Annotated in this window: 112 protein-coding genes, 1 tRNA gene and 1 pseudogene (1 of these 114 running past the window's edge); 15 read left to right on the top strand and 99 right to left on the bottom strand. The window is 41.2% G+C overall.

Translation table 11 applies throughout. From position 1 onward, the window contains the following. The 5 genes from G631_RS0108165 to G631_RS0108145 form a co-directional block, all read right to left on the bottom strand. Nucleotides 1-374, bottom strand: partial view of a hypothetical protein gene (locus tag G631_RS0108165; RefSeq protein ID WP_026489037.1) — the 5' portion only. The gene continues 763 nt to the left of window position 1, outside the view; 374 of the gene's 1,137 nt are visible here — the first part of the coding sequence; its start codon is at nucleotides 372-374; its stop codon lies off the left edge, out of view. Nucleotides 375-397: 23 nt separating this feature from the next. After that, a complete protein-coding gene (locus tag G631_RS0108160; RefSeq protein ID WP_026489036.1) occupies nucleotides 398-1,804 on the bottom strand; it encodes an exopolysaccharide biosynthesis polyprenyl glycosylphosphotransferase in 1,407 nt (468 codons plus the stop codon). 18 nt (nucleotides 1,805-1,822) lie between these two features. Continuing rightward, nucleotides 1,823-2,569, bottom strand: a complete 747-nt coding sequence (locus tag G631_RS0108155) for a glycosyltransferase family 2 protein (protein ID WP_035789524.1) — start codon at nucleotides 2,567-2,569, stop codon at nucleotides 1,823-1,825. Continuing rightward, entirely contained in the window at nucleotides 2,569-3,507 is a 939-nt protein-coding gene (locus G631_RS0108150; protein ID WP_026489034.1) for a glycosyltransferase family 2 protein, read from the bottom strand. Before G631_RS0108150 ends, G631_RS0108155 begins: the two co-directional genes overlap by 1 nt. 102 nt (nucleotides 3,508-3,609) lie before the next feature. Beyond that, nucleotides 3,610-4,479 carry an AraC family transcriptional regulator gene (locus G631_RS0108145; protein ID WP_026489033.1) on the bottom strand — a complete coding sequence of 290 codons (870 nt, stop codon included), beginning with the start codon at nucleotides 4,477-4,479 and terminating at the stop codon, nucleotides 3,610-3,612. A gap of 190 nt (nucleotides 4,480-4,669) precedes the next feature. Here G631_RS0108145 and gmd point away from each other — a divergent pair, with 190 nt between their 5' ends. Further along, on the top strand, nucleotides 4,670-5,761 hold the full coding sequence (gmd, locus tag G631_RS18525) for a GDP-mannose 4,6-dehydratase (protein WP_051197029.1): 1,092 nt from the start codon (nucleotides 4,670-4,672) through the stop codon (nucleotides 5,759-5,761). Nucleotides 5,762-5,776: 15 nt separating this feature from the next. Next, complete coding sequence (locus tag G631_RS0108135; protein WP_026489032.1) at nucleotides 5,777-6,718, top strand: GDP-L-fucose synthase family protein; 942 nt, start codon at nucleotides 5,777-5,779, stop codon at nucleotides 6,716-6,718. 63 nt (nucleotides 6,719-6,781) lie between these two features. Here the strand turns inward: G631_RS0108135 and G631_RS18520 are convergent, their stop codons facing one another. From G631_RS18520 to G631_RS0107995, 28 genes are all read right to left on the bottom strand, one after another. Further along, nucleotides 6,782-7,219, bottom strand: a complete 438-nt coding sequence (locus G631_RS18520; RefSeq protein ID WP_051197028.1) for a CAP domain-containing protein — start codon at nucleotides 7,217-7,219, stop codon at nucleotides 6,782-6,784. A 125-nt stretch (nucleotides 7,220-7,344) separates the two neighbouring features. Further along, on the bottom strand, nucleotides 7,345-9,147 hold the full coding sequence (locus G631_RS0108125) for an LIC_10190 family membrane protein (RefSeq protein WP_026489031.1): 1,803 nt from the start codon (nucleotides 9,145-9,147) through the stop codon (nucleotides 7,345-7,347). Between the two features lie 26 nt (nucleotides 9,148-9,173). Continuing rightward, a complete protein-coding gene (locus tag G631_RS0108120) occupies nucleotides 9,174-9,632 on the bottom strand; it encodes a divergent PAP2 family protein (RefSeq protein WP_026489030.1) in 459 nt (152 codons plus the stop codon). 27 nt (nucleotides 9,633-9,659) lie between these two features. Beyond that, on the bottom strand, nucleotides 9,660-10,535 hold the full coding sequence (rfbD, locus tag G631_RS0108115; protein WP_026489029.1) for a dTDP-4-dehydrorhamnose reductase: 876 nt from the start codon (nucleotides 10,533-10,535) through the stop codon (nucleotides 9,660-9,662). Between the two features lie 75 nt (nucleotides 10,536-10,610). Then, nucleotides 10,611-11,807, bottom strand: coding sequence for a DUF3048 domain-containing protein (locus G631_RS18515; RefSeq protein WP_051197026.1), 1,197 nt, complete (start codon nucleotides 11,805-11,807; stop codon nucleotides 10,611-10,613). A 22-nt stretch (nucleotides 11,808-11,829) separates the two neighbouring features. Further along, on the bottom strand, nucleotides 11,830-12,093 hold the full coding sequence (locus G631_RS0108105) for an HPr family phosphocarrier protein (RefSeq protein ID WP_026489028.1): 264 nt from the start codon (nucleotides 12,091-12,093) through the stop codon (nucleotides 11,830-11,832). Then, entirely contained in the window at nucleotides 12,093-13,442 is a 1,350-nt protein-coding gene (gene glmM / locus G631_RS0108100; protein WP_026489027.1) for a phosphoglucosamine mutase, read from the bottom strand. Before glmM ends, G631_RS0108105 begins: the two co-directional genes overlap by 1 nt. 14 nt (nucleotides 13,443-13,456) lie before the next feature. Beyond that, entirely contained in the window at nucleotides 13,457-14,740 is a 1,284-nt protein-coding gene (locus tag G631_RS0108095) for a CdaR family protein (RefSeq protein WP_026489026.1), read from the bottom strand. Next, on the bottom strand, nucleotides 14,737-15,594 hold the full coding sequence (gene cdaA / locus G631_RS0108090; RefSeq protein WP_026489025.1) for a diadenylate cyclase CdaA: 858 nt from the start codon (nucleotides 15,592-15,594) through the stop codon (nucleotides 14,737-14,739). Before cdaA ends, G631_RS0108095 begins: the two co-directional genes overlap by 4 nt. 2 nt (nucleotides 15,595-15,596) lie before the next feature. Beyond that, nucleotides 15,597-16,541, bottom strand: coding sequence for a hypothetical protein (locus tag G631_RS0108085; RefSeq protein ID WP_026489024.1), 945 nt, complete (start codon nucleotides 16,539-16,541; stop codon nucleotides 15,597-15,599). 4 nt (nucleotides 16,542-16,545) lie between these two features. After that, a complete protein-coding gene (locus G631_RS0108080) occupies nucleotides 16,546-16,941 on the bottom strand; it encodes a hypothetical protein (RefSeq protein ID WP_026489023.1) in 396 nt (131 codons plus the stop codon). A gap of 9 nt (nucleotides 16,942-16,950) precedes the next feature. Next, nucleotides 16,951-17,358 (bottom strand): class I tRNA ligase family protein, encoded by a 408-nt coding sequence (locus tag G631_RS0108075; protein ID WP_026489022.1) that lies wholly within the window; start codon nucleotides 17,356-17,358, stop codon nucleotides 16,951-16,953. Between the two features lie 19 nt (nucleotides 17,359-17,377). Then, nucleotides 17,378-18,148, bottom strand: a complete 771-nt coding sequence (locus G631_RS0108070; protein ID WP_051197024.1) for a ComF family protein — start codon at nucleotides 18,146-18,148, stop codon at nucleotides 17,378-17,380. Further along, the gene (gene recD2 / locus G631_RS0108065) at nucleotides 18,132-20,402 is read right to left on the bottom strand and encodes an SF1B family DNA helicase RecD2 (RefSeq protein WP_026489020.1); all 2,271 of its coding nucleotides are present in this window, start codon (nucleotides 20,400-20,402) and stop codon (nucleotides 18,132-18,134) included. Before recD2 ends, G631_RS0108070 begins: the two co-directional genes overlap by 17 nt. 174 nt (nucleotides 20,403-20,576) lie before the next feature. Continuing rightward, entirely contained in the window at nucleotides 20,577-20,984 is a 408-nt protein-coding gene (locus G631_RS0108060) for a hypothetical protein (protein WP_026489019.1), read from the bottom strand. Between the two features lie 30 nt (nucleotides 20,985-21,014). Next, the gene (locus G631_RS0108055) at nucleotides 21,015-21,851 is read right to left on the bottom strand and encodes a flagellar hook-basal body protein (protein ID WP_026489018.1); all 837 of its coding nucleotides are present in this window, start codon (nucleotides 21,849-21,851) and stop codon (nucleotides 21,015-21,017) included. A gap of 115 nt (nucleotides 21,852-21,966) precedes the next feature. Further along, on the bottom strand, nucleotides 21,967-22,797 hold the full coding sequence (locus tag G631_RS0108050) for a flagellar hook-basal body protein (RefSeq protein ID WP_026489017.1): 831 nt from the start codon (nucleotides 22,795-22,797) through the stop codon (nucleotides 21,967-21,969). 90 nt (nucleotides 22,798-22,887) lie between these two features. Further along, nucleotides 22,888-23,880, bottom strand: coding sequence for a rod shape-determining protein (locus G631_RS0108045; RefSeq protein ID WP_013281982.1), 993 nt, complete (start codon nucleotides 23,878-23,880; stop codon nucleotides 22,888-22,890). A 190-nt stretch (nucleotides 23,881-24,070) separates the two neighbouring features. Beyond that, the gene (gene uvrA / locus G631_RS0108040) at nucleotides 24,071-26,947 is read right to left on the bottom strand and encodes an excinuclease ABC subunit UvrA (RefSeq protein ID WP_051197052.1); all 2,877 of its coding nucleotides are present in this window, start codon (nucleotides 26,945-26,947) and stop codon (nucleotides 24,071-24,073) included. A 49-nt stretch (nucleotides 26,948-26,996) separates the two neighbouring features. Next, nucleotides 26,997-28,988, bottom strand: a complete 1,992-nt coding sequence (gene uvrB, locus G631_RS0108035) for an excinuclease ABC subunit UvrB (RefSeq protein ID WP_026489015.1) — start codon at nucleotides 28,986-28,988, stop codon at nucleotides 26,997-26,999. A 77-nt stretch (nucleotides 28,989-29,065) separates the two neighbouring features. Continuing rightward, complete coding sequence (locus tag G631_RS0108030; RefSeq protein ID WP_026489014.1) at nucleotides 29,066-29,311, bottom strand: hypothetical protein; 246 nt, start codon at nucleotides 29,309-29,311, stop codon at nucleotides 29,066-29,068. Further along, on the bottom strand, nucleotides 29,308-30,354 hold the full coding sequence (locus G631_RS0108025; RefSeq protein ID WP_026489013.1) for a serine/threonine protein kinase: 1,047 nt from the start codon (nucleotides 30,352-30,354) through the stop codon (nucleotides 29,308-29,310). The genes G631_RS0108030 and G631_RS0108025 overlap by 4 nt, the downstream gene beginning before the upstream one ends. A 6-nt stretch (nucleotides 30,355-30,360) precedes the next feature. Continuing rightward, nucleotides 30,361-31,143 (bottom strand): PP2C family protein-serine/threonine phosphatase, encoded by a 783-nt coding sequence (locus G631_RS0108020; protein WP_026489012.1) that lies wholly within the window; start codon nucleotides 31,141-31,143, stop codon nucleotides 30,361-30,363. A 137-nt stretch (nucleotides 31,144-31,280) separates the two neighbouring features. Further along, the gene (locus G631_RS0108015; RefSeq protein ID WP_242829080.1) at nucleotides 31,281-32,597 is read right to left on the bottom strand and encodes a S41 family peptidase; all 1,317 of its coding nucleotides are present in this window, start codon (nucleotides 32,595-32,597) and stop codon (nucleotides 31,281-31,283) included. A 19-nt stretch (nucleotides 32,598-32,616) separates the two neighbouring features. After that, on the bottom strand, nucleotides 32,617-33,819 hold the full coding sequence (locus G631_RS0108010; protein WP_242829079.1) for a murein hydrolase activator EnvC family protein: 1,203 nt from the start codon (nucleotides 33,817-33,819) through the stop codon (nucleotides 32,617-32,619). Nucleotides 33,820-33,840: 21 nt separating this feature from the next. Then, the gene (gene ftsX / locus G631_RS0108005; RefSeq protein WP_026489009.1) at nucleotides 33,841-34,737 is read right to left on the bottom strand and encodes a permease-like cell division protein FtsX; all 897 of its coding nucleotides are present in this window, start codon (nucleotides 34,735-34,737) and stop codon (nucleotides 33,841-33,843) included. Then, complete coding sequence (ftsE, locus tag G631_RS0108000) at nucleotides 34,727-35,467, bottom strand: cell division ATP-binding protein FtsE (RefSeq protein ID WP_051197022.1); 741 nt, start codon at nucleotides 35,465-35,467, stop codon at nucleotides 34,727-34,729. Before ftsE ends, ftsX begins: the two co-directional genes overlap by 11 nt. A 41-nt stretch (nucleotides 35,468-35,508) precedes the next feature. Next, nucleotides 35,509-36,591, bottom strand: coding sequence for a PucR family transcriptional regulator (locus tag G631_RS0107995; protein WP_026489007.1), 1,083 nt, complete (start codon nucleotides 36,589-36,591; stop codon nucleotides 35,509-35,511). Nucleotides 36,592-36,873: 282 nt separating this feature from the next. On the opposite strand from G631_RS0107995, the gene G631_RS0107990 reads away from it, so the two are divergent. After that, entirely contained in the window at nucleotides 36,874-37,062 is a 189-nt protein-coding gene (locus G631_RS0107990; RefSeq protein WP_026489006.1) for a YjfB family protein, read from the top strand. 176 nt (nucleotides 37,063-37,238) lie between these two features. Here the strand turns inward: G631_RS0107990 and G631_RS0107985 are convergent, their stop codons facing one another. From G631_RS0107985 to mtaB, 13 genes are all read right to left on the bottom strand, one after another. Beyond that, nucleotides 37,239-38,153, bottom strand: a complete 915-nt coding sequence (locus tag G631_RS0107985) for a CPBP family intramembrane glutamic endopeptidase (RefSeq protein WP_026489005.1) — start codon at nucleotides 38,151-38,153, stop codon at nucleotides 37,239-37,241. A gap of 11 nt (nucleotides 38,154-38,164) precedes the next feature. Continuing rightward, nucleotides 38,165-38,998, bottom strand: a complete 834-nt coding sequence (locus G631_RS0107980; RefSeq protein ID WP_026489004.1) for a CvfB family protein — start codon at nucleotides 38,996-38,998, stop codon at nucleotides 38,165-38,167. Between the two features lie 54 nt (nucleotides 38,999-39,052). Beyond that, a complete protein-coding gene (locus G631_RS18510) occupies nucleotides 39,053-39,778 on the bottom strand; it encodes an acyl-[acyl-carrier-protein] thioesterase (protein WP_035789520.1) in 726 nt (241 codons plus the stop codon). A gap of 118 nt (nucleotides 39,779-39,896) precedes the next feature. Next, a tRNA-Gln gene (locus G631_RS0107970) sits at nucleotides 39,897-39,969 on the bottom strand. Nucleotides 39,970-40,099: 130 nt separating this feature from the next. Next, nucleotides 40,100-42,211: a glutamine synthetase III family protein gene (locus G631_RS0107965; RefSeq protein ID WP_026489003.1), complete on the bottom strand. Its 2,112-nt coding sequence runs from the start codon at nucleotides 42,209-42,211 to the stop codon at nucleotides 40,100-40,102. Between the two features lie 97 nt (nucleotides 42,212-42,308). Next, nucleotides 42,309-43,574: a peptidase U32 family protein gene (locus tag G631_RS0107960; RefSeq protein WP_026489002.1), complete on the bottom strand. Its 1,266-nt coding sequence runs from the start codon at nucleotides 43,572-43,574 to the stop codon at nucleotides 42,309-42,311. Nucleotides 43,575-43,621: 47 nt separating this feature from the next. After that, nucleotides 43,622-44,263 (bottom strand): O-methyltransferase, encoded by a 642-nt coding sequence (locus G631_RS0107955; RefSeq protein ID WP_026489001.1) that lies wholly within the window; start codon nucleotides 44,261-44,263, stop codon nucleotides 43,622-43,624. Next, nucleotides 44,256-44,708: an endolytic transglycosylase MltG gene (locus G631_RS18505; RefSeq protein ID WP_051197020.1), complete on the bottom strand. Its 453-nt coding sequence runs from the start codon at nucleotides 44,706-44,708 to the stop codon at nucleotides 44,256-44,258. The genes G631_RS0107955 and G631_RS18505 overlap by 8 nt, the downstream gene beginning before the upstream one ends. 30 nt (nucleotides 44,709-44,738) lie before the next feature. After that, a complete protein-coding gene (locus tag G631_RS0107945; RefSeq protein WP_026489000.1) occupies nucleotides 44,739-46,418 on the bottom strand; it encodes a ribonuclease J in 1,680 nt (559 codons plus the stop codon). 60 nt (nucleotides 46,419-46,478) lie between these two features. Beyond that, on the bottom strand, nucleotides 46,479-46,742 hold the full coding sequence (locus G631_RS0107940; RefSeq protein WP_026488999.1) for a DUF1292 domain-containing protein: 264 nt from the start codon (nucleotides 46,740-46,742) through the stop codon (nucleotides 46,479-46,481). Between the two features lie 2 nt (nucleotides 46,743-46,744). After that, nucleotides 46,745-47,170 carry a Holliday junction resolvase RuvX gene (ruvX, locus tag G631_RS0107935; protein WP_026488998.1) on the bottom strand — a complete coding sequence of 142 codons (426 nt, stop codon included), beginning with the start codon at nucleotides 47,168-47,170 and terminating at the stop codon, nucleotides 46,745-46,747. After that, a complete protein-coding gene (locus G631_RS0107930; RefSeq protein ID WP_026488997.1) occupies nucleotides 47,170-47,448 on the bottom strand; it encodes an IreB family regulatory phosphoprotein in 279 nt (92 codons plus the stop codon). Before G631_RS0107930 ends, ruvX begins: the two co-directional genes overlap by 1 nt. Nucleotides 47,449-47,563: 115 nt before the next feature. Beyond that, a complete protein-coding gene (gene mtaB, locus G631_RS0107925) occupies nucleotides 47,564-48,934 on the bottom strand; it encodes a tRNA (N(6)-L-threonylcarbamoyladenosine(37)-C(2))-methylthiotransferase MtaB (protein WP_242829077.1) in 1,371 nt (456 codons plus the stop codon). A gap of 120 nt (nucleotides 48,935-49,054) precedes the next feature. Here mtaB and G631_RS0107920 point away from each other — a divergent pair, with 120 nt between their 5' ends. Continuing rightward, nucleotides 49,055-49,285, top strand: a complete 231-nt coding sequence (locus G631_RS0107920; RefSeq protein WP_013282005.1) for an HPr family phosphocarrier protein — start codon at nucleotides 49,055-49,057, stop codon at nucleotides 49,283-49,285. Between the two features lie 117 nt (nucleotides 49,286-49,402). Here G631_RS0107920 and thiI read toward each other — a convergent pair whose 3' ends face one another. The 13 genes from thiI to G631_RS0107855 form a co-directional block, all read right to left on the bottom strand. After that, nucleotides 49,403-50,605: a tRNA uracil 4-sulfurtransferase ThiI gene (gene thiI / locus G631_RS0107915; protein WP_026488995.1), complete on the bottom strand. Its 1,203-nt coding sequence runs from the start codon at nucleotides 50,603-50,605 to the stop codon at nucleotides 49,403-49,405. A gap of 14 nt (nucleotides 50,606-50,619) precedes the next feature. After that, a complete protein-coding gene (locus G631_RS0107910; RefSeq protein ID WP_026488994.1) occupies nucleotides 50,620-51,777 on the bottom strand; it encodes a cysteine desulfurase family protein in 1,158 nt (385 codons plus the stop codon). Nucleotides 51,778-51,873: 96 nt separating this feature from the next. Then, nucleotides 51,874-52,626, bottom strand: a complete 753-nt coding sequence (locus G631_RS0107905) for an RsmE family RNA methyltransferase (RefSeq protein ID WP_026488993.1) — start codon at nucleotides 52,624-52,626, stop codon at nucleotides 51,874-51,876. Continuing rightward, complete coding sequence (gene prmA / locus G631_RS0107900; RefSeq protein WP_026488992.1) at nucleotides 52,626-53,663, bottom strand: 50S ribosomal protein L11 methyltransferase; 1,038 nt, start codon at nucleotides 53,661-53,663, stop codon at nucleotides 52,626-52,628. Before prmA ends, G631_RS0107905 begins: the two co-directional genes overlap by 1 nt. Before the next feature lie 247 nt (nucleotides 53,664-53,910). After that, the gene (gene dnaJ / locus G631_RS0107895) at nucleotides 53,911-55,086 is read right to left on the bottom strand and encodes a molecular chaperone DnaJ (protein ID WP_026488991.1); all 1,176 of its coding nucleotides are present in this window, start codon (nucleotides 55,084-55,086) and stop codon (nucleotides 53,911-53,913) included. A 94-nt stretch (nucleotides 55,087-55,180) separates the two neighbouring features. Further along, nucleotides 55,181-57,064: a molecular chaperone DnaK gene (gene dnaK / locus G631_RS0107890; RefSeq protein WP_026488990.1), complete on the bottom strand. Its 1,884-nt coding sequence runs from the start codon at nucleotides 57,062-57,064 to the stop codon at nucleotides 55,181-55,183. 191 nt (nucleotides 57,065-57,255) lie between these two features. Further along, a complete protein-coding gene (gene grpE, locus G631_RS0107885; RefSeq protein ID WP_026488989.1) occupies nucleotides 57,256-57,930 on the bottom strand; it encodes a nucleotide exchange factor GrpE in 675 nt (224 codons plus the stop codon). Nucleotides 57,931-57,975: 45 nt separating this feature from the next. Next, nucleotides 57,976-59,007, bottom strand: a complete 1,032-nt coding sequence (gene hrcA / locus G631_RS0107880) for a heat-inducible transcriptional repressor HrcA (RefSeq protein WP_026488988.1) — start codon at nucleotides 59,005-59,007, stop codon at nucleotides 57,976-57,978. Nucleotides 59,008-59,234: 227 nt separating this feature from the next. Further along, nucleotides 59,235-60,032 (bottom strand): hypothetical protein, encoded by a 798-nt coding sequence (locus G631_RS0107875; protein WP_026488987.1) that lies wholly within the window; start codon nucleotides 60,030-60,032, stop codon nucleotides 59,235-59,237. Further along, on the bottom strand, nucleotides 60,022-64,323 hold the full coding sequence (locus tag G631_RS18500; protein ID WP_051197016.1) for a S8 family serine peptidase: 4,302 nt from the start codon (nucleotides 64,321-64,323) through the stop codon (nucleotides 60,022-60,024). Before G631_RS18500 ends, G631_RS0107875 begins: the two co-directional genes overlap by 11 nt. Before the next feature lie 419 nt (nucleotides 64,324-64,742). Beyond that, nucleotides 64,743-65,231 carry a DUF6465 family protein gene (locus G631_RS21125; RefSeq protein WP_051197014.1) on the bottom strand — a complete coding sequence of 163 codons (489 nt, stop codon included), beginning with the start codon at nucleotides 65,229-65,231 and terminating at the stop codon, nucleotides 64,743-64,745. Between the two features lie 100 nt (nucleotides 65,232-65,331). Beyond that, nucleotides 65,332-66,528 (bottom strand): pyridoxal phosphate-dependent aminotransferase, encoded by a 1,197-nt coding sequence (locus tag G631_RS0107860; protein WP_026488986.1) that lies wholly within the window; start codon nucleotides 66,526-66,528, stop codon nucleotides 65,332-65,334. Nucleotides 66,529-66,555: 27 nt separating this feature from the next. Continuing rightward, nucleotides 66,556-66,756: a hypothetical protein gene (locus G631_RS0107855; protein ID WP_026488985.1), complete on the bottom strand. Its 201-nt coding sequence runs from the start codon at nucleotides 66,754-66,756 to the stop codon at nucleotides 66,556-66,558. A 206-nt stretch (nucleotides 66,757-66,962) separates the two neighbouring features. Here G631_RS0107855 and G631_RS0107850 point away from each other — a divergent pair, with 206 nt between their 5' ends. Beyond that, entirely contained in the window at nucleotides 66,963-67,985 is a 1,023-nt protein-coding gene (locus tag G631_RS0107850; RefSeq protein WP_026488984.1) for a CPBP family intramembrane glutamic endopeptidase, read from the top strand. A 132-nt stretch (nucleotides 67,986-68,117) separates the two neighbouring features. Here the strand turns inward: G631_RS0107850 and G631_RS0107845 are convergent, their stop codons facing one another. Both G631_RS0107845 and G631_RS0107840 read right to left on the bottom strand, forming a co-directional pair. After that, nucleotides 68,118-70,913: a hypothetical protein gene (locus G631_RS0107845; RefSeq protein WP_026488983.1), complete on the bottom strand. Its 2,796-nt coding sequence runs from the start codon at nucleotides 70,911-70,913 to the stop codon at nucleotides 68,118-68,120. 75 nt (nucleotides 70,914-70,988) lie between these two features. Beyond that, nucleotides 70,989-71,312, bottom strand: coding sequence for a hypothetical protein (locus G631_RS0107840; RefSeq protein WP_026488982.1), 324 nt, complete (start codon nucleotides 71,310-71,312; stop codon nucleotides 70,989-70,991). 223 nt (nucleotides 71,313-71,535) lie between these two features. On the opposite strand from G631_RS0107840, the gene G631_RS0107835 reads away from it, so the two are divergent. From G631_RS0107835 to msrA, 4 genes are all read left to right on the top strand, one after another. Next, complete coding sequence (locus tag G631_RS0107835; RefSeq protein WP_026488981.1) at nucleotides 71,536-72,114, top strand: hypothetical protein; 579 nt, start codon at nucleotides 71,536-71,538, stop codon at nucleotides 72,112-72,114. A gap of 115 nt (nucleotides 72,115-72,229) precedes the next feature. Next, nucleotides 72,230-73,597 carry a TrkH family potassium uptake protein gene (locus G631_RS0107830; RefSeq protein ID WP_026488980.1) on the top strand — a complete coding sequence of 456 codons (1,368 nt, stop codon included), beginning with the start codon at nucleotides 72,230-72,232 and terminating at the stop codon, nucleotides 73,595-73,597. Between the two features lie 9 nt (nucleotides 73,598-73,606). Then, nucleotides 73,607-74,254, top strand: coding sequence for a potassium channel family protein (locus G631_RS0107825; protein ID WP_026488979.1), 648 nt, complete (start codon nucleotides 73,607-73,609; stop codon nucleotides 74,252-74,254). Nucleotides 74,255-74,281: 27 nt separating this feature from the next. After that, complete coding sequence (gene msrA / locus G631_RS0107820) at nucleotides 74,282-74,770, top strand: peptide-methionine (S)-S-oxide reductase MsrA (protein WP_026488978.1); 489 nt, start codon at nucleotides 74,282-74,284, stop codon at nucleotides 74,768-74,770. 25 nt (nucleotides 74,771-74,795) lie between these two features. On the opposite strand, the gene G631_RS0107815 is transcribed toward msrA, so the two are convergent. The 4 genes from G631_RS0107815 to G631_RS0107800 all read right to left on the bottom strand — a co-directional run bounded on the left by G631_RS0107815 (nucleotide 74,796) and on the right by G631_RS0107800 (nucleotide 78,557). After that, the gene (locus G631_RS0107815; RefSeq protein ID WP_026488977.1) at nucleotides 74,796-76,856 is read right to left on the bottom strand and encodes a glycosyl hydrolase 115 family protein; all 2,061 of its coding nucleotides are present in this window, start codon (nucleotides 76,854-76,856) and stop codon (nucleotides 74,796-74,798) included. Nucleotides 76,857-76,964: 108 nt separating this feature from the next. Then, nucleotides 76,965-77,426: a hypothetical protein gene (locus G631_RS0107810; RefSeq protein WP_026488976.1), complete on the bottom strand. Its 462-nt coding sequence runs from the start codon at nucleotides 77,424-77,426 to the stop codon at nucleotides 76,965-76,967. Between the two features lie 96 nt (nucleotides 77,427-77,522). Continuing rightward, on the bottom strand, nucleotides 77,523-77,954 hold the full coding sequence (locus G631_RS0107805) for a hypothetical protein (protein WP_026488975.1): 432 nt from the start codon (nucleotides 77,952-77,954) through the stop codon (nucleotides 77,523-77,525). Nucleotides 77,955-78,062: 108 nt separating this feature from the next. Next, a complete protein-coding gene (locus G631_RS0107800) occupies nucleotides 78,063-78,557 on the bottom strand; it encodes a hypothetical protein (protein WP_026488974.1) in 495 nt (164 codons plus the stop codon). A gap of 179 nt (nucleotides 78,558-78,736) precedes the next feature. Here G631_RS0107800 and G631_RS0107795 point away from each other — a divergent pair, with 179 nt between their 5' ends. Beyond that, on the top strand, nucleotides 78,737-79,633 hold the full coding sequence (locus G631_RS0107795; protein WP_026488973.1) for a DUF362 domain-containing protein: 897 nt from the start codon (nucleotides 78,737-78,739) through the stop codon (nucleotides 79,631-79,633). Between the two features lie 26 nt (nucleotides 79,634-79,659). On the opposite strand, the gene G631_RS0107790 is transcribed toward G631_RS0107795, so the two are convergent. Further along, nucleotides 79,660-80,907 carry a 6-phosphofructokinase gene (locus G631_RS0107790; RefSeq protein ID WP_026488972.1) on the bottom strand — a complete coding sequence of 416 codons (1,248 nt, stop codon included), beginning with the start codon at nucleotides 80,905-80,907 and terminating at the stop codon, nucleotides 79,660-79,662. Between the two features lie 175 nt (nucleotides 80,908-81,082). Between G631_RS0107790 and G631_RS0107785 the strand changes: the two genes are divergently transcribed. From G631_RS0107785 to G631_RS18490, 3 genes are all read left to right on the top strand, one after another. Then, complete coding sequence (locus tag G631_RS0107785) at nucleotides 81,083-81,253, top strand: hypothetical protein (RefSeq protein WP_026488971.1); 171 nt, start codon at nucleotides 81,083-81,085, stop codon at nucleotides 81,251-81,253. Nucleotides 81,254-81,367: 114 nt separating this feature from the next. Further along, nucleotides 81,368-82,204: an ATP-dependent sacrificial sulfur transferase LarE gene (gene larE, locus G631_RS0107780; protein ID WP_026488970.1), complete on the top strand. Its 837-nt coding sequence runs from the start codon at nucleotides 81,368-81,370 to the stop codon at nucleotides 82,202-82,204. Nucleotides 82,205-82,345: 141 nt separating this feature from the next. Beyond that, entirely contained in the window at nucleotides 82,346-83,770 is a 1,425-nt protein-coding gene (locus G631_RS18490; RefSeq protein WP_051197012.1) for a prolyl oligopeptidase family serine peptidase, read from the top strand. Here the strand turns inward: G631_RS18490 and G631_RS0107770 are convergent. The 6 genes from G631_RS0107770 to G631_RS18485 all read right to left on the bottom strand — a co-directional run bounded on the left by G631_RS0107770 (nucleotide 83,721) and on the right by G631_RS18485 (nucleotide 95,861). Next, entirely contained in the window at nucleotides 83,721-84,446 is a 726-nt protein-coding gene (locus G631_RS0107770) for a DUF624 domain-containing protein (RefSeq protein WP_026488969.1), read from the bottom strand. The two genes, G631_RS18490 and G631_RS0107770, sit on opposite strands and share 50 nt — an antisense overlap. Nucleotides 84,447-84,461: 15 nt before the next feature. After that, a complete protein-coding gene (locus G631_RS0107765) occupies nucleotides 84,462-85,307 on the bottom strand; it encodes a carbohydrate ABC transporter permease (protein ID WP_013282097.1) in 846 nt (281 codons plus the stop codon). A 16-nt stretch (nucleotides 85,308-85,323) separates the two neighbouring features. Next, nucleotides 85,324-86,247, bottom strand: coding sequence for a carbohydrate ABC transporter permease (locus G631_RS0107760; RefSeq protein ID WP_051197048.1), 924 nt, complete (start codon nucleotides 86,245-86,247; stop codon nucleotides 85,324-85,326). 149 nt (nucleotides 86,248-86,396) lie between these two features. Then, a complete protein-coding gene (locus tag G631_RS0107755) occupies nucleotides 86,397-87,854 on the bottom strand; it encodes an ABC transporter substrate-binding protein (RefSeq protein ID WP_026488967.1) in 1,458 nt (485 codons plus the stop codon). A gap of 53 nt (nucleotides 87,855-87,907) precedes the next feature. Further along, nucleotides 87,908-89,848: a glycoside hydrolase family 127 protein gene (locus tag G631_RS0107750; RefSeq protein WP_035789518.1), complete on the bottom strand. Its 1,941-nt coding sequence runs from the start codon at nucleotides 89,846-89,848 to the stop codon at nucleotides 87,908-87,910. A gap of 22 nt (nucleotides 89,849-89,870) precedes the next feature. Then, entirely contained in the window at nucleotides 89,871-95,861 is a 5,991-nt protein-coding gene (locus G631_RS18485) for a DUF5695 domain-containing protein (protein ID WP_051197010.1), read from the bottom strand. A gap of 277 nt (nucleotides 95,862-96,138) precedes the next feature. Between G631_RS18485 and G631_RS0107740 the strand changes: the two genes are divergently transcribed. Beyond that, nucleotides 96,139-97,152: a LacI family DNA-binding transcriptional regulator gene (locus G631_RS0107740; protein ID WP_035789540.1), complete on the top strand. Its 1,014-nt coding sequence runs from the start codon at nucleotides 96,139-96,141 to the stop codon at nucleotides 97,150-97,152. A 29-nt stretch (nucleotides 97,153-97,181) separates the two neighbouring features. Here G631_RS0107740 and G631_RS0107735 read toward each other — a convergent pair whose 3' ends face one another. The 19 genes and pseudogenes from G631_RS0107735 to G631_RS0107655 all read right to left on the bottom strand — a co-directional run bounded on the left by G631_RS0107735 (nucleotide 97,182) and on the right by G631_RS0107655 (nucleotide 109,558). Further along, nucleotides 97,182-97,637: a flavodoxin family protein gene (locus tag G631_RS0107735; protein ID WP_026488964.1), complete on the bottom strand. Its 456-nt coding sequence runs from the start codon at nucleotides 97,635-97,637 to the stop codon at nucleotides 97,182-97,184. Nucleotides 97,638-97,681: 44 nt separating this feature from the next. Next, on the bottom strand, nucleotides 97,682-98,140 hold the full coding sequence (locus G631_RS0107730) for a PaaI family thioesterase (RefSeq protein WP_029231764.1): 459 nt from the start codon (nucleotides 98,138-98,140) through the stop codon (nucleotides 97,682-97,684). 57 nt (nucleotides 98,141-98,197) lie between these two features. After that, nucleotides 98,198-99,511, bottom strand: a complete 1,314-nt coding sequence (locus tag G631_RS0107725; RefSeq protein ID WP_026488962.1) for an MATE family efflux transporter — start codon at nucleotides 99,509-99,511, stop codon at nucleotides 98,198-98,200. Between the two features lie 40 nt (nucleotides 99,512-99,551). Further along, on the bottom strand, nucleotides 99,552-100,232 hold the full coding sequence (locus tag G631_RS0107720; protein ID WP_026488961.1) for a flavodoxin family protein: 681 nt from the start codon (nucleotides 100,230-100,232) through the stop codon (nucleotides 99,552-99,554). A gap of 93 nt (nucleotides 100,233-100,325) precedes the next feature. Continuing rightward, the gene (locus G631_RS21260; RefSeq protein ID WP_035789517.1) at nucleotides 100,326-100,544 is read right to left on the bottom strand and encodes a hypothetical protein; all 219 of its coding nucleotides are present in this window, start codon (nucleotides 100,542-100,544) and stop codon (nucleotides 100,326-100,328) included. Nucleotides 100,545-100,739: 195 nt separating this feature from the next. Next, entirely contained in the window at nucleotides 100,740-100,955 is a 216-nt protein-coding gene (locus tag G631_RS0107715; RefSeq protein ID WP_026488960.1) for a hypothetical protein, read from the bottom strand. 39 nt (nucleotides 100,956-100,994) lie between these two features. Then, nucleotides 100,995-101,591, bottom strand: coding sequence for a helix-turn-helix domain-containing protein (locus G631_RS0107710; protein ID WP_026488959.1), 597 nt, complete (start codon nucleotides 101,589-101,591; stop codon nucleotides 100,995-100,997). Between the two features lie 269 nt (nucleotides 101,592-101,860). Next, on the bottom strand, nucleotides 101,861-102,355 hold the full coding sequence (locus tag G631_RS0107705; RefSeq protein WP_026488958.1) for a GNAT family N-acetyltransferase: 495 nt from the start codon (nucleotides 102,353-102,355) through the stop codon (nucleotides 101,861-101,863). A 186-nt stretch (nucleotides 102,356-102,541) separates the two neighbouring features. Then, a complete protein-coding gene (locus G631_RS0107700) occupies nucleotides 102,542-103,234 on the bottom strand; it encodes a suppressor of fused domain protein (protein ID WP_026488957.1) in 693 nt (230 codons plus the stop codon). Between the two features lie 15 nt (nucleotides 103,235-103,249). Next, the gene (locus tag G631_RS0107695) at nucleotides 103,250-103,519 is read right to left on the bottom strand and encodes an acylphosphatase (protein WP_026488956.1); all 270 of its coding nucleotides are present in this window, start codon (nucleotides 103,517-103,519) and stop codon (nucleotides 103,250-103,252) included. A 99-nt stretch (nucleotides 103,520-103,618) separates the two neighbouring features. Further along, nucleotides 103,619-104,098 (bottom strand): hypothetical protein, encoded by a 480-nt coding sequence (locus G631_RS0107690; protein WP_026488955.1) that lies wholly within the window; start codon nucleotides 104,096-104,098, stop codon nucleotides 103,619-103,621. Nucleotides 104,099-104,146: 48 nt separating this feature from the next. Beyond that, entirely contained in the window at nucleotides 104,147-104,380 is a 234-nt protein-coding gene (locus tag G631_RS0107685; RefSeq protein WP_026488954.1) for a purine biosynthesis protein PurH, read from the bottom strand. 126 nt (nucleotides 104,381-104,506) lie between these two features. After that, the gene (locus G631_RS0107680; RefSeq protein ID WP_026488953.1) at nucleotides 104,507-105,088 is read right to left on the bottom strand and encodes a Crp/Fnr family transcriptional regulator; all 582 of its coding nucleotides are present in this window, start codon (nucleotides 105,086-105,088) and stop codon (nucleotides 104,507-104,509) included. Nucleotides 105,089-105,514: 426 nt separating this feature from the next. Further along, nucleotides 105,515-106,921 carry a carbon starvation CstA family protein gene (locus G631_RS0107675; protein WP_026488952.1) on the bottom strand — a complete coding sequence of 469 codons (1,407 nt, stop codon included), beginning with the start codon at nucleotides 106,919-106,921 and terminating at the stop codon, nucleotides 105,515-105,517. 263 nt (nucleotides 106,922-107,184) lie between these two features. Then, entirely contained in the window at nucleotides 107,185-107,562 is a 378-nt protein-coding gene (locus G631_RS0107670; protein WP_081671282.1) for a DUF1284 domain-containing protein, read from the bottom strand. A gap of 44 nt (nucleotides 107,563-107,606) precedes the next feature. Then, a complete protein-coding gene (locus tag G631_RS21565) occupies nucleotides 107,607-107,909 on the bottom strand; it encodes a Dabb family protein (RefSeq protein WP_026488950.1) in 303 nt (100 codons plus the stop codon). 27 nt (nucleotides 107,910-107,936) lie between these two features. Continuing rightward, a pseudogene (locus tag G631_RS21560) lies at nucleotides 107,937-108,164 on the bottom strand (DUF4298 domain-containing protein); the annotation flags it as partial. A gap of 242 nt (nucleotides 108,165-108,406) precedes the next feature. Next, entirely contained in the window at nucleotides 108,407-109,003 is a 597-nt protein-coding gene (locus tag G631_RS0107660; protein WP_026488949.1) for a class I SAM-dependent methyltransferase, read from the bottom strand. A gap of 3 nt (nucleotides 109,004-109,006) precedes the next feature. After that, complete coding sequence (locus G631_RS0107655; protein ID WP_026488948.1) at nucleotides 109,007-109,558, bottom strand: ECF transporter S component; 552 nt, start codon at nucleotides 109,556-109,558, stop codon at nucleotides 109,007-109,009. Nucleotides 109,559-109,853: 295 nt separating this feature from the next. Between G631_RS0107655 and G631_RS0107650 the strand changes: the two genes are divergently transcribed. After that, nucleotides 109,854-110,069, top strand: a complete 216-nt coding sequence (locus G631_RS0107650; protein WP_026488947.1) for an AAA family ATPase — start codon at nucleotides 109,854-109,856, stop codon at nucleotides 110,067-110,069. Between the two features lie 37 nt (nucleotides 110,070-110,106). Here the strand turns inward: G631_RS0107650 and G631_RS0107645 are convergent, their stop codons facing one another. From G631_RS0107645 to G631_RS0107605, 8 genes are read right to left on the bottom strand one after another with little or no spacing between them, the layout of a single operon-like run. After that, nucleotides 110,107-110,304 carry a hypothetical protein gene (locus G631_RS0107645; RefSeq protein ID WP_026488946.1) on the bottom strand — a complete coding sequence of 66 codons (198 nt, stop codon included), beginning with the start codon at nucleotides 110,302-110,304 and terminating at the stop codon, nucleotides 110,107-110,109. Nucleotides 110,305-110,317: 13 nt separating this feature from the next. Continuing rightward, nucleotides 110,318-110,539: a hypothetical protein gene (locus G631_RS0107640; RefSeq protein ID WP_026488945.1), complete on the bottom strand. Its 222-nt coding sequence runs from the start codon at nucleotides 110,537-110,539 to the stop codon at nucleotides 110,318-110,320. Between the two features lie 48 nt (nucleotides 110,540-110,587). Next, entirely contained in the window at nucleotides 110,588-111,445 is an 858-nt protein-coding gene (locus G631_RS0107635) for an AAA family ATPase (protein ID WP_026488944.1), read from the bottom strand. A 33-nt stretch (nucleotides 111,446-111,478) separates the two neighbouring features. Continuing rightward, nucleotides 111,479-111,838, bottom strand: a complete 360-nt coding sequence (locus G631_RS0107630) for a hypothetical protein (protein ID WP_026488943.1) — start codon at nucleotides 111,836-111,838, stop codon at nucleotides 111,479-111,481. Nucleotides 111,839-111,850: 12 nt separating this feature from the next. Continuing rightward, nucleotides 111,851-112,519, bottom strand: a complete 669-nt coding sequence (locus tag G631_RS18475) for a sce7726 family protein (RefSeq protein ID WP_051197046.1) — start codon at nucleotides 112,517-112,519, stop codon at nucleotides 111,851-111,853. 48 nt (nucleotides 112,520-112,567) lie between these two features. Beyond that, nucleotides 112,568-113,371: a cyclophilin-like fold protein gene (locus G631_RS20650; RefSeq protein WP_081671281.1), complete on the bottom strand. Its 804-nt coding sequence runs from the start codon at nucleotides 113,369-113,371 to the stop codon at nucleotides 112,568-112,570. A gap of 40 nt (nucleotides 113,372-113,411) precedes the next feature. Next, nucleotides 113,412-114,323 (bottom strand): J domain-containing protein, encoded by a 912-nt coding sequence (locus tag G631_RS20150; protein ID WP_051197008.1) that lies wholly within the window; start codon nucleotides 114,321-114,323, stop codon nucleotides 113,412-113,414. Continuing rightward, nucleotides 114,320-115,000: a hypothetical protein gene (locus tag G631_RS0107605; RefSeq protein WP_026488942.1), complete on the bottom strand. Its 681-nt coding sequence runs from the start codon at nucleotides 114,998-115,000 to the stop codon at nucleotides 114,320-114,322. Before G631_RS0107605 ends, G631_RS20150 begins: the two co-directional genes overlap by 4 nt. Between the last annotated feature and the right edge of the window lie 343 nt (nucleotides 115,001-115,343).

Below are 115,343 nucleotides of genomic sequence, written 5' to 3'. Positions count from 1 at the left end.
ACTTTTGCATCGCCATTGGTGGAAGATGCACCATCGTCTCCTACTACAATAATCTGATCATTTTCAAGCTCAGAAATTATAGGATTTAAAATATCATCTGTTGGCAAAAGCTCTTTATCCCAAGTGTAAGCATTATAATAATCAACCAGGGATCCCTTATTCTCGTCATAGGCAAAGCTTATGTAAAGCCTGGCCACAGCTTTGTAGGTCTTGGCTGGTCCAAAAGTCACAGTCACAAGAGTATACAGCCCTGCTGCCAAAAGTGCGCCAACAAGCGCTGCAACCGGAATAATCCAAATCTTCCTTAGTAATCTAAGATAAAAGCTCCTTAGATTTAAACTCTCATCTAAATGTCCCTTACTTCCTCTTTCCATACACTTCTCCCAAAGGCCAGCTATTACCCTTTTTTCTGGGCTGTAATCTGGTTTTCATCAACACCCTCTGTGCTATCTGGCGTAAACAAGATCTTTACTGTTAACAGCATAAGCTTTATATCAAGCCATACTGAATAATTCTCTATATAAGTCAGATCAAGCTTGAGCTTGTCATATGGTGTGGTGTTATATTTGCCGTAAACCTGCGCATATCCGGCAAGTCCGGCCTTAACCTTCATTCTGAAGGCAAATTCCGGCATTTCTTCAAGATACTGAGCAATAATCTCAGGTCGCTCAGGCCTAGGACCAATAAATGCCATGTCACCAACTAATATGTTAAAGAGCTGTGGAAGCTCATCAATCCTGCATGCACGAATGAACTTGCCAATAGGTGTGATACGTGAATCATTCTTGGACGCAAGTCTTGCTACTCCATCCTTTTCCGCATCAACCCTCATACTCCTGAACTTCATGATCTTAAACTCACGCCTGTTCTGAGTACACCTCACCTGTTTGTACAGTACAGGGCCTCCATCATAGAGCTTGATGATAATAGCTGTTATCAGCATGACAGGTGATGATAAAACTATCAGTAAAAGAGACAGTACGATATCTATAAGTCTCTTTATAGCTCTCTGCTCAATCTTTATAGCATATTCTCTTAAGAGCAGAACAGGTGTGTCAAACAGGTGCAGCTGTGTTGAACCCTTTAATAGCACATCTGTGATCTTAGGCATAACATAAATCCTTATGTTTCTACCATAACAATATTTTACAAGGCCATTCCTATACTCACTTGGAACATCCCAGATAATAACGCCGTCATAATCGCCAAGGCATTCCTCGTAAATCTTCTCAATGCCCTCTGAAATATTCATTGATCTTACAATATGATATTTATCTTTCCTTGAATTAAACTTGTGGGTAATATCATCAACCGGGTATTTGCCGCTTACAAGAAGGAGTCTTCTAGGCTTAAATATCCTCATGTAGAGCCAGTTCGTGGTATATGCCCACAAAAACGAGATGATTAGCTGAATTATGAAGATCATCACCATAGGTGTAACCCTCACAAGCCAGTTTCTCAAAAGTGAAAGCTGAAAATAAGAAATGAAATTCACCATGAAAAGAGCAAAAATCTGTGAAAAGAACACATCCATAGGCTTGAGATAGCCAATTTTAAGCCCTCCATAGGTGTTAGAAAAGAACAAAAGAAGTATAAAATAGATTCCAAGTATCAACAAATGACCTCTGAAATACAACTTAAGTCCGTTACCAAGAACGTATCCATCCTGACTCACACGAGTTGCAGATACTATTGGATAATATGTTTTAAACCAAAACCAGGCATACACCAGTGTCTGCATGGTCAGTCCTATAAATCCAAGGAATAATACTAAGACTCTCTTAGCTGACTCCACATTTTTCATACCAAATCCCCTTTTGGATCACAATCTTCTAAGTGTTGCTCTCACAGCCCAGCCCACAAAGTAGTAAAAGGACTTAATGACTGACAGATCCGCGATATTTCTGTAAAGGAACCATATCCTCTCGATAGCAACAAGTTTATTTGAGGAAAGAGACTTGCCCGGCCTTCTGTAAATCGCCAGATTTTCGTCAAGTCCGTAGGCCACATAGCCACTCTTTAAGATTCTCCACCAGGTAGCCGTATCCTCACTCGGAACCTGTGGCATATGGATTATCTCCATATCAATCTTCTCAGTATCAAACATAACAGTGGTAGTAAAGATAACTGTTCTGGATAAAGCTTCCTTGAACTTAAGAGTTTTGGGGGCTCTCACAATTCTTCCGGTAGGATTCGCCTCCTCATCACCAAACTCATAGGAATGAAAAGAAAAAGCTGCACCAGTCTTTTCCATGAAGGCCACCTGCTTTTCAAGCTTATCGGGTTTCCAAACATCATCCGCATCAAGGAAAGCTATATATCTTCCAGAAGAAGCATCTATTCCACTGTTTCTCGCGGCTGCCGCCCCTTCATTGCGTTCCTTGCGGATCAGTCTGATCCGCTTTCCCTGACTATTTATTATCTTTTCTATCACATCACAGCTACCATCTGAGGATGCATCATCCACTAAAATGAGTTCCCAATCCCTGTAGGTCTGCTCGCACACCATCTCGATAGTATGTTTTATATATTTCGCTGCATTATATACAGGAACAATAATGCTAACCATTATAACTCCTCTTTAACAATATACATTGGACGTTTCTTGACCTCTAAATACGCCTTTGAAAGATACTGACCTACGATTCCAAGGCAAAAGAGCTGCACTCCACTCACCAACGAAATTATACAGATTGTTGAAGCCCAGCCCACAGTGTTATTGGGATCACCTACTGTAAGTTGTCTCACAACTATAAAAATAATAAATATAAAAGCTAAAAAGCAGAACAAAACGCCAAAAACTGATGCCATAGCAAGTGGTGCTGTTGAAAATGCCACAATACCATCCAACGCATAGAGGAAAAGCTTCCAAAATGACCACTTGGTCTCACCTTTCTTCCTCTCAATGTTTTCAAATTCCAGCCACTTAGTATTAAAGCCAACCCATCCAAATATACCCTTGGAAAACCTGTTATATTCCTCAAGAGAAAGGATAGAATTCACAAACTGCCTGGTCATAAGCCTGTAATCCCTGGCTCCGTCAATTATCTCTGCCTTGGACATCTTATTGATCAGCTTGTAAAACTGCCTTGCAAAAAACGACCTGATAGGCGGCTCACCCTTTCTGTCAACACGTCTTGTGGCTACACTGTCATAGCCCTCATCAACTATATATTTGTACATCTCAGGTAAAAGAGCTGGTGGATCCTGCAGATCACAATCCATAACAACCACATAATCTCCCTTAGCTCTCTTAAGTCCCGCATACATTCCAGCCTCTTTTCCAAAGTTTCTGGAAAAATCTATCAGATGGACTCTTTCATCTCTGTCATGAAGATTTCTTACACGCTTTGATGTCTCGTCCTTGGATCCATCATTAACAAAGATAAGCTCTATCTCAACATCTTTCTCTTTAAAAAATGCCTCATTCTTCATGAGTTCATCGTAGAAATCAAAAATATTGTCCTGCTCATTGTAGCAGGGGACAATAACACTTAATAGTTTCATACTATTGCTCCCATCATAAATGGCTATGATTTTTGCGCATAGAAACGCAATCCTACCAAACATTTTACACTTATCGGAGGGTTCTTTCAACGTCTGCGGCCCTTATACACTTCTACTCCATTGCGACCTATATTCAAGAGGGCTTATACCCTCTATCTGTTTAAAGATCCTTGAGAAGTAATAGAGCGGCGAAATCCCACATTTATTCCCAATCTCCTCGACAGTTTCATCTGTAAATCTAAGTAGCTGCTTGGCATGGGTAATTCTTGTTATCAAAAGATAATTTATGATAGATGTTCCAAACTGCTCCTTAAACCCCCTTGAAAGAGTGTATTTGTTTATAAGAAACATATCCGCCAGCATATCAAGACTTATTTTCTCATTATAGTGGGTATCTATATAGTCTTTAAGATTAGTAAGTGTAGAAGCATTGCCAGAAGTTGGTATAGTCTCAGGATTCCAGCTAAAACTCATCAGAAAGGTAATAAGGCTTGAAAGCTTTTCATTTATCTTGATATCTCTGATATAGTCAGAAGACCTGGCTATGGCATTAAGACTATCCCACAACCCCTCCGTCATTAGTTCCTTATCTGGATGAAATACTGGCTGCCCACCTCTTTCCACATATTTAAGATATATTGGAAGAGCACTTTCTCCATTAAAGTGTATCCACTCAAGACTCCAAAGATCTTCTGACGTTCTGTGAGAATACGGATTTTTACAGTTTATAAACACGCAGTCTCCGCTTCTTACCACGTATTCTCGTCCTCCATAGTCTAAAACTCCGCTTCCTTCCTTGACATAAAAAAATAAAAAGGAATCAAGGTTCTGTCTTTTACTGGTATGGGTCTTTCTAGCCTTCAAGCTTCCAATTTCCTGTAAATACAATAAATTTGATTTGGCAAACTCTGATGGAGTATACAACATTCTATCTGAAGATACATATTCACCTTGAAACAGCCTCTCTCCCATAAAACCTCCCTTGGGGAAACACACAATATTTACTCAAAACTCTAGCTTCTGCATTGTCTTGATATCTGTAGTGTAATCCTCTCGTCAAGATAATGCAAATCAAAATCAAGAAAGTGAATTCTAATCGCAAAATTTCAGCACTATAATGTGAGAGAAATATGCAAATATTTTTATTTGAAAGGACAAATGTATGGCAAAAAAAGCACTTATTACCGGAATAACAGGTCAGGACGGATCATACCTTGCAGAGTTTTTGCTTGAAAAAGGCTATGACGTTCATGGCATCATTCGTAGATCTTCTGTTGATTACAGAGAAAGAATCGCACACCTTGAGGGACATCCTAATTTCCACCTCCACTATGGAGATCTTGGAGATTCAATGAGTATCCTCGGTGTAGTTGGAAAGGTTAGACCAGACGAGATCTATAACCTCGCTGCTCAGTCACACGTTCAGGTTTCATTTGATTCACCTGAGTTCACAGCTGACGTTGATGCAACAGGTGTACTTAGAGTTCTTGAGGCTGTTCGTCAGTGTGGCCTTGCTGATACTTGCCGTATTTACCAGGCTTCTACATCTGAGCTTTATGGTAAGGTTGAGGAAGTTCCTCAGAGTGAGAAGACTCCTTTCCATCCATATAGCCCATACGCTGTAGCCAAGCTTTATGGTTACTGGATCATCAAGGAGTATCGTGAAGCTTACAACATGTTCTGCTGCTCAGGTATTCTTTTCAACCATGAGTCAGAGCGTCGTGGAGAGACTTTCGTTACTCGTAAGATCACTCTTGCAGCTTCCAGAATTGCTCAGGGCAAGCAGGATAAGCTCTATCTTGGAAACCTCTCTTCACTTCGTGACTGGGGTTATGCCAAGGACTATGTAGAGTGTATGTGGCTCATCCTTCAGAACGACAAGCCAGAAGATTTCGTTATCGCAACAGGCGTTCAGCACTCTGTTCGTGAGTTTGCACAGCTTGCATTCCACTACGCTGGAATTGAACTTGAATTCAAGGGCGAAGGCGCTGATGAGAAGGGTTATGACAAGGCTACAGGTAATGTCCTCGTTGAGGTATCACCTGACTTCTACAGACCTACAGACGTTGTTAACCTTTTAGGAGATCCTACAAAGGCAAAAGAAAAGCTTCACTGGAATCCACAGACAACATCATTTGAAGAGCTCGTAAGAATCATGGTTGAGCACGACATGAAGAAGGTTGCTGTAGAAAGAGCCAATGAGCACGTAAAATTCAACCTTGCCGAGTTCCTTGAAAAGGGTATCGACAAGTAATTGGAGGCAAATAAAGTGGAGAAAAATGCAAAAATATATGTGGCTGGCCACCGCGGAATGGTTGGTTCTGCCATTGTCAGAGAATTAGAAAAACAGGGCTACACCAATATTATCACCAGAACTCATGCAGAACTTGATCTCACAAGGCAGGATGCTGTAGAGAAGTTTTTTGCAGAGGAAAAGCCCGAGTATGTTTTCCTTGCAGCTGCCAAGGTTGGTGGTATCATGGGTAATTCAGAAGCCCTTGCTGACTTTATGTATGTCAACATGATCCTTGAGATGAATGTTATAAATGCTGCATGGAGAAATGGATGTAAGAAGCTTGAGTTCCTTGGTTCATCCTGCATCTACCCTAGAATGGCTCCACAGCCTATGAAGGAGTCATGTCTTTTGACTTCTGAGCTTGAGAAGACTAACGAAGCCTACGCTCTTGCTAAGATTTCAGGACTTAAATACTGCGAGTTCCTTAACAGACAGTATGGAACCGACTACATTTCAGTTATGCCAACAAACCTTTATGGTCCAAATGATAACTATCACCCAACTCACTCACATGTACTTCCTGCTCTTATCCGTAGATTCCACGAGGCCAAAGAGCAGAATCTTCCTTACGTTACATGTTGGGGCGATGGAAGTCCACTTCGTGAGTTCCTCTATGTTGACGACCTTGCTAACCTCTGTGTATTCCTTATGAATAACTACAGCGGTAACGAGACTGTCAATGCTGGAACAGGTAAAGAGCTCACTATAAAAGAGCTTACAGAGAAGGTTGCTAAGATCATTGGTTACGAAGGCGAGATTCGTTGGGATCCTTCTAAGCCAAACGGAACTCCTCGTAAATTACTTGATGTTTCTAAGGCTGCAAATCTTGGTTGGACATATACTACAGAGTTGGATGATGGAATCCGTCTTGCATATGAAGACTTCCTCAATAATCCAATTCGTGCAGAGAGATAATAATAAGCAAAGAAAAACCCGGAAGAAATCATCATTCTTCCGGGTATATTTTTATGATCATTTTTATTTAAATTCACAAGCAATATATGTATCGCCATTATCGGCAACATAATATGCAATTCCTACTGAGGAAAAGCTCCCTCTCACCAGGTTTGCATAATGCCCTTTACTTAATGTCCAGGCATAGACCACATTTTCTGGCTTCTGCTGATTAAAGTTTCTTGCATGAGCAAGATTCTCGCCCTTAGTGAGATTTGATACTGTATACCAGGCCTCCCCATTAGGACGAGTATGGGAAAACTTCTCTGCACACTCCTCTGCCCGCACATAGGCAACTTCCTGCAAATCTGAATCCATTGTGAAAGCTTCAAGCCCTGCAGATTCCCTCACAGAATTCATCAGATTAAGAACATCCTCTTCACTGGACGCTCTGGCAGTTACTGGTGTTAAGATCATCGATACCATCCAAAAAGCTAACCAAATCGCAAATGCTTTCTTCATAAAGTATCCCCTCTTTCCCTACTTGTATGATACTTTATTTCGAAGCTTAAGCGTGATAAATTAACGCTTTTTTAGACTTTTTTATTCTTTTTTTAGGTTCTCATCATTTGTTTAGAATTTCTTTACTAATTTTTCAATGGCATAAAACCACTGAAAATATCATAACCTCTAAATTCAATTTCTCCTTCCATGTTCCTAGGAGCTGAAGGGAAAAGATCATATCCTATCCTGTCTCCTTCAACTGGATAATAGAATGTCATTCCCGATATTTGGAAAGTATCTGCTTCATACCTGCCATAATCCTGCTGAACTAATAGATAATCCGGATTAAACCTTGGCATATCCTCTTTGACTACATTTACACCTTTATATCCTACCCATACAGCTATTATGATGGCAGTTATAGCGATCAGTCTCTTTGCAAATATGCCATCAGCATCAAGTAGATTAAAACCACTGATAAGCAGTCTTCCAAAGATAATTGCAAAGGTAAGGCAAACATAGACCTCTCCATATCTTATAAGTGGTGCTGTAAATAACCAGAATAAAAGGCATACAACCATGGTAGTGCTAATAGTAATAAAATCAGCAAAATTTAGTATGCTATGGCGACTTATGTTAAATACCTTTTTCTTTCCAAACTCTGTCTTTTTGTTAATTGCGACAGCAAAGAAATACACCAGGCAAACAAGGTAGATTGCTATAGCTGCTATATCAAGTATCAGCATGATCTTGTTTAGTCCATGAATACCTGCAAACCACTGCGGAAGCCACTGACTTAAGGGCATATCACCATAAGTCTCAACATCAGTAAATCCTCTGCCATAAACCTTGATCTCCTTAGCATCATAATCGGCAATTCCCTTAGGGATCTTCCAATCTACACCAAAGAGGTTTATGGCTGTTACCGGGTAGACCAGCCAGCCCGATATTATCAGATTCCTGATAAAATATGGGATTGCAATTATAAAAGCTAATAATACAGAGATCAAAAGCGCTTTACTTTTGCCTGGATTTTTACCTGATAAGAGTCTGTATATCGGGATGATTGCAAGTATCAGTATCGGAGCAGCTGAGAGTTTAATAGTAACAGCATATACCCCAAGAAGTGACAACATGATGTAAGGCACATAAGAGCGCTCATGCTTGACATTCATATCAAGCCACCTTATTACAATATAAAATATAAATGTTGATAGGAAATAATCTGATGCTGGGGCTACTATTTCATCAAACACCGTGAACAGATAGTATATGCCCATTATTCTTGCAAAATCAGATATTATTGGATGACCTCTTCTTACGATATCCTTTAGATCAAGACATTCCCAGGCTAGCATCAGAGCACAAAAGCCAGCCATAACATGGAAGGATTGTCCTGTTATAAAGCTCATACTATAGAGCGCTGATAATGCGAAGGAAGCGCTATTATAAGCCAAACGGACATGAAGATTTCCAAGCCCCTTAATAACGCCATAATCTTCTATCCAGTGGATTGCCTGTGCATGATATAGATCTGAGTCGTAATGCATTAACCCATGTGATGTTCCATAGGCCATTATAAGAAAGATCAAAAGATAGTAGTATCCTGCATAACCAGTTACAAAAAGGCGACTCACATCAATAAAGTCGCCAATCAGTTCCTCTCTGTAATAAACTGCAATAAGTACGCAGAACGCAACCATAAGTACATTTGCAGCAATACCAACGCCTGCAAAAATACTAAAAAGTTCAGCGTAAACTGTATTAACCACAAGACCAGCTACTATAAAGCTCGCCCTGAAATGTGTATTATATTTTTTGTAGGTTCCCTTACTGCCTTTCTGCGAATGCATACACTCAAGCGATGTTACAAACCTAAGAAAAGCAAACCCCGTCAAATAAGTTGTGATTAAAACATATATCCAAATAAGTACAACAGATAGCATGTACTAATTGCCCCCGCATCAAAAAATCATAAAAAGTTGCAAACCACTATACCTATCACTATTCCAAGGATTGCGCCAAAGAAAACCTGAAGTGGTGTATGTCCAACAAACTCTTTTAGCTTCTGTTCTACTGGAATATCGCTATTCATCTCCTGGAACCATTCCATCATATTGTTTATGACCTTAGCCTGAATTCCAGTTTCTCTTCTGACACCCATAGCATCATGCATAACGATAAGAGCCATAATTGCAGAAACTGCAAACTCAAAGCTACTGAAGCTGTAATAAAATGCTGTTGATGTTACAAGCGCCATTACTGTAGCTGAATGTGAACTTGGCATTCCGCCATCTCCAAGAAGTCTTTCCGCATTAAATTCCTTATTTACAAGTATATAAATAAGAGTCTTTAAAAACTGTGCTGAAAGCCAGCCAAAAAATGATGCGATAAGTATCTTATTACTAAGTATCTCATAAATGTATTGCATATAATTCTCCAAACTTTCCTGCCCCTATTACAGAAGCTCTTTCAAATACTCTTCTATCGCATCGTGCCAATCTGCAAACATATAGTCAGATGTAAGCTTAAGCATATAGTTTTCAAGAATACTATAGGCAGGTCTAGGAGCAGCCTGAGGATTTTTCTCAAGGTATTCTCTGGTAGTAACATGATTAACCTTAGTGCTCTTTCCGGCAATTCTGAAAATCTCATCTGTAAAGTCAGCCCAGTTTGTGCTTCCTTCGCAGGTTCCATGGAATGTTCCAAAATTATCTGTAGGGAAAAGATAGCATATAGCCTTAGCGAGCTCTTTGGCGCTTGTAGGTGTTCCCTGCTGGTCCATTACAACACTGATCTCATCCATCTTCTCAGAAAGAGAGAGCATTGTCTTTACAAAGTTCTTGCCATCACCATAAAGCCATGCAGTTCTTACAATAAAGTATTTATCTGCAAACTGCTTGACTAATTCTTCTCCGGCAAGCTTTGTTTTGCCATAAACACTGACAGGGCCAGTCTTATCAAACTCTATATATGGTCTTGTTCCATTACCCTCAAATACATAGTCAGTTGACACGTGTACGAGTTTGGCTCCCACTTCTGTAGCTGCAATAGCAAGGTTTCTAGGTCCAATGGCATTTATCTTATAAGACAGATCAACATCGGATTCCTGCTTGTCAACAGCAGTATACGCAGCGCAATTGATAATAGCTGCAGGTTTGATCTCCCTTGCCAGGTTTACTACAGCATCAACATTTGTTATATCAAGAGGAGTAATTCCATCTCCCTGAAACACATCTGTATTAATTATCTCAATGTTACTATTTGTGCAAAGTTCCTTATTGATTGCTCTTCCAAGCTGACCATTACAGCCTGTAACAATAATCTTATCCATAAAATGCCTTCCTTAAATCATTTCTTTTTGAACAGAACGGACGGCATTTCTGCCGTCCGCAGTAAATACAATTCATTAATCAGCGTACTCTGTCCCATTAACCTTAAAGGTTGAGAATGAACCGCCCTTTTCCTGAATGACAAAGATCATAGTCTTTCCTGTATTGAATACAACCTCTTCTCCATTGTCATCGTAGTACTTGGTTGGTTCGTAGTCTGATGTCTTTTCCCAAGTAACATGGATCATCTTGCCCTTTGTAAGATAGTAACCATCTCTTGTCTTGTCATGCATCTGATAAGCAAGATATCCGTTACTGTCACGAACCTCATGATAAGTTCTCTGGATGACTACATTGGCAAAAGCAAGCTGTTCACCTGTGATGGCATCCTTCTGAGCTGACCCGTAAAGAGTCTTAAGATATACCTCTTTTTCTGGATCATATGTAAGAGCTGACTTGGTAACAGGGTAGCAGCCAGACATGTCAATATCTGTTGCTTCAACTGCATCAGCATATGCATCAAGAGTATTAGGGTTTGAATATCCTGTGAAAGTAAAATGTGGACCTTCCTGGAAATATTCAGCCCTGTGTGTAAGTGAAAATCCTGCCTTATCAATAGCAGCCTTTACATGTGAACCATCTGTGAAAGCTGTGTGCTCAGAGGTACTTCCCTCAGGAACTCTGAAGAATGCACCATAATCTGGTCCCATTGCCTTACCACCAACACCATTTAAGTTATCTACATCATCAACCTTATCAGGTCTTGTCTTACCTGTAAGAATACCGCTTACATAAAGCTCTGGACCGCCGTAATGAATGATTACAGGATCATACTCGAGAGCAGCATATACAAAATAGTCACGGATACTTCTTACATTACCGATTCTCTCAAGATTTTCCCAGTCCTGAACGATACCCATCTGACGGCTCATGCTGCCTTCTTCCATGATCTCATAGAATACTGACACATTGCTAAGTCCGTACTGTGGCTGCGCCTCCTTGTTGATAGGATACATTACAGCCAAAGGTCTTGTTGTATTAACAGATTCATCAACCCACTCGTTTGTAAAATAGCTTCTGACCATTCCTTCACGTGGTGGTTCATCCTCATTAACAACTTCTTCAGAAACCTCAGTTGTTGCCTCAACAACTGGAGCAACATCCTCAAGCTTCTCAATGCTGATACCAACTACAGCATCATCACTTGATTTACCACAGCCAATAAGCATTGAAGTTGCGATTCCCGCCAAAACAAAAGCCTTAAATCTCTTCATTCATCTTCCCCTTTTTATAGTTTTACTCGCCAAGTCCACTTTCAATAGCCTGAACAAGAGCATCCATTGCCTCCTGCTCATCAGGACCCTCACACCTGAATTCCAACTCATCTCCGCACTTTATGCAAGCACCTAAGACGCTCAGAACACTCTTAGCATTAGCTGTATTCTCACCATAGTTAAAAGTAATATGTGACTTATAGTTCATAGCTACCTTACACAGATTGCCTGCAGGTCTTAAATGAAGTCCTGTAGGGTTTGTAATTACTACCTTCTGGCTTACCATTAAAGCATAACCTCCTCGATAAGCTTTGCAAGCTTCTTTGCTTCCTCTTCGATCTGCTCCTGATTCTTACCTTCGATCATAACTCTTACAAGTGGCTCTGTTCCTGATGGTCTGATAAGTACTCTTCCATCGCCAGCAAACTGTTTTTCAAGATTGGCGATTGCATCTGCGATTTCAGGATACTCCATATATGAATCCTTCTTGTGTGTAGGAACATGTGCATTAACAAGGGCCTGAGGCATTACCTCCATAACCTTTGCAAGCTCAGAAAGTGGCTTGCCTGTGGATACCATTACCTCCAAAAGATGAAGTGCTGACAAAAGTCCATCTCCAGTAGTATTATCATCCAGGAAAATAATATGTCCTGACTGCTCACCTCCGAGATTAGCTCCTATCTCTTTCATATGCTCAAGTACATATCTGTCTCCAACCTTAGTTTTTTCAATCTTGATGCCTTCTCTATCACCCATCTTGAAAAATCCAAGATTACTCATTACTGTAGCAACGATAGTATCTTTTTTGAGTCTGCCATTTTCCTTCATGAATTTTCCAATGATAGCCATGATCTCATCGCCATCTACCATTTTGCCGTTCTCATCAACAGCAAGGAATCTATCAGCATCACCATCAAAGGCAAGTCCAATGTTAGCCTTCTCAGTAACTACTCTTCCCATAAGTTCTTCCATATGAGTTGAGCCACAGTTAGCATTGATATTAGTACCGTCTGGATTGTTGTGAATAACTACAACCTCTGCACCAAGCTGTCTTATAGCCTCTACAGATGTGTAGAAAGATGCGCCTTCTGCACAGTCCATTACAACCTTCATTCCAGAAAGGTTAATGTCGACAGCATTTAAATTGTGATTAATGTATTCTTCTCTTGCGTCTGTACGATTCTTGATCTTACCAACTCCAGCTCCTGTAGGCATCTTAACGCCTTCCATGTTGTTTCTGATAAGCTCTTCTATCTCATCCTCCATAGCATCTGGAAGTTTGAATCCATTGCCATCAAAGAATTTGATTCCGTTGAATTCCATAGGATTGTGGGAAGCAGAAATAACAACACCTGCATCAACCCTGTATTTTCTTGTAAGATATGCCACAGCTGGTGTAGGAATAACACCTACATTGACCACATCAGCTCCAACAGAGCAAGCTCCCGCCATAAGAGCACTTGCAAGCATATCTCCTGAAAGTCTTGTATCGCAGCCTACCATAATTGTAGGTCTGTGATTCACCTCTTTTGAAAGCACATATGCTCCAGCCTGTCCAAGCTGCATAGCAAGAAGTGGAGTAAGCTCATCATTAGCTACACCTCTTACGCCATCTGTTCCAAATAATCTACTCATAAGTAAAAACCTCTTTATTCCTTTTCTTTTACGGTAACATAAACACTAACTGCTGACTTGACATAAACTCCATCTGGAAGCTTCCAGGTAATGTAACCATCATAGGTTCCAGCCTTTAGCTCTGTCAGATCATTGGCCGACATTAGATCACTTATGCTGACTAAACCGGTAATGTCTGACTCTTTTACCGCATCTATATTGCTCCTAAGTCCCTGAAGTGTCAAGGACACCTGAGTATACTCACTGTCATCGATATAAACATCAAATCCGTCTACTGAACCGTCAATTGATATCTTATCAGTGCTGATATCAAAAGTTTTCTCAACGACCGGACCAATATACACTACTACAGAAGCTGTACCATTAAAATCACTGTCTCCAAAGCTGATTCCTGAAGGAAGCGCACTGGATAGATCAACCGAAGTAGTAAGATTAGCTGTAAGTCCAGCTACATCAAGACTATCATCTTCTACGATCAGTTCGTTAATGGAAGATATTGCGCTGCCCCTGCCTGCAACCAAAACTTGCTCAGGAGTAGAATCTATCTGCCCTGTAAGAGCATATCCAGTTGCCGGTTCACCCTTGACTATATACCTGACGGGAACATACTTGGTCTCCAGAATCTGAATGTTGACCCTTACAGTCCTTATGTTCATAGATACACCGGACTGAGCTATATCGAGAGCATTACCCTCAGCATCATACAGAACTATATCCGCATCAGTACCGATGTTTGATGTAAAGCCTGTTACATCTACGTCAACAGAAGCCTTCACTACACTGTTTACAAAGGACTCTGGCCCACTTATCCTGACCATATTCTGCTCTGTAGTAACATCGCCTATAACATATCCATCAGCTACTGTTCCGGAAGTCGAGGCACTAAGAGCAAGACTCTTGCTAGCCTTTCTCTCAACGTTCAATTTGACCACATCTGAACTAAGAGAATAATTCTGAATCTTATCAACATACTTGTTGGTAGTCACATCAATCTTAACAGTATTGAGACTTGACAGATTCTGAATATCAGCAGTAGCAACTATGTTACTGGGGCTGAGCGAATCTATCACAGCTCGTGGAGCGTAGATAGTCACAGAGCTTATCGTATCACTGCCATCCAATATTGTATAAACCTGACCCTTGTCAGTTATCAGGTTTCCATTCTTGATAGTTACCGGGATATTGGTGTATCTAACTGAAGTGATAGGGTCATTGATATTAGTTACCAAAAACCACACTATTACTGCAAATATCAGTGATGCCAGTTTCAATCCCCAGTTGGCTGTTAATTTCTTCATTTCCTAGCCCTGGCCTTTCTGGCAAAATGCTTGACAGGAGCATCTGTCTTGTGCTTGTTCTGAATAACTCTAAGCCTCTCTCTGAGTCTGTCACTGTCAACAGCTCTCTCAAGTTCTCCTTCATAGGCAACACTGATCTTGCCCGTTTCCTCAGATACTATGATAACAAGGGCGTCTGTTGCCTCTGATACACCGATACCTGCACGATGTCTTGTTCCAAGATCCTTACCAATCCCCATATTGTCTGAAAGAGGAAGATAACATGTGGCTGAAGTAATCCTGTTGCCTCTGATGATAACTGCACCATCATGAAGAGGTGTATTGTGTTCAAAAATATTGATAAGGAGCTGGCTTGTTACTATTCCATCCACATCAATTCCTGTTCTCTCAAACTCAGTAAGAGGGTGGCTCTGCTCAATAACAATAAGAGCTCCAGTTCTCACCTTTCCCATCTCTACGCAGGCTCTTGTGATCTCATTCAAAGTTTTATCTGAGAATCTCTCTTCTACTCTGCCATCTCCGATGGTAAAGAAATTCGATATAAAGTTCTTTCGTCCCAATTCCTCAAGTGCCTTTCTAAGCTCAGGCTGCAATATAACGACCATAGCAGTGATGGCTATTCCTACTACCTTTTCAACAATCCACAAAATAGTGGTCATATTGAAAATAGCTGCAATAAGTATAAACACAACAATAACTATGACCCCTTTTAGAAGAGACCATAGTCTTGTATCCTTGGCCCATACCAAAATGTGATATACAAGAAATGCTATGATAAAGATTTCAAGCACATCGAAAAATCTTATGGTGGGCATGTGTAAAGTTGTTCTGTTAAAATCAAAAAGAAAATCCATAATTATCTATGCCTTTCCTTGGCACGATTTATTCTCTTAACCCTTCTCTCTGGAGCAGATACTGTAACCTTTGGAACTGCCTTAACATAGTAATAATAGTCATCGTCTTCAAACTGAACCTTCTCAGTTCTGCTGTAGTCCACATTAAATGCAAAGAATTCCACGACAAGCATCAAAGCAGCTGAAACTACTGTTCCAACTATAACTCCAAAGAAGGAGATATTTGTCTCGCAAACCAAATCTCCGATAAGGATACAAACTATAAGGCTGATTGCTCCAGCACCAATAGCTATTCTCCAGGAATGATCTATAGAAGATCTGCGAATCACATATACCAGAATAAGAGCTACTGCAAACGCTACTATCATGACCATCATGGCCTTATCTCCAAGAATACCCTTAAGAACTGCCTGGAACTGATTGGATGCTTCCTCAACGTCTGTTCCAAGCTTGGCAACATTAGCTCCTGATGAAAAATATGTGATCATGTAATAAATTATAACTCCAAAAGATACGGAAACGATGGATGTAGGAAGTCCCAAAAGTCCCATAGCCAGTGGCATCACATATGGAATATGCAAATAGAAAAATATTGGTGTAAGGAGTACTGCCAATGTATCCTTTGGAGAAAATCTAAAGTATAAAAGGAACATAAGCAGCATAATGATAGCAGCTATAAGTGCACTCTCTACTGCCAGTGAATACAGATGTCCCAGCATAAATACCGCAGCCATCAGGACAATGCAATTGGATGGCAGAATAGCACACAACAAAGAAGCCATCAGGACAATAGCTATGTTATTAAGCGGCTGCATATAGCCCAACTTGTTATTGATAACAGCTATTGTTATAAGGGCAAGAACAAATTTCCAGACATAGGAAATGTAAGTTTCGTATTTAATATAAAATTTGTTGATGTATTGCTTGAGTTCAAGTAATGAAGTCATATTATCAATCCTTTTTTTCGTACATTCTAGCTAGCTTTTTTAAATTTCCATAATATGTCTTCATACTCTTTCGCATTTTGGAATATCGATATGAATAAATGACATATGATGCAAGTGAATACACGCCAACAAGCAGGAGGTATAGTATCAAGTACCTCCTGCCAACTGACAATAGATTCTCTGTATTATAGAGGTTTGATAATACCTCTTCAAAATTACATAGAACATAGGTGCCAAGAAAAATACCGTATACAATCGTTGCACTTATCACTGACTTTATAATGTTATAGCCTATATAGTCACTCTTAAAATAAGTGTTTATGGAATCGTTCTTCTTACCTTCTCGATCTATGAATGCAGCCATTTTGGTCATCAAAATGACTTTTTCTTCATCCAACATTGCTACTCCTTATGTATCCAGGAAGTGCATTCCAGCCTTACCTTCCTTCTTGACTGGTTGCTGAATTGCAGGCTGAGGCTTTGCAAATGTATTATTCAAGTTGTTAGCCATAGATGCCTTACATTTAGCACAGTATCTTCCTGTCTGTATTTGTGCTCCACAATTCTCGCACTGTATCTGAAGTGGAGAATCAGAAGTGAACATCAAACGCTCTTCACGAATCCACTGCTGAATCTGCTTGGTAGTAACACCATTTTCTTCAGCGATTTCTTTGAGCCCTGCTCTTGGATTATCGACTATGTACTGCTTTACCTTTTGGAAATCTTCCTCTATAGCCTTCTTACAGGCCTCACACACAGGCTGACCTCCAATGTAGTTAAACATTTTACCGCATCTTGCACAATTCCGTAAGTTCATATAGTGACCTCCGTCTATTTTAAGTAGTTTGCCCGATTGCTAATGTCAGAAAGTATATCTTCCTGGTACCGGCAATCCGAAACTCATGGGCGATCTCGTCAATAGTACTTCCAGTTGTATAGATGTCATCGATAATAAGTATGCACTTAAATTTTACATCATTTCGCGTTATATTAAAAGCCTTTTTCAAATTATTGCGGCGTCCGCGGGCATCAAGCTCCTTCATAGGAAGGGTATTTTTATTCCTGACAACAGCATCTGTATACACAGGAATTCCCAACTCTCTCCCTATCATTTTGGCAAGAACTTCTGCCTGATTATATCCTCTTGTAAGTTGTTTACCCTTGAACATTGGAACCGGTATTATAGCATCTATCCCAAGACTTCGGATAGCCTTGCCATAACGCTCATATACAGCTCTGGCGTAAAACCTTGCATATTCCTGTCTTCCCATGTACTTAAATTTATACACAGATCCAGAAATACTTCTGTAGTCAAACACCGCAAAACCTCTGTCATAGACGTGTCTGACCCGATTACAATCGTAACAGAATTCCTTACTACTATCTGCCTGCCCAAGGGGTTTTCCACATTTCATGCATGTTGCACCCCTTACGTACTTTATCTTCTTTTTGCAGTTGTCATGGATCAGTTGCCCAATGATCAGCTTGCCATTTCTAATCTTTATGGATTCAACGATATCGTCACAAACCGGGCATCTCCTTGGAAAAATTGCCGTGACAACGCCCTCTTTTAAATCCCATATATTATCACTAAATTTCTGAAGCATTAAAAAACTCTTCTATCCTATCTCTAAGTCCTGTATATCTCTTTAACTGCTGCTCATTATCAACCATGCTAAAGAGTGTCTGGCTACTTCCAAGTATGCACACTGTGCTCTTGGCCCTTGTAACCGCCGTATACAGCAAGTTCCTGTTGAGAAGCATTCTGGGCCCGCCCAGGATTGGCATGACAACTGCAGGGTACTCACTTCCCTGGGACTTATGAATTGTAATAGCATAGGATAGCTCAATTTCATCAAGATCAGAAAAAGGATATCTGACCCTTCTGTGCTCATCATATTCCACAACTACATCCTGAGAATACTCATTTATCTCTCTTACAATACCCATGTCGCCGTTGAAAATGCCTGTTCCCGAGTCAATAGGTACGTTATATTTGCCCACAACTTCCCATTCTGCCTGGTAGTTATTCCTGATCTGCATTACCTTATCACCCTCACGGAGAATCAAGTCCCCGTAGGTATGCTCTTTTTTGGAAGGTGCCGGAGGATTAAGATATTCCTGCAGTACCAGATTAAGCTGTATCGCGCCAAGTGGTCCCTTTCTCATAGGTGTAAGGACCTGAATATCATAAGCATTAGCTCCCACATACCCTGGGAGTTTGTCTCTTATAAGCTGTATCATGTGCTTATAAATGACGTTGCTGTCATCTCTTTCCAGAAAAAAGAAATCCTTGCTCTTATTATCAAGAACAGGCATCTCACCATTGTGGATCCTATGAGCATTCATTACAATATCGCTCTCTTCTGCCTGTCTGAATATCTTTTGCAATATGATTGTTGGAAACCTGCCACTCCTTATAAGGTCGCCCAAAACCTGCCCTGGCCCAACGCTTGGCAGCTGTGAGCTGTCCCCCACCAGAATAAGATGAGTTCCCGGAACAAGAGCCTTTAATAAGGCGTAAAAAAGATGAATATCAACCATAGACATTTCATCTATGATAATGGCATCCGCCTCCAGGGGGTTATCCCTGTTCTTTTCAAAATGAACTCCGCCAGACCTTACATCATCATCCTCACTAACTTGTCCTGAAACCTCAAGGAGTCTGTGAATTGTCTTGGCTTCATAACCTGTCGCTTCCGTCATCCTCTTTGCAGCACGCCCGGTTGGCGCAGCCAGCATAATATCAAGTCCCTCACTGGCATAATAATTTATGATCGTATTGATAGTAGTAGTCTTACCCGTACCAGGACCACCTGTAATGATCACTATTCCATTGGAAATGCTCTTTAAGACTGCTTCTCTTTGAAGATTATCTAAAGATATACCTCTCTTTTCCTCAATTTCGCAGATTTTTTTGAGATATCTTTCCTTCTCAGAAGCTGACACCTGTTCAGTCAGATTAAGTTCATGAAGCATAGCGGCACAGCCCTGTTCTTCATAATAGAAGCTTGCAGCAAATATATTATTTTCATTCTTGCTGATAAGCTTCTTTTCCATCATAAGGTTTCCTATCTGCACCCTAATGTTTTCCTTGTCAAAAACAGCCTCCGGTCCACTTGATAATATCCCTATAGTCCTATCTATCAGCTGTTCCAGTGGCAGATATGTATTGCCATCAAGAGATGCCTGCAGCAGGCAGTATAGGATTCCTGACTTGATCCTGTATTCGGAATCAACTGCTATCCCAACCTTTCCTGCTATTTCATCTGCAGTCTTAAAACCAACACCGCTGATGTCATCCGCTAGCTGATAAGGATTCTCCTTGATAATGTTATATATCCTGCTACCATACTTATTAAAAATCTTCACTGCAAGGGTGTTGCTGATTCCATACTGCTGCAAAAAGATCATGGCATCTCGCATTTCTCTTTTCTCAGCCATCTGCAATGCTATATCTCTGGCCTTTTTCTCGCTTATTCCCTTTATCTCTACAAGCTGGAGCGGATCCTCTTCTATGATCCTAAAAGTATCATCTCCGAATTTCTTTACTATCTTGACTGCAAGGGCCTCTCCAATCCCCTTGATAGCCCCAGACCCCAGATAGCGCTGCATCGAAACTGCATCATCCGGAACCACTTCTCTGAAGCTATCTACCTTGAGCTGTTCTCCATAAACAGGGTGTGTCACATAGTTTCCCTTTATCTCCAGAAAATCTCCTACATCCGCATTCTTGAAATTACCAGTACAGATGATCTCATCTTCATCCGTCACCAGGTTCACTACTCCATAGCCGTTCTCTGCATTCTTGTATATAAAATGTTCTATATATCCCTTTACTATTTCAAGTTCTTCTGACATGTTTCTGATCAATTCCTCATATTTGTTCGGGTCCTCAATTCATAATGATTATCATATAAACATGTAATAATCATGAATCAGGACACCTATATCATCATATGATACCACAATAAAAAGCGCATAATTCTTAATCTTTCTTAAGAATTATGCGCTAATAAGTTCAAATGAATCTGTTTACTCGTTTGACTCAGTTTCCACCTGGCCTGGAGCCTGTGGTATGTCGTAATTTCGTTTAAGATTTTCATACAACATCTGGGCAAATCCGTTACTTTGCTTCTCTACAGCTGTTGCAGTAATATCCTGAAGAGTCTGTCCTTTAAAGTAATCAACCAGCGTCTCGTTAGATTTATCACCACTTTCTGGTTTAAGTGCATCTACAGACTTTTGCATTTCTTTAAACATCTGCTCAAGGAAATATGCTTCAAAGCTCTTGCAGGCTGCCCACAGTTCATCATCAGAAGATTTGTCCGAAACATTTTCAAGTTTCTTCTGAAGTGCAATAGTGGCAGCATTCTTGCTTTCGTTTGCTGCAAATTCAGTTATGGCCGTAGCATTAAGTCCAGTGATATCCAATCCTGCCATGTTTATCCCCCGTTGGCCTATTGCCATCTATTATCTCTTCAAGCTGTTAGCTGTCTGCATCATCTCATCTGTTGTCTGTATTGCTGTAGAATTCATCTCATAAGCTCTCTGTGCAACAATAAGATTAACCATTTCCGTTGCTACATTCACATTTGATCCCTCAAGGTAACCTTGAACAATCTCACTTGGCTTAATACCATTTCCAGCAGCTGTGCTCTCTTTTATCACAGCACCACTTGCAGCAGTTTCTTTCCAGGCTGCACTTCCAACTCTTTCAAGGCCTTCCCTGTTAGGGAACTGGTACATTTCAATCTGGAAATTCTGTATCTGCTGTGGAACACCATCTTCATCAGGATAATAAATCTTGCCATCACCGCCAATTGTTATACGGCTAGCCACAAGGTTTCCTGTAACTCTTATCTCCTGATCATCTATTCCAAGGACTTTATTACCTTCTGCTGTTGTAAGGACAAGGTCTGTGCCGCCAGTCTCTGCTAATGCCCAGGTAAAGTTACCATTTCTTGTATAGAGCTGTGTTGTTCCATCTGTATCAAGATAACCAAAGAAACCATCACCGCTGATAGCCATGGCTGCCGGATTATCACTATTTAAAAAAGATCCCTGTCTAAAAAACTGGTTTATTGTAGAAGTACGGACACCAAGTCCCACTTGAGAAGTTGTTGGCTTCGGATCTCCGTTAGCTGTAGTTGTAACGGTCTGAAGCTCCTGATATAGAAGGGATTTAAATTGTGCTCCCTGTGCCTTGTAACCTGTCGTATTGACGTTTGCAAGGTTATTAGAAATTGTATCTACATTTGTCTGCTGTGCATTCATACCTGTCGCAGCGGACCATAAGCTTCTTACCATAAGCCACCTCCGATCGAGATAAAAAGTATTCTTACCGTCCTCCGTGACTGGTAATCTCTGCTCTTTCTTTATATCGGTTCGTTCCCTATGATATATTATTAAAACTTTCTAAATTTTATCCAAGTCGTCCAAGCTGGTTAGCTGCAATATCCAAGGTACCATCAATTGTAGTTATCATTCTCTGGTTCGTATCATAATTACGCTGAACAGCAATCATTGTAACCATCTCATCTACAACAGATACATTAGACTGTTCCAAAAAACCCGGATAAATTGTGTAGGTTGCATCAACTGTAGCAGCGCCATCTATTGGAATAAAGAAGTTCTCTCCATAGTGTTCCAAGTTGTCATAGCTTATTCTTCCATCAGGATAAACAGTCTTCTCAAAGTCAAAGACTCCGACTCTAGCCACTACTTCACCATCCTGAACAATCTCACCAAGAACATTGATCTGCGTTGAAAGGTTAGGATCAAGCTGGATCCTTCCGCCCTCTGCTGACAAAACATAATCTCCGTCTTGTGTTACAAGAATACCTTCACTGTTAAGAGTAAAGTTACCGTCCCTAGTGTACATTGTATTTGTAACACCGGCTGTATCTCTTTCAATATTAGCAGCCTTATTCGTGTATTCTACACCAAAAAAGCCATATCCACCGATAGCGAGGTCGAAGGTATTATTAGTTTCCCTCATTGGCCCCTCTGTCCAGTCGACATAGCCTTCTCCAATTTTTACACCAGGATTAATGATGCCCAGTCCACGTGCAGTGTTAGGGGCATCAGTATAATCCTTTATTTTCAGCGCAAGTTGATCGCTAAAAGCCTGAGCAGTTGCGCCTTCTTTTTTATAACCATTTGTGTTGGCATTCGCAAGATTGTTGGTGAGCACATCCATTCTGTGTTGCTCGTTGATCATACCGGTGTAAGCAGTGTATAGACCCTTTACCATACAATTTCCTCATACCATCCTGGTCTTATCATTAGACGTTCTATCCGTGAACGACAATTGCTGCAATGCAGCCATTTTAGTTACAACAGATCAGTCCTCGTGATATCCAACAATGAATTCTACATAACGGCCTGTTCCTATGGCAACTGCTGTCATAGGATCCTCAGCGGTCATAGTGTTGATACCAGTCTTGGAATAGATAAGATCCTCAAGTCCACGAAGAAGTGCTCCACCACCTGTAAGAACAATTCCTCTATCTGCGATATCTGCTGCAAGCTCTGGAGGAGTGTTCTCAAGTACGCTGTGGATAGCCTCAATAATCTGTGATGTAGGCTCTCTAAGCGCTTCCTCTGTCTCTTCAGATGATACTCTTACTGTCTTAGGAAGACCTGTTACAAGGTTTCTTCCTCTGACATCCATGTAATCATCCTCAGCACGTGGATAAGCTGATCCAATCTTGATCTTAATATCTTCAGCAGTACGATCACCAATCAAAAGATTATGCTTCTTTCTCATGTAACGTACGATAGCTTCATCGAAATCATCACCAGCAACCTTAACAGATGTGCTGACAACTGTTCCACCAAGGGAAATTACTGCGATATCAGATGTACCACCACCTATATCAACAATCATGTTTCCACATGGCTTTGTAATATCAATACCAGCTCCGATAGCAGCTGCAATAGGCTCCTCGATAGTCTTAACATCTCTGGCACCGCAAAGTCTTGTTGCATCCTCAACGGCCTTCTTCTCTACCTCAGTAGCTCCACTTGGTACACATACTGCTATAAAAGGCTTACGATGTATTCTGCGTCCAATAGCCTTCTTGATGAAATATCTCATCATCTGCTCTGTAATCTTGTAGTTAGAGATAACGCCCTGACGAAGTGGTCTGACAGCGACAATGTTGCCTGGTGTACGGCCAAGCATAAGTCTGGCATCCTCACCAATAGCCTTGATCTCTTCTGTATCTCTGTCATAAGCCACAACTGATGGCTCTTTAAGTACAACACCCTTGCCTCTAATATAAACAAGTACAGAGGCTGTTCCTAAATCAATTCCAATATCTGCGTACTGCATATTTCCTAAGTACCCCTTTCAAATGTAAAGCAAAACACTACAGTTCTGCCAATTAGCTCATAATATCACTACGATTATAAACCAATTTTATCGCCTTGAAAAGAGGGCCTTCCATCCTAATGTTATATCGGCTGATATCAGCGCAAACTTTAGGGGGACATGCGTACATGTCCCCCTAAAACTCAAATACTCACTTTAACATTTTCTTTATATATGCACCTGTATAGGATTTCTTGCACTTTGCAACCTCCTCTGGAGTTCCCTGCACTACAACAGTTCCTCCTCCAGATCCTCCTTCAGGTCCCATATCGATGATATAATCACCTGTTTTTATTACATCCAGGTTGTGCTCGATCACAACCACTGTATTGCCCTGCTCTACAAGCTTGTGCATTATCTTAACCAATTTCTGCACGTCCGCAAAGTGAAGTCCTGTAGTAGGCTCATCCAGAATATAAACCGTCTTACCAGTTCCAACTTTGCTAAGCTCTGTAGCCAGTTTGATACGTTGTGCTTCACCACCGGAAAGTTCTGTACTAGGCTGTCCAAGCTTTATATATCCAAGTCCTACATCATAAAGAGTCTGGATCTTACGCTTTATTGTCTTGACGTTTTCAAAGAATCCCAGCGCCTCCTCAACGGTCATATCAAGTACATCGTAGATGCTCTTTCCCTTGTACTTCACTTCCAAAGTTTCGTGATTATATCTCTTTCCGCCGCATACCTCACATGAAACATAGACATCAGGAAGGAAATGCATCTCTATCTTGATTATTCCATCACCGCTGCAAGCTTCACAACGTCCGCCCTTAACATTAAATGAAAATCTTCCCTTCTTATACCCTCTTGCCTTGGCATCCGGAGTACCTGCAAAAAGATCTCTGATCATATCAAATACACCCGTATAGGTAGCTGGATTTGATCTTGGGGTACGTCCGATTGGAGACTGATCAATAGCAATAACCTTATCAACCTGCTCAAGTCCCTCTATTGCCTTGTGCTTACCAGGTATTACTCTTGCCCTGTTAAGCTCTTTTGCAAGGCTCTTATAAAGAATCTCATTAACAAGTGAACTTTTTCCTGATCCGGAAACGCCAGTAACAATAGTCATAACGCCAAGCGGAATCTCCACATCAATATTCTTGAGGTTATTCTCCTGAGCTCCTATCACTTTGATAAAACCTGTGGGTGTGCGCCTCACGTCAGGGACTTCAATCTTAAGCTTTCCAGAAAGATACTGACCAGTTATGGATTCCTTGACTTCCATGATCTCTTCTGCTGTTCCGCAGGCAACAATCTTGCCTCCGTGTGATCCTGCTCCAGGGCCAACATCTACAATGTAATCTGCGGCCCTCATAGTATCTTCGTCATGCTCAACCACTATCAGCGTATTACCAAGGTCTCTAAGGTTCTTTAGAGTATTAAGCAGCTTATCATTATCCCTCTGATGAAGGCCTATACTAGGTTCATCCAGTATGTAACATACTCCGCAAAGTCCTGAGCCAATCTGTGTCGCAAGTCTTATTCTCTGAGCCTCGCCGCCTGAAAGAGTACCTGTCGCTCTTGAAAGAGACAGATAGTTAAGCCCCACATCTATAAGAAAGCCTACTCTTGCTCTTATCTCTTTGAGTACCTGAGCTCCAATCAGCATCTGCTGCTCAGAAAGTTTCAGATTCTCAAGATAGTCATGAAGCTCCCCAATCGACATAGAGGTGATCTCAAAAATGTTCTTGTCATCAATAGTTACCGCAAGAGATTCCTTTTTAAGTCTCTGACCGCCGCATAGTGGACAAGGGGTGATTCTCATGAATTCCTCGTATTCCGCCTTCATGTTCTCAGAGAAAGTCTCTTTGTATCTCTGTTCCACATTCTTTATCAGTCCATCAAAAAGAACCGGATAATCCCCGACTCCTCTGCTGCCTTCATAGTGCACCATGACCGTCTTGTCTGCTCCATAAACAAGCATATGCCTTACCTTTTCAGGAAGGTCCTTGTAAGGCGTATCAAGGCTGAACTTATAAGCTTTGGCAAGAGCCTTTAAGGTAGCGTTACTAAAGCTTCCCTCCTTGTTGGATGACTGCCATCCCATAACAACAATACAACCGTCATTTAAGGAAAGGGATTTATCCGGAATCATAAGATCCTCATCAAATTCCATCTTGTAGCCAAGTCCAAAGCAGTCAGGACATGCTCCGAATGGGTTGTTAAAAGAAAAGCTTCTAGGCTCAATTTCCGGGATGCTGATTCCGCAATCAGGGCAGGCAAAATTCTGACTAAAGCTAAGCTCTTTGCCATCCACAACATCCACCAGAAGAAGACCATCAGCCAAAGCAAGTGCGCTTTCCACAGAATCTGTAAGTCGTCTTCTAAGGTTCTCATTATCTTCATGAACTACGATTCTATCTACAATGATTTCGATAGAATGCTTGATGTTCTTATCAAGCTTTATCTCTTCCTCAGATATTTCATACTGGCTTCCATCGATCCTGGCTCTTACATAGCCAGCTCTTTTAGCTCTGTCGAGTGTCTTGGCATGTTCACCCTTCTTACCCCTTACAACTGGAGCCAGGATTTGGATCTTGGTATTCTCCCCAAGCGCCATGATCTGGTCACACATCTCATCCACAGTCTGTCTTCTGATCTCACGACCACAGTTAGGGCAGTGAGGAATACCAATCCTGGCATACAGAAGCCTGAAATGATCGTAGATTTCTGTAACAGTTCCTACTGTAGACCTTGGGTTTTTATTAGTGGACTTCTGGTCGATAGAAATAGTTGGCGAAAGTCCTTCTATCCTCTCAACATTTGGCTTGTCCATCTGTCCTAAAAACATTCTGGCATAGGAAGACAAAGACTCCATATAACGTCTTTGTCCCTCTGCAAAAATAGTGTCAAAGGCAAGTGATGATTTACCTGAGCCTGAAAGTCCGGTAAATACTGTGAGTGTCTCTCTTGGAATCTTGACACTTACATTCTTTAAGTTATGTTCATTGGCACCGCGGACTCTTATATAATCATGAATATCAGAGGGTAATATCCTCTTGGTCGTGGTGTTCTTCTTGGTCATATTTCTGTTATCTGTACTCATATTTCACTCCTGATCAGTAAGTGGTCTGTCACTTACCTTCCGTTAGATCATTAAGTATCTTCTTAAGCTCAATCATCTGATCACGCAGAGTAGCCGCAGTCTCGAAATCAAGCTCTGTAGCAGCCCTCTTCATCTTCTTCTGAACATCACCAATAAGTTTCTCAAGTTCTGCCTGATCCATAGACTCTGGATCCTTCTCAAAGCGTACTTCTTCCTTGGCAACTGCCTTGGTAACCGCGATAAGATCACGGACTGCCTTCTTGATAGTCTGAGGTGTTATGCCATGCTCCTTATTATATTTCTCCTGAATTGCACGACGTCTCTTAGTCTCGTCAATAGCCTTCTGCATTGAATCAGTTATGTTATCAGCATACATGATGACTCTTCCCTCAGAGTTTCTGGCTGCACGTCCTATAGTCTGTATCAAGGATGTTTCTGAACGAAGGAAGCCTTCCTTGTCCGCGTCAATGATAGCCACCAGAGAAATCTCAGGAATATCAAGGCCCTCTCTAAGAAGGTTGATACCAACAAGTACATCGAACACATCAAGTCGCATATCCCTGATGATTTCTGACCTCTCCAGAGTATCAATATCTGAATGAAGGTATTTTACTCTGATCCCTGACTCTGCAAGGTATTCAGTAAGGTCCTCTGCCATGCGCTTGGTAAGCGTAGTAACAAGCACCTTGTTCTTCTTGTCCACTTCTGTCCTGATCTCACCTATAAGATCATCTATCTGTCCCTCAACAGGGCGTACAGAAATCTCAGGATCAAGAAGTCCTGTGGGCCTTATAACCTGCTCTGCTCTCAACAGTTCATGTTCTTCCTCGTACTTACCAGGTGTAGCCGAGCAAAATAGCATCTGATCTATATGGGATTCAAACTCCTCAAAGTTAAGGGGTCTGTTATCCAATGCAGATGGAAGCCTGAATCCATAATCTACAAGAGTAAGCTTCCTACTCCTGTCTCCGTGGTACATGGCTCCAACCTGCGGAATAGTCATATGTGACTCATCAACTATGATCAAAAAATCTCTATCAAAGAAGTCCAATAGAGTAAGTGGTGGTTCCCCAGGCTTCATAAAATTGAGATGCCTTGAGTAATTCTCGATTCCAGAGCAAAATCCCGTTTCCCTCATCATCTCAACATCAAAGTTTGTTCTCTCAGATATTCTCTGGGCCTCAATAAGCCTGTCCTCGCCCTTGAAAAACTTTATCTGTTCCTCAAGCTCCTTCTCTATATTGTCACAGGCCATATTTATCTTCTCCTGTGGGACAACATAATGGGAAGCTGGATATATCATCACATGGGTAAGTTCGCTCCTGACCTTGGCTGTAACTGGTTCTATCTGACAGATTCTGTCTATCTCATCTCCAAAAAACTCTACTCTTATAAGATAGTCATCCGCGTTGGCAGGGAAAATCTCCACTGTATCGCCTCGAACTCTGAAATTACACCTGTTAAGATCCAGATCATTTCTGTCGTACTGAATTGCCACCAGATCCTTGATAAGATCATCTCTGTCCTTCTGCATTCCTGGTCTCAATGAAATAGACATACCCTTGAATTCCTCCGGGCTGCCCAGTCCATAAATGCATGAAACACTGGCTACAACTATGACATCCTTCCTCTCTGCAAGTGATGCCGTAGCGGAGAGTCTCAACTTGTCTATCTCATCATTTATGGCCGAATCCTTGGCTATATAAGTATCAGTCTGGGGAACATAAGCTTCTGGCTGATAGTAATCATAGTAAGAGACAAAATACTCTACGGCATTCTCCGGGAAGAATTCCTTCATCTCACCATAAAGCTGTCCAGCCAGAGTCTTGTTATGGCTTATTATGAGCGTAGGCTTGTTAAGTGCAGCTATTACATTAGCCATAGTAAAGGTCTTACCTGAACCTGTAACGCCAAGCAGGGTTTCAAACTGGTTACCCTGTTTGAAACCCTCCACCAACTCTTTTATTGCCTGAGGCTGATCGCCTGTAGGCTTAAATTCACTGTGTAATTTGAACTCCATATCGATTCAGTTCCTCTCTGGAGCAAGTATAACATTTTATACAATCAAAGTCCACTATTTTCAGAACATTTGTTCTTCTATATGCTGAGATTCAATGAATCGTAGGTATATACAAGATCCTGCTCTATAACAAAATCCTCTTCCGCAAATTCCTGGCTATAATCTGTACTCTCAAGAAGCTGGGTCGTACACATAGCTGCCGTAGCCTTGCCTTCCTTTGCCTTAACGGGCTCCTCTGCATCATCCCCCAAAAGGCTTCCAACTCCCAGTATCACCACCAGAGCAAAAAGAACTATCACAAACGTATATACAAAGATTATCATTTTTTCTTTAAAACCTCGCTATCTAATATGTTTTCCACCTGGCCCTCTATCCAGATTCTGGCGGTAAAAAGTCTTTCTCTGACTGCAGGAAGCCTAACTGCCATATCATTGGCAGCTGCCTCTCTTACAGCCTCTCCTTTTATAAGACAGCCTGAAATTACAAGCGACATCATAACTGCCGCTACCACAACCTTGATCCCACTTTTGGCCTTTCTTAGCCTGACCTTCTTTGGATATTCCAAAAGAGCTTTCTCAATCTCTTTAACTGACCTAAATCTATCCTCTCTGTCCGGCCTTGTGCACTTTTTGATTATCCCTAGAAATTCTGGAGAAACGCCCTTTATGCCCTTCTTTAAAAAAGATGTAACTTCCTCCTGGTCACCAACATTTGCTCCTGATACCAACTGCAGAAGTGTCATTCCCAGGCAGTAAATATCAGTCCTCGGATCAGTCTGTCCAAGATTTCCAAACTGCTCAGGCGCTGCAAATCCTAATGTTCCAAGATTCAGAGTATCTGACTTTTCAAAAGCCTCATAAAATCTTGCTGCCCCAAAATCAATGAGGCACACGTGGCCATCAAGTTTTCTGACTATATTGGCAGGCTTGAGATCTCTGTAGATAACTGGCTGTCTTCTACCGTGCAAATACCTGAGTATCTCCGCAATTTCGCATCCCACTCTGGCAGCCTCTTTTTCCGTTAGCACACCCTCCGTAAAAAGAACTTTTTCAAGACTTATACCTGGTATAAATTCAAGCACTATGCCTTCAGAGCTTCTCTGGTACAACTTAGGAATTCCTTCGTGGTCTAGCCCTTCAAGGATTCTAGCCTCGTTGTCCAGGTTTTTCTTCTCTGCAAGAAGCTTTCTCATGGCTTTAGCACTCTTTTCACCAGCATCTGCATTTTCATATTTACCTGCTTCCCATAGATTTCCACTCTTACACATCTTCACAGTGACTTTTCTTCCTGTAGAAACCTCTTTTCCCAGAAAGACTCTACTGTTTCCACCGCTTCCAAGAGGCTCTAATAGCTTAATCTTGTCCATAATACCTCACATTTCCAGGCACATGGCCGCTACCGAAATATTATCCTCTTCGTTTCTTGAAATAGCCAGATTCGCCAATTTCTTGCATTGATCCAACATATCTGCATCAGTTATGCACATCTGAGGGCAAAGCTTTGTCCTCATGTCTTCTGCTGAAAGAGTCCGCCAAAATCCATCACTGCAGGCGATAATAGTAGTATTTCCTTCTATTGTTCCTCTTTTTACTTCTGGAACAGGGGCATGACTCGTTCCTATGCACTGTAGTAGAACACTCTTTTCCTGATCATTTATAGCCTGGCTCTCTGTGATCATTCCCTTATCTATTTTGTCCTGCACCAGACTCTGATCCCTTGTGAGCCGCACTACTTCTCTATTCTTAATTGCATAAAGTCTTGAATCTCCTACGTTTACTGACATATATCTATTTCCAATCTGCAAAAGAGCCGTAAGGGTGGTTCCAAGCTGCAGGCCTCTATGCTTGCCGTACCTTCGCAGGTCCCCGTTTATTCTGCTGATCATTCTGACAAAAGAGCTTTCTATGGCATCCCATAATTCACTTTCAGACATATTCTGCATAAGGCTCAACTCCTCATGAAACCAAGACTCCAAGGTCCTTATTGCCTTGCAGCTTGCTACCTCGCCTCTAGAAAGTCCGCCCATACCATCACATACTGCCACAAAAGATATTCTTCCATGGTTTCTGGTATTTGCTACCTTCACAAGCGCAGAATCCTGATTAATGTTCCTGGTCTGACCAACGTCAGTATAAATACATGCTTTTACTTTCATAAAATCCCTTTCCTTACTACAAACAACAATCAAATCCTAAGTGGAATAAGTGCTCGATACGAGCTGTTGAATAAAAAGAAAAAACTGTGTCTTTTTAGATAAAAAAGACACAGTCATGAATAATACTATTTATGAAATTATTTGTCAAGCATCTCCTGCATAACCTCTAGAGCCTTGTCAAGCTGAGTATCTGTCTTGTCTGCAGCATAAGCTTCAGGATCATATTCGACCTCTATATCAGGTGCAATTCCAACGCCATGGATATTGACGCCGTTTGGTGTAAAGTAGCTGCTGACAGTAAGTTTAACTGCGGTTCCATCTCTAAGGTCAAATATCCTCTGGACAATTCCCTTGCCATAGGTTGTCTTACCTACAAGAGTTCCTTTCTCATAATCCTTGATAGCCCCAGCAAGAATCTCGCTTGCACTTGCTGAATATTGGTTAACCAGTACAACTACAGGAATATCAATCTCGTTTTCTCCATCGCAGTTGTAATCCTCTCTGTTACCATCTCTGTCCTCGGTGTACACTATTACGCCCTCGGGAAGAAGCTGCCTTGCTATATCGCAGACAGTAGAAAGGTTTCCGCCCGGATTGGATCTAAGGTCAATAATCAGGCCTTCTATATTCTGGGCGCGAAGCTCAGCCATTCCCTCTATAAACTGTTCAGTAGTAACTTCGTCAAACTCTGTTATCTTAAGATAACCAATGTTATCTTCATAAACCTGTGTGCTTACTGTAGGAACCTCTATCTGTGCTCTTTCTACATCAACTTCAACATTTTCTGTTTCACCTGATCTTACAAGAGTGAGATGTACTGTAGTTCCAGCTTCTCCCTTGATCATCCCAACAACTTCTTCAAGTGAAAGGCCTTCAGTAGAAACCTTGTCAACCTGATAAATTATGTCGTCCACACAAAGCTGTGCTTCCTCAGCAGGGCTTCCAGGCATAACCCCTGAAATTCTGGCCATTTTAAGAGTATTATCAAAGCTAACGTAGGCACCTATTCCAAAGTAAATACCTTTGGTGCTGTTCATTATCTCATTGAGTTCTTCCTCAGTGTAATAAACCGAGTAAGGATCTCCAAGGGAATCCATAAGTCCCTTGTACATTCCATTTATCTCATCCTGCTTGTCCACATCAGTTTTGTAATAGTAAGTATCTATAACACTCTCAAGAGCCTTTATCTTACTTGCCACAGACTCATCCAGGATCTCACTATTTTCAAATCCAAGACTTGCGGCGTAATTGGCCCTTGTATAATACAAAAGATAAAACGCAAGAGAAGATACCACCAGAACTGCCACCAAAAATCCTACCAGTATTCCAGCTATAAATCTTCCTGCAAGCTTTCTGTCTTTAACATTTTCTTGCCTTACAGGATTTTCCTTAGTAAGTATCTCATCAACGGACATGGCCTCTGGCCTTGTCTCATTTAAATCTTTATTGTCCACTTGAATATACCTCAAATAATTATTTTAAATAGTTCCACGGGCTGACATAAGCACCATTAAGTCTTACACCAAAGTGAAGATGATTACCTGTTGATCTGCCTGTAGTACCAACTGCTCCAATCTTGGTTCCAGCAGTTACATCCTGTCCCTTTGAAACATAAAGAGCTGAACAGTGCATATAAACTGTGTAAAGACCTGCGCCATGGCTTATCATTATATAGTTACCCATGGAGCCTTCGTAGGCCGCAGCTACTACTGTTCCATTATATGCTGCAAGGATAGGAGTTCCTCCCGGTGCAGCAAGGTCTATACCATTATGCATCTTCTCAATTCCAAGAGTAGGATGCATTCTCATTCCATAGTCATCTGAAATCCTGGTATATCCCGGGCATGGCCAGGTGAACATTCCGCCATCGTAGGTATACCTGCTGTATAGAGCAGCTTTGTCTGCCGCAACCTCTTTTTCCAGAGCTGCTATTGCTGCATTCTCAGCCTTGATCTCAGCCTCATATTCCTTGATGGCAGCCTCTTTATCTGTAATATTAGCCTGTACAGTAGTAAGTTCTGAGCTCTTTTGCTGCAGAAGGGTCTCAAGATTAGCCTGCTCCGACTCTTTCGTTGCCTTAGTTTCATCCAGAGTTTTCTTTTCCTCTTCAAGAGCCTGCTTGGTCACAGAGATCAGTTGCGTAGTAGCCTTATATTCCTCGAGCTTTTGCCTGTCGTAGGCTGACAACATCTCAATATAATCCGCCTTATTCAGCATCTCCGCAAAGCTTCCAGATTTCATCAAAAGCTCCATGTACATCGTATCTCCACGTTCATACATGAACTTGATACGCTTCTTCATGGCCTCATACTGATTCTTCTGAACCTCTTCCGCTGCAGCCAGTTCAGCCGTTGTCGTTTGGATCTGCGCTTCCTTGGCAGTTATCTGCTCATTAAGATTATCGATATTACTCTGAACCTCAGTTAATGAGGCATCTATCTTGGTAATATAGCTATTCAGATTAGATTTGCTAGTTTCAAGCTCCTTCTTGACCTTCTCAAGATCCGTCTTGGCATTTTTCAAGGAATCCCTTTCCTTTTTCGCGTTGGAAATCTGATTTTCCTTTTCCTTGATGCTCTCCTCCGTGACCTCAGCGTGAACAATTACGTGATTGCTCCCGCACAAGGTCAGTATCATGACCAGGCTCAACAGAGCGTACAGAATTCTCTTTCCCAAAATCCAAACTTCCTTTTCTTCTTACACATGTAAGTGTTTTCTTACTGTTGTAAAGCTTCCAAAGAAGCCGATTCCAATACCTATAGCCAGAGAAATAGGTATAAGCTGTTTGTAGATCACCTCAACCGGTAAAAAGTTAAGCAATGAGCTCAGCATTGTAAACTTAGTAGCTACATAGGTGATTGCTCTTGTATAGACAAAATAAACTATCGTCAAAGGAATCAGAGATCCAATGATTCCAATCAAAATACCCTCAACCACGAATGGTGCTCTTACAAAGAAGTCCGTAGCACCAATATATTTCATAATATTGATCTCATCCTTACGAACTGAGATACCCATTGTAACTGTGTTGCTGATAAGGAAAATAGATACCAGCAGCAGAATGATTATGATGCCTGCAGAAACATAAGCAATCAGTTTGTTAATACCACTAAGAGTATTGGCTGTCACCTCTGAACGATTAACTGATCTGACAACTGTTATAGATTCTGCATAAGTAACCAGCGCTGGCTGCATTGAGACATCGTTTAAGTAAATCTGAAGGTTTGCTGAATCTGCAAGAGGATTCTCAGTAAATCCATCCGCATACTCGCCAAGATACTCTCCCTTAAAGCTCTCCCAAGCCTCGTCAGCAGAAACATATACGATTTCTCTGACCTCTGCTCTCTTCTCAAGGTCACTCTTTACAGCAAGTATCTGATCCTCTGTAGTACCCTCATTAAAGAACACTGTTACAGAAACTCCCTCTTCTGCAGTTTTTACCACATGCTGAAAGTTTGTGATGATGGCATAGAACATTCCAAAAAGGAAAAGACATGCACTGATAGTTGCTACAGAAGCAAGTGTATACCACTTATTTCTTCCAAGATTTTTAAATCCCTGACCAATGGTGTAAAAGAAACTATTAATCCTCATCGATGTACATACCTTCTTCCTCGTCTTCTATGATAACGCCCTTTTTCATGGTGATCACTCGTTTCTTCATGGCATTAACGATTTCTCTGTTATGGGTTACCACAATAACAGTAGTTCCGTTCTCATTGATCTGCTCCATGAGCTTCATGATCTCCCATGAATTGTTAGGATCAAGGTTTCCAGTAGGCTCATCCGCCAAAAGAATTGCCGGCTTGTTGACCAGTGCTCTTGCAAGCGCAACTCTCTGCTGTTCACCACCCGACAACTGGTTTATCTTGTTCTTGTACTTGCCAGCCAGATTAACAGTGGCAAGGATAGAAGGAACATTTCTCTTGATATCTCTTGTAGGTGTCTGTACGATTCTCTGGGCAAAAGCCACATTCTCATAGACATTCCTATCCTTGAGAAGTCTGAAATCCTGGAACACGATTCCAAGATTTCTTCTAAACTTAGGGATCTTGCTGTGCTTGATCCTCCTAAGGTTATAACCTAGAACTGTGATTTCTCCGTCAGTTGGAACCAGTTCTCTTAAAAGGAGCTTGATCAATGTAGACTTACCTGATCCACTGTCTCCCACTATAAAAACAAATTCACCCCTCTTAATATGAAGGGTGACTCCGTTTAATGCAGGCGCACCCGTAGAATAAGATTTAGTCACGTTCTCAAGCGTGATAACCTCATCCTCCGGTATCTGCCTATTTGTTCTTTTTCTTCTATATCCTCTTTCCATAATATTCTCCCCCGGAGATAGTCTTATTTAAGCAAAAAAGCTTATGTAAACTTCTCCATGTATTTCATGTATCTTACTACCATAAGTGCAATCTTGAAGGTGATCGCATCATCGAAAACTCTAAGATCTAGTCCTGTGCTCTTCTGAAGCTTATCCAGTCTGTATACAAGTGTATTTCTGTGTATAAAGAGCTGTCTGGATGTTTCAGAAACGTTCAGGCTATTCTCAAAGAACTTGTCGATAGTAGTAAGGGTCTCCTGATCAAAATCATCAGGATTCCTACCCCCGAATATTTCCTTGATGAACATTTTGCAAAGAGGTATTGGCAGCTGGTAGATAAGACGTCCAATTCCAAGTTCGCTGTAACAGATAACCTTGCGTTCGTCGAAGAATATCTTTCCGACATCGAGGGCCATCTTAGCTTCCTTGTAGGAACGGCTCACTTCCTTGATCTCACCAACTACTGTACCATAGGCAACTCTGACTCCCGTAAGTCCCTCTTTCTCAAGGGCCATGAGCATTTCATCTGCCACTTTTGAAATCTCGGAAGGCTTGAGCATATCGCTCACGTCCTTGACCACAATAACATTGTCTTCATCAACCTCGGTTACAAAATCATTACCATTTCCAAAATGAGTTCTGGTAATCTCAAGAGCATTATTGTCTCTGCCATTTACTGATTCTATGATCATAGCCACTCTCTTGGCGTCAGTCTGTATATGGAGTTTCTTGGCCCTGCTGTAGATATCCACCAAAAGAAGGTTATCAAGCAATAGGTTCTTGATGAAGTTATCCTTATCAAATCTCTCCTTGTAGGCAACTAAAAGACTCTGGATCTGGTAAGCGATCATCTTGCCAAGCATATAGGTATTCTCGCCACTACCAGTACAGATCAAAATATATTCAAGCTGCTGCTCGTCATATATCTTAAAATACTGATGTCCCTGAATTTCCTGAGAATCTGCTGGAGAATCCACAAAATTTCTTGCAGACATGGACACATTTCCAATATCTGTAGTAGTGGATGCCACCTCCTTGCCATCAATGTCTAGAACACAAAGATCCACGTGAGCTATAGTCTTAAGCCCATCAATGGTATTCTGAAGAATTTGATTCGATATCATTTATCACTCTTTCTGCAGCACATAATATGCTACGATAATAAAAAACTTAAAGACATTTTAATATATTTGTACAAAAAAATCTAGCCAAGGAACAGCATTTTTTGTCTATTTTTCAATTTTCTCCGTCATATTCTACAAAAACATATACTGTTTTTTGTGTGGATAATGACTCTTTTCCCTATTAAGCTTCCATGCTATCAGCCGATATATTAGATAGGATAAAGTGTATATGTACATAAACCCCTGTAGTTTAGGTACATTGCAGTCGCACAGGAGGTGCTTATGGATATTCCCGCTTTATCAATGGCACTATCTCAGAACAAAGTTCTTAATGATGTTGGTGTGGCCATGTTGTCAAAAAGCCTGGATACTATGGAGAGCGCTGGAGAAGCGCTAGTATCCACCATCGATTCAGCTGCAGAACTTTCTGTAAACCCGAACCTTGGAGCCAATATCGACATTAGGATCTGAGAAAAAGACACCCATAGCCGAAAGGTTATGGGTGTCATTTTTATGATATAGGAAATTTCTCCGAAATTCCTATATCATAAAAAACGCTCCGCTAAGGATGCGCACTCGCGCGATAGGCAAATGTTGCATAAATGCAACCGCGCTCGGCGCGAGCATGTTGCAAGCAACATGCTTTCTTATAGCAAAGTATATAAATACATATAGGAAATTGATATTACCATGGCAATGATAAGCGGTAGTGTTATAAGTTCCAGACCAAATCTGCTTCTTCCTGGAATACTTTCCAGAAATTCTATCCTGCCCTCAATAGTAGCGATCAGACGCAAAATAAGTATTGCTCCCACTGTAAATATGGCTGCTGCCACAAAAAGATAGACATAATAAATAGTATCAAGACCTGATGCGCCAATGTAATTCTCAGCTATGGTCGCAGCTTCATCCAGTGCACTGTTATTTGCATACATCATCACAACTTCTATAGTGTTAAAGGTCGCATGAGCCAAAAATGAAGCTGTTATCGTACCTGTTGCCTCATACAAAAGAGCCAGCATGATTCCCATTACAGCTCCATAAGCAAACTGATTGAAGTTCATGTGCATCATACCAAACAAAACAGATGAAAGAAGAATTGAACCAACTATTCTTCCTGTTCTCTGGTATGACTGCAAAATAACTCCTCTAAATACAATCTCCTCAACCAAAGGCCCCAGAATGCCGATAGAAAGAATCATCACCCACATCGGCATCTTTAAAACGTCCCCGCTTATAGCCGATACAGTATTTTCCACAAATATCATGGACACTGCATTTACAAAGGTCACCATCGGAAATAGCATTATCACATAAAGGATCACAAGTAGCACTGTCTTAATCCTGATCTTATGAAAAGGTATCATGACAGAAAGCTTCTCCCCACTGTAAAACACCGCTGCCAGCGCAGGGATAAGTACAACTCCTTCACTTAAGATGTTATTAGCCAGAATTGATACAGTAGGTCCTCCATTGGCATACCAAAGCGACATTGCAAGCACTAGTCCAAGTGTAGACAATATCATATACAAATACGTTCTGTTAGCTCTCCTGTAATCCATCAGAATTCTCCTTAAACCTGATCAATAGAATCCTTGCCAATTGTGATCTTTCCTTCTTTGAGAAGGCGGCCCACAGCACGCTTAAACTCATTTTTGCTCATCTGAGTCTTTTCTCTGATAAGCTCAGGAGATGCCTTATCTGTAAATGGAAGTCTTCCACCACAGTCTTTTATCATATCAAGAAGCTTTTGAGCATCTGTATCCATCTGAAGATAAGCTTTTTCCCTTATGCTGAGGTTCAGGCGCCCATCTTCTTTGACAGAAGTAATCCTGGCATTAACGCTGTCACCAATCTTCACATTGCCAAAAAGCTCTTTTTTAGGGATAAGTCCTGAATAAATATCATCAACAGCCACAAAGGCGCCAAAATTATCGCTCATCTCATAAACTGTGCCTATAACCTTGTCATCCTTGGCATAGGGGCTGTTTGTCTTAAGATAGGGATATACATTCATTGTAACCGCAAGTCTGCTGCTCTTATCAATGTAAAGAGCACATAAAACCTCTTCGCCGGCCTTAACCTTTTTAGTCTGCTCTCTAAATGGTAAAAGAACATCCTTTTCAAGTCCCCAGTCCATGAAAGCACCAATTCTACTGGTTTCCTTAACCTTGAGCATTCTTACATCACCCAGCATTATCTTCGGCTCATTAGTAGTCGCGATCAGTCTGTCATCAGAATCCTTATAAATAAATACCTCTACTACTGATCCAACCTCTGTTCCTGATGGAACCTGTTTAGCAGGAAGAAGAACCTTCTCCTCCGCTCCGGCCTGTTCTGACAGGTATACGCCAAAATCCACCTTTTTAACTACTGTTAGTTTCTGTTTTTCTCCAAGTTTGATCATAATGTCTTCCGTCCTTTCTTTGTACATGCTATGCACATGCTAAACAACTACATCTTAATCCATTTTTAACTGAACAGTACAAACTCCAAGTCCTTTTGAATCCTGGAGACTTACTGTATAAACCTTATTATCCCCTATATTGCTACTGATAACAACAGGGTACAAAACATCACCCAATAGGGCCTGTTTCTTGTACTCAGCCCTCATAGATATCACTTTTTGTGCCTGCTGTCCGAGGCTGTCTATGGCCATTCTGATATACTGACCATTATTGACATGATTGTTAGTATCAAGGTGATTCTTCCTGACTACAATCTCTTCAGCCTTGTAGCTAACTCCCTCCGGAATAGTAATCTTCCTATCCTCATATACCATATCGAGCTTGTCCTCTAATGGATAGGCCTCTACTATCTCTTTAGTAACTCTTGTAGGAGCTCCTTTTTTGAAATCAAACAAGGTCCATACAGAATTAGCTACAGCCAGCATCTCTCCATCCTTGGTCTTCATAAAGAAATTACGCAGTCCCAAAGGTCCCTTTAACATGTATGGGATTGTGCCTATTGTCACCTCTTCACAGAGCCTTGGCAAGCGCCCGATCTCTATCTGCCAGGAATTTAAAACCCATGCTATGCCTTGCTTTCTCAGGTATTCCATGGTTGCTGGTCCATCCTGAGTTTGAAATGTCGAGCAATCCTGAAAATAGTCAATAAGTGCTTCCAGCGTCAAAATGGCATTACTATCCGTTTCGCTGTACCTGATACGTGAGTCAAAGCTGTACATAATTCCTCCCCAAGAGTCAACAAACAAATGAAGCAGTTATAGGTCTACTCAAAAAATATGAAGCAAAAATGATATAGAAAAAACGGGACTGTTGTGACCAACAATCCCGTTTGAATAGCTGGGCTAGTAGGATTCGAACCTACGTAATGACGGAGTCAGAGTCCGTTGCCTTACCGCTTGGCGATAGCCCATCGACAAGTGTTAATTATACGCATGTAAAAAATAAAATGCAAGCACTTTTTTAAAAATTTTATAAAAATCGTTAATTCGATTATAAGTATGCCGCTATCCGTATTTTAAAACACAGATAGCGGCGCTTCATTAACCTTCAAATAATAGATCAGCATAGGTTGGGAATGGCCAATCCTTCTTATCTAACAAAAGCTCGAGCTTATCAGCAGGTTCTCTTAAATCATCCATTACTGGGCGAACCTTATCCTTATAGAAAAATGCTCTCTTTCTCTGATCTTCTATAACTGATGCCTTGCCCTCAAGAGTTTTAAGCTTATCAAGAGCCTCCTTCATCTTGCCAAGATGCATCTGGATTTCCTTGAGTTCATCTATTTCAACTGATGCGCTAACACCAGCCGCTGTTATAGCATTGATATCTGCTGCAAGTCTTCCTGCATACTTCATTACTGCAGGAATGATCTGCTTGGAAGCCATATCAATCATAGTAAGAGCCTCGATATTGATAGTCTTGGCATAGTTCTCAAAAATGATCTCTCTTCTGGACTCAAGCTCAGTCTTGGTATATACACCAAAATCCTCAAAAAGCTTAATTGCCTTTTTAGTAATAAGTGTGTCTGCTGCCTCGATTGTAGACTTGATATTAGGAAGTCCTCTTCTCTCAGCCTCTTTGATCCACTCATTTGAGTATCCATCACCATTAAAGATGATTCTCTGATGATCTGTCAGATACTCCTTGATAAGATCATGAACAGCTTCATCGAAATTCTTGGCCTTTTCAAGCTTATCTGCTGCCTCGCAGAAAGCCTCAGCAACGATTGTATTAAGTGTAGTATTTGAGCTAGCCATTGAATCTGATGATCCAACCATTCTGAACTCAAATTTATTACCAGTAAATGCAAATGGTGAAGTACGGTTTCTATCTGTCGCGTCCTTCTCAAACTGTGGAAGTGTAGATACACCAGTCTTGAGCTTACCGCCTCTCTTGCTGGACTTGGCAACACCAGTCTCAATAAGCTGTCTTACAACATCCTCAAGCTGTTCTCCAAGGAATACAGAAATAACTGCAGGTGGAGCCTCGTTGGCACCAAGTCTGTGATCGTTACCAACATCAGCAGCACTCTGCCTTAAAAGGTCTGCGTGAGTGTCCACTGCCTTCAAAATGCAGGCAAGTACAAAAAGGAACTGAACATTCTTGTTAGGCGTATCGCCTGGATCAAGAAGATTAACACCATCATCTGTGCAAAGTGACCAGTTATCGTGCTTACCAGAACCATTTACGCCTGCAAATGGCTTCTCGTGAAGAAGGCATCTCATGTGGTGATGCTCAGCAACACGCTTCATTGTCTCCATAATGATCTGATTGTGATCTACTGCAATGTTGGCTGTCTCATACACTGGTGCAAGTTCGTGCTGACCAGGTGCAACCTCGTTGTGCTGTGTCTTGTCAGGAACTCCAAGTTTCCAAAGTTCTACATTGAGGTCCTTCATGAATTCGCCAACTCTTTCACGGATTACACCAAAATAGTGATCTTCCATCTCCTGTCCCTTAGGAGGCTGAGCACCAAATAGGGTTCTTCCAGTGAAAATAAGGTCTTCTCGTTTCATGGACTTATCCCAGTCCACAAGGAAATATTCCTGCTCAGGTCCGACTGAAACATTGACCTTAGTAGCAGTTGTATTACCAAATAATCTTACGATTCTCAGAGCCTGCTTATTAACAGCCTCCATGGAACGAAGAAGTGGAGTCTTCTTATCAAGAGCATCTCCAGTATATGAACAAAACGCTGTTGGAATGCAAAGTGTAACACCTGCGCCAGATTCCTTCAAAAATGCAGGTGAAGTGATATCCCAGGTTGTGTATCCTCTTGCCTCGAATGTAGCACGAAGACCACCTGAAGGGAATGATGAAGCATCAGGCTCGCCCTTAATGAGCTCTTTGCCTGAAAAAGAAGTAAGCATACGGCCATCCTTGTCAGCTGAACCAACAAAAGAATCATGCTTCTCGGCAGTAATACCTGTAAGTGGCTGGAACCAGTGAGTATAGTGCGTAGCACCATTTTCTACTGCCCACTCCTTCATAGCATTTGCCACAACATCTGCAGATTCCTTGGAAAGCTCTCCGCCATGCTCAGTTACATTTACAACTTCCTTGTAAACATTCTTGGGTAATCTCTCTCTCATCTTGGCAAGAGTAAAGACATTCTGCCCAAAAATCTCTTCAACATTTACCTTGTTCCCCATGTGATTTCACATTCCTTTCGCTACAAGACCTTGATCTTATAATTCAATTTTTCCGTTACATATTACAACACATTGTGCAAAACGCAAAGCACTTTTTTCAGGCACCGCAATCTGGAAGATTAGTTTCAACCTCCGGCGAGCTGGATTTCACCCTCAGAATATCGTATTTCTCAGGCCTTTCTGAAAGGTCTACAAAAAGTGTCTGCTTGGAATGTGGACATGATTCTACAGGTGTTCCATCTTCCGCATACATTCCCTTAACGGTAACCTTTATATCCGTTCCGTCAGGCTTCATGATTTCAATTTCATCACCCACAGAGAACTTATTTCTCTGCTCAAACTTAGCATAACCTCTGTTATCTATTTCCCCTACAATTCCCAGGTAGATATACTCATTAACATAAGTATTATTGTCATAAATCTGAGCCTCATCACTAGGCTTGCCAAAATAGAATCCCGTAGTAAACTGGCGGTATGTACACTTTGATATCTGATCAAGGTACCATGGCATATTCTGTCTGTACTTATCCTCAGATTCAAAGAAATCATCTATAGCCTTTCTATAAGTTCTGGCAACAGTAGCTACATAAAGAGCAGTCTTCATACGGCCCTCGATCTTGCAACTGTCAATCCTTGCATCAACCATCTCAGGAATATGCTCTATCATGCACAGATCTTTGGAGTTAAAGATATAAGTTCCTCTTTCGTTCTCGTATACAGGAAGATACTCACCAGGCCTCTTTTCCTCTACAACAGAATACTTCCATCTACAAGGGTGTGTGCATGCTCCTTTATTGGCATCTCTTCCTGTGAAATAATTAGATAAAAGACATCTTCCTGAATAGGAAATGCACATAGCTCCGTGAATGAAACATTCCATCTCAAGATCTTCAGGAATCTTTTCCGTGATCTCTTTTATCTCGCGAAGTGAAAGTTCTCTTGCAGCCACAACTCTCTTGGCTCCTAGATCATGCCAGAAATTATATGTCTCGTAGTTAGTATTATTAGCCTGTGTCGATACGTGAATATCTATCTCAGGGCAGATCCTTCTAGCCTTCATAAAGATTCCGGGGTCAGCTATTATAAGAGCATCAGGCTTTAGCTCTTTTAACTCATGAAGATATTTCTCAACTCCGTCAAGATCGTAGTTATGAGCGAGGATATTAACAGTTACGTGAACCTTTACTCCATGGGCATGTGCAAACTCTATGCCCTCCTTCATTTCCTCAGGGCTGAAGTTCTTGGCCTTGGCACGTAGTCCAAAAGCATCTCCGCCAATATAAACTGCGTCTGCTCCAAAAATAACAGCTGTTTTAAGTACCTCCAGGCTACTTGCTGGAATCAGTAATTCAGGTTTTTTCATTGATTTCTCCACATTTCTAAGCTAAAACAAAAATCGTTACATCATGCTTATAACCGCACAGATAAGGTCATGCCATCTCCCACAGTCAGAATAACTGTATTCAGGGCATCATTATGTTTGAGTTCATAAAGATACTCCCTCATTCTGGCATGTATTGTCCTGTCTCTCCTGGTTACCGCAAATCTGGACTCTATAACATCTCCATCCTGAAGAACATTATCAGATACCAGTAGTCCCCCTTTATTCAGGATTCTAAGGCAATCAGGCAGGAAATTGATGTACTGCCCCTTTGCCGCATCCATAAAAATAAAATCATACCCCGGGGATAGCGTTTTAAGTATTTCTGTCGCATCACCTTCTAAGAGTGTGATTTTATTATTTGTGTCATACTGTATGAAATTCTCTTTAGCTATAGGAATTCTCTTCTCAAACTTCTCTATAGTCGTGATCCTGGTATCAGGGTCACTGTACTCTGCCATTAGTAGGGCAGAAAAGCCAATAGCACAGCCGACCTCCAAAATATTTTTAGGTCTACTCTGTGCCATTAAAAACTTAAGCAGAGCCTGAGTATCCTTGCGGATGATAGGGACATCATCCGCCTTGGCCCTCTTCTCCAATTCATCAAGATAAGGAGCATTTCCCCTATCCAGAGAATTTATAAATGCCGTCATTCTATCCTGCTCAACCACCGCTTGATTCCTCGCCTGCCACGTTAGTTTCAGGAGCTGTCTCTGTAGAAGCTGCTTCTGAACCAGACTCAGCTGTCTCGATAGATCCTGCAGCCATGATCTGTAGCATTTCTTCCGGTGTCATGGCTGTACTAAGTTCATAGGTACCAGGAGTCTCAAGTCCATGATAATCTGAGAACCTCTCCTGCAATTTAAATAATGTCTTGTCAGTTATAAGTCCCACTTCAGCCAGCTTATCAGCAATATCGCTTGCCGAATCGCCACTTTTTATAGTGACTGAAACCGTTCTGCCAGTTCCTGAAGAAACAGGGACCTGATTAAAAATATGGTAACCATAGTCATAAGCCACTTTGGAATACTTACTGATGAGCATAATAACTAAGATCACGAAGACTACCTTGACTGCAGTATCAAGAAAGCCTAATGCAAATTTTCTAGCACTCATGCATCTCTCCCAACCAAGTTCATGACATCATCAATAATTTGTATCCATGATGATTGGCATGATCATAGGTCTTCTCTTTGTCTTCTTCCAGATATAATCACTCAGGACATCCTTAACAATGCTCTTAAGCTTGCCCCAATCTGTGATTCCCTTATCTAGAGCCTCTGTTACCTCATCGAGCACAAGATCAGTTGCATCATCTATCAGCTTGTCTGACTCTCTTACGTATACAAAGCCTCTTGAAACAATACTTGGTCCTGAAACCAGTTGTCCATTGGCCTGATCCAGTCCAAATACAACTATTACAATACCATCTTCTGCAAGATGTTGTCTATCTCTTAGAACTACGTTACCAACGTCTCCTACTCCAAGTCCGTCAACCAGAATAGCTCCAACAGGGACTTTACCCTTGACCTTGGCACTCTCATCATCAAGCTCTAAAACCTCTCCTGAATGGAGGATAAAGATATTCTCTTTATCAATACCAAGGCTTCTTGCGATATTAGCCTGAGCTTGCAGATGCCTGTACTCACCGTGAACAGGAATTGAATATTTAGGCTTAACCAGTGTATAGATAAGCTTGATATCTTCCTGACAGGCATGTCCTGATACGTGAACATCCTGGAATATTACATCCGCACCCTTCATCTGAAGTTCATTGATTATGTTGGTAACAGCCTTCTCATTACCAGGTATTGGATGGGAGGAAAAGATAACAGTATCTCCCGCACCAATTGAGAGCTTTCTATGCTGTCCGTTAGCCATTCTGCTAAGAGCAGCCATACTCTCTCCCTGGCTTCCTGTAGTAATGATAACTGTCTTGTTCTCAGGGTAATCCTTGAGATGATCGATATCTATAAGCGTATTCTCAGGAATCTGGATGCACTCCAGTTTCTGAGCTATATCAATAATGCTGACCATGCTGCGGCCTTCTACCACAACCTTACGTCCAGTTTTATGAGCTATATTGATGATCTGCTGAACTCTATCTACATTAGAAGCAAAGGTAGCTACTATGATCCTGTTGTTAGCATGCTCCTCAAACAGAAAGCCCAGAGCTCTTCCTACAGTTTTCTCAGAAGCTGTAAATCCTGGTCTCTCTGCATTTGTAGAATCGCACATTAGAGCCAGAACTCCTTTTTTACCAATTTCTGCAAATCTCTGAAGATCTATTGGATCTCCATAAACAGGTGTATAGTCAACCTTAAAGTCTCCAGTGTGAACCACAGTTCCTGCTGGCGAATAGATAGCAAGAGCAGCAGCATCAACAATAGAGTGGTTTGTTCTTATAAATTCAACTCTAAACTGACCAAGGTTAATAGACTGGCCAAACTTGACCACCTTTCTCCTTGTCTTTTTAAGAAGATTATGTTCCTCAAGTTTGTGCTCAATAATACCCATTGTCAGCCTTGTAGCATAAACAGGGACATTAAGCTCGTGAAGTACATAAGGAAGCGCACCGATGTGGTCCTCATGTCCGTGGGTTATTACAAACCCCTTTACCTTATCTATGTTTTCCTGTAAATAAGTAATGTCAGGAATAACAAGGTCGATTCCAAGCATGTCATCATCTGGGAATGACAAACCGCAATCCACCACAATAATACTGTCTTCATATCTGAAGGCAGTGATGTTCATTCCAATCTGCTCAAGACCTCCCAAAGGGATGATCTGCAGCTTGGACGCATTTGCAATTTTCTTTTTGTTCAAATTATTTCCTCCATAAGTAATTGGCGGAGATGTAGAATAGGATATTAACCAAAGTCCCCGTTAAATATCCAGATCTATATCATCCTCGGCAAGGAGCTTGCGAAATACACCTGCAACTGCCTCCAGTTCCAGGTCATCCTCAACGATCGCATAAAGCGCCTGCTCATCTTTAATATCGGAGTCATCGCGCAAAATAAGCGCCTCTCCGTCACCATCTTCTTCATCTGTGACAAGAAGGTAAGTCTTGGCACCAATAACAGTCTGTTCCAAACAATAGAATTCTACTGGTTCGCCTCCATCTGGGCTAAATATGATCTTTTCCAAATTCAACTCCGTTCTCTGTTATCCAAATAGTCCTGCAGAATGATCTGCGCCGCTATCATATCAACGTACTCTTTTCGATCTCGACCCTTGATCCCTGCTTCATCCATGATCTCATCAGCCTCAACTGTTGTAAGGCGTTCATCCCACATGATCACTGGGATTCCTGTTCGTCTCTCAATCTTATCCTTGAATTCAAGGCACAACTGTGAGCGCTCAGAGGGAGTCTGATCCATATTAAGAGGTAGTCCCAACACAATCTTCTCCACCCCATATTCCTGAATAAGCTCCTCAATGCGCGCTAAAGTTCTGCGTAGTTTATTTTCTTCTTTCCTACGGATTATCTCACGACCCTGAGCTGTTAACAGAAGTTCATCACTGATAGCAACTCCCACAGTCTTGGAGCCGTAGTCTAGTCCCATTATCCTCATTACTTGTGCTGTGCCCAATCGTTACTTTTAATGTATTCCGTGAGCATCTCTTCAACAAGCTCATCGCGCTCAACCTTCATGATAAGGCTTCTGGCCCCCTGATGGCTTGTAATGTAAGTAGGATCACCTGACATAATATAACCAACAATCTGATTAACAGGGTTATAGCCCTTCTCCAAAAGAGCATCATAAACCACAGAAAGAACCTTCTTAACACCAGTCTCTGGTTCTACTTCTACCTTAAAATACTGGGTATTTCCTAAATCCTGATCTGCCATATTCTTTCTCCAATCTTTTATTATTTAGAGCGTGTCACTACCGGCACCCTCACTTATTCTTTTGCGTATACTTAGATTAATTCTACACCAGCCAAAAAAATTAAGCAAATCACTATTATTCTTTTGCAGCAAGAAGAGTATCCGAGTTAAGCAGCCCAGATATAGTCTCCATGGTGATTTCGCCAGATACTGCTCTTCCAAAACCAAGCTCAGTTTCTTCCATAGCCACCCTGACATATCTGTCCGTATGACCAATCATAAACTTTCTGCCCTTGATTTCCTCTTCGTCCTCCCAGAGTACGCCTACCTTTTCCCCAATAAAAGAGTTCCTGTAGATAAGAGACTGCCTCTCAGTAAGATCTATAAGTACATCACTTCTTTCTGACTTTTCTCTGTCAGTAAGCTGATCTTTCATTCCGGCAGCAACGGTACCTTTTCTCGGAGAATACTTAAACACATGCATTTCATAGAAGTTAATGTCCTCTACAAATTTCCTGCATTCTTCAAATTCTTCCTCTGTCTCGCCAGGGAAACCAACAATAACATCTGTAGTAATAGCAGGTCTGTCAAAAGCCTCTCTTAACAGTCTGACACCTTCAGCAAATTCAGCTGCAGTATAATGTCTGTTCATGCGCTTTAAAACTGAATCACATCCGCTCTGCAATGACAAATGAAAATGTGGACAGAGCTTATCAACCGCTGCAAGTCTCTTGGCATTTTCTTCAGTTACAAGTCGTGGCTCTATTGATCCAAGCCTGATTCTCTCTATTCCGGCAAGCTGGGCAATATTTTCCACAAGTTCAACCAACATAGGCTGGCCCTGGTCAACACCATAGGAGCCAATATGGATTCCTGTCAAAACAACCTCTTTGCAGCCCTTCTGAATAAGTCCCTTAATCTCCGCAAGAATATCCTTCATCTCCCTGCTGCGAATTCTTCCTCTTGCATAAGGAATAACACAATAAGTGCAGAACTGATTGCAGCCATCCTGAATCTTGATATATGCTCTAGTATGCTCAGGGAGCTCTGAAAGTAGCATATTTTCAAACTCATTTGTATGGTTAATATCTATGATTGATGTTCCGCCAAGAGTCTTGTCCTTATTTGTTCCCTTTGCATCAAGGAATGTATTCAGTATTTCGACAATTTCTGACTTCTTATTGTTACCTACAGCCAGATCTATGCTCTCATCCTTCTTGACTCCATCTATGCCCGTCTCAACATAGCATCCAACTGCAACTACAATAGCATCCGGGTTTTCTTTCTTGGCCTTATGAAGCATCTGCCTTGACTTTCTATCAGCAATATTAGTAACTGTGCAGGTGTTTATGATATAGATGTCTGCTTCATCCGTAAATGGCACTATTTCACAGCCTGCCTCGCGAAGCTTTATGGCCATTACATCCATTTCATAACTATTCGTCTTACAACCAAGGTTATGAAGAGCAACTCTCATTCCATTAACGTTATTTTGAATATTGTTCATAATCTTTCTTAATCTTTCTTATTTTTATCAAAAACTCATTACCTTTTAAGTCTTAGGTCATTGACTTTTATCATTTATCTAGTTACTATTAAATAAGATAAAGAAGGAGGTATTTGCTCAATGAAGACCGTTAAAATTTCTTTAAACTCTATCGATAAGGTTAAATCTTTTGTAAACGATATTACGAAGTTTGATTATGATTTCGATCTCGTTTCTGGAAGATACGTTATCGACGCGAAGTCTATTATGGGTATTTTCTCATTGGATCTTTCTAAGCCAATCGATCTCAATATCCATGCAGAAGACGGCGCAGATGAGGTTCTTGAGATTCTCAAGCCTTACATGATCTAATCTTAATAGGATTAGATCCATATTAAAAAGATTTTTCAGACCATCTTAGGATTTCCTAAGATGGTCTTTTGTGTAAAGCACTTGCTGAGGTTCTTTCGAAGCTAGTGCGCACCGCTTTTATTTCTCAATCGTGATCACTTCATCAGTCTCAAGAGCGACTTTCATGAGTTCATCTATTTTTTCTGCAAGATTTTCCTCATGCTTCTTAATAATGTCAAGACGTGGCTTTGTTACAGGATGCTTGGCCACAAAAATAGTACAGCAATCCTCATAGGGAAGAATTGATGTCTCATAAGCATCTATCTTAAGAGAGATATCCACAATATCCTGCTTGTCAAAAGCTATAAGTGGTCTGTAAACAGGCATATCTGTTACAACCTCTCCTGTACACATAAGGCTCTGCATGGTCTGTGAAGCCACCTGTCCAATACTCTCACCGGTTATAAGTCCCATACAGCCAGTCTGACCTGCGATAATATCAGCAATCTTCATCATATATCTTCTCATGATGATAGTAAGCTCATCGTGAGGACACTTCTCATAAATATACATCTGAATATCAGTAAAGTTGATAACATGAAGTTTAACCTTACCTGTGTACCTGGCAATTACTCCAGCCAGATCAACAACCTTCTGCTTGGCCTTTTCTGAAGTATAAGGTGGCGCATTAAAATATACAGCCTCAATGTCTACACCTCTTTTAGCAACCATGTATCCAGCCACAGGAGAATCAATACCACCTGACAAAAGAAGCATTGCCTTGCCAGCTGTTCCTATTGGCATTCCACCAGGTCCAGGAATAATTTCGGAAAAGATATTAAGCTTCTCACGGACTTCCACATTAAGAAGAATTTCTGGATTGTGTACATCAACCTTCATTTCAGGATATGCGCCAAGTATTCTGGCACCAAGCTCAGCTCCCATTTCCATTGAATCCATTGGATAGCTCTTATCAACTCTTCTAACCTTAACCTTGAAAGTCTTGTGTTTGTCTGGGTAAACTCCATCTATAAAATCAAGAACAGCCTTGGTAACGCCATCTATATCCGGAAGATGGTTTTCTGAATCTCTATTAATTGTTACTGCAGGACAGATTCCTGTCACTCCAAAAACTGTTCCAAGGTGATCTACAACCTCGTTAAAATCAAAGCCCTCAGCCTCAATATAGATTCTACCTGCTACTCTTGATACAGAAAAAGAGCCATCGCATTTAGAAAGAACTCTCTCTATCTGCCTTACTAAAGCCTCTTCGAAAATATATCTGTTCTTGCCCTTTACTCCAATCTCGGCATACTTGATGATAAAAGCATGGTACTGCATAAATAATTCCTTTCTTAGTGGCGGTAGAACTTTCTCATGGTCTCTACCTGTGAACAAAGTGTATCCAATAAATAATCTATCTCTTCCCTGGTAGTCATAAATGACATACTGATCCTGATTGTAGACTCTAAAAGGCTCTTATCAAGTCCGATAGCCTTAAGAGTGTCTGAAACATGAGGATTGTTTGAAGTACAAGCGCTTCCCGCAGAAACATATATTTCCTTGCTGCTCAGCATATTAAGAACAGTTTCTGCTGCAAGCCCCTTTATAGAAACACTCACAATGTGAGGTGCTCCCTTATCCCACTCTGGTCCATTTATCTTAATATCAGTAAGACGCTCATTAAGTGAATCTATGAGATACTTCTTAAGATCATAGAGCTTCTTTATCTTGGCATCAAAGTCTTCATAGCACATTTTAGCTGCGAGTGAAAGCCCAATAATGCCTGGAACATTCTCTGTTCCTGAACGCATTCCCTTCTGCTGGCCTCCGCCATAGCAGATATTGACAATTTTTGTTCCCTTCTTGATATATAAAAAGCCTATTCCCTTGGGGCCATGAATCTTGTGCCCGCTAACTGACAAAAGATCTATGTTCATAGATCTTGGCCTTATCAAAACCTTACCATAAGCCTGAACCGCATCAACATGGAAGACAATTTCAGGATTTATGGACTTTATAAGTTTGCCAGCCTCTTCAATAGGTTCAATAGCTCCAATTTCGTTATTCACATACATCATAGAAACAAGAATGGTATCTGGCCTTATTGCAGCTTTTAAAGCCTCCAGATCCACCACCCCATCTGGACCAACTGGAAGATAAGTTGTTTCAAATCCCTCTTTTTCCAGGAAGGTTGTTGTCTCCTGAATAGCTGGATGTTCGATGGAAGTTGTGATGATATGCTTGCCACGCCACTTATTGGCTCTGGCAGTTCCAATAACAGCAAGGTTATCAGACTCTGTTCCGCCTGATGTAAAAAGAATCTCCGAAGGATCCACCTTCAAAGTATTAGCAATAGTCTCTCTTGCCGCTGCAACTCTCTCTCCAGAAATTGTACCCATATGATGAACGCTTGATGCGTTTCCATATTCCTCTGTCATGGTCTTGTAGACCGCCTGGGCCACCTCATCATAGACCCTTGTTGTTGCTGAATTATCTAAATATGCCTGCATTTTTGTATCCTAACTCTTAAACCTTATAATAATATGGCAATGGCTGTAATCTGCCTTTTAACTACTTATCAATCAGAAAACTTAAAAGCTTAAAAATCATTTTTCAAGATGATACATAAGCCATGAAATAATTGTAAATCCTGCAGTCTCAGTTCTAAGGATTCTCTTTCCTAGCGTGATAGGTTTAATATCATTGTTCTGGCAAAGCTCAATTTCTTGCTCAGAGAAACCTCCTTCAGGCCCAATAAATATGGCTATACTCTGGCCAGGCTCTATCGCCTCTATAATCCTTTTGGTTTCTTCTATGCCCTTGGCATTCTCATATGGAATAAGCTTCACATCCATATCCTTGGCAAGTTCTACAGCCTGTTTCATTGTAACAGGCATTGTAACCTCAGGAATAATGGCACGCTTACTCTGTTTGGCCGCAGCCTCAGAAATAGCCTGCCATCTCTTTATCTTATTCTCTGCCTTCTTGTCATCAAGCTTAACAACACATCTCTTGGTTGCCATAGGAATCACCTGAAACGCCCCAAGTTCTACCGCCTTCTGGATAATAAGCTCCATCTTGTCCACCTTGGGGAGCCCCTGGAAAAGATATATCCTGGAAGGAAGTTCATTGCCTACCTTCTCAATAAAACAGAGTTTACCAATTACAGATGAATCAGTGATATCCTCTATCTCATAGAAGATTTCCTTACCCTCATCATCGTCTCTTATACTTACTGAAAACTGCTCTCCCTTCTGCATTCGGAGAACATTGGCTATGTGATTATAATCGCTCCCTGTTATCTCTACACTTTTAAAATCAGGTGTTATCTGTGAGCCGTCAACAAAGAAATGATACATCAGTTTTTCCTCGATGTGATTGAAACCCAGTCGCCCTGATGATGGATTTCAAGAATCTCAAGTCCAGCATCAAGATGTGCTTTCTTAACCTCTTCCTCTTTGGTGTTTATAATACCGGATGTTATATAAATTCCGCCCTTCTTGAGCTGATTCATGATAACCGGAGTAAGAGGTACTAGTACATTAGCCAGAATATTGGCTACTACTATATCATATTTATCATATCCAACAGTATCCTGAACCTTTTTGTCATCGATAATATTTCCAATCATCATATCGAATTTTTCAGGCGCAATACCGTTATTTTCCATATTCTCTTTAACCGCTGGAACAGCGCATTTATCCAGATCTGTACCAACTGCGTGCTTGGCACCAAACATCAATGCAAGAATAGATAATACACCGCTACCAGTTCCTACGTCAAGAAGCTCAGTTTCTGAATTAACGTACTTCTTGAGCATTCTGATGCAGAGCTGTGTTGTTTCATGCATTCCAGTACCAAAGGCGGTTCCAGGATCAATATGCAAAACCATCTGTGCCTTGTTCTCGTCATCCTCAGTTTCCTTCTCCCAAGAAGGAATTACCAGAATATCATCTATATAAAACTTGTGGAAATACTGCTTCCAGTTGTTTATCCAATCTATATCCTCTGTTACATCAACAGATATTGTACCATCTCCGATATCAGAAAAAGTCTTAAGTTCATCAAGCTTCTCCCTAATATCAGCCTGCATCTGTTCAGGAGTTCTCTTCTCCTTGACATACTCCCCATCCTCATTAGGAAGTTCTACTGTCAGCATATTCTCATCATCTATTTCCAAAAAGAAATTAAGATAAGCTACGCCGCTCTCTATTCCGCTTGGTGCCTCATCAGGCTCAAGTTCAGGCGCATCAATAAACATCTGCTCCTTCTCAGCCGCAGTCAAAGGCGCATTATCCTCAATCTGTGCTCCCTCAAGTCCAATATCCTCAAGGTAACTAACAATTATATCCTCAGACTCTTCATTGGTACGAACCCTAAACCTCATCCATTTCATAAGAATCATTTCCTTTCAAACAATACATCTATCCAAGTATTTTTGATAACCATCACTCAAAGTATACAACATTACAACCAACGAAGTATAACATATATCACAAGAATATGTGAACAATCTATAACCAAATATACTTACTTAAATATCCAAATACAGTTACGTGAAATCAAAAATATCGAGGAGAGACCGACTTCTCTGAGCAACGCTGAAAGGAGGTCTCTCCTCGATTTTATATTTTAGATTATTGTTATTTGAATAATCCCTTCTTTTTCTTGCCGCCACCGTTATCTGGTCCCTTATCTCCAGAACCCATAACACGGTCAGCTGCTCCAAGACTATCTCCTGTCTTCTCATCAAACTGCTTGAGAAGCTCTTTGGCTTCCTTGGAAATCTTCTCAGGAACCTGAACAACAAGGGTTACATAGTGATCACCTCTTGTATCTCTGTCCCTAAGGGAAGGAACACCTTTTCCACGAAGTCTTACTCTTGTATCAGTCTGTGTACCAGGCTTGACATCATAGGCTACCTTACCATCAACAGTATCAATGATAACTGTTCCTCCAAGTGTTGCAATTGCAAAAGACATAGGGACTACAGAATAAATGTCGTATCCCTCTCTCTGGAAAATAGGATGATCAGATACGATAACCTCTACAAGAAGGTCTCCTCTTGGTCCGCCATTAACACCTGGCTCACCCTTTTCTCTGATTCTTACGCTCTGTCCATTATCTATACCGGCTGGAATAGTAACCTTGATCTTCTTCCTGCTGGCAATATATCCACTGCCATGACAATCTGTACACTTGTCCTTGATAACCTTACCAGTACCACCACATTCTGGACATGTCTGAACATTTCTGACAGTACCAAAGAAAGACTGCTGAGTGTAAACAATCTGTCCCTTACCACCACACTTTGAACATGTCTGTGCAGATGTACCAGGCTTAGCACCAGTTCCATGACAAGTTGGACATGGATCCTTGATAGTAAGCTCAAGCTCCTTCTCACAACCAAAGACTGCCTCAAGGAAAGTTATACGTACGCTGGCACGAAGGTTTGCTCCCTTGGAAGGGCCTGTTCTGGCTCCGCCTCTGGCTCTGCCGCCTCCAAAGAAATCTCCAAAGATATCTCCAAAAATATCTCCAAAGTCCGCACCATTGAAATCAAAGCCACCAAAGCCGCCCTGACCACCATCAAAGGCCGCATGACCAAACTGATCATACTGACGTCTCTTCTCTGGATCGCTCAGTACAGCATAAGCTTCAGATGCTTCCTTGAACTTCTCAGCTGCAGATGCATCACCCGGGTTCATATCTGGGTGATACTTCTTGGCAAGCACTCTGTATGCTTTCTTTATTTCGTCCTCACTGGCGCCCTTGCTGACACCAAGGACTTCATAATAATCTCGCTTCTGTTCTGCCATATTACTCCTGATAAATTCTCTTAATAGCCAGACGGAAAATCCCGCCTGGCTATTATTATATTCTTACTCAACGTAGATATCCATTAACAAAGACTTAAACTTCTCTGTAATCTCCATCAACAACGTTGTCGTCACCAGTTGATGTGTTCTGTGAAGCTGATCCCATATCAGGGCCTGCACCTGCACCCATGTTAGGGCCTGCGCCTGCTGCACCCTGTGCATTCTCATACATCTTAGCAAACAGAGCCTGTGCATCGTTCATGAGCTTTTCCTTCTGGCTCTTGAGTGAATCGATCTCAGAGTCTGAAAGTTCCTTATCCTTAGTCTGCTCAAGAAGATCCTTGAGAGCCTTGATATCATCTTCTACAGTCTGCTTCTGAGATGCGTCGATCTTGTCTCCAACATCCTGAAGAGCCTTCTCTGTCTGGAATACGAATGCATCTGCATCGTTACGAGCATCGATTCCTTCCTTACGCTTCTTGTCCTGAGCCTCATACTCCTGAGCCTCTTTAACAGCCTTATCGATATCTTCATCAGACATGTTAGAACCAGCTGTAATTGTGATGTGCTGCTCCTTACCTGTTCCAAGGTCCTTAGCAGATACGTTAACGATACCGTTAGCATCGATATCGAATGTAACCTCGATCTGAGGTACTCCTCTCATTGCTGGAGGGATTCCATCAAGTCTGAACTGTCCAAGTGACTTATTATCCTTAGCAAACTGTCTCTCACCCTGAAGTACGTTGATATCTACAGCTGTCTGGTTATCTGCAGCAGTTGAGAATACCTGGCTCTTCTTGGTAGGAATTGTTGTGTTACGCTCGATAAGTCTTGTAGCAACACCACCCATTGTCTCGATAGAAAGTGAAAGAGGTGTTACATCAAGAAGAAGGATATCACCAGCACCAGCATCTCCTGCAAGCTTACCACCCTGGATTGAAGCACCGATAGCTACGCACTCATCTGGGTTAAGGCTCTTTGAAGGCTCATGTCCTGTAAGCTGTTTAACCTTTTCAACTACGCAAGGAACACGAGTTGAACCACCAACAAGGAGAACCTTGCTGATATCTGCATTTGTAAGGCCTGCATCCTTCATAGCGTTCTGAACAGGAATAGCTGTCCTCTCAACAAGATCATGGATAAGTTCTTCGAATTTAGCTCTTGTAAGATCTACATCGAAGTGCTTAGGGCCATCAGCGCCTGCTGAAATGAAAGGAAGGTTGATATTTGTTGTTGTAGAAGAAGAAAGTTCCTTCTTGGCCTTCTCTGCAGCTTCCTTAAGTCTCTGCATAGCCATCTTATCGCCTGAAAGGTCTACGCCTTCCTTATTCTTGAAATCCTGAACCATCCAGTTGATGATTGCCTGGTCAAAGTCATCACCACCAAGATGTGTATCACCGTTTGTTGAAAGTACTTCGATAACGCCGTCACCAATCTCAATGATTGATACATCGAATGTACCACCACCAAGGTCATAAACCATGATCTTCTGTTCTTTCTCGTTGTCGAGACCATAAGCAAGAGCTGCTGCTGTAGGCTCGTTGATGATTCTCTTTACCTCAAGGCCTGCAATCTTACCAGCATCCTTTGTAGCCTGACGCTGAGCATCATTGAAGTATGCAGGAACTGTGATAACAGCCTCAGAAACCTTCTCGCCAAGATACTGCTCAGCATCAGCCTTAAGCTTCTGAAGGATCATAGCTGAGATCTGCTGTGGAGAATACTTCTTGCCATCAATAGTACGACCATTGTCTGTACCCATGTCTCTCTTAATTGATGAAATTGTGTTGTCTGCATTTGTTACTGCCTGACGCTTAGCTGGCTCACCAACAATTCTTTCTCCATTCTTTGTGAAAGCTACGATAGAAGGTGTTGTTCTAGCGCCTTCTGCGTTAGCGATAACAGTTGGCTTACCACCTTCCATAACTGCTACGCAGCTATTGGTTGTACCAAGATCGATACCGATAATTTTACTCATGATTTTTTCCTCCGTTATTTGAATAATATACAAATCATCGTTATATACGGATTGCTCCATTTTATTCTCGCAATCCTACATCCATTCGGAATCCGCATTATCATGCTACTTCCTCATGTCTGTTCGGTCTTCAAGGTTTCAAATATATGCATGCAAGCATACATATTTGAAACTTTGAATCCCTATATCACTCACTGTGCAACAGCAACCATGCTATGTCTAAGCACGGTGTCGTGGAACTTATATCCCTTTTGAAGTTCCTGTGCTACTATTCCGGATTCGTACTCCGCACTCTCAACCTGCATTACTGCATTGTGAAGGTTAGGATCGAATTCCTTACCCACAGCTTCAATTGGGGTTACTCCAAGATTTTCAAGTTCTTTGATAAGCTGCTTGTAAATCTTGTTCATACCGTCTGCAAAAGCTCCATCCTTTTCTGCCTCTGGAACTGCTGCAAGGCCTCTCTCGAAATTATCTATAACGGGAAGAAGTTTCTCAAGGACACTACCCTGGCCCTGTTCAAACATCTGAGCCTTTTCCTTGTCTGTTCTCTTCCTGAAGTTATCAAACTCGGCCATCTGTCTCATGACACGGTCATTGAGTTCTTCAACTTTTTCTTTAAGCGGATCCTTTTTCTCTTTCTTGGCAAAAGGTCCTTTCTTCTTGGGAGCTTCAGCATCTGCAGGCGCCTCAGCCTTGTCCGCTGAATCCTTATTTTCTGTTTCCTTGCTCTCTGTTTCCTTGTTCTCGGATTCCTTGTTCTCCGCTCTCTCTTCTGCTTCCTGTTCGAGCTCTTCCATGATATCTTCGAGAACCTCTTTCTCCTGCTCGGAAACCTGTTTCTCTTTCTTGTCTGTATTACTCAAATCGATTGCCTCCTGATGATAATCACTAATCTATGTCAAACTGCGCTAGTTCTTCTTGTAAAGGTCATCCAGCGCATGTCTCATATTCTTAAGAGTTGAAATAACCTTATCGTAGTCCATTCGCTTAGGTCCGATGATACCTACAGTTCCCTTCATTCCATCGCCTAGTTCATAGGTTGCTGTAACTACGCTGCAATCCTTCATGGCCTGTACAGGAGTTTCATTACCAATATAAACCTGTATTCCAGTCTCCTCAGTATCTGCTGAAAGAGTTCCCTCAACAATACTTGTAAGATCCTTGGTATCTTCGAAAGTGCTGATCAGCTCACTTGCCTTGGCACTGTCTGTAAGTTCCGGATACTTGAAAATATTCATTGTTCCGCTTGTGTAAATCTGCAGATCTTCATCAGCTGTGATGGATTCTGCTGCGGCATCTATAACATTGCCAATGATCTCACTGTGGATACCTGCCTCCTGTTTAACAGCAGCTATTAGGCCTAAGTTAATATCCTCAACTGCAAGACCATCAAGTCTTGTATTCATAAGGATGTTAAGCTTGAGCATTGTGGCATCATCTAAAACCTCCTCTACTGGGATGATCTTGTTCTTGATGACATTGCCCTCAATTACTATAGTAGCTAAAAGATGACCCTCGTCCACCTTGGAAATCTGTATGAATTTAAGCTTATTCTTCCTGATCTGAGGAGCAGAGATCATAGTTGCGTAGTTGGTATCTACGGCCAATGTCTTGGCAACCTGCTTGAGCAGATTCTCAAGCTTCTCTTCCTTGTCAAGAAGCATTTCCTTCATGTTCTCAACTTCCTGCTCTTTATCCCTTAGCATTTCATCTACATATACTCTGTAGCCCTGATCTGAAGGGATACGACCTGCTGAAGTATGAGGCTGTAAAATAAGTCCCATCTCTTCAAGGTCTGCCATCTCATTTCTGATTGTGGCTGAGCTAAGATTAAGATCTGTGTACTTGGAAATTGTACGACTTCCTACAGGCTCTCCTGTTTCCAAGTAGTTCTTAACTATGGCATGAAGTATTTTTCTTTTTCTCTCGTCTAGTTCCATAGGCCCTTCCTCTGCATTCACCGGTTAAATTCATTGGAATGGTATTTTTGAGTGTTAGCACTCACTAGGTTTGAGTGCTAACATCTTCTGTATCATAAAATATCACTCCCTACATCCAATGTCAACCTCTACATTTATTAATAATGTATGAAATATCAAAATGTAGAAAAAAAGAGACCCACATCTCAATTGATGCAGGTCTCTTCCTTATTTAATGTGATTTCTTATCAGCCACCGATAACACCAAGAAGCTTAGTTACAGTAACCTTAACTGGAGCTGAAGGCTCTGAATCATAAGATGGTGAACCTGTCTGGTGAGCAACTACCTTATAGTAGTAGTCCTTCTGGCCTACGAATACATTAAGGAGTGAATCGCCCTTAGAAGTACCAATCTTCTGGTAAGGTCCCTCTTCAGCCTTTGCACGATATACTACGTAGTAATCTGCGTTCTCATCCTTTGTCCACTTGATCTCTACGCCGCCAACTACCTGTGTAGCTGTAACGTTCTGAGGAGTAACTGGCTTATTTCTTCCAACTGAAACCTGATCTTCGATAACAGTTGCAGGAACTACCTCCTGATCCTCATTGTTGATACCAAATACCTCTGTCTTGATAACAGTGTCCTGAGCCTTAGTCCAGTCCTTAACAGCAAACTTTACGTGTAGAACCTTTCCGCTGCGGCTCTTTGGCTTAGCATTAACATAAGCAAATGCTACACCCTTTGAATCCTCATCTGAATAATCGCTATTGAAGTCCTCTATGTCAAAATTAACTTTATCAGCTGCCTTTGTCAGCTCAAGTACCTCAGGATCGTATGTTACAGCAACTCTACCATCTGTAGTAGTAACTGTATCAAGATTAAGATCATAAGTAACTGTCTGCTTTGAATCCCTTCCATCAACAGTAACACTTGTGTGAAGTGGGGCAACATCTGCTGCCGCAACTGTCTGTGCTGGTGCTACTGAGAAAAGAACTGCTGCTGTTAATCCGAGAACGACTCCCCTATTCAATAATTTAATCATCATTCTCTCCTCCTACAACTTCTTCATTTGAACCAGCCTCTCCAGCCTGATCCTCTACTACTTCATCATCAGAAGCGCCTGTAGATGCCTCGTCAGATGCCTCTTCTACTACCTCAGAAGAAGCTGCTACTGCTGCATCATCTGTCTTTTCATCTTCAGCAACTACGCTTGAAGCCTCACTTGATGCCTCTGAAGCGCTGTTATCTGCCTTAGCTGCTCTTGCAGCCTTGATCTGCTCAAAACGTGCTCTGAACTCTGCTGGAACATCATCTGGAAGGTTCTCAGGAAGTTCTTTATTGCCCTCATAAAGCTCATCATTTACGATAACTTTGATCTGAGCTGTAAGGTGCTCGCCATCAACTGTTGTGTTGATAGTCTTTGCTGTAACTATGCATTCACCCTCACTAAATGTAAGGAAAAGGCCTGATGAAAGAACATAGCAAACATCCTCATCTGAAGATGACCATGTAACACCATCAGCATCCTCTGCAAGCCAGTCAGGGCCAACAGTTGCTGTAAAGTTATCCATTACCCATGTTCCGAGAATGATCTCTTCACCCTGGTCAATTGTGATAGATTCAACGAACTGTGTCTCTTCATGGTCTGTATTGTTAATGCGATACTCAACAATGTTAAGAGCATAGTCTGCTACATCAATAAAGATCTTCTTATCATAATTATTGATTGTTACTACAGTCTCAGCACCTTCTTCTGTCTGGTTGATAGCATGCTTCTCAAGTGTCTTTCCGTCCTTGTCATATACAAGAAGTGCTGCTACATAACGGTTATCCTTAACTGTTACATCGATCTTTGTTGGATCTTCAGCATTTGGAGCAACATTTACGATCTCTGGCTCAGTGTTATCAACTGTGATAGGTGTTCTAAGGTAAAGACCTGCATTCTGAAGAGTTGTAGGATCCTCAACCTTATCATAGTAGCTAGGAATAGCCTGAAGAGTCACCTCAACTTCTGTTCCTTCTGGAAGAGGCTTACCCTCTTTGTCTGTAGCTGGCCAGTTGAGCTCTGTATAATCAATATAGTTCTGCCACTGTCCCTGATATACAAATGCTGCATAATTCTCTGTCTTTGTATCTTCGAAGTAAACTTCACCTGTGTTCTTATCCTTGATTGTTGTAATTACTCTGCTAGCATTTCTAATAAGTGAGTAGTACTGTGAACCAAGTACTGTTCCATTTTCTGAGCTGATAGCATTTCTCTGTGGTAAGTACTCATCCTCATCTACGAACAAATTAGGAACGAAGTAGTACTCATCAGAATCGCCAAGAGGGAACAATGACAGGAAGTTAGTCTTTGAAACTCCTGAATATGTCTGTCCTGCATAATCCTTGTTGTATTTAGCCTCGTAGAAGTCGTATGGCTCAAACATTGAAGAATCTGCCCAGCTTCCATAGAATGCAAGGAATGGAACTGAAAGATCTACATCGCCATCAACATATACGAAACCATCTACATACATACCATTTTCAAACAATGCAAGATATTCTCTATCGCTGTCTGAAAGGTTGATATTTACATTAACTGTTGTCTTATCTGTTACTTCAACTAATGCTTTCTCAGAAGCAAGATCCTTCTTAGTAAAGAGATATACGTCCTTAGTATTTACAGCACCATCATCGTTAAGGTCGAATAAATCTGGGTGTGCCTTAAATGTTTCATTCTCAAGTGTTCCATTTACAACCTTAAGGAACGCCTTCTGATCAGCTTTATCTGTTACACCGTTTCCATCAAGATCAAAAATAGGAACTGTGTTATTAGCTGTAAGTGAAACTGAAGGGTTAAGCTTGTGTGATGTTCCAGCAAAGAATGTAAGACCGCTCTGCTCATAGATCTGCTCAGTAAGAACAGAAGCATCAAGCTCGTAATACTGAGGTTCATCTGTTAAATTGTAGAGATCAAATGAGAAGCTGTAGTTTCCAGCCTTCTCTGGATCATCTCCAAGAACTGCCTTTACCTTACCATCGTTGCCTTCCTTATCACCAACAAGAGCATAAACAGGTGTTGTTACTGCATTGTATGCATTTCCAAGTCCTGCGCCCTGTGATCTTGGTGAATACTCAAGTCCCTCAGGATCATTACCCTCGTGAAGAGGTACTGCTGTACTCATAAGAAGTGACTGAGCAAGTGTACGAACTGAAAGTCCTGTACGTGCATCAAGTCCATTCTCACGGATATACTGCTCAACAAGTGCACTCTGTCCTGTGATTGAAGGAGCAGCCATTGATGTACCACTCATGATTCCATATGTACCATTGTCTGTTGTTGAGTAGATATTTCCACCAGGAGCTGTGATCTCAGGCTTAAGATCAAGTGTTCCAGGAACACCGTAAGATGAGAAATCACTCATTGTGTATCCATCAGCAACATTGTAGTTAACGCCGAGCTTATCTACTACAGTAAGTGTTCCTTCATAAACTTTATCAGAAACCTGTGTGGAAGCTGCTGCAATTGCCTCTCCATCAGCAAGTGTGATAGAAATTGCAGGAATAACTGCTGTGCTTCCCTGAAGTGTCATGTTGATAGTACCAGGCTGGTTATTGTAGATGATAACAGCGCTTGCACCAGCAGCCTCAGCATTCATCTGCTTTTCACCGAATGTGCACTCACCACGCTGTACAAATACGATCTTACCAGTTACATCAACACCCTCATAATCAGCAGGCAATCCCTTAGCATTAAGGAATACATATGGATACTCTGTTCCATCCTCGTCTTTTGCAAGTGTTGCAAACTTAGGAGCCTTTGTATCATTTCCATCGTAATAGAAGATCTTCTGGCCAGCAGCATCAAAATACTTAGCAGTAATTGAGCTGTTTACAGCACTAGCTACTGTAAATGCATTGTAGTATGATCCAGGAGAACCAACTGTATCCTGGTTTACATCTGCACTAAGGTTAACACCATATGAAGAATCATCAGACCAGCGACCTGAGTTACCAGCTGAGATTGATACTACTGTGCTTGTTCCCTGAAGCTTGTTGAATACATCATTGATGTAAGCTTCAGAATCAGCTGAATAACCAGCTGCTGATGAGCCAAGTGAAAGGTTAACTACGTCAGCCTTAAGAAGGATAGCATCCTCGATAGCTGCCATATAGTCATCACTGTAAGCACCACCCTTAGCACCAAATACCTTCATAGTGATAAGCTGTGCATCAGGAGCAACACCTACAACACCGATATCCTGTCTTGCATATCCTGTATCTGAGTTTGCGTTAGGAACATAGTAGTTTGCTGTAGCAATACCAGATACGTGTGTACCATGATCACCCTGATCATCATTGTCATGTGTAATATTAAGGTTCTTGTCTACATAGTTGAAAGCGAAAGCAATCTTCTCATTTACATAGAGCTGATCTGCTGTAACGCCTTCACTTCTCTGTGCTACGTTAAGATTTGGAAGAACTGATGCAATCTCCTCTGCTGTCAGAAGGTTGTAGTCCTCAACACTCTTACCGTTAGTCTCTGCTGTCTCCTCAAGGTGAGCCTTGAAAGCCCCTTCATCGAATGAAGGGTGATCTGAATCGATACCTGTATCGATGATAGCAATTCTTGTGCCTGCACCTGTATAGCCTGTTGCCCATGAAGTATAGCTGCCAACCATCTCGCCAGCTGTAACTGTCTCAGGATTAGCTGTCTCTACCATTGGGTCATACTGCTGTGCTACATAAACTGCTTCTACGCCATCAACATCAACGATGTTAGCGATGTCCTTGTAAGCAACGTCTGCAGATACAGCGTTTGTGATGATTGAGAGATTGTAGTTAACATCGAGTGTTTCTCCATCAAGAGCCTCAGCCTCGATCTTTTCTACTGTCTCTTCCTGCTCGGCAACGATCTGCTCTGAAAGATTCATAGCTGCATCATTGTCAGCAAGGTTCTCTGTGTCATATCCCTTATCAAGGACGCTGTCGCCCTCCATAACGATGATTACACGAGTCTGCTCCTCAGGATCCTTCTCCTCAACTGGAAGTTCTGTTACATCACCTTCAAAAACTTCCTTTTCATTCAAGTAATCCTCATCTTCAGGATTAACCTTCTCGAACAAAGGCGCATCTTCTGAAACTTCTTCTGCTGCTTCTGAAGCAGCTGCTCCGCTCTCGTCTGTGCTTTCTTCAGCTGCTGCGCTTGTTTCCTGTGCTGCCTCTTCCTGGCTGCTGGAAAGGTTAGCTGCGTCATCCCCAGATGTAGCTGAAACAGTGACCACATTAGTAAGTGCAAATGTAGCACTTAAGATCACTGCGAGCACCCTAGCGGGTCCCACTTTTCTTTTCATACACTTTTCCTCCACATAATATTATAAAAAAGCACCTAATAGGGCATTTTTACCGATAATACGTAATAGTCTGACAAAACTAATTTGATTTAAAGCGTTTCCCCATTAACACTTTTAAGCATTAAAGCATTTAGGGTAAAAAAAATGAAGCACTCTCATACTTCATCGTATTGATAATAGTGTACGAGCGATATTAATTTAAGTCAAGAAAAAATAATCAATTTCTAAAAGAATTATTAAAATAAAATTTTATCGCCAGCGATAAGCAGTTTTTATGCACCTTCGAGAATAAGTGTAATATTAATGTTCTTTTTTACGTAAAGAATGTTTTGTATACAATCATTTGTTTTAACGCAAAAAGTCCCAGCCAACTGCAAGCAGCTGACCAGGACTTTATAAACTGTTTGAGCACTATAAAATTATAATCCGTACTGATTGTGTTCCTTGTCATTAACAACAAAGTATACAGTATTCTCTTCAGGCTTAACGTAGAGATCAAGTTTCTTGATATCTGAAACATTCTTGCCCATATCATACTGATAAACATTCTCAGCATTCTCAACAAGAGTATCATAGGTTACGTTCTTGTCAGCATACTGAAGCACGATGTTTGTCTTTAATGTAGCCTGAGCTACTTCCTTCTTGGCAACTGGCTTCTTAGCTGCTGCCTTCTTAGCAGGAGCCTTTTTAGTAGCTGGAGCTGCAGCCTTCTTTGGCTCAGCCTTCTTAACTGCAGGCTTTTTAGCTGTAGTAGCTGCTGCCTTCTTAACTGCAGGCTTCTTAGCTGCTGGCTTCTTGGCTGCAACTGTAGCCTTTGGAGCCTCTGCTATCTTAGCTTCTGCAACAACGGGTGTCTTGATTGAAGCAACGGGTTTTACAGTTGCCTCTGTCTTCTTGATTTCGGCCATCTCTTTTTTCTCCTCCTCAAAAATCAAAAGTGATTTATGCAACTCGTTAAAACAATAAAGCAGTTTACGAAATAGAGTTTACACCCCTTAACCCGCATTGTCAACGCATTTGATTATACTCTGCTTTTACAAACTCCCTTAATCTCCGCATTGCACGCTCAACCTTCTCGGTATCTATGCAATAAGCCATTCTAAAGAACCCTGGCGCACCAAAACCATCGGTAGGAACAAAGATCAGATCATAGTTCTTGGCTTTTTTGCAGAATTCTATTGAACTCTCCTCAAGAGCCTTAGGCATGATGTAGAAAGTTCCCCCGGGCTTTACTACTGTAAAGCCAAGCTCTACAAGAGTATCGTAGATAATATTCATATTGGTCTCATAAACAGAAAGATCTGCTGTCATGCCACATACCTTGGCAACTGCCTGCTGAATGATGGATGGAGGACAGTTGTGACCAGTGCCTCTTGATATCTGGCCGCACATTGGCACGATGAACTCTGCTCCCTCGCAGGCAGGATTAACTGCAACATAACCAATTCTTTCTCCAGGAAGTGACAAAGACTTAGAGAAAGAATAACAGCTAAGGGTATGATCATAGAATTTGGAAACATAAGGAGCATCTGCACCCTTAAACACAATCTCTCTGTATGGTTCATCTGAAAGAAGGAAAATTGTATGTCCAAACTCTTTTGACTTGTCTTTTAAAATCTCGGAAAGTCTTGTAAGAGTTGCTGTAGAATAAGCAACTCCAGATGGATTGTTTGGTGTGTTCACAAGAACTGCCATAACTCTCTCATCAAGCATCTCCTCAAACTTGTCAAAATTGATCTGGAAAGATTTCGTATCCGCTGGAACTATGCTAAGTTCCAGACCTGCTCCGGTAATATATGGACCATACTCTGGAAAGAAAGGCGCAAAGGCTATGACCTTATCCCCAGGCTTTGTAACAGCACGAACAGCGTGAGCTATTGCTCCCGCTGCTCCGGTAGTAGGGAAGATATGTTCAGGTCCGTAATTCATTCCGAATCTCTCATTTAAAGACTCTGCAATCTTCTCTTTATATAAAGGATTTCCAAGGCTTGGCGTATATCCATGAAGTGTCATGGTATCTTCCTCCCTTAGTAGCCGTATCATCTCATCAGTAAACTCCTGTGGTACCGCTACACTTGGATTTCCAAGACTAAAATCAAAAACATTCTCGTAGCCGATTTCCTTCCCCCTTGCTGTGGCATACTCCGACAGCTCTCGGATAACCGACTTGGCCCCCAACATGGCCTTGAAACTTTCGTTTATCATACCTCTCCTTACTCCTCCAAATATTTTTTATGTACGCTTCTTTGGCCTTCCACCATTGTCCTTGCAGTTTTGCATCGCAGAACCTGCAGCTGCTACATTCATAAGATCATCATCCGACAGTTCCTTGGCCATTGGATATCGCGAGTCCACATCTGCAAGAACATCTGCAAGTTCACTACTCTGTGCGAATTTCTGATAGTCAAACAGCCTTGATAACTTCTTTTCCATGGTATGCCTCCTATTATCAATAAATGATATTGCATTCATGTTTTCTTTTACATTTATTTATACGAAAAAAAAGAACATGTGGCAATTGATTTTTTATAGCCACTTAAAACAAATTAAAAATATACTATCCACCAAAAAAGCTATTTCCTCAGGAAACTATTGGCTTATAATAACCTTATATTTTTTATGATTTTATGGAGGTTTGTATGGAAAAAAATAAAGCAAAGGAAACGTACTCTCGAATCGGACTAAGTTACATTCTTCTTTACTTTTGTTATCTTGTTGTTATGGCAATCTGCTATATTGTATATTCCAGGATTGCAGGAAAAGAGGGACTTCAGGGAGATGCAAACATAATAATCAATTACGCTGTCCGCGTAGGCCTATTATACCCTGCTATGTATCTTGCTATCAGAAAGCTCCCCAAATTTGACATTCAAAAAAACAAACTGGGATTTGGCGGAATTCTCACTTCAATCTGCATAACCTACGCAACAATGATTCTTTTCAATATCGTTGGCATTCTTATCAATAATTTCATTGGGAAATACACAGGTCTTGGAAATGTTAATCCACTTATTGATGCTCTAGGAAACATATCCCCTGTAGTACAGGTCGTTGTTGTTACTATTCTTGCACCAATCTGCGAGGAGCTCCTCTTTAGAAAGTTCATCATCGACAGGGTGGTAAACTACGGTGAAGTTACGGCAATGCTGGTTTCTGCGCTGATGTTTGGCCTTTATCATGGCAATCTTGCGCAGTTTGTCTATGCTTTCGGCATTGGAATATTTTTTGCCTTTATCTACCTTAGAACAGGCAAAATCTGGTATACTATCCTCTTCCACATGTTTGTAAATGGCTTTAGCACTACACTTACATTGATCCTGAGTTCAAAAATAAACTTATCAGAATTTATGGATCTCTACTACAGTGGAGATATGGAAAAATACAACCAATATGTAATGGAACATATTGATGTCTTTGCTACACTTGGCTTATTCTCAATATTCATTTTCATGCTTGTTATAGCCGGTATCATACTCATGATCGTGTTTCATAAGAAATTTGTATTCCAGCATCATGAAGAGGAAATACCAAAAGGCCAGAGATTTAGCACTGCTATCCTCAATGTAGGTATGCTGGTATTCATCGCATACTGGTTATTCTCAATTATTTCAGTCCAGCTAGGCTTTAGCCTGTTTGACATGATTGTAGGCCGTCTTCTTTAATGCAGTATTTATGCAAAGGAAGCGCTTCGCTTAACTGACATATTTCATATCAGTAGTTCTTCAAAAATGGACTGCAGCTAATTATAGCCGCAGTCCATTTTATTATCTTAATATCATTTACAAGGGTTGTTATCAATCGCCCCACTCATCATCTTCTTTTCGAAGTTTTTCTTCCTTCCTTTCCATGTGCCTCTTGTAGAGCATTTCTCCGGTGCTTCCAAGTACAGCAATAACGATGAGCCAGAACCAGTTCTTCTTTATCGGCAGTGTTCCACTATCTACAGTTGCTGAAAGAGCTGTCTGTTCTTCTTCGATAGTGACTATCTTCTCAGTGTCTGCTTTTACAATATTCTGCTGAGCTTGTATTGTAGGCCTTGAATCTACTTCAGCAGATTGATCTGTGATTCCATCAGAAAGAGCTACCTCTTCTTCTCCAATCTCAACCACATCACCAAAGCCTGCTCCAGCAGCATTATTCTCAAGAGCTACGCCGTTTGTTCCGCCAGAGGCATTATTTTCAAGGGCAACTCCGTTTGTTCCGCCAGCAGCATCATTTTCAAGGGCAACTCCACCTGAGACAGTAGCGATAATTCCACCAGGTCTTACTGCAGCGCTAGCTTCCGCCGCGCCACCTCCGCTGCTTCCTCCAGGCAGATTACCTGCTCCATCGTCTAAAACTGCGCCGCCTCCGCCGCTTCCTGGATTAAGCCTTGCTATTGTATTTTCCAAAACTCCAGCAGCATTATCAAGCTTGTTCTGAAGCTCCGTAGCCTTTGCCTGTGCCGCAGCAGCCTTTTCATCAGCCTGAGCCTTAAGTCCGTTAAGCTCATTTACAAGCTCTGACATTGTCATGCCATTAAGCCTTGTAGCCTCTTCTGCAGAAACTGTGATTCCAAGGTGCGTTGCAATATCAGATACCCCTAGAACATCCACCGCCATTCTGGATTTCTTGTTCTTACTCTGCTCTTTAATAGTATCGATTGCATCAGCCAGCTTATTAACTTCTTCTGTTGCCTGTGCCGCAGCCCCCTTAGCTTCAATAGTAGCGTTCTTATACTTAGCATATATATTCATAAGCGCCGCTGTATTAGGATTCTTGGCCACACTGTTCTGGGCAATGAAGTTATTAAGAGCCCTGCTGTTTTCAATGATCTCATCTACCTTATCAGCTGATAGTCTCGGCTGGCCATTATTCCAGATGACTTTATTTCTAACATCCGTATCATGAGTAGTATACTTCACGATATTCTTTTCAGAAGCTACAATCAGGCAGTTTCCATCGTGAAGCAGATTGTTCTGGTTCTGCACAACCATTGTAAGCTCATGACCGTCATAGCTAAGTGGTGTTCCATCATCTCCATAAGAGAACTTGCTTGCATCTTGAGGGTTCTCAATCTCATCCCGGATGAGATAGTTCTTTTGACCTGTATCATCCGTGTATACAAAGACATCAAACTTGCCCTGATTATAGGCAGTTTTCTTGTTATTATTATTGAGAATCGACTGCCCCTTATAGTACTCCTTGACCTTTTTGTCTGCCTCAATCTCATCCTCTGTCTTTTCAAAGACAACCACACCTGCAGTATTATTGAGATTAAGAGCACTAAGGTTTAACTTGGTCAGTGAATCCCAGTTAAAGTATCTGGTTGCTTCATGAATATTACCGTCTTTATCCTTATATTTGAAATTAAACTCGTGATAGTTGTACTCCTGGCCTTCTGCGCCGCTTACTGGTTTAAAGTCTCTTGTGTAGTCAACCTCATCCAAGATGATATCAAGCCCCAAAACCTGTGGTATGTAGTAGTTAGCCACAACCTCATGCATGATCACTCTGTTCTTGTCAATTCCGCCGATCTTGCCTTCCCACTCCTTGTTGCCTCGAAGCTTAGCAAGGTTATTGGCCTCGTTCTCATCGGACAATTTATCTTCAACCTTATCAAGAGCCTCTGCAAGATTATCAACTTTGCGCTGAGCCTCAGCTACGCTAGCCTGAGCTGTGATTGTTCCCTGTACAGCATCGCTGACCTTGCCATCAAAGCGCTCTTCAGCTGCATCAAGAGCAGCCTGCGCCTGGTTAAGCTTTTCAACTGCCTTTTCGTAGTCGGAAACCATTCTATCGTAAAGAGCCTTCTTGGCAGCAAGATCTGATTCCATATCAGAAACAAGCTTTTCAAGATCGTTGTATGCCTTCTGGGCATCTTCTTCATTTGTAGCATTCTGGACCTTCTCTACAAGCTCAGCAGCCTTGGTATCAGCATTTTCTGTATCCTGCTTCATTCCGTCGGCAGTTTTTATCATTTCACTGGCTGAATCTGTTATCTCTTTTGACTCTTCCTGAACCTGAGTATAAGATGCCTCTACCTCCTTATTAGCAGTTTCTGCCTGAGAAAGATCATCCTTAACTTCTGCAACCTTTGTGGCAGCTTCAGTAAAATCAGAAACAGCAGAAGGAGCAACGCTTCCATCCTCCTGAGGGCCATCATTGACGATAGCTTCTGCAGCTTCGATCATATTCTGGATCTGGGCATTTACTTTAGTTCCTTCTTCTGATGATGAAGCAGCAGGAATACCCATTTCTTCACTTCCCTGAAGGATCAGGTCAGCTGCTTGTTGAGCGTCCTTGGCAGCACCATCTGCTACTACATCTGCTTCCTGCTGTCCCTCTGCAGAAGGAGCCTGCTCCTGGCTTCCAGAGATTGCTTCCTGAGCTGTCTCTGCCTGGCTCTGGGCCTCAGAAGTTACTGGTTCGTAAGTATCGACACTTTCTGCCTGCGTCTCGGTATTTGGTTCCGGGCCAGTATTATCTGGCAATTCCTCACTTGGCCCACTTGCATACGCCGTTACAGGTGATTGCAAGGTCATCATGGCTGAAATACCGATCATCAGCGCAGATACAAGTTTTTTGTTGGTAAGAGTGTTGTTCTTCATAAGCGTCTCCTCTCACTTCCCAGAATCTTAACCTATCTGGATTTGCAGACGTTTTTCAGTTACATGGATACCTCTTTACTCAGAAGCATCCTCTAATCCGATCTGTGTAAACAGATACTGTAATACATCAGGTGTGAACTTTCTGGATTTAAAAGCAAGTGTCTTCTTGCCATTTTCTTCTTTATCCTCACGCACTGCCTCAGCGTACATGATCATAGTTTCTGCAACAATGATCACATCCCTGGTCACAAGATCAGGAATTCTTTTATCAACAGTTATCGCAATTCCCAAAGGACTGATATTCTTGACTTGCCCGTAGTATCTGGTAAGTGTCTCTTTGTCTACAATCACACTATTTGCTATAAATTCCACTCTGTTAATACTTCTACGTTCCTGCATGAATATCCCCTCTCTTTGAATCATACTGTTGACCATATTTTGGCCAGTTGTTAACTTTATCTTATATTTAGTATATCGCCAAAAAATCATAAAACTAATCATAAGAGCCCCAAAAAGATATGATTTTATCAACTTTTATGATTTGCTTAATAACTACTTAATTATTTACCGTACAATCTTGTATAATAAATAGGTAATTCTATATTGAGAGGGGAAAAGAAATATGAAAAGAAAGACACTTGGATTGATTCTGGTTTTTGCACTCAGCTTAAGTCTTGTAGCCTGCGAATCAAAAAAAGAAAATGCTGATGCGACAGCAAATGCTGAAACAGGAAGCATTTTTGAACCAATCGATGACTCAACTGCTGCTCAGGAAAATGATACTAACAAAGGCACATCATCTTCTCTTCCGGAAGGTGTCGAATTTAACACAGCAGATGGCTTTTACGCCGGCACTCTGCAGTCCTCCGGAAAAGATAAAATTGGAGCAGCTAATGAATATGGTTCTTTATACACTATCATCTATCAGGCCCAGATAATCGACAACAACCTTGTTATCTACGGGAATTTCGGATATAGAAACTTCCAGGATCAGGATATAGTATCTGTTTCCGACAATGGAATCTATGCATTTACCATCACAGATGACACCACTTTTCAGATGGTTGGTGGAGAAGAAGGCCCGGAAATTGTAAGCAAAGAAGATTTTAACAATTATCTCAGCCAGCTTATAGACTCCCAGCTATATTTTGAAATTGAAATTGCTGATAACCATGCTATTACTGTAAGTATTTCTTCCTGAGCGCCTTGATAAGCAATAAACTTGGTAAAACTGTATAAAGCGATTTCTATGATTATTTGCTATAATGCGTATTAGCAATTTATCCATTGCTAATACGCATTTTTAGGAGAAGGATTTGAAAAAGTGGAGTTTATCCTCAGAACACTTGATACCACTAAGTTTTCTTGGGGCAATTATATTAGGAACAATCCTCTTGATGCTGCCATTTTCTGCCGCATCAGGACAGGGAACAGATTTTATAACAGCTCTTTTTACAGCTACGACCTCAGTGTGTGTAACAGGTCTTGTAGTTGTTGATACCTACAGCCACTGGAGCATCTTTGGTCAGGCAGTTATTCTGGTCCTGGCACAGATTGGCGGTTTGGGTATCATCACCGTTTTTTCCATGCTCCTTCTGGTAACCAAGAGAAAATTCTCTATGGGCCAGAGGATGATGCTCAAGGATGCCCTTAACTTAAACACAAGGTCAGGAATTCTTGGCAAACTGGTTCGCATCATGCTGGGAACCTTTACAGTCGAGCTTATCGGTGCAGTTCTTTATTCTTTTTCGTTGGTACCTTTATTAGGGGTAAAAAAGGGCATCTGGGCCTCAGTTTTTAACTCAGTATCTGCCTTTTGTAATGCAGGAATGGACATCATAGGTCCCACTAGTATGGGACAGTTTAGCAGTAACCCCGGAATGCTCCTTACGACTATGCTGCTTATCGTCCTGGGAGGTCTTGGCTATGTTGTATGGTTTGATGTTTCATCTGGCGTTAAATATGGATTCAAAAAAGGCTACACTCCTGTTCAGGTCTGGAAGCGCTTTTCAGAGCACACTAAACTCGTGCTGTCACTGACCTTTTCACTTATCCTTTTAGGTGCTGTAGCTATTTTCATATTTGAATACGACAATCCTGGAACTATTGGAAATATGTCTCTTCCAGATAAGATAATAAACAGTTTCTTCGAGTCAGTAACCCTTAGGACAGCTGGATTTGCCAGTTTTTCCCAGCGCCGCATGACTGAAACCTCTTGCATAGTATCTTATTTACTAATGTTCATAGGTGGATCTCCAATAGGTACTGCAGGTGGTGTCAAGACAGTAACATTTTTTCTGGCCACCATGAATATCATCACCTATATTAACCAGGATAAAAAGAACCTGGTATTTCACCGAAGGGTTGATGACGACCTCATGAGAAAGGCCACAGTTATCGTAGCTGTCAGCTCTTTTACCGTAGTAGTAATGACTCTTGCCCTTATGGCAACAAATAGAGGCCTTGGTATCACCAATGCTCTGTTTGAAGTTGTAAGCGCATCAGCTACAGTAGGACTTACAAGAGATCTGACTCCCTCATTAAATCTTGCCGGCAGGATCATCATCATTATCTCAATGTACCTTGGCAGGATTGGTCCTATTTCAATGGCAATCTTTTTTGCCAAACCCAAGAAAAGCAATAATACCAGCAAATACGCAGATGGCGAATTCTACGTAGGTTAAGGAGGCTATATGAAAAAATCAGTTGCAGTACTCGGACTTGGAAGATACGGAACAAGCCTTGCAAAAAGTCTTTACGACATGGGTGCAGACGTCCTGGTAGCAGATATAAACGAAGATAAGATAGAGGAAATGAAGGATCATTGCACCGTTGCTGTGTGCGCTGACCTTGAAAATGAAGAAGAGATAAAGGCTCTGGACATCAAGAATATGGACACTGTAGTCTGTGCCATGGGCCGAAACCTGGCTGCCAGCATCATGATCGTAGCAGTGGCAAAAGAACTGGGTGTCCCCCTTGTAGTTGCCAAAAGTTCATCAGAGAGAATGTCATCCATCCTTAGAAAAGTCGGTGCAGACAAGATCATTATCCCGGAGGATTTCGGAGGAAATCAGTCTGCAAGAATTCTTCTGTCCGACAACTTCATGGACTACTTCCAGGTGGATGATAACCTGTCCATGATAGAGATTAAACCTAGAGAAAACTGGATTGGCAAGAGTCTTATAGAACTTGAACTTCGAAAAAAATACAAGCTCAATGTAGTAGCTGTCCGCAACGGAGGCAGTAACTGGGCTTTCATCGATCCAAACAGAAAGCTCACAGAGGAAACTACTCTTTTAGTCATCATTGAAACAAGTGAGCTACACAGAATCAGTAAATAAATTAATGGCCATTGAAAAGGAGACATCATGAGAGAAGCTTATTTTGCAGGCGGATGCTTTTGGTGCGTTACGCCAATCTATAAAATGTACGGAGTTGACAAGGTAATCTGTGGATACGCAGGTGGCGATGAAGAAAATCCTACTTACGAGCAGGTCAAGCACCAGGAAACAGGCCACAGAGAGACAATCAAGCTGGTCTATGACCCTGAGAAAGTAGCCTATGATAAGCTCCTTGATATTTATTTTGCCAACGTTGACCCTTATGACGCCGAAGGTCAATACATCGACAAAGGTTTTTCTTATACTCTCGCCATCTTCTACAACAGCGAAGAGGAAAAAGAAATAGCGCAGGACAAAATAAAAACTCTTGAAGTTGCATCAGGCAAAAAGGCTCAGGTAGCTCTTTTACCCTACAAGAACTTCTACGAAGCAGAGGAATACCATCAGGATTATTACCTGAAAAACCCTGAAGCTTTTGAAAAAGAGCTTATAGAGTCCGGTAGGAAAAAGGCATAAAATTGTGTAAACTTAAAGACCATCCTCATGTGGATGGTCTTTCCTTATGCTCATGTATCATTTTCCACAGTTCATCATCAGTTAGATGTTTCCTGATTCTTAGGATCAAATGCACTTTCTCTCCTCCAGCCCCTTGCTGGAATCTGCGCTGCCATTCATAAAAGTGCGGTCCATCCCCGTGGAATCTCAAAAATCCCATAAGAGACTTAGACGCATAGTAAGACTGCCTTATGTCAGCCTCACAGTCGTTATCAAAAAATCCCTCAAAGACGCCATTTTCATGGCTACGCATATTATCATAGCCATCACGAAAAGCCTTGGCAGCAAGCCCCGCCTCATAGAAGGCATCAAGGAAATTCGGCTGCGGCAAAAGAGATTTCTCAATTGCCTTACAAATATGAAGTGCACCAAGATAGCCGTAGTAGTGGTACTGAACCTGCCAGATAAGGAGGTCTTCCAATAGCTCTTTTCCCTGAGAGTCCATCTTGCTTTCTGCATCAAGGCACTTTTCAAGGTATTCTCTATAGCCGCTTGCTGCGCTCTCTACTATTTTCTTATAATCCTGAACCTGCTCTATCAGGCTATCTTTGCCAGAAAACCAACGCCACTGGGCAGCTGCTCTGGTGCTTGCAGGATCATCTCCGTTATAATTCGTAACAAGTCCTGTCATTAAAACTCTTGCGCCATGCTGAGCAAACTGCTCTCCTGCTCTGTCATCCTCGTTAGGTCCGTACTTAGGGCTGTATGAAGGCCACAACCTGTATAGTTCAGATACAAGACCGGCATTTTCCCGTCCGAAATAATCACAGCAATACTGTGTGCAGAATTCATCCAGATTTAGCTCATCGCCATCAGTTCCCTTTTCCCATAGTCTCGCAATAAGGGCCAAAATATAGGCATGTGGCTTAACATTTGAGCAATTGATTATCCAGTAATCTGTGGCCTTGCATTCAGCAACTCTTGCAAGCTCACTCTTAACAAACTCTGGTGAATTTGGAAGCATCGTCATCTGCGCTGCTGCCTGAAGGTCATAAAAGGATGCGTGGTAGTATATTCCATGACGTCCCTTAGCCCCTACTTCAGGAAGTGCAGGTACTCTTGGATTATGATTGCCCTGGCGCCTGGATACCATTTTTCCAAAGCCGTTATCAGCCCAGATGAAGATGACATCCTCAGGGATATCTATAAATCCTTTCTTGTAAAGCTCCATGGTCTCCCCATAGAGATTACTGCAACAGATAGCATTCTTGTCATAAGACTTTAAAAGATCTATTTGACGCCTTATCAGCTTACTTATAAGCTTTCCTCTTTTTTCGTCAGTGTCATAAGCAGGATCATCTGCCCAGAAAGGCCTGTCTCCCTGGCCTCTAAAGCCCACATTCCATAAAACCTTTTTGCCCTTTTGTCTCTCTATTGCCTCTATCCAAAGCTTTTCAAAAAGGTCAGGATGCTTGTCATAAGAAGCCTCCAGATCAGGGTAGGCCCGCAGAAACATCTGTGCACCAAGTGGTTCTGCGTGATGATGAGTTATCCACAATCCCATCTTCGATGCCAGGTCGCAGTAGATATGCGCATTTTCATCTGTACCAGGAATTGTCATGTTTCCACCACAGCGAAGGAGGGCCTCAAAGACCATCTCCCAAGGCTTTTGCCTGCTGCCCTCTATCTGCCAACCGTCTATCAGAACCTCGTCGTTAACAAACCATCCGCGGAATCTTACAGCAAATGGCCTGGAAGCGTAATAATAGTCTGATGGCACCTCATACCCTTCCTTTTTAGTAAACTTCTGCTCATTCCAGAACCAGAATTCATGCACTCCCAAAAAGGTCTTACTAACATGGTAGATTCCGTATATAAAGCCAAGTTCATCAGAAGCAGCTATGGAAAGAGTATTGTCTTTTGCCTTGATGATAAAGCACTCCTCCTTAATATCCAGTGCCAGTTCCAAGATTATATCCATTCCAGGAGTAGTTGTATTTTGGCATGTATTGACAATATCCCTTTTTAGGGCCTCGATAGCCATTTTAACTGCTGATAAGTCTTCTAGTCTTGAATTTAGTTTTATCTGTGTATTAAATGTGATCATAGCTTAATTATACATCCCAGTTTAGACATATTTCTCAGCAAAAAAGTGAAAAAAATAAGCAGAAAAAACGGGCATGCATTTCTGCATGCCCGAAGTTTTCTAAAAAGATTACATTGTAGTGTTGTTCTGGTTCTGACCTGAGAACTGGCCGCCTGTAGTCTGTCCATTCTGGAACTGCTGATTTGTAAACTGCTGATTTGCAAACTGCTGGTTCTGAGCCTGTCCATATGACATCTGTCCGTTCTGGAACTGATTGTAGCCCATTGCTGCATTCTGCTTGGCAAGCTTGGCCTGCTTGGAATAAGATTTGCAAAGCTTAACGCAAAGAATGATCATGATCACCATAACAGCAAATGCGAAAATAGCAAATCCATTGATAACTGATGTTACAGGTCCCATGAGTTCTGGTCCATATCCCTGTGCAGCAAGAGACTCTTCAATCATCTCTGGCTCTGACTTAATAGCAATAGCAGTAAACCCAAAAACAATAAACAATAAAAGATTTATAACTGCTATAATTCCACAAAAGATTCCACCAACTAGCTTTCCTGTGCCTTTACTCTGATTCATTACTATATCCTCCAATATTTAATATATTTTGCATTCTATCATATATTCATCCAGAGGAGAAAAAATGTTGCATATTATCATAAAAAAAGTAAAACTTTATTTTTTGCTCTTGCTCAGCTTGTTCTCATACACAGCCGCTCTGCAATAGAACTTAAGCTGCTCCTTGCCGTCTCTTACTACAGTAGCTCTTTTAACATCCTTGGCAACGCCCTTTCTAACGGCTTCGTTGAACATCTTACCAAGCCTTGCCCTAACCTGCGCAGGAGACTCCTTTATCTTGTACTCCTTGAGAACTGCATCCACATCAGAAAAAGTAGGAAGATCAGATAATGTGAACTCCTTCTCCATCTTTCTGGATTCCTTTATCATCTCGCCAACTGCTACAGAATAGTCATAGGTAGTTCTTTTACCAAACTGCTCCTCTAACATCTCGCAAACATAGTAGTTGACAGTTACGTTTTCCTTCTTGGCCTCTTTCTCAATACGATCAAACAGTTCCTGACTAAGTGATAAATTTACTCTTGGCATATGATCCCCCTCCTATGAGTGTTGTTCTGATGTATTACTATTTGATTATACTACTGTAATGCATCGAGTGATCATTTTTTCGTAAATTTTTTGATAAAATGGTGGGGCTCACTCAAGAAAATCTCTTGCGTTGAAGGTCTCACCTGTAGGCTGCTCTTCGTCTATAATTCCAGGGACAAGCTCTGTAACATAAGCTTCTCCTGTAGAAGGATTTATGTGATAACGAGTCTGCGCTCCTGTATAGGAACGATAAATTACGAGTATTTCGCCAGACTCATCTGTTGTAGTATCCCAATACTCAGTGTAACCTTCTGTATTTATCTCGGCGCTAAAATCAGGGTTTACAGATTTACAGTAGTTCATAACTGCGTTAAATGCCTGCTCATTTGTGATCTGCTCTACACCTTCACCTGAATTTTCAGTCTGCTGTGCTGGTGTTTCATCAGCCACCTGTCCAGGATCCTTTGTTTCATCAGCCTCCTGCTGAGCCTTTTCCGTCTCTACAGTCTCAAATATTGAAGCTGGCTCCTCTGTCTTGCTGCCACCACAAGCTGTCAGAATCGCTACAGCACATAAAACTACTGGCACTATACTTTTTCTCATTCTAATTTCCTCCTCATGTGAACATTACCTTTTATGTTACACCCTATATGCTGAAGATAAGTATTAAAAAAATATTAAACCCGGTAGTAGAATTAACAGCCTTGACATCAAATTATCAAAAATTAAATAATAGTTATATGAAAAATTAACAACTCTATTAGCAAGGAGGTCACTAGCATATGGGTTCTGTTTCTAAAGTGTATTTCACAAGGACAATCACACCTGAACAAGTGGTAAAAATGTTTGACATATTAGGGAAAAAACTTGACGGAAAGGTTGCTGTTAAGGTTCATTCCGGAGAAGATGGCAATCAGAACTTCTTAAGACCAGAGTTCTGGCGTCCTATGGTTGAACACGTAAATGGCACTGTAGTAGAGTGTAACACAGCTTATGACGGAGCAAGAAATAACTCAGAAAAACACAAAAAGCTCATTAAGAAGCATGGCTGGAATGACTTTTTTGTTGTTGATCTTATGGACGAAGAAGGCCCGGATGTTGAGCTTCCAATCGCTCATGCCAATCACTTAAAGAGTGATATTGTGGGCAAGAATCTTTTAAACTATGACTCCATGCTGGTACTATCTCACTTCAAGGGACACCCAATGGGTGGCTATGGCGGAGCACTCAAACAGCTCTCAATCGGCTGCGCTTCCACCGCAGGCAAGGTAAATATCCACTCTGGAGGCAAGCTCACCAAAACTGATGACCAGGCAATTGTCTGGGATAACCACGCAGAGCAGAATGCTTTCCTTGAATCCATGGCAGAGGCCGCTTCTGCGGTAGTTGACCACTTCCATGGAAATATGGTCTTTATAAATGTTATGAAGAATCTGTCCGTTGACTGCGACTGCTGCGCAGTAGCTGAGGACCCATGCATGCAGGATGTAGGTATCCTCATATCTACTGATCCTGTCGCTATAGACAGGGCCTGCCTTGATCTCATCTACAAGTCTGATGATCCAGGAAAAGACCACTTCCTTGAAAGAGTTCAGACCAGAAACGGCGAGCACACCGTTGATGCCGCAGCCGAAATGGGCTATGGGGTAAAAGAATACGAGCTTATTAGCGTAGACTAAAGCCCATCTGGTCGAAAAAGACAATCTCAATCTGCCTTCGTGGCATTTAGATGAGAAATATCAAGAAACTTAGGAAGCCCGTTCTCAAAAATGTGGCTGGCTTCACCTATAATAAGAGGCCTTAAATACTCTACAAATTCCTCTGTAATGTCGTTGCCCTCTGCATTTATCCACTCTACAGGAACAGACTTGGCTTCATTGGCAATATCTTTTATCTGAGCGTAGCTATAATCCACCTGGTATGGTGAATTAGATAACCTCTTTAAAACAACCATGCAGCCAGTCTTTCCTTCCTCTGAAAGAGCAACTGCCTTTTTGCCCTGGGCAAAAGACTCATCTAGGTCAGTTTTACTTGCCATATGAGCGGCACATCTCTGAAGAACATTTATCTCCACGCTGCGGACCTTGACGTCAATGTTTTCTTTTACCAGGAATTCAAGGGCCTTTCCTGCGCCTGAAAGCTGCTGGTGTCCAAAAGTATCAGCCATGGCCTTACTTGATGTTATATAGTTGCCATCCTTGTCTCTAATGCCCTCGGAAACAGCAATTATAACGTTATTGCGCCTATCTAGCTGATCCCTGACATCTGCAAGGAATTTTTCTTTATCAAATGGAACTTCTGGAAGATAGATAAGATGTGGAGCTGAAGAATAGCCATTACGCGCAAGAGAAGCTGCTGCTGTAAGCCAGCCTGCGTCACGGCCCATTATTTCGACGATAGTAACAGATTTGACTGCGTAGATAAAGGTATCATGCGCAATCTCTAACATAGAACTTGCTATATACTTGGCTGCAGAGCCAAAGCCCGGTGTGTGATCTGTATTACACAGGTCATTATCTATAGTCTTGGGAACGCCAATTATCTTTACATCTGAGCCAATCACTCTGGCGTAATCAGACAATTTAAGTACAGTATCCATACTGTCATTTCCACCAATGTAGAAAAATGCACCAATATTAAGTTTTCTAAACTGGGAAAAAATAAAAGAATAAGAAGAATCATCATCCCTGTAATCCGGAAGTTTATATCTGCAGCTTCCCAAATACATTGCAGGGGTATGAGTTAAAAGATCTATAAAATCATTATCATTTTGGGCTTTCTGGGTAAGATTCAAATAATTCTCTGACAAGACACCCAGGATACCATTCACCGCTCCGTAACATATATCATAGTTGGGAGAATCCAAAACAGCCTTCAGAACGCCCGAAAGACTAGCATTGATCGCGGAGGTTGGCCCGCCTGACTGAGCTACAATAACATTTTTCATTTCCATTAAAACTTGTTACCTCTCATTCCTTATTATGAACCACGATGCCACATAATTGGGCACCGTGGTTCATAATATACTAAATGGATTCAAATAGCAACTTTTGATTATGTTGTAGCAATAATTGATGAGTACTATAGAAGTATAATAGTCTTATCTTTATCTTGGAGGTAAAAGAAAAATGGAAACCTGGTATTACGTAGTAGTAAGTATAGACGGCGATTACGCCAATTTAAAAAGAACAGATATTGAATCCGAGGACTTAAAGCTGGTTGCGAGAGCTCTTTTGCCAGAGGGAATAGCTGAAGGAACCCAGCTCAAATACGAGTTCATGCAGTATTCTATAGTTTAAACATGATCATACCTTAGGTGGCTTTACTGACGAAAAATACTTGTTATAATAGTAAGCACAATATAATTTTGCTCAATCAATAGCAAAGTCCAATTACTCTTAGAAAGGTTTACTATGGATAATAAATACGGTTTAAATGAGGAACTCTTAGACAAGCTCACCAAGCTTCAGAATGTTATAAGAGGCTACGGCTCCCTTGCTGTTGGATTCTCTGGAGGCGTTGATTCCGCCCTTCTTCTGGCAGTTGCAGCAGAAGTTTTAGGCGATAAAGCCATCGCTGTAACAGAGGCAGATCCAGCCGTTCCAAAAAGGGAAGTCAAGGAAGCTGAAGATTTCTGTAAAGAGCGAGGAATAAAACATTTCTTTTGTCAGTCTGATCCCTTTAAGGAAGAGGGATACAGGCATAACAGCAAGGACAGATGCTATTTCTGTAAAAGAGGTATATTTAGCGAGATAAAGAAGATTGCCCAGGAAAACGGCATTGAATATGTTGCTGAAGGCTCCAACATGGATGATCTTGGAGATTACAGGCCCGGCCTTAGAGCTGTTGAGGAGCTTAAGGTAAAGAGCCCATTAAGAGAAGCAGGTCTGTACAAGCAGGATATCCGCCTTATTTCCAAGGCTATGGGGCTTCCAACCTGGAGTAAGCCTGCTTATGCCTGCCTTGCTTCCAGATTTGTGTATGGGGAAGAAATCACCCCAAAGAAGCTTGATATGATTGATAGAGCCGAGCAGGTTCTTATAGAGCATGGATTTTTAGAGGAAAGAGTCAGACTTCACGGTGAGAACCTTGCAAGAATCGAAGTTCCGGCCAAAGACATCATGAGACTTTCAGCTGATGGTGTCAGAGAAGAAATCTATGAAGAGCTTAAAAAGATTGGCTTCATGTTCGTTACTATAGACATGAAGGGCTATAAGGTTGGCAGCATGAACGCCACAATTGGTAAATAATTGAAATTAATTTCCACCAGGTGACTTCACCAATAACCTGCATTTCATGCCACTTTTAATACATTTTGTGACAAATCACTTTATTCTGTTTCTTTGCTGTTAGAATTGGAAATGCAAAAAAACTATTGGGAGGTCACATACGTGAAGAAAAGAGTAATGGCAACACTGCTGGCATTAACAGTTGTTATGGAGGCAGTAGGATGCGGAAGTACTAGTACAGAAAGTACAGAGGAGGTAAGCGTTATGGCATCAAGTGAAAATCAGCCAATCGCAGATGCAGTCACAGAGCTGACTGGCAATCAGATGGTTGTTGTAGAAGGACAGGATTGGGGCCCTGCAGTAACAAAGACTATTATCAAGTTAAACGCTTTAGTTTCAGCAGATTCAATCAATTCAGATTTATTCTCTGTTGTTGAAACCAAGGAATCTTTTAACTGGGCAGCACTTGCAGAAGGATCTACAGAAGATCCCAATAAGCACGTCACAGCCGACACAGAGCTTACTGTAGTTGCTGCTTATACTAGTGATGATTTGGGTAATAAGAGTGGGGATTCTGAGTATATAACTCTTGAACTTGGATATGATCCTAACACAGGAAATCCTTTCTGCTACGATATCTTTGTAGGTAATAATACAATCTGCTCACCTTATGAGCTTGCAGTATCTTTAAAGGATAATTCCGTTATTAAGACAGCTGATGGAAATGAGATTACATCTTTTACCGTTTCTAATACAGTAGATCTTGACTCAGCAATTTATCCGCAGCTTGAGAAAGTTGACATGACCGGTTCATTTACAGGAAGTCAGGGCCACACAATTAAATATGCATCATTTACTCCTGAGAGTGATGGTGCCAAGCACCCTCTTGTAATCTGGCTCCACGGCGCAGGCGAGGGCGGAAGTGATCCAAGACTTAACACTCTTGGCAATGAAGTTACTTCTCTTTTTGGTGATGAATTCCAGAAGGTCATGGGAGGCGCTTATATCCTGGCTCCACAGTGTCCTACATTCTGGATGCAATATGACGAGGAGGGAAACTGGGCAGATAATAAGGGCGTAGATTCTGTTTATCTTGGAGATCTCAAGGAACTAATTGATGCCTATGCTGCTGAGCACGAGGATGTTGATACTAACAGAATCATCATCGGCGGCTGCTCAAATGGTGGCTACATGACTATGGATATGGTTCTTAATTATCCTGATTATTTTGCAGCTGCTTATCCAATCTGCGAAGCTTATCTTGATGCAGGTATCACAGATGATCAGCTAGAGGCTATAAAGGACCTTCCTATCTGGTTTGTCTACGCTGAAAATGACCCTACAGTTGATCCTAAGACATTTGAAGCTCCTACAATTGAGAGGCTTCGCGCTATAGATGCCAATGTTCACACAAGTGTCTTTGCAGATGTACACGATACAACCGGCACTTACACTGCAGAAGATGGCAGCGCATATCAGTACATGGGTCACTGGTCATGGATTTATTTCTTCAACAATCAGTGTGAGGAAAACGGCGTTAATATGTGGAAGTGGATGTCCGAGCAGCTTCTTCATAAGGATCAGTAATTCTCCGCTTTATCACTGGACATATTATGCTGCTGCAGATCAGGCTATAAAGAGAGTTACCAATTATCATTGGAACAAGAATTGAGTACGGCATAAGAGCAAGTATTATGAATAGATAAATTGTTGTATATATAATAAGCTTTAGGCTGCTCTTCCACTCCAGAATAAGGAGTATGGCTGCGTTTTTGATTATTCCTGATAATCCAAGGCGCAGATGAGCAGCCATTACAAAAGTCCATGCCGCAAAAAGAATGCCTATTCCAAATATTGCGCAGCCGGCACCCATAATGATCACATATGAAGTATTGTCAGAGACAGCTTTAAAGTTTCCCGCAAGGCTCATGAGATAATAGCCATAGAAAATGACTGCAGACTCCATAATACCCAAGACAAGTTTTTTAACAAAGCCTTCTTTAAATTCTGCAAGATAATCCTCCAGGGTAAAGTCATAACCCTTTAAGAACATTTTGCCGGTAAAGGCACAAAGTGCTGCCCATGCTGACGGAATTGTAATCAGGGGAATGCAGGTGATGATAAATACAAGATTTATCATTAGCATCTTTCCGGGAAAATTAACAACAAGATATAAGATGCGGAAAAAGCCGTCCTTAGGCGGCTCTTTTTCCACATCGTTTTCTCCAAGATACCATTTCATAAAACGATTCAAGTATTTCATTTTTTCCCCTATATATTAATTTTTCATACCGGTCAGAACTATACCTTCAACAAAGCTCTTTTGCCCAAATATATAGATTACTATACCAGGCAGGATAGTCATAAAAGTGGCCGCCATAGCCATTGGCCAGTTTGTTCCAAAAGAGCCTGTGAAATTGGTGAGTGCAATGGCAAAAGTAAACTTGCTCATACTGTTAATATAGATTATCTGCTGGAGCATATCATTCCAGATCTGTATAAATAACATCATTCCAACAACAACTACCGCTGGCTTGATCGCAGGAACAAGAATTGTCCACAATATCCTCATGCGGCTGGCCCCATCTATTGATGCAGCTTCATCAAGATCCCTTGGTATCGTCATAAGGAACTGCCTGATCAGGAAGATGTTAAAGAATCCTCCACCTGTTAAAAACGGCAGAATCAGAGGCCAATATGTGTCACCAAGTCCAAAGAATTTTGTCCACGCTATATAAAGTGGAATCAGCGTAACCATGCCTGGAAGGAGGATTGTGCTGACGCAGATCTTGAATATAAGATTTTTACCTCTAAATCTCAGTCTGGCAAAGGCATATCCACAAAAAATGGCAGTAATAACGCCAAATGTCACAGCCGGAATAATAATTGAAAATGTATTTTTAAAATATGTCCAATATTCGAAGGTTTGAAGAGTTTTGGTGTAGTTGGACCATAGCCACTCTGTTGGAATAAAGGATGGAGGATAAGCGTTGACCTGCGCAACACTCATAAGTGAAGATCTGAATATCCACCATATTGGAAGGAGTGTCAGAAATGCAAAAAATAAGGCAATCAATGTTACAACTGAGCGGTTTGCCAGTTTCCTTTTTTCTTTTCCTGTCATGTCTGCTCCCCCTTTCTCATGCTTCATCGCTAAAGATGCTATCTTTTTGAGTTACAAATAATACTATTGTAAAAATGCCTACTAGAACAAAGAATATAACTGAAAAAGCTGCTGCATATCCAAGCTTATTTTTTTCAAATCCATACATGTAGATAACATAAGATAAAAACATAGACTTCTTGGCCGGGCCGCCATTTGTGAGAGCCAGAGCCGGATTGACTACCTGCAGATGCGTAATAAGGGCAGTCAGTACGTTATAAAAGATTATTGGCTTGATGCATGGAATAGTTATGTTCCAGAACCTCTGCCATGAGTTGGCTCCATCTATCTGAGCAGCTTCCTTGTATACAGTAGGTACATTTTGAAGTCCTGCAAGGAATATTACTATGAGATTTCCGCTGGCCCATACTGCGATGAGAACAAGGGCTGGTATTACCTGCCTTGGACTGTCCAAAAATCTCTGGGGCGGAATGCCTAACATTCTGAAGATAAAATTAAAGAGTCCGTAGTTCTGCTCATAAAGCCATTGCCAGCCTTTGAAAACACCTATTGCCGGTAGCAGATAGGGTATAAAGAAAATAGATCTGAAGATAGTTCTTCCAAAAATATCCATGTTTAGAATAAGTGCTATCACCAGAGAATAGATAACCGCGCCGATAACCGCCAAAAATGCATACAAAAGTGTTGCCTTTACCGCACTTGCAAAATATACATCTTTTGTAAAAATTCTTATGTAATTGTCCAAGCCCACAAATTCCGGGCTGGATAAACCGTTATAGTTAAAAAGACTTAGCACAAACACAGCAATTGTAGGAAGATAACTTATAAAGGTGATTCCAAGGAATGCCGGAATCAGGCACAAATAGGCACATCTTTCCTCTTTTCTATTATATTTGGACTGAGAAGTACGTATTTTTCTTTTGCCAGATGCTCTTTTCATACTCTTCGCCTCGCTTGTACTATATATCCCCGCAACTTCCATTGTATAATCCCTCTCCCCTGATATCAACGCCGACGAAGACAGTTACACTGCACTTTTGACCATGTTTCAAAAGTTACATGAACTGTCTTCGCACGGCATATCAAATATTAATTATTTGTACTGAAAATATCATTTAACTCATCGTAATACTCATCAATTGCTTCTTTCATTGTCTGATCACCAGACCAAACAGCTGAGAATGCAGAATCCAGTGTTGCATTAAACTCATCTGTTGCGTTGATATAATACCAGGCTGTTGACTGAGAATTTTCTCTTGCGTAGTCTACTACTGCACTCTTGTACATATCATGGTCAGGATAATTAGGGTTATCAATCCACTTATTTGTAAATTCATCATCTGTGTACCACTTATCAAGAATAGGCATCCATGTTCCTGCTTCAATAAGTGACCAGCTGTTTTCTTCCTGGTAGTACCACTTGAGCCATGTCATAGCTTCTTCAGGGTGCTTAGTTGTAGCAAATACCACGTTTGGTCCGCCAGTACAAATTGTAACCTTCTCCTTCATGTAAGGGAGAACACCTACGCCATATCTAAAATCTGCAGATGGTCCAAGGAAAGTTCCTACATTCCAGGTTCCATCTGTTGCCATAACAACCTTCTTGGAACCAAGTGAGGATTCAAGTGCGTTAGCTGCGCTTGTTACAGGAGGCGCACAGTGATACACATCTGAGAGGTCTGCGATCTTCTGCAGTGCTTCTACTGTAGCATCATCGTTAATAGTACATTCCTTGCCATCAGCACTATAATATCCACCGCCATTACTCTTTGCCCATACTTCAAGCTGCCATGGAAGGGTGTTTACTGTGCAGCCATAAACATCAACGTTTGCTGGGTCAAAGTCTGGACTTAATGCGTTATTACCGTTAATATCAACAGTAAGTGTCTGAGCTATCTTAACAAATGTATCCCAGTCCCATGCACTGTCTGCACTTGCTGGAGGTGTGAAATCAGCAACATTTAATCCCTGCTTGGAACATATTTCTTCCAAAAGATCTATGTTGTACCAAAGGTTAAGAACCTCATTGGCTGCTGAATATGCCACAGGTGTTCCCTGATATTTAAAGGTTATGGAATCAAGAGGCTTGGAATCGCCTTCACCGTACATTGAGCTGATGTCTGCAAGCAGGCCATTCTCTGCAAATTTCAAAACGCCAGCTTCGCTCATGATAGCTGTATCAGGAAGTTCTCCTGCTGTAGCCATCGCATTTAGCTTAGTAACATAAGTATCGTGGTCAATCTTGATTACTTCTACTTCAATTTCATCCTGAGACTGATTGAATTTATCAGCCACCGCCTGAGTTGCAGCAGTCTCTGTCTCATTGCCCCACTGAGCGTAGGTAATATGTACCTTTTCTCCAGTGCTCTCACTAGTTGAAGCAGGTGTCTCAGTCTCTGTTTCAGTTTTAGGTGCCTCTGCTGTGGTCTGCGCTGTATCTTGTGTTTCCCCCTGTGCGCTTTGAGAACTTGCACCACAACCTGTTACCAACATTGCCGTAGTAGTAACAACAGTTAATGCCATGCTCAACAATTTTTTCTTTTGCATACTTGAAATATCCTCCTTTAGAAAATTATTTTTCAGCAGTAATATTCTATCCTTCAAATAGAAATGTTCTGCCATACTTCCATCTCTCCAATACCTCTGTTATTCCAAAAAGCATAGGGAACAGCTCTGATCTTCACAGGCTTTTTAGTAAATCTTGCCTCTCCGTAAAGGCTGCCATCTTCAATACCAACACTCTTAACCCTGTATCCCTCATACTCTATCGCCGGTACATCTCCCGGGAATTCTTCACAGGTCTTGCCCATGTGCAGATTAGCACCAGCATCCACATAGATATCTGATAAGTTCTGTCCATTGTCTGCCTCCTCCAAACAATAAACCATAGGTCCTTGCATTACCGCCACTTTGCCTGCGTCAGCTCTGACATTGTGGTCTGCTGCCACAAATTTTGGATGGACTCCCATATTAAGCTCGATTGTGTGTTTGCCACCCTCAAGAGAAATTACGGCATAATTATTTTCAGCTTTATAGGAAAGCTTTTCACCATCAAGGACTATCGTCATATCCTTGGCATAGGCAGGAACTCTTATCCTGATATCTGCAGCTTGCAGAATTGAAATCCTGATATCTACTGTTCCATCTGTCAAAAGAGATGACTTAAGGTCCACAGATATTTCCTGCCCCGGATCATCTATTAAAACTGTAGATGATACAAACTGATTAATGAAAATGCCCTTTTCGTCACAGGAGTATAAATACTGTGATAAAGAAGCCAAAGTCCTTGCAAGATTGGGTGGACAACAGGCTACATTAAACCATTTCTGTCTGGTAGGTTTGACATGATCCATATAGGTGTTCTCAGTACAAAACTGCGGAACCATCTCTAATGGATTTACGTAAAAGTATCTGTCCCCTTCAAGATTCATAGCTGCTAAAATAGTGTTGTACAATACTCTTTCAACAGTATCATAATAGCTTGCATTTTTCTTTAATGCAGCCATCCTTTGTCCAAACATCATCATTCCAACAGAAGCACAGGTCTCACAATAATTTGTACTGTTAGGCAGATCGTAATCTGTGGTAAAGCACTCTAAAAATCCGCTGCTGCCAATTCCTCCAGTAATGTACATTCTCTTGCCTACCATGTTATCCCATAGTCTGTCACAAGCTTTTTCCATTTCTTTATCCTGCTGCCAATCAGCCAGGTCAGCCATAGCACTGTACAGGTACATTGCCCTTACGGCATGGCCTTCTGCTTCAGTTTGTTCTACTGGAGGTTTCTGAGCCTGTGCATACTTCATAGAATAGTTTCTAAACTCAGGAAAGAACTCCGGGCCTTTTCTGCCATCAATCTCATTCTGCAAATAATTGGGTGTAGTTCCCCTCTGCCTGACAAAATAATCAGCCTGCTTTAAATACTTGTCATCCTTGGTCCACCTATAAAGCTTTATCAAGGCCAGCTCTATTTCTTCATGCCCAGGAACTCCAGGAATCTGTCCTTTTTGGGTTCCAAAGACCTTGCAAATAAGATCTGCATTCCTGATTGCGATTTGAAGAAACTTCTCCTTATTAGTGGCCAGTGCATAAGCAACTGCTGCCTCAATCATATGCCCTGAGGTATATAATTCGTGTCCCTCAACCAGGTTAGTCCATTTCTTTTCCGGAGCTGTTATCTGAAAGTAAGTATTCAAATATCCGTCTTTTTCCTGAGCTTTTTCCAAAATATCGATCACCTGATCAATTTTTGCTTCAAACCGAGTCCCGCTGCCTATTGCAATGCAATAGGCAGCTGACTCTATCCACTTATATAGATCAGTATCAAGAAAAACTACTCCTTGCCGTTCTCCCTCATCGAGTCCGGCAGCTATACGGAAGTTTTTGATACATCCCGTAGGATCAGTTCCTTCCAGTTCATCATTTAGAGCTTTCCACTGATGAACCAGCATGACTTCACTTACTTTATTGATGTAATGCCCGAATAAAGGATCAGTGACTTTTACCTGCTGAAGTTTCAATGGCCTTATTTCTTTTTCCATGCCCAATGCCCCTTCATATTTTTTAGTTAATAAGTACTCCGTTTTCATCAAAGGTGTACTTCTTAAACCATTTTGTAATAGTTCTGCCTATTACCATATGACCTTCCGAGTCGAAATAATGTCTTCCATCTTCAAGGTCAACAAAGGAACTTACTACCATGTGTCCCTTTTCATTAAAGTAGTACTTCTCTCCTTCTACTTCATAAACTCTGCCTGTGACCTGAACGCCCTTTTCGTCGAAATAATAGGTGCTTGTCCACTTGGTCATAAATCCTGTGACCATTCGTCCTTCTGAGTCAAAATAGTAGGTCTTATCGTCAATCGTTACAAACTGGCTAATAGCCATTGTGCCCCTTGGCTCCTTGAAATAGCGATAAGAGCCATCTACCATATGCAGTCCTGTGAGTTTTGTTCCATCCTCAGTAACTAGATAGTATGAACCATATTTGCTGATAAGTTTCGCCTTTACAGGCTCCTCTTTTTCCACATTTATTATCTGCCACTCATGAACACCTACTCCTGTGTAGTCGTTTTCGAGTTTTGTAAATGTAGCGCGAATGCCTTTTGTAGTGATGCTCTCAAATTCTGATACAGTAAAGTCATCAACAATCAGCTCACCATCAGATACAGTTGCAATCTCTTGCCATTTTCCATCTTCATCAATAATCTCGTAGGTAATCTGAGAAGGATATTTGATTCCGCCATTGTCAATCTCAGATCCGTCATACCACAGGTACATATTGGAGGTATTAAAGGTAACTTCTGTTGGCCAAAGATATGTTAGAGACTCTCTGGCAGAAGTATTTCCCCAGGTTCCCCAGTGACCATACCTGCTGTTGTAGGAATCTATTGGAAGATTGCCGTCGTTAACTGCAGGAAGTGATTCCCAACTGGATGTGTAGGAAGCTGACAGTTGTGCGATAAATGCAAGGTTATCGCCCTCAACCTTGAGGTTTGCAAATGCTAAAGCCATAGCATCATCAGCTGCTCTAAGTTCTGTATCACTTGCATCTTCTTTCTTGAGAAGTTCTTCTGCAGCAGCTATTGCATCTGTAAGATCATCAAAGCCTTCTGTTACATGTGTCTTTTTTACCAGCTTATAAGCCTTGATATCATCCTTTAACGCCTGCTTGGCTGCTGAAAGTGCATCTCCATATCCATAAACCTTCCACTCGATAACGCCACTTCCAAGGTTCTGTGGATTCATGATCATCCTGATTGCTGTAGTCTTGACAGGATCAAATGTGGTCTTGTTATACTTATTTAGTTCAACGCCAAGTCCCTCTACTCCTGTGAAATTCTTCCAGGTTACTCCGTCAGCATCAAGATAATAGTAATTGACTGATGCAGGATTGAAGTTTCCATTTCCATCTCTGAAATAATAAGCGTCAGTTCCTGTAAGTATCTGTTCCTCTTCCCAAGTATACTGTACCCATGCCTGTGCGCCATTATTGCCACCCCAGTTATGCCAAGCGCCATGGCTTGTATCTCTGCTGGAGGTTGGCTCATAACCATCGTTAAGTGTAGGACATCCGCCCAGATCGTTTCTGTTTTCGTAAATAGCAGAAGGCACTGCATTTTCAGCCAGATTTACAAGGCTTCCATTTACAACCATTACTGTTAATGTGGCTGTTATATCAAATCCAACTACTTGGCCTGTTGCAGTAAATACTCCTGCCTTGCTATATTTCTCAGGATCAATTTCAGCCCATGTAACATCTGCTTTTTCAAACAAGCCGTTTGAATAAAGAACCTGCACCTGTGTAGGTAGCTTAGGTGCCTTTCCTACTGGTGTAACCACATCTCCTGCTATTGCGGAAGTTATAGTAACTACTTCACCGGTTCCAAAAATATCAAGTGCTCTCTGGGAATCCAGTGCTACAGAATAGATTCTGAAATTATCTATAATTCCATCAAAATATGGGTCGGTCTGATTTGTTCCTCTTCCAATGTAATCTGACTGATTAGAAGAAAGCTGTCCAAGCGTAAGTGTGCAAGGCACACTGAGCTTTTCGTAGCCGTCCACATAAACAACTGCTGTCTGTCCATCAAGTGTTAGAGCTACATTCTTCCAGAAATCCTTGGATATAGCCACTCCTGTCTTGTAGGCTGTTCCATTTATTGAAAGAACAAGTTCATTTCCATTTTCAAAGGAAATTGCAATCTTTTTGCCTGCATTATCATCAAGGCTAAATACCTTGGCCCCGCTGCCTTGAGATTCGTTGAGCTTAATATCAGCACTTATGGTACTTTCATTAAGTCTCTTGAAAAGGCTCTCATCAAGTCTTACATAACCACTTGAATTGCTTCCATTTACGCTAAGGCCCTTAGTATCATCTTTTCCATTTCCTGTAGCAAAGTTTCCAACTGCCTCAGCAGCCTTGCCACCTTCAACTTCGTTTAATATCTTTTTGCCGCTTATATTGTCAAAGGTATACTCTGCTATAAGTTCAGGAAGCTGATTGTCATCTGTAATAGTAACTACTACGCTGTCTGACTCTCCAGTAGAAGCGGTAAGTGTAAACTCATAGACGCCAGCCTTATTAAAGGTTACATAAGTGCTTAGATTATCGGGTGTTGCAAGAGTTGCCGTTCCATCCTCTGGAGATGCTGTAACTGTCCATGTTCCAGTAATCTTATTAGCTGCATTGCTGCTATCTGTTATAGTTCCTGTAAGCTTTACTTCGTCATAGATATCAGCTGTGAAATCTTTACCTGCATTTACTACCACGCTGCCTTCAAAGGCTCCAGCCACTACCTGCACCTCCTGGAACTGAACACCTGAAAGTCTTACAGGCACTGTAACTTCTTCTTTTGAAGAATTAACTACAAATCCGCACTGAGCTTCTCCATCAACCAGAAGTGTGTAGGCCCCTTCGTTTAAACCATAGAGAGTAACTTCTGAAGTGTGACCTGTTTCCTCTAGATTTTTGATGGTAAAAGAAAGAGCGTCTTTGCTGTCACTTATGGTTGCGCTAGTATACTGATCTCTTTCAAGTTCAAGATATAATTCTTCATTTATTAGATTTAATTTTGTATAAAGGCCATCAAGTGGTATTACTACATACTGACCGTTATTCTCAGATACTTCACAGCCATATCCAAAGAGTCCAAATATTGGATCCTCAGCCACGTCTGATGAAAGGATCTGTACAGCACCAAATAATCCAAGGTCTGCTTCTCCAGTCATCTGTCTCCAGCCATTATGGAGCTTACCTCCACCAGTTCCCTGGCCGCCAAGATTACCCATCTCAGCCTGATAAGTCCAGGCTGCGGCACCAATATTCTCAGAATCTGCATCTATCTGTCCTGAATTGATACAGGTCAGATTTCCCAGCTTAGCTGCATAGCTAAGTCTCTGAGCCTCTGCCTTTTCTTCATCAGAAAGGCCATTGTTCTGATAACGGATATAGTCATCCATACAGAATCCAACCAGGGACATCGAGTATTGGAACTGCCACCAGTTCTCACCGCAGTTAGTTACAGGAACACTGTACTCGTACCATATAGGCTGAGTTCCTCTGCAAGCTCTTGTCTTAAGGTCGATAGCTGACAACATTCTTGCGGCATTAGCTGTATCTTTTCCCGCCTCAAGCTGCATCTTGGCCAGAACGTAAACGGCTTCTTCACCTGTATTGTCGTATGAGTACTCAGAACCATACGGATATCTCTGGCGTTTGAAGCTACTATATTTCTCGTTCATTATTGTTTCTACATTGCTTGCCTGAGTTTCAAAGCCTTCTGCTCTGAGAGCATCGATGATTGCCGGTGTTGTGCTCTCTCCCATGACACCAGTGCTCCAGTTATAAGCCACACCGTTTCCGTAATACAGAGCGTACAGAATGTTATAGGCCCTTAAAAGATATGTATCGGGTGTTTCCTTATAGTCCACAAGATCTGGATACTTGCTGGCTATCTTGTACATCATGAAATAGGTGTTATAAATATGAGGGTAAGCATATCCTCTATAAGTAGGTGATGCGTTTGGCTCATTCATTAGGAAGTCATGTACCAGATAGTCATTATGATGTTCCTGCATGAGACCATTCCAAATAGCTTTATCAAGATATTCATCAAGCGCTTCTACTTCAGATGCCTTGGGCTGATATACATTCTTTTCAGCAAGGAACGTTCCATGGGTTAATCCCCAGTCATCTCCCCAGCCCCAATAGCTCATATTAAAGTAGTCACGCTCAACATTGTTTCTGGTAGTCTTCTGATCCATCATCCAGTCATCAAAGACTTTATCTCCGGTCTGCCCTGGAAGATCAAGCTGTGTCTTGTCAACCATGAAAGTTGAATGAGTTTCCAGCGCCCCGTCTATGTCATCCATGATGTAGAACTGGAAGGTTGTCTTTTTATCCTGCCAGCTTACTGTAACGTTATGGTGGCCAAGATCGTAAAACTTAAGATCATATACGTGATACTGCTCACCGTCTTTTTCTACCGTCTTTTCATAGGTCATTGTTGCATCGCCCTGATGAGGAAGAGTTGAACTTACAGTAGAGGCGTGCCCTGCAAAAAGATTAAGCTGATCCGGGCACTTTATATCTATAGAAATATCCTCTGGATCTATTGTCGTGTGAAGGTACATTTTCGCAGGCATATTTCTTGCAAAAGTCATGCCTGGAACTGCTACCGCATCAATAATTCCTTCGTTGTAAAGAGCTGAGCCAAGGGACTCCTGATTTGGAACTGCACTGAAGTTAAAGGTGTAGTTCTTTTCCTCTCCCTGTCCAAGGGTAAGACTGGTATTAGGCAGGTATCCCCGGTTAGTCTTTTTGATGTTATCAGAATGAATGTAAAAGACATTAAGTCCGTTCTGCCATCCTGACTGATCCTGACACCACGCAGCTTCATAGCTTTCACGCTCATTAGTGCGCCAGTGATCCTGATACTCAAATCCTGCATCAGTACTCTGGTCTGGTGTCATCAAAAGGAATCTTCCCTCTCCACTTGGCCTTGTTACATAAATGTAAGAACCATTCTGTCCCACAAAGCTGTGATCAACGGATCTTGTCTCATAAATCTGATCTCCTCTTGTCCAGAATTCATTGAAAGGAAGAGGAAGTCCCAGATCGCCTACGATAATATCATCGCCTGTGATGTTCTTTAAACTGATATCCCACTTTAGTTTTTCACCTACCAGTTGATAGGTCTCAACAATAAGGAGGTCATTGATTTCTTTTGTGGAAACGCTACTATCAAGGGAAGGATCATAGACTACAGTGATCTTTTTCTGCTCATTGTCGACATAAATATTACGAATGTCTCCAGAATTGGCTGTTCTCTCATCCCTATATGATGTGTCATTTCCACTCTTGGTTGCCAGCATCAATTCTCCAAGCCATTCATGGCCTGACGTGTTCTGGGAAGGAGTGTTACTCTCATTCATAACATAGTTGGTGTCATACTCATCTCCAACCAGCTTTAGAGTTGTGATCTGACCATACTTGCCTACTGAAACCTGGAAGTATTCATTAGAAATTGTTCCACCGTTTTCTGATAGTTCGCCATCAAAGTTCTCGGCAAGTTTCCTTGCTCCAAGCACCTCCTGATCTGCAGAATTCTCAGTTGATGCACTGTCTGTAGCTTCTTGTGACGATAATTCTGTAGATGCTTCTGCTGACTCTTCAGCCGATGCGCTGTCGGATGATGCTTCTGATGAAGCCTCTGATGATGCATTGCCTGACGCATTGTTTGACGCATTATTTTCAGCCTCATCGGTTGATGAGTTACCTGCTGCCTCATTGGATGCATCTCCAGGTTTTTCTGTTCTTTCTTCTGTTGTCTCTTGTGATGATTCTTTGGATGATTCGTCAGATTGTCTGTCTGTCGATCCTACAGATAATTCTTCAGATGCCTCATCAGCTGCGCTTGCCATCGTGGTCAGATTCCCCTGATCCGTAGCCATTGCCCCGATAGACATCTGTGACACAAGCATTCCAGCTGAAAGGATTGCTGCAAGGCATTTTGCGCCACGTTTTTTACCCACACCAACTTTTTTCCCCATTTTTTCCTCCTTCTAGTTGTGTGCAAAGTTAACGTTTTCCTTTTTCATATATAAAGCTGTAGTCTTCGCTACAACTCATGATATTCTTGTAACTCATCCCCATTTTTGTTTTAGGTAAACGTTTACCTTGATTTGGATTTTATATTGTTGCATTATATATGTAAATAGCAATTTTCAATAATATTGTTAGCAATTTTTTGGTTGTTTTTTATTAAGAAAACGTTTAACATTAATCCATGATCAGTATTTGGGGAAGTGAGGATAAATTGTGCCTAACATGAAGGATATCGCCAAAAAGGCCCAGGTATCTGTCGCAACAGTATCCAAGGTTTTAAATGGCACCGGAAATATAAGTGAAGAAACCACCAGGAAAATTCTGGAAATTGCTGAGGAACTTAATTATCATCCCAACCTCTATGCCAGAAATCTTAAAACTGGTTCCAGCAGGACAATAGGGATTCTTGCGGAAGATCTTACAGTATTCAATACACCTCCTGTAATAGATGGAATCGGTGCCTGTTGCGAGGAAAAGGGTTATCGTTATCTCTTGGAAAATCTGCGTATAAATACTCTCGGTATTGATCCTGATAAAGACAAAGACAGATACTCAGAAATCAAGAATAATGCCGTATCACATATGAATTCCATGCAGGTAGATGGCATTATTTATCTTGGCTGTCATTCTCACCGAGTAGTTCCTAGCATATTTGATAACAACATCCCTTTTGTATGTGCCTACTGTATCTCTCCATCGCTGGCTATCCCTTCTGTCTTGTACGATGACCAGCACGCTGCCTATGAAGCTGTTTCGCTTCTGATCAAAAAAGGACATAAAAAAATAGCCACCATAACTGGCAAGGTGAGCAGTGTTCACACCAGATGGCGACTTACAGGTTATCAGGAATCCTTATATGATCACAACATACCATACAATCCCGGATATGTGATCAACGGAGACTGGTCAAGAGACAGCGGATACAACGCTACTAAAAAGCTTATCAAGCAGCATGTTACTGCTATTTTTTCCCATAACGATGAAATGGCCATGGGCGTAATAGATGCCTGCAATGATGCAGGAATCCAAGTCGGCAAGGATATTGCACTTATTGGCTTTGATAACAGGGAATTATCAACCGTGTGTCGTCCAACACTCACAACCGTTGAACCTCCGCTTTTCGACATCGGCTACAAATCAGCCGAGGGTCTGATTTCAAAAATCGAACATAAAGATGACATTCTCCGGGGCGAGGTACGTCTTCCCTGCAGAATAATAGAAAGAGATTCTACCTGACTGGTAGAATCTCTTTCTATTTCTATTATTTATTCCGCTCTTCCTACTCTTATAAGGCCTCTGAAAAACTCAACTGCGTCTGTCAGATCATTCTCATCGGGATGTCCCTTGCTGGTTCCACCAACTAGTTTAAATGGTCCAAAAGTGTTATAGCCGTGACATGTGAACTTACCTACAACTTCGGCATTTTTACCTTTCACAGAATCTGCCATTGACTTGGAAAAATCTTTGTTCATGGCACTGGTCATTATGTAAAAGATTTTCTTGTTCTGAGGAAGATTTACCTGGGCAAAATTCTTGACCTGCTGATGAAACTGTGCCGCATAAATTCCGGATGCAAAACCAATTAGATCATACTCAGAAAGATCTTTTTCCTGTACCTGAGTGACATCGATAAGGTCCACATCAAACTCTTTAGCAATGGCATCTACTACTTTCTTGGTGTTTCCGTGATGTGTTGAAGCATAAGCAATACAACATTTCATTTCAAAAGCCCTCCCGTAATTTGATTGTCTCTATGCATTTGCAATTATTTACCGAACTTAAGGTTATCTCCAAGAACTGGAACTTTACTAGCAAAGAACGAAAACTCTCCACTATCCAAAAGATTTCCCTCATCATCTGTTACCCTGATGTCAAACACAAGGATATGCTTGCCTGTCTTGAGTTTCATGCACTCGCAGTAGATGTACTCAGTGTTTACTGCAGGTAGCAGAAAGTTAAGGTTTGCGGACACTGTAGTTGCGTAATATCCGCTCATGCTGGCTGTAGCGCCGGCCATAGCATCCACAAATGAAAGAAGTGCTCCGCCATGGATACTTCCATAGGTATTGTGAAGCCTTGAATCGGCCTTGATCCTGGCCTTACTGTAAGTGGAGCTCAGCTCCATGATTTCAAATCCTATAAAACTATTATACTCATTAGCATACAATTCCGGAATCATCTTTTCCCTCATTGCTGCTTCTTTTTCTGAACGTGCTTTTCTCAATTTCTTACTTGCCTTTCTTTTTATTTATTTAAATGGTACCGGTGTCATTTCCAAATGTCACGCAGTTACCCATTTTCCCTTGAAATAGTAGATGATGAACACTACAGAGCTCACAGACCATGTTAGTGGATAAGCCCAGAATATTACATTCACCACAGGAATGATGCGAACAATGATTGTAATGTAGGTAATTCTAAGAAGGCACCAGCTAGAGAGCATTACAATCATTGGAATCGTAGTTTTTCCAGCTCCTCGATATACTCCTGCCAGGCAATGGCTAAGGGCCAGCAAGCAGTAAAATAGGCTTTCTGTCCTGACCTGAGTTGTTCCTATAGCCAGAACCTCAGCTTCACTTGAGAACATCCTAAGAAGTATAGGAGCAAAAGCAAATACTATGAATCCTATGATTTCAGCGCATGACACTCCTATGACGCTTCCAATAACTGAACCTTTTCTTACTCTCTTAAATTCCCCGGCTCCTAGATTCTGACTTACAAAGGTTGTCAGCGCCATGCACATACATGTTATTGGCAAAAATACAAATCCTTCAAGCTTAAAGTAGCTTCCGCAGCCTGCCATAGCAACAGAACCAAAGGCATTTATGTTCGACTGAACAACTACATTTCCTATGGCAATAACACTATTCTGGATACCAGTTGGAAAACCTATCATCAGCTCTTTTTTCAAAGTCTCAAGATCCATCCTGAGCTTTCTGATAAAGATCCTATGCGGTCCTTCTACTCTTGTCAGCTTAAAGAAGGCCAAAACTGCACTTACAGCCTGCGCTATTACAGTTGCAAGAGCTGCTCCGCCTATTCCGAAGCCAAGATACTTGACAAAAGCTATATCAAGTATGGTATTGATAACAGTACTAACTATCAGATAATACAGTGGCCGCTTAGAATCTCCCATAGCCTGAAAGACGCCGCAGCATGCACTGTAGAGGATATTCCCCAAGCCGCCCAGAAAGTATATCTTGAAATACAGGACTGAACTTGGCATAACATCTTCCGGTGTTCCCATCCACTTTAGAATTGTCGGTGTAAAAAAGTATCCCCAGACCGTCATTACTATTCCCATCAGGATAGCAAAGGCAATTCCTGTATGCGATGCTATAGATACTCCTTTATCATCACCAGCGCCATACCTTTTTCCTATGATAACGCTGTTTCCCATGAACAGGCCATTTATAAAACCTACCATCAAAAATATAAGGCTGCCGGTTGTACTCACCGCAGCCAGTGCTTCTTTTCCCAACACATTTCCAACTACAACTGAATCCACAACGTTGTATAGCTGCTGCAGAAGCTGCCCGAAGAAAAGAGGTATTGCAAATAATACTAGATTTTTTGTTATTGAACCTTTTGTCATTCTACAAATATCTCATTCAAACAATTTTTCCACATGATCATTAACCACCGTTTACATTTCGTATATATTCCTCCGCTGAGATCATGGGTTTTTCCAGGGAAGCGATAGTCTCAGCTGAAAGTGAATGGTCAGAAGCATATTCCTCCCCGGCTTTTTCAAAGAGTCCAAGTAGAGGATCAGCTACCACTGCTGCCTGTGGAACATTCATGAGAGGGGTCTCTGGAACGCAGATAATATCTGGATCTCCGAAGCAATTCTTACACATCAATTTAAGACTATTGAAATTACCTTCCCAATTTGGAAAACCGCAGCCACAGATAACAAGCGTATGTATCCTCGAAAAATCCGCAAGAGCTTCATGCTGAACTGTACCATCTGGCAGTTGAACCATCTTCATTTTGACAAGAGGTATTGTGCGATCAAGCACAGCCTTTAGATGTGAGGGCATCCCATAGCAATACAGTGGAAAACTCCATATTATCATATCAGAATCTCTGTACAAATCCAGTATTTCATTCTGATCATCATCTATAATGCAATGTCCGTCCATATTCTTCCAGCATCCAAAACACCCTCTGCAAGGTGATATCTTTTTATCTATTACATTTACAATATGAATTTCATGACTACCATCCCTGTTTAAGCCTTTTAAAAAGGCATCTGTCAACCTGAAAGTATCACTTTTCTTTTTGGGACTTCCATTTAATACTAATATTTTCATATACCCCTCCGCTTTTGTTTTCCACACAGATCAGTTTTACAATTCCGTCAATTTTTTTGCAGTTAATTACAGTATACTCCAAAAACTGCATGCTCACATATGATGATGAATAAGCCACCAATATGAGCATCCGCAGCCATTTGTAATCCTAAACTCCTCGCTCTTGAGATACCTGTACAGCTTAGGGTTTTTCTTTTTTATCATTGCACATTTGATATCAAAGCTTATAAATTGTACGCAGATAACGATGACCTGACAAAACATCCATAACACAAATGCAACTGGCACGAAACAAATCAGAAAAAATAACATATCTTCTACCTCTCTTTCTTATCGCGCCCCTAAATACTTTTTCTATGCTTCTATAATATTTGAAAACGTGTCCAATAATCTACCCAATAAAAAGAATACAAGCTTGTCGAGACATTATCATTTTTTAAAACATCACCACTAACTTTATTATAATAATTATTTCATAGTCTGCTCTACATTAGATATCATAATCTATTATTGTCTTTCAGTATGTTCTGTCTCTTTTTCTTTCTCTTTCTTTTCTTCTTTCATGATTTCATAGCTTTTAACTGAGAAATATCCTATAAGAAGAAATCCTGCAATAGCTGCGAGGACATTTAGTCCACTTGGGAAAATGTGAGCGATACCACATAATAATATTCCCAAAATAAATAAAGTAAGTAACTTCTGCTGCTCTTTTGAAAATTTCATTTTTATATCCTCCAATGTTGGTTGTTTTCGTTTAAATGATTATTTGAATAACAGAATGAGTGCTGCACCTATGCCACCGCATACCACTGCAGCTATAACGCCTGACAGTATTGCAAATAAAGCTTTCTGATAAGGTCTTTTTGCCTCTTCTCTTATCTGATCTTCTTTAGAAAGCGCCTCTCCCTTTGTAAAAGCTACAATCTCTTTATAAGTTTGGACATTATACTCCTTTTTGCACTTTTCAATTCTAGTGGCAAAATACATTGTGCAAGCAAACAGCAATACAAATGGTATGAAAAACCAAAATCCAGTTGTGAATGCCAATACTGGCGTAGAGATAAGAAGTGCTACTATAGAAATCAGCATTCCTATCGCGTAGGTATTCATCTTGTTAATGTCTGCCTGCGTTTGTTCTGTGATGATTCTTTCCATCTTTTCAACATCTCCTTTTAATAGTTGGTCTACGGAGACATTAAAGATTTCACTTAGAAGCAATACGCTCTGAATATCCGGATAGCTTTTGTCATTCTCCCAATTTGAAATTGTCTGTCTTGAAACAAATAACTTTTCAGCCAATTCATCCTGGTTAATATTTTGTGCTTTCCTTAATTCTTTGATTCTGTTCCCAAGTTCCATTCTTATGTCTCTCTTTCCGCCTCAGAATACCGAGATATTGATTTCGTCGCCATCAAAAGGCTTTGACATTTACGCTTTTTAGCCATGTCAAAATCTTTTTACATGCCGTAAAATAGGCATTTCTACGCACTTTTATAATCTTACCATATTGCGAATGTTAAAAGAATAGGCATAATAATAGACCAGTACTGTTTGGGCGTCCCCAGAGTACTGGTCCATGTAAGATTATATTCAAATCAACAAACTCGAATTTGCCAATTCAACAATTATCAGTTTTTATAATCTTTAACCACTAATTTATGCCCCAAAACTTCTTCTTCACTTGTTACGGCATATTCTTCTGGTTTAAAATCCTTGCGAATAGTGACTGTATTAAGACAGTCATAACCATTTTTATAATATAATTTCAACGCTCTAGCATTTCTTGCTGCAACTTCCAAATAAATTGAATCAGAGTATTCCTTAACAATATCCTCAACAAGTTTTAATGCATCGGAACCATATCCTTTTCCCTGATATCTTGGAAGAATAAACAAATCCTCCACCCAGTCAATTTCACATCCACGACTTGCTAAATGAACAAACCCTATTATTTCCTCTTCCTTTTTAATAAAATACAATACATGCCCTTTGCTAGTCCATGCCAGCGCATCTTCTATGTTTTCTTCATCTGTTGGTATGTAATCATTATGCGCTATCCAAAATTGCTTTATCAGTTCACATAAAATATCTCTTTCATCTTCATATTTTACAAGTGTAATCATTCTAGTGCTCCTTTATTATTTTTCCGAGTAAAATCATTGTCCTACAAATTGGGATTGTTGGATTTATTATAATATCCGAACAAAATAATAGGAAGCCTATAAACACAGGCTTCCTATGCGACCTATAAAAACTGTGAATAGTAACAGAATGTCGTTACCTAAACTGTTATCTCTATCTGGTTTTCCTCAAACCACTGACTCCCTGTGATAATCTGTAACATCCGACTGCAGTTTGTTGTAAAGAGCTTCAACAGAAGCTCTGTCAGACAAAGTCTTAAGCTCTGCGTCAGTCATTCCAATGAGTTCCAGAAACTCAACCTTGCCATTAGGTGTATCGATAGTTTCAACTGTAGGATCCTTGATTGTAATAAATCCAGTCAGATTTGACTTTCTATGTGCATCAATGCCCACTGTCTGTCCAGTGTAAAGATATTCAAAAGGCAGGAACACATCTCCATTTTTAAATACCATCCTGGCAACCATCTGGAGAATACCACAAATGCACTTTATCTCAGCTTCTTCGTCTTCAAACTGATTCTTCTTGAGCTTAAAGGTCAGCTCATAGCCGTAACCACTGATCTCAGGATCTTCACATTCTTTTTCGTATATCTCAGTAAGCCCGAAGGATACAAAGTGCCAGAAATCACCGCCATCGTAAACGCTGATACCATCGAGCGGGTCATCTCCACCCATGATCCATTTAATAATTGTTCCATAGTGTTTAGGATTATTCTGTCCTGGATACACCCTCAAAAACTCTTTCTCAATAGCATCCCAACCGACAGCTTCTACCTCTTTGGCCTGTTGTACCTGAGTCTGTTCAGCCTTTGGTTCTTCTTTCAGTTCGCCTTTTTTAAATAACTTATCAAATAATCCCATTTCACTCCTCCTGTTCTATCTAACATCAAAAGACCGCTCATCTGGAACTATTTCCAATTCTCTTCTATCTATACTGGAAATATCTATGAATCTTCCATTTCTGATAGTTTCCACAAATCTACTGATAGCTTTCTCATCTCCCTGAACTTCACAGGTTACAGAGCCGTCATACTCATTTTTAACATAGCCAGTTAGCCTATACATATTTGCTGCATGTCTTGCAGTATACCTAAAGCCTACGCCCTGCACTATTCCATAAAAGCATAGCCTAAATCTTTTTTCCATCGATTACACTCCGATTAACGATTGCATAGAAGACTGTCTGTTTTTCTACTTGTATGATATAGCCCATTATGGTCCCTTGACTCCGTCCCCAAGTACCATTTACAGATGCTCCATAAATAGCATGGGATGTGCTGTGCAGAAGGGAGTCTGCGCCATGTACATACCAAGGGTGTCATCGTTATCATCCATGAGAACTACTGATTCTGGCGCGATGTCAGGGAATAATTCCTTTACTTTGTCCATGACAATCTGTGGTTTCTCTCTGGCCTCCAGGGTATAGAAACAGTGAGAAGCAGGAATACCATAGAGTCTCTCTACCATCTCGGATTTCCAGGCTTCGTGTCCATGTGGTTCTCTTGATATGCAAAAGAGTCTGTTAACATCATGTCCACTTATATAGTCATAGAGAGGCTGAAGCCTCTTGCAGTCAGCGTAGATATTCACATCTCGAAATTCTGGCTTGCCATCTAATTCGTGATGGGCATGATGCCTGCCATAATTGTAGCTGGTAAGTGTGCCATCTATGTCGAAAAACACAACTGTATCCGGTTTATGTAATATTTCCCAAATTTCACTCATCTACTAATTACCTTTCTCGTTTTCTGGACCATTCAATCTGATTCTCTGTCATAATTTATACCCGCAATCAGCCTTCTGAGGGCCCTCAACTCCAGACTCGTAATTGGCCCTGAATTCCATATTTATCTCGCGGATTTCTTTTTTGCCATCTATGTAGTCCTGATACATGTCCGCAAGGCCTGACATGCATCCGTCACATGAACCACTGATGTTTCCAATTGATTCAGCAACTATCTGTTCTCTTTGCTCTCTTGTCGTATCTTTTATAAGTATCGATTCCATATTTCCTCCATGGGCTTAGCCCCTGTATCAACTTCGAATTGCTCCATAAATAAATCATTCTCTCAATTTTATATCATAAAAAAGACTCTGACACCATATTGGTCATCAGAGTCCTGGCAATATATGTCAATTCTGCGAAAAGGTTTTTTGTCTATGTTCCTTATCCAGGAATTTCATACCAGATTCGCTGATAATATGCTCTTCATCTGAAGAGTTATTATCATATATTGCATAGTTTCTCAGCATGTCTTTTATCATCGTGGATGTCTTATAGCTCTCTGTATTATTTAGATCATTACTCAAATTTGCAATTTCTGTTGTAAGCTGCCCAATCTGATGCTGCATTCGCATCATATTATTGGCCATATTTTTCATGATCTGAAATACATTTTCCGGGTTTGCCTTCATAAAATCCATCATTAGTTCTTCTGTTACACGAAGGATCTTAATATCTGAATAAGCAATTATGGTGTATATAGCTGGCTTTTTAGTCAGAATCCCAAATTCTCCAAAACAGGTTCCAGGTCCAAGAAGCCCTAATAGAACCTCATTCTCTGTCCCATAACCTGTATACATTTCTACATGGCCCCTGAGAATTTTGTACATATCAAGATTAATTTCGCCCTCTTTTAGGATTGTCATTCCCTGAGGAACATCATATATCTGGTTTCTGATAGTTACGCTTTTTTCATCAAATTCTTTTACCATATTTACTTCATCCTATCATTGAAAGATGTTTGTTTTACATACCATAGTATATATTTTTGCGTATAAAAAATCATCTGTAATGCGATAAAGTATCTGTAAAAAAAATCTTAATCTTTGATTGATGGTCTCTCAAGCGACACATGAAGTCAATGTTCGGATAGCACTTCTTTTACCTTGGTGTGAAAAACTTGCGGATCATGACTTCTGCCTCATAGGCCAAATATCCACTAACGTAGACAAAAAGGATCATGAAAAAGATAGTCAGCAAAATATGTCGTTGCAACCAGCAACGCATACGAAGGAATGAACATCATACCCCGGTGAGTGATGTAATATAGCAGGTATAAAGCCATTCCAATGACGATGTATATCAGGTAACGTATTAAATATTCTTTTATTATTGTATTCATTTTTCTTCTAGCATCCTCAATTTTTTTTCTTCCAGACGACGGCATACGTTACAGCACAAAGTGCTGCGAAGGCGATGCCTATCCAGTAGGCAATGTGTACGTTGACACCAAAGCCCTCTTTAGCAATCAGAATGTATGTGATACTGACTGCTGACATGAATATGGCTGGAACTGCAGTGATGAGACTATGGTATTTATTCTTTGACTCTTTTAAAAGATAAGCAGTTGATACCCACAGACTTATCATGGCCAGTGTCTGATTGCTCCAGGAAAAGTATCTCCACAAAACATTAAAATCAAGCTGAGTAAGAAAAGCCCCTGCTCCTAAAAGAGGAATCGTTATAATAAGACGGTTTACTATAGGCTTTTGCTCCAGGCCTGTGATCTCACTTAGGATTAGTCTCGCACTTCTAAAGGCTGTATCGCCCGATGTGATAGGACAGGCGATAACACCGACTATAGCCAGGACTCCGCCAATTCCTCCCAGCATACCCGTTGATATATCATATACTACTCCGGACTGTCCCAGCGTACCGATTGCATCATTGAGCTCATGTGTAGTTCCATAAAAAGCTACACCACCTGCTGCCCAGATAAGTGCAATAACAGATTCCATGAGCATTGCTCCGTAAAAGACTTTTCTTCCATCATGTTCAGAAGATATGCACTTAGAGATCATTGGAGACTGAGTAGCGTGAAATCCAGAAATTGCCCCGCAGGCAACTGTAATAAACATATACGGCCATATAGGAAGCCCCTCTGGATGGAGATTTTCAAATCTTATTTCCGGAATGTGATATCCGCCTATAATTATACCTGCGAAAATTCCAACAGCCATTGTTATTAGAACAACTCCAAATACCGGATAGAGCTTGCCGATTATCTTATCTATTGGCAGGAGTGTTGCAAGCACATAATATATCAGGATTACAACAACCCAGAAGGTTACTCCAAGGCTCTCTGGTGTAAGCTTGGCTATAAGCGCCGCAGGACTTGTGACAAACACTGTTCCTGTCAGTAGTAGCAATAGTACCGAGAATACCCTCATCCCCCACTTAACTTTTTGTCCCAGGTAAATGCCAGATAATTCAGCTATGGATTTGCCTTCGTTTCTCTCAGATATCATGCCAACCATAAAATCATGTACTGCACCTGCGAGAATTGACCCAAAGATTATCCACAAAAATACAACAGGTCCAAAGCACGCTCCCATTATTGCCCCAAAGATCGGCCCCGTGCCTGCGATATTTAGAAGTTGAATCAGGAAAGCCTTGCCGGATTTAAGTGGTACATAATCAACTCCGTCATTATATTCATACGCGGGAGTCTTCCTGTTATCAGGATAAAAAATCTTCTCGACTAATTTACCATAAGTCAGATATCCTACTACCAACACGCCAAAAGAAATAATTAACGATACCACTTTTTTACCCCTTTTCCTTCTATGTAATGTCGTTCCCACTATTCCCATGCCGGTCCATGTTTCATTTTCAGAGCAATACTCCTACTTTATTAGTTTTCTTAGCTTGTGAAGACACCATAAACAGTGAACTGGCATCAGAGAACATCTCCGATAGGGCCGCGTAATTACGCGGTCCTATCCCATTATATGCTGTCTCTCTTCCTTTTTGCAGCCTCTAGCACACTTACTCATCTATAGTCCTTGAAGACCTTCTCGCTCTCATTTTACTTTGCGCTACAGATGTAATCCCAGCTGCAATCTCCACAAATATCACTTCTAATACCGGCGTTAATGATCTTATCCCTTACAAGTTTAGTAAACTCGGCAAAAGAAATCTCTTCACCCTCCGCTAAATCACAAGCTTTGAGGACCGCCTCGTCATATCTTTTAACCTTATCAGCAGTAGAACACACTCCTGCCTCATTGTTAGGACAATTCTCACAGACGATATCTGTCTCTACCTTCAGCTGAATCTTCTGCGCAGGATCTGCCTCCATCTCCCTGATTATCCTGCCCATGTGATCAGTGAAGTCCTCACTGTATCCTTTTCCTTCATAAAACTGAAAACACATCCCATGATGTGGCCTTAAATAATTGTTCATCTTATTCCTCATCTAATTTCTGCCCGTCATGAACCTTCCATGCCTTAAGCCTCATAATCCAGGCAGCTTCTGATCTTGGTATAAGGTCTTACCTTGGAATCTGCAACTGCTACATGCTCAGGATGTACAGAATATCCCTTAAGTGCCTCTACACTCTCAAAAGTTGAATCAAGCATCAGGTCTGCATTAGAGGACTCAAGACCATTGATATTAACCTTGATATCAATAATTCCAGGAACCTTGCCCTTTAATCCCTCAAGACCTTCTTTTATTCCCTGCTTGATAGTTTCCTTCTCCTCTGCAGAAAGCTCATCCTTAAGTGTCCATAAAATCACATGCTTAACCATTCTCGTTCCCTTTATCCTTTCCATCAATTCTTTATTCCGCTCAAGCGCATCATAGATTCCATCTTCAGAAAGTACTCCGCGCTTCAAACCTTTTGGTAAACGCCCATCTTCATCCAAGGTAAAATCATCTTTCCAATCCTGGCTGGAATAATACACATCAAGCTTCTTTATCTCTGACTGATAGGCTAAAAGAGCTTCTGGTACCTCCTCAGCCTTATCCATTCTTCTCAATGCCTCTTCCAGAATGGATTCCATTTCAATAATACGCTTTACAACAATATCAATCGTATCCATTACCAAATATCCCTATACTGTCTTTCAAGTCACGCCGGAATCGCCACTACTACAAAAACTTATTTTTACTATAACAGAAAAAAAGCCATTTAACAGTAAATTATCCTGTCAAACGGCTTTTTTTCTGACATATTAAACTTGTTCTCGCTTCATCATCAGTGTATTCCTTCGCATTAACATGAGGTATTTAAAGTTTTTGAAGGTCATTTTTTTATTCCGATCAGCTCTATCATCCTTTCATCTGAGATGAAAGTCTTAATGGCAAATTCTTTCTCAAGCAGCTCATGAAATTCCTGATCTGAAGGAAGCCCCCGCGACACATGGCAAGCTCCATTTGCGTGGCATTCATCTATAACCGCCCTGCTGGCTCCATGAGCGATGCAGATACTCCCATTATCCGCCAGAGCTGTTGATAGATTATGCAAAAGAACTTCCGGAGATGGAAAATGAGGAAATGCATTATATATAACGCATACGTCATATTTTTCGTCAAACTCAAACTGCTCCGCATCTCCGTTAACAAAATCAACCTCGGAATGATTTCTAAACTTATGTCTGGCCTTTTCCAGCATTTGAGCTGAAATGTCTACTCCGGTTACTTTTTTTGCCCCAGCTTCCAGATAATACGGAATCATGAAGCCTGTTCCGCAAGCAATATCCAGCACCTTTTTTCCTTCAAGCTGACCTAGATTTCTGATAATATCACGCGTAACAGATTCATCATTGTTTGCAAAGTCATCCCATTTTTCGGCCAGTCCGTCAAAAAATTCAATTACCTGTTCTTTACTGACAATATCCATATGTTATGCAGCCTTTTTTACTGTACTATTTGTTGCTAATCCTGCTTTATACAAAGCAAATACTATTGCAGGTATGAATATAAGCTGAATAATAATTCCAGGAAGGCTTGTCACAAAGTAGCTTATAGCCCATACCTTTATGGAATATTCACCTCTTGCAAAGATGAGAGCTCGGGACAAACCACCGATAACCCTGCCTGCAAGCATGGCTACAACTAGGCTTATATAAAGATCCGCATAAAGCTTTCCTGTGTTGACAAGTTTTATCATAAGACCAGTACAGATGCCATAAACAGCCAGTTCAACCATCATTGCAGGTAAAATAGCCATTGGCGGCATTCCTGTAAGAATTGATGAAAGAAGCGGTCCGACTAGTCCGCAAACAAGACCATACTGCCATCCGCATACCAATCCGCAGACAAGTACCGGAATATGCATAGGGCTAATCACTGATCCGGCATTGGGAATCATGTGAAATGCCATAGGAAGTACCACACACAGCGCAATACACATCGCAGTTGTTACCATATTTTTTATTAAGTTTTGTTGTTTCATTTTTCTTAACCCCCGGTTTCTTTTTTTCAAAACTTCTATTATGGTAACAATACCACAAACCAGCCACAAGCCCCTCGGGGGGTTATAAAATCAGAAAATTCCTTTTAAATTGTTTTCATACGAATCACTTATAGTCATCCACATCAAATTTTCTGTCTTTGAAATAATAATCCTCAGCCGCTCGTTTGGGTAATGGCTAGTAAAAGTGTAACACAGGAAAGATAATACGCTCACAAAAATGTAATAATCAGTAGACCAAACGCTAGTAAAAGCGAAAATTATACTGGAGGTGATCATGGAAAGACTAGCGTATAGAAGGTTATTAGAATGGAAAAATAACAAGGAGCGAAAACCCCTTATAGTGAATGGAGCAAGACAGGTAGGTAAGACCTGGCTGTTAAAAGAGTTTGGTAAGAGGGAATACAAGTCAGTCGCTTACATAAACTGTGACGAAACAGAAGCCATGGAAAATGCGTTCACAGAATATAAAGGTGCATTTACGGAGCAGTAATTATACGTATTACTGTTCCGGTCATTTTTATCATTATTTATTTGTAATAGGCAGAGACTTCAAGAAAACTCTTGTTGCCATCTATGTAATCTTTATATGCTGTTTCTGCATCTTTTCCGCGGAACACCTTACAAAGTCCGCACATGTCACAGTCAGAAATGCATGGATATCTTTCTTTTATGTATGCTCTGCGCTCTTCCAAAGTGGAATTTCCTATCTCAGGTGCACCTGCCATAACCACAATCTCCTCAGTGTATCTGCCTGTCCTGGCGATACTTTTCCATATACTCCATGTTTATCTCACGAATTTCCTTTTTACCATCGATGTAATCCTGATATATGTCCCAGGGACTTCCGCCTCCAAGCCAGCATGAAGAACAGTTTTCACAACCGCCTCCGCAATCAAGAGAATTCTTTATTATCTGCTCACGTTCTTCTTTAGTTGTATCTTTGATCAGGATAGACTTCATTACACACCCTCCTAAAAGAAACTTGTGAATAGGAATTACATACTTTGTTCAGAACTCTTCTCTATGCTTTTCAAAAAACTCAAAATATGTCCGCACTCCTTCAAGTTCCGTCCACTTCTTTATATCTACAGGTCTTTCATCCAAATCATAAATTCTTGCACCTTTAAGAGCCAGCAAAAACGGCGAATGAGTTGCTATTATAAACTGGCATCCGAAAAATCTCGCAGAATTCTGAATAAACTCAAGCAGTTCCAGCTGCCTCTGTGGTGATAATGAGTTTTCAGGTTCGTCAAGCAGATACAAACCATTATCTTTGATCTTTTCAGAGAAATACTGCAATGCGCTTTCTCCATTGCTGTGTTCTATCACATTTTTTCCAATTGTGTCCCTGACATACCTGGACTGCGTCTTGGAACGCGCGGCCACAACTTTCTTCAGATGCTCATAATCATCAAGCGACTTCATCTGGAATTTTGAATGCTTGTTCTCGATCCATTCATCAAAGACCTGTTCCCTCTTCCGATCAACGCCTTCATTCAGAGCCCTTAGGTTCAGCATGAAATCAAATACATCATCACTTGTGATCATTCTAATTTCAGCCGGTTTCCCTTCATAGGTCATCTCATAAGCGCACATACCGATGTAATCGCCAAAGAAACTACTTTTGTTAAACAAGGTATCTCTTTCAGCCTTCAGTTTCTCTGCCATAAGATTCAGGGCAGTGCTTTTTCCAGAGCCATTGTTTCCATACAAAATCGTTATTTCAGAAAAAGACAACTCCCGCAGCTGATTCTCTGCAAACACTCCAAAAGGGTAAAACGAGGTATAGCACGTTCTCTGTATATAGTTCACGAACTTTTCTTCATTTTCCACTCCGGGAAATTGAAATGAATCAATATATATCATTTAACCCTCATGATGTCTACAACTTCTCATCCGTTATTTCAAAATAACCAGGTCGCCATCGACAAATCCAACAGCCACGCCATCAAGCTCATTCAGCTTATCAGCGACTCCCTCTGTCTTCAGGTACTTGGTAAGCTTTGCTCCAATGTCAGTAAGCACTGCCTCCCAATCGCCTTCAAAGTTCCAGGTAAATGGATTATCTCTGGTTCCAAAATCCGATACTTCATCACAAGCCCAGTCATCATCATCCGGGTCAAAAGAGCTGCAGGCTACCAATTCCATTGACCAGCTGCTCTCCCCGTCTTCATAAACATTAAAACACACTGCAACTGCATCTTCAGGGATTCCCTGTGCAAGTGCTTCATCAATCCATGCTACTAATTCGTTATACATATTCCTTCACCTTCATTTGTTGATCCCATTTGCAAGACCATTCTCCGTAAACCAGTCATCTTCCACTGACACAAGTTTCTCATTATATGCTTTTCTTCGATTCTTTCTATAGGTCTCAATTTCTTCCGCTATTGTGTTATAGTCTCTCTCAAACAATTCCTCATATGCCTGCTTCCACAGGATTTCATCGGGAACTTTTTCAAGGAGCTTTTCCTGAACAAACAGCTTGCTCTTTTCTTTATATTTGGGAAGATCATTTCTCTCTAAAAGATGATTTAACTCAGTCCTCCACAGAATGGAGATTTTCCTCTTATCCTTGACTCTGGGATTCACCTCTGCTTGTCTCATCACATAAAAGTCAGGCGCACCGCTCTCGTCAGCTTCAACAGTGATAATTCCCCACCAGTCAGGTACATGCTCTTTTACATGTGCTGCGTGTGTTGAACCAACAACAATAATGTTACGATCATAATACCAGTTGTAGTTCTTGACTTGTTTCTCAAGCCTGGCATATGTATCAGCATCGCTTTTGATCTCTATGCCGTACAGAAAATCCGGTGTAATCATGACGACGTCTGCTCTGGCACTGCCGGTTCTTTTCTCCTCAAGGATCCTCACTTTTCCAAATGAGTCTTCCAGAAAATCAAACAATGGTTCCCGGATATCCTTATCAAAAAAAATGTCCTTACTCATCTATAGTCACTCTCCAGAAAAGTGCGAATTTATCCCTTACTTTATCTCTAAAACAACATCACCATTACCAAGAAGCTGTGTCAGCTCTTCCTCAGATAGATTAATGTGCCCAAGCTTAGTATATGCCCAGGAATTTGAACCATAGAAAACCACAATCTGATTTCCTGAATAAAGCACGATATCCCCAAACTCTGTTGTGATCTGCTTATCATCCCGGCTTATGCCCTGACCTATTGATCCAACCTGCTCAAAGCCGCCATACATTGACATGTTCACTTTGAGAGGCAAGATTTCCTTCAGCTCATTTACCGAAGCATTATCTTCCCAAGTAACCGGCATTTCTTTTCCATCAATAGAAAGTGTCATAGCTGTCTCTTTTGCCTCCTCTGTAATAACCTCTCCAGTCCAGTCGATAATTCCGCCAAACTCAAAGACATTAGTATATCCCATATCAAAAAGTTTCTGCGCTGCCTCTTTGCTGCGCCTTCCACTCCTGCAATAAACAAGAATTATCTGCTCAAGATCAGGAAGTTCCGATGGCATAGAATCAGTAATGCTTTCGTTAGGGATACATATAGCTCCCGGAATGTGCCCTTCATCATACTCATCCTGACGCCTGACATCTACAATCACATGTCCATCATTAAGATCCATCATCAGCTTTGCTGTTTCCTGATCAATCTGCGTGTAACTGTCTTTATCGTTCTTGGACGCAAGAAAAACAGATGTCGGTCCATCAGCCCCACCGATAATAGTTACATCCGATTCAGTTTTAGATCCACACCCCGTCAATACCATGGCTAGCGTAAGCAACCCCAGGGCTAAATATCTTCTTTTCATTTAATGGTCTCCTCGTTCTGCTTTATGAGTTATTACAAATTCAATTTGTTATCTTTTTTAGATATGCCCATATCAATTTTTCTATAAGTTTCCCGTTAGTAACGGGAGTATCTTTCAGGCTCTTTGGTATTGTCAGCTCAATCACGACATTCATCCGTTTCCCAAATCTGCGGTTCTTTTCAACTTTGGTAACTAAAGCATGGGCCTGAACCTTTGGATCTTCCAGAAGCGGAAGCACCACATAGTACAGTTCATCCTCATCAAAGGATACTGTTCCAAGAAGCTTGCCTGTTACTATTTCTTCTACCACAGCCCTATCTTCTCTGAGGAAAATATTCAAAGGCTCTCCTAAAGTTGCTGTTGAAGCTTTCGGATCTGAAAGATTCTCTTTTACAAATCCATTGAATGTAAATACTTCTTTGTCGCCATCCTCACGAACCTTTTTGCCAATCTTCCTGGCTGCATCTGCCGGAAGGACATACTCCTGCATCATGAGATGAAAGATATCTTTTACCTTATCAGGCGTGAGTATTGCCCTATAGTCTGTCATGATATCCTTACAGGCTTCCAGAACGCTTTTGGAAAAGAGCCTGAATTCCTCCATATCAGGATCCCAGACAAATCTTCCTCTGGCCATCTTGGAAAGTGGCAGTTCCTCATCATACATCTTGAACTGGACATAGATGTTTCTCTCAGAGAACGCTGCCTTGTTCTCAAAGGCATCCCAGGTAAACTCGTAGGTATCGAAGTAGGACTCTCCTTCAGATTCCTTGATCTTTTTATAAGCTTCTATGACCTGTCTTATCTTTTCATCATCCTCAGAATTCCTTTTCCTGGTCGGATCAGAGTCAGGATGGTACATAATGAGAAGCTTTTTGTATTTTGCTTTTATCTCCCGATCGTCATCCTGCTTGGATGCGCCAAGTATCTTGTATGCTTCCTTAAGTGTCATGAACTGAACCCACTAATTCTTTTGCTAACGTCTTCATCTGCGGTAAGGTCATAAACCATCCTGTAACAGTCAAGTGCCTGATCTTTGTCGCCGGCATTCTCCGCCTCTTCTGCAGCCTTATACAAAAGAGCAAGCGTCACAGAATTGGCTGCTGTAGGAATTTCGTTATCTTTAAGGATCTTCTGGATCTGGTCCAAGTCTTTTTCTGCAATCTTCTTACCAATAGCCTTCTCCAGGAATTCCAGTTCTGCATCAGCCTGCTGAGAATCCTCAAAATATTTGCTGTAGAGATAACATGCTGCTGAGACTTCCGGCTTATACTTCTCAAGATAGTACCATCCAAGGTTTCTGTAATATGCTGCAAGTTCTGCTCTGGTGCAGCAGTAATTAAATGACTCAGTAGTGTATGAATACTCTCCTTCTGAATCTCCAAGCTGTTTGCAACACAAAATGATTCCAAGTATCACTTCCATATCCACCGGATTCTCAAGGTGTGCAGCAAGCCACTCTTGTTGAGCACCTGAATAATTACCGGAAATCAAAAGCCCTTTTGCCTTCTCCTTGTGTGGTGTCAAAGTATCCTCATCGGATATTTCATATTCATCATCGCCCAAGCAGTAGTATTCATATAAAAAGACTTCCGAAATATGCCTAAGGCAAACCTTTAGTTTACTCATCTTTTTCTTTCAACCTCTTATTAAGAAACTCGTAGCGGCGCCTTTTTTCCTCTTTGGCAAAATGAACTTCGCGAAATTGCTCTAGGTTATCTGTAGATCAAATGCACAGTCTCCGATTACATTATAGCAATGGTAGTTGCCTTTGAGATAAATCTTTATATTCTGATATAATGCTCATTCCAACAAACTGGAATTGTTAACACTCTGTCTTATTGCACTGGAGGCATAAAGCATAAAATGCAATCGCCAGAAACTGTGATACCACAGACACAGTGACAAGATACACAGGATTCAAATCATACAGGGCACCGAGAAGCCAACTGCCCAGAAACCACGCAATACC

Origin of the sequence: Butyrivibrio sp. XBB1001, assembly GCF_000424505.1 — a bacterium.
In the GTDB taxonomy this organism is placed as follows: domain Bacteria; phylum Bacillota; class Clostridia; order Lachnospirales; family Lachnospiraceae; genus Butyrivibrio.
Note: the sequence above shows the minus strand (reverse complement) of the source record. Positions and strands in the feature narration are given on the sequence as shown.

What these genes read in the sequence shown, in the direction of transcription:
- G631_RS0108160 (WP_026489036.1), bottom strand. Translation starts at nt 1,804, where the DNA reads ATGAAAAATGTGGAGTCAGCTAAGAGAGTCTTAGTATTATTCCTTGGA.
- G631_RS0108155 (WP_035789524.1), bottom strand. Translation starts at nt 2,569, where the DNA reads ATGGTTAGCATTATTGTTCCTGTATATAATGCAGCGAAATATATAAAA.
- G631_RS0108150 (WP_026489034.1), bottom strand. Translation starts at nt 3,507, where the DNA reads ATGAAACTATTAAGTGTTATTGTCCCCTGCTACAATGAGCAGGACAAT.
- G631_RS0108145 (WP_026489033.1), bottom strand. Translation starts at nt 4,479, where the DNA reads ATGGGAGAGAGGCTGTTTCAAGGTGAATATGTATCTTCAGATAGAATG.
- gmd (WP_051197029.1), top strand. Translation starts at nt 4,670, where the DNA reads ATGGCAAAAAAAGCACTTATTACCGGAATAACAGGTCAGGACGGATCA.
- G631_RS18520 (WP_051197028.1), bottom strand. Translation starts at nt 7,219, where the DNA reads ATGAAGAAAGCATTTGCGATTTGGTTAGCTTTTTGGATGGTATCGATG.
- G631_RS0108125 (WP_026489031.1), bottom strand. Translation starts at nt 9,147, where the DNA reads ATGCTATCTGTTGTACTTATTTGGATATATGTTTTAATCACAACTTAT.
- G631_RS0108120 (WP_026489030.1), bottom strand. Translation starts at nt 9,632, where the DNA reads ATGCAATACATTTATGAGATACTTAGTAATAAGATACTTATCGCATCA.
- rfbD (WP_026489029.1), bottom strand. Translation starts at nt 10,535, where the DNA reads ATGGATAAGATTATTGTTACAGGCTGTAATGGTCAGCTTGGAAGAGCA.
- G631_RS18515 (WP_051197026.1), bottom strand. Translation starts at nt 11,807, where the DNA reads ATGAAGAGATTTAAGGCTTTTGTTTTGGCGGGAATCGCAACTTCAATG.
- G631_RS0108105 (WP_026489028.1), bottom strand. Translation starts at nt 12,093, where the DNA reads ATGGTAAGCCAGAAGGTAGTAATTACAAACCCTACAGGACTTCATTTA.
- glmM (WP_026489027.1), bottom strand. Translation starts at nt 13,442, where the DNA reads ATGAGTAGATTATTTGGAACAGATGGCGTAAGAGGTGTAGCTAATGAT.
- G631_RS0108095 (WP_026489026.1), bottom strand. Translation starts at nt 14,740, where the DNA reads ATGAAGAAATTAACAGCCAACTGGGGATTGAAACTGGCATCACTGATA.
- cdaA (WP_026489025.1), bottom strand. Translation starts at nt 15,594, where the DNA reads ATGGATTTTCTTTTTGATTTTAACAGAACAACTTTACACATGCCCACC.
- G631_RS0108085 (WP_026489024.1), bottom strand. Translation starts at nt 16,541, where the DNA reads ATGACTTCATTACTTGAACTCAAGCAATACATCAACAAATTTTATATT.
- G631_RS0108080 (WP_026489023.1), bottom strand. Translation starts at nt 16,941, where the DNA reads ATGTTGGATGAAGAAAAAGTCATTTTGATGACCAAAATGGCTGCATTC.
- G631_RS0108075 (WP_026489022.1), bottom strand. Translation starts at nt 17,358, where the DNA reads ATGAACTTACGGAATTGTGCAAGATGCGGTAAAATGTTTAACTACATT.
- G631_RS0108070 (WP_051197024.1), bottom strand. Translation starts at nt 18,148, where the DNA reads ATGCTTCAGAAATTTAGTGATAATATATGGGATTTAAAAGAGGGCGTT.
- recD2 (WP_026489020.1), bottom strand. Translation starts at nt 20,402, where the DNA reads ATGTCAGAAGAACTTGAAATAGTAAAGGGATATATAGAACATTTTATA.
- G631_RS0108060 (WP_026489019.1), bottom strand. Translation starts at nt 20,984, where the DNA reads ATGGCAGGATTGGATATCACTGGACTTAATGCTACGGCCATAACTGAA.
- G631_RS0108055 (WP_026489018.1), bottom strand. Translation starts at nt 21,851, where the DNA reads ATGGTAAGAAGCTTATGGTCCGCTGCGACAGGTATGAATGCACAGCAG.
- G631_RS0108050 (WP_026489017.1), bottom strand. Translation starts at nt 22,797, where the DNA reads ATGGTAAAGGGTCTATACACTGCTTACACCGGTATGATCAACGAGCAA.
- G631_RS0108045 (WP_013281982.1), bottom strand. Translation starts at nt 23,880, where the DNA reads ATGCAGTACGCAGATATTGGAATTGATTTAGGAACAGCCTCTGTACTT.
- uvrA (WP_051197052.1), bottom strand. Translation starts at nt 26,947, where the DNA reads ATGACCAAGAAGAACACCACGACCAAGAGGATATTACCCTCTGATATT.
- uvrB (WP_026489015.1), bottom strand. Translation starts at nt 28,988, where the DNA reads ATGGAGTTCAAATTACACAGTGAATTTAAGCCTACAGGCGATCAGCCT.
- G631_RS0108030 (WP_026489014.1), bottom strand. Translation starts at nt 29,311, where the DNA reads ATGATAATCTTTGTATATACGTTTGTGATAGTTCTTTTTGCTCTGGTG.
- G631_RS0108025 (WP_026489013.1), bottom strand. Translation starts at nt 30,354, where the DNA reads ATGGACAAGATTAAGCTATTAGAGCCTCTTGGAAGCGGTGGAAACAGT.
- G631_RS0108020 (WP_026489012.1), bottom strand. Translation starts at nt 31,143, where the DNA reads ATGAAAGTAAAAGCATGTATTTATACTGACGTTGGTCAGACCAGGAAC.
- ftsX (WP_026489009.1), bottom strand. Translation starts at nt 34,737, where the DNA reads ATGAGGATTAATAGTTTCTTTTACACCATTGGTCAGGGATTTAAAAAT.
- ftsE (WP_051197022.1), bottom strand. Translation starts at nt 35,467, where the DNA reads ATGGAAAGAGGATATAGAAGAAAAAGAACAAATAGGCAGATACCGGAG.
- G631_RS0107995 (WP_026489007.1), bottom strand. Translation starts at nt 36,591, where the DNA reads ATGATATCGAATCAAATTCTTCAGAATACCATTGATGGGCTTAAGACT.
- G631_RS0107990 (WP_026489006.1), top strand. Translation starts at nt 36,874, where the DNA reads ATGGATATTCCCGCTTTATCAATGGCACTATCTCAGAACAAAGTTCTT.
- G631_RS0107985 (WP_026489005.1), bottom strand. Translation starts at nt 38,153, where the DNA reads ATGGATTACAGGAGAGCTAACAGAACGTATTTGTATATGATATTGTCT.
- G631_RS0107980 (WP_026489004.1), bottom strand. Translation starts at nt 38,998, where the DNA reads ATGATCAAACTTGGAGAAAAACAGAAACTAACAGTAGTTAAAAAGGTG.
- G631_RS18510 (WP_035789520.1), bottom strand. Translation starts at nt 39,778, where the DNA reads ATGTACAGCTTTGACTCACGTATCAGGTACAGCGAAACGGATAGTAAT.
- G631_RS0107965 (WP_026489003.1), bottom strand. Translation starts at nt 42,211, where the DNA reads ATGGGGAACAAGGTAAATGTTGAAGAGATTTTTGGGCAGAATGTCTTT.
- G631_RS0107960 (WP_026489002.1), bottom strand. Translation starts at nt 43,574, where the DNA reads ATGAAAAAACCTGAATTACTGATTCCAGCAAGTAGCCTGGAGGTACTT.
- G631_RS18505 (WP_051197020.1), bottom strand. Translation starts at nt 44,708, where the DNA reads ATGAGTGCTAGAAAATTTGCATTAGGCTTTCTTGATACTGCAGTCAAG.
- ruvX (WP_026488998.1), bottom strand. Translation starts at nt 47,170, where the DNA reads ATGAGGATAATGGGACTAGACTACGGCTCCAAGACTGTGGGAGTTGCT.
- G631_RS0107930 (WP_026488997.1), bottom strand. Translation starts at nt 47,448, where the DNA reads ATGGCAGATCAGGATTTAGGAAATACCCAGTATTTTAAGGTAGAAGTA.
- mtaB (WP_242829077.1), bottom strand. Translation starts at nt 48,934, where the DNA reads ATGAACAATATTCAAAATAACGTTAATGGAATGAGAGTTGCTCTTCAT.
- G631_RS0107920 (WP_013282005.1), top strand. Translation starts at nt 49,055, where the DNA reads ATGAAGACCGTTAAAATTTCTTTAAACTCTATCGATAAGGTTAAATCT.
- thiI (WP_026488995.1), bottom strand. Translation starts at nt 50,605, where the DNA reads ATGCAGTACCATGCTTTTATCATCAAGTATGCCGAGATTGGAGTAAAG.
- G631_RS0107910 (WP_026488994.1), bottom strand. Translation starts at nt 51,777, where the DNA reads ATGCAGGCATATTTAGATAATTCAGCAACAACAAGGGTCTATGATGAG.
- G631_RS0107905 (WP_026488993.1), bottom strand. Translation starts at nt 52,626, where the DNA reads ATGTATCATTTCTTTGTTGACGGCTCACAGATAACACCTGATTTTAAA.
- prmA (WP_026488992.1), bottom strand. Translation starts at nt 53,663, where the DNA reads ATGAAATGGATGAGGTTTAGGGTTCGTACCAATGAAGAGTCTGAGGAT.
- dnaJ (WP_026488991.1), bottom strand. Translation starts at nt 55,086, where the DNA reads ATGGCAGAACAGAAGCGAGATTATTATGAAGTCCTTGGTGTCAGCAAG.
- dnaK (WP_026488990.1), bottom strand. Translation starts at nt 57,064, where the DNA reads ATGAGTAAAATTATCGGTATCGATCTTGGTACAACCAATAGCTGCGTA.
- hrcA (WP_026488988.1), bottom strand. Translation starts at nt 59,007, where the DNA reads ATGGAACTAGACGAGAGAAAAAGAAAAATACTTCATGCCATAGTTAAG.
- G631_RS0107875 (WP_026488987.1), bottom strand. Translation starts at nt 60,032, where the DNA reads ATGATGATTAAATTATTGAATAGGGGAGTCGTTCTCGGATTAACAGCA.
- G631_RS18500 (WP_051197016.1), bottom strand. Translation starts at nt 64,323, where the DNA reads ATGAAAAGAAAAGTGGGACCCGCTAGGGTGCTCGCAGTGATCTTAAGT.
- G631_RS21125 (WP_051197014.1), bottom strand. Translation starts at nt 65,231, where the DNA reads ATGGCCGAAATCAAGAAGACAGAGGCAACTGTAAAACCCGTTGCTTCA.
- G631_RS0107860 (WP_026488986.1), bottom strand. Translation starts at nt 66,528, where the DNA reads ATGATAAACGAAAGTTTCAAGGCCATGTTGGGGGCCAAGTCGGTTATC.
- G631_RS0107855 (WP_026488985.1), bottom strand. Translation starts at nt 66,756, where the DNA reads ATGGAAAAGAAGTTATCAAGGCTGTTTGACTATCAGAAATTCGCACAG.
- G631_RS0107850 (WP_026488984.1), top strand. Translation starts at nt 66,963, where the DNA reads ATGGAAAAAAATAAAGCAAAGGAAACGTACTCTCGAATCGGACTAAGT.
- G631_RS0107845 (WP_026488983.1), bottom strand. Translation starts at nt 70,913, where the DNA reads ATGAAGAACAACACTCTTACCAACAAAAAACTTGTATCTGCGCTGATG.
- G631_RS0107840 (WP_026488982.1), bottom strand. Translation starts at nt 71,312, where the DNA reads ATGCAGGAACGTAGAAGTATTAACAGAGTGGAATTTATAGCAAATAGT.
- G631_RS0107835 (WP_026488981.1), top strand. Translation starts at nt 71,536, where the DNA reads ATGAAAAGAAAGACACTTGGATTGATTCTGGTTTTTGCACTCAGCTTA.
- G631_RS0107825 (WP_026488979.1), top strand. Translation starts at nt 73,607, where the DNA reads ATGAAAAAATCAGTTGCAGTACTCGGACTTGGAAGATACGGAACAAGC.
- msrA (WP_026488978.1), top strand. Translation starts at nt 74,282, where the DNA reads ATGAGAGAAGCTTATTTTGCAGGCGGATGCTTTTGGTGCGTTACGCCA.
- G631_RS0107815 (WP_026488977.1), bottom strand. Translation starts at nt 76,856, where the DNA reads ATGATCACATTTAATACACAGATAAAACTAAATTCAAGACTAGAAGAC.
- G631_RS0107810 (WP_026488976.1), bottom strand. Translation starts at nt 77,426, where the DNA reads ATGAATCAGAGTAAAGGCACAGGAAAGCTAGTTGGTGGAATCTTTTGT.
- G631_RS0107805 (WP_026488975.1), bottom strand. Translation starts at nt 77,954, where the DNA reads ATGCCAAGAGTAAATTTATCACTTAGTCAGGAACTGTTTGATCGTATT.
- G631_RS0107800 (WP_026488974.1), bottom strand. Translation starts at nt 78,557, where the DNA reads ATGAGAAAAAGTATAGTGCCAGTAGTTTTATGTGCTGTAGCGATTCTG.
- G631_RS0107795 (WP_026488973.1), top strand. Translation starts at nt 78,737, where the DNA reads ATGGGTTCTGTTTCTAAAGTGTATTTCACAAGGACAATCACACCTGAA.
- G631_RS0107790 (WP_026488972.1), bottom strand. Translation starts at nt 80,907, where the DNA reads ATGGAAATGAAAAATGTTATTGTAGCTCAGTCAGGCGGGCCAACCTCC.
- G631_RS0107785 (WP_026488971.1), top strand. Translation starts at nt 81,083, where the DNA reads ATGGAAACCTGGTATTACGTAGTAGTAAGTATAGACGGCGATTACGCC.
- larE (WP_026488970.1), top strand. Translation starts at nt 81,368, where the DNA reads ATGGATAATAAATACGGTTTAAATGAGGAACTCTTAGACAAGCTCACC.
- G631_RS0107770 (WP_026488969.1), bottom strand. Translation starts at nt 84,446, where the DNA reads ATGAAATACTTGAATCGTTTTATGAAATGGTATCTTGGAGAAAACGAT.
- G631_RS0107765 (WP_013282097.1), bottom strand. Translation starts at nt 85,307, where the DNA reads ATGACAGGAAAAGAAAAAAGGAAACTGGCAAACCGCTCAGTTGTAACA.
- G631_RS0107760 (WP_051197048.1), bottom strand. Translation starts at nt 86,247, where the DNA reads ATGAAAAGAGCATCTGGCAAAAGAAAAATACGTACTTCTCAGTCCAAA.
- G631_RS0107755 (WP_026488967.1), bottom strand. Translation starts at nt 87,854, where the DNA reads ATGCAAAAGAAAAAATTGTTGAGCATGGCATTAACTGTTGTTACTACT.
- G631_RS0107750 (WP_035789518.1), bottom strand. Translation starts at nt 89,848, where the DNA reads ATGGAAAAAGAAATAAGGCCATTGAAACTTCAGCAGGTAAAAGTCACT.
- G631_RS18485 (WP_051197010.1), bottom strand. Translation starts at nt 95,861, where the DNA reads ATGGGGAAAAAAGTTGGTGTGGGTAAAAAACGTGGCGCAAAATGCCTT.
- G631_RS0107740 (WP_035789540.1), top strand. Translation starts at nt 96,139, where the DNA reads ATGAAGGATATCGCCAAAAAGGCCCAGGTATCTGTCGCAACAGTATCC.
- G631_RS0107735 (WP_026488964.1), bottom strand. Translation starts at nt 97,637, where the DNA reads ATGAAATGTTGTATTGCTTATGCTTCAACACATCACGGAAACACCAAG.
- G631_RS0107725 (WP_026488962.1), bottom strand. Translation starts at nt 99,511, where the DNA reads ATGACAAAAGGTTCAATAACAAAAAATCTAGTATTATTTGCAATACCT.
- G631_RS0107720 (WP_026488961.1), bottom strand. Translation starts at nt 100,232, where the DNA reads ATGAAAATATTAGTATTAAATGGAAGTCCCAAAAAGAAAAGTGATACT.
- G631_RS21260 (WP_035789517.1), bottom strand. Translation starts at nt 100,544, where the DNA reads ATGTTATTTTTTCTGATTTGTTTCGTGCCAGTTGCATTTGTGTTATGG.
- G631_RS0107715 (WP_026488960.1), bottom strand. Translation starts at nt 100,955, where the DNA reads ATGAAATTTTCAAAAGAGCAGCAGAAGTTACTTACTTTATTTATTTTG.
- G631_RS0107710 (WP_026488959.1), bottom strand. Translation starts at nt 101,591, where the DNA reads ATGGAACTTGGGAACAGAATCAAAGAATTAAGGAAAGCACAAAATATT.
- G631_RS0107705 (WP_026488958.1), bottom strand. Translation starts at nt 102,355, where the DNA reads ATGATTACACTTGTAAAATATGAAGATGAAAGAGATATTTTATGTGAA.
- G631_RS0107700 (WP_026488957.1), bottom strand. Translation starts at nt 103,234, where the DNA reads ATGGGATTATTTGATAAGTTATTTAAAAAAGGCGAACTGAAAGAAGAA.
- G631_RS0107695 (WP_026488956.1), bottom strand. Translation starts at nt 103,519, where the DNA reads ATGGAAAAAAGATTTAGGCTATGCTTTTATGGAATAGTGCAGGGCGTA.
- G631_RS0107690 (WP_026488955.1), bottom strand. Translation starts at nt 104,098, where the DNA reads ATGAGTGAAATTTGGGAAATATTACATAAACCGGATACAGTTGTGTTT.
- G631_RS0107685 (WP_026488954.1), bottom strand. Translation starts at nt 104,380, where the DNA reads ATGGAATCGATACTTATAAAAGATACGACAAGAGAGCAAAGAGAACAG.
- G631_RS0107680 (WP_026488953.1), bottom strand. Translation starts at nt 105,088, where the DNA reads ATGGTAAAAGAATTTGATGAAAAAAGCGTAACTATCAGAAACCAGATA.
- G631_RS0107670 (WP_081671282.1), bottom strand. Translation starts at nt 107,562, where the DNA reads ATGAACAATTATTTAAGGCCACATCATGGGATGTGTTTTCAGTTTTAT.
- G631_RS21565 (WP_026488950.1), bottom strand. Translation starts at nt 107,909, where the DNA reads ATGGTTAAGCATGTGATTTTATGGACACTTAAGGATGAGCTTTCTGCA.
- G631_RS0107660 (WP_026488949.1), bottom strand. Translation starts at nt 109,003, where the DNA reads ATGGATATTGTCAGTAAAGAACAGGTAATTGAATTTTTTGACGGACTG.
- G631_RS0107655 (WP_026488948.1), bottom strand. Translation starts at nt 109,558, where the DNA reads ATGAAACAACAAAACTTAATAAAAAATATGGTAACAACTGCGATGTGT.
- G631_RS0107650 (WP_026488947.1), top strand. Translation starts at nt 109,854, where the DNA reads ATGGAAAGACTAGCGTATAGAAGGTTATTAGAATGGAAAAATAACAAG.
- G631_RS0107645 (WP_026488946.1), bottom strand. Translation starts at nt 110,304, where the DNA reads ATGGCAGGTGCACCTGAGATAGGAAATTCCACTTTGGAAGAGCGCAGA.
- G631_RS0107640 (WP_026488945.1), bottom strand. Translation starts at nt 110,539, where the DNA reads ATGAAGTCTATCCTGATCAAAGATACAACTAAAGAAGAACGTGAGCAG.
- G631_RS0107635 (WP_026488944.1), bottom strand. Translation starts at nt 111,445, where the DNA reads ATGATATATATTGATTCATTTCAATTTCCCGGAGTGGAAAATGAAGAA.
- G631_RS0107630 (WP_026488943.1), bottom strand. Translation starts at nt 111,838, where the DNA reads ATGTATAACGAATTAGTAGCATGGATTGATGAAGCACTTGCACAGGGA.
- G631_RS20650 (WP_081671281.1), bottom strand. Translation starts at nt 113,371, where the DNA reads ATGAAAAGAAGATATTTAGCCCTGGGGTTGCTTACGCTAGCCATGGTA.
- G631_RS20150 (WP_051197008.1), bottom strand. Translation starts at nt 114,323, where the DNA reads ATGACACTTAAGGAAGCATACAAGATACTTGGCGCATCCAAGCAGGAT.
- G631_RS0107605 (WP_026488942.1), bottom strand. Translation starts at nt 115,000, where the DNA reads ATGAGTAAACTAAAGGTTTGCCTTAGGCATATTTCGGAAGTCTTTTTA.